Below are 110,666 nucleotides of genomic sequence, written 5' to 3'. Positions count from 1 at the left end.
AAAAAAATGCTGGCGCCGCATCTTGATGCGGTACACGGGAAAGTCGAGCAGCTTCATCGCTGCCGTATACGTATAAAGGGCCACGAAAAGTACGCGGATCGCAATGTCGAGATATAATGTCTTCTTATTCATGGTATATGTTCAGGTGTATTCATATGGAGTGATCTTATTCAATCTTGCCGGATAGCGCGTATGCCTTGCTTTACACGGCGGGCAATCCACCGGTGTATCAACATAGTACCAACCGGTGCCCGACTCGGACAAAATAGTTTCAATGCAGGAGTGCCCGGCGTACTCGAAATAAAGGGCTGTTACCGACCAGATGGCTGCTACGGCAATTCCCCCAAGAATAATAAAACTTACGTCTTTCGCTTCCTTCATATCAGCAAATGTAGGACAGCCTTAGAGGCAGGTATTGACTTATCTGATACGGGATTTATTGACTTATTTGATGGTACGGCAAATGCCGGAAATTGATTACTTTAGCGTGCTTAAGTAAGCGTATAGCTGATTAAAAATAATGAAATCGATTCGTTTTCTACTACGGGTGCTTTGCGGCTGCGCTGCTATTTCATGTGAAAAAAACGACGATGGGAGCAAAGACGATCCTGCCGATGTGCTGGCGGGCACGGGCTGGCAAACCAGCCTTATGCCTACGATGAAGCATCCAAGAAAATGACCATAGGCGCCGGGGCCGACAGTGTGGCCTTGCAGGTATATGAGCTGAATGACACCCGGTTAAAAATCGGCGTCACCGTGCCCACGGCCGGTGGATTTAAATATATCGTCTTTCTGTTTAAGAAGAAATAGCATTTCTATGCTGCCCCGGTGGATACCCATACTTGGCACGGAAAGCCCGGCTAAAATAAGCGGGTGTCCAGCCGACATAACGCGCTGCCTGCGTGGGGCTGTCGCCGGCTTCGAGCATGTAGCGGGCCTGTTTCAGCTTACACCCACGGATATATCCGCCGATGGGCTGGCCTATGTGTTTACGGAAAATCATCTTAGCATAGACGTAGGATACCGCGAAGCGGCGGGCCACGGATGCCGTGTCAACGTCCCCGCCATCGGCTACCCGTTCATCGATATAGGTGCGCATGCGCTGGGCAAGCGACAAACCCACCTGCCCCGGCACGGGCTGTGCGCGTAGCGCTTCGCAGGCCTGCAACAATAACGTGATGACAAGCGCTTGGATGGCGACATAGCGCCGCAAGTAGGTAGCTCCCGGATGGCGGAGGAACCGGCGGATGGCATCGCCCGCCATACCGGCCATCGATAGGCTGGCGCTCACTTTAGGGGTACCGAGCCGTGCCCGCAGCGCCTCCACTGGCGCAATATCCGCTCCCAGCTCGGGGCTGGCCTCCCGGAAGAGTACGCTGCCCTTGGCCACGAAATAGAAAACGTGGTGCTTGCCGGCGGCGAAAAGGCAGCGGTAAGCCGCCGCAGGAAGGTAGCTGAGCCGGTAATGGCCGGCAGCGGTGTCCAATACGGCGGTGGGCGCCTCGGCTCCGGTGAGCCTCACACTCCCCGCCAGCACATAAAATCCATACAGGTCATGCTGCGGGCAGCGGATGGGAAGAACCGTATCGCCTCTGGCCGCTACCTCGATGCTGCACACATACACGTCGGGCAGGTCATATCCCTGCTCCAGCACGCGCCAACCCCGCCCCACCCAATACCGCACCTCCGCGCCCGGCAGCGGATACGTGCTACTTGCCACGGCCGTTCGTATGGCATCGCCGCCATGCACGCGGGCTTCAGGGCAATCGATGTGTAGGGATAACCGCACACCCCGAAACTAACCACCGGCACGCCAACAAACCAAACCCGCAGGGACGAACGACCGTTTTCAGGGACGAACGGCCGCCTGTGCAGCTTGTCCCTGTTTCTGGTTGTTGATACTCGCCCTGCCGGCCGTTTGTCCCATCCATTTTTTTTGCCGCCCGCTATGCCCCATTATTGCGGTACGGGGAAGGTGCCCGATGCCCCGTTAAAACGGAAAGCGGGCGATGGTTTTATCTTAAATCAAAAAGAGGCATGGACACACCGTTTGCCAATGGGCGGCGCCACATGGGTGGCGCCATTCTGGAAAATCCCATCCCGCTGCACGCCATCTACGGCTGGCTGAGCGAAGATGACAAGCCACGCGAGCCGAAGTGCGACTTCGAGCCGCTCTAGACCAATGAAAGTGGGGCTCCTCCACAGAGCCCCGCCTTTTCCAGCCCCCGGCTGGAAACACCTTACACCATACTTAAAAAAAACGCCGATGAAAACATTAGATTCCATCCTGGCCCAGCGCCGGCATATTATCCAATCGTATCAAACCTTCGACATCCGCAGGGCTTCGCAGCGCATCGAACGCCAGTTTGCGTTCTACAGCGCAAACCTGCACAACATCGTACCCCTCCTACCCAAAAAAGCCTATCCGGAAATCTTCCGCAAGCTGCATGCCAACAGGCGGCTCAGCTTCATCGATGTAGAACATGCACCGTATGAGCATATACTAACCATCAGCGGCTGGGACAACCTGTGGGCTGCCCGGCTGCGGCATTGCCCCGCCATCGTCTGTACCTACCACACCGGTTCATACCGCCTCATCAACTACCTCCTGGCGAGGGCGGGTGTACCGTTCAGCCTGCTCGTGGCAAACGGGGCCTACCGGCAGGAGCAGCAGGCCATGCAGGCGCTCTACACCTCGCTGGCCCAACAGGCGGGCATAACCTTAGACATGGAGCTCATTGATGCAGAGCAGCCCCAAGCACTCTTCCAGATGGCCCGCGCGGCAAAACAGGGCCGCAGCCTATTGGTGTACATAGATGGCAATACCGGCACCACCGTGGCCGGCGAGGTCTACCGGAACCTGCTCCAGGTAGACTTCGGCCTGCAACGCATGGCCGTGCGAAAGGGAATGGCGGCCCTGGCTCACCGCCTCGGCCTACCCATCCATCCCGTACTGTGCGAGCGTACCCCCGATAAACACTTCCAGTACGGCCATTCCATCGCCTATCATCACCTGCCGTCCCTACTGCCACTGCCCAACGAGACGCAACACGACTTTGCCGACCGCGCCACGCGTACCCTCTACGCACAGCTGGCCACGTTTGTAGCCCGGCAACCGGAGCAATGGGAAGGCTGGCTCAACATACACAACCAGCTTATCCTCGATCCCCAACCGCACCCGGCACCTGATCTGGACGACCTGGGCCTGTGGGCCACCTACCGGGCCGGAAACCGCGCCTGCCTGCTGCACCTTCCCTCGTATTGTACCTACCCCGTGCCCTGGAAACTGTACCGCCAATATTGGGGGAGCTACAATATTCACTTTTTTTCCGATATTCATACCTCCTAAATAGCGTCAACAATGAACTGGAAAACCATGCTCAGCAAACGGGTGATGGATATCCCCGTCTGGATGCTCATCACAGTGGCACTGGCCTACTGCCTGGCCAGCCACCTCACCAACTGGGCACGCTTTGGCAAGGGGGGCGGCTGGGCATGGCTGGCCATCAATGCATCCATCTGCGGCGCATGCCTGCTCTTCGCACAGGTCGCCCGGTGGTGCATACACCCCGAATCGCGCCGCAAAGGAGTGGTTTGGGCCATCGCGCTCACCGCAGGTTTTCCACTCCTGAGCCTTGCCGCGGTCTACCTCGTGCTCCCTGCCGTGGGCCTCCGGCTTCACAAACCGCATGTACCCTTCCGCTGGGACGAGTTCCTGGCAAAGACCACCTCGGCCTACACCACGGTGTTTATGGGTACGCTCATCTATTCGTTTTTCTACATGCTGCTGCTGAAAAGCCGGAGAACCCGCGAAATGGAACGCGCCGCGGCCCTGCATGAAAAGGCAATCGTAACCGTGAAAGCGAATCAGGTACTGCACAGCGCGCAGTCTCACTTCATCCGGCATCTGCTGCACGATATATTAGGCCGCGCCGAGAAATTAAACGATGCGTATATACCTGAACAGATCAATTACATTGCCCGGACGTGGGACTTCATCGCGGAAGCGATGGACAAATCCATTCCCCTGGTCCATGCAAGCCGTGCACTGAAACAGCTGGAAGAGATGGCCCAATCGATAAAACGCCGCAACAACGATCGCCCCGTTATTCAGCTCCGGAAATCAGGCGAACCCCGTGAGCACATCATCGCCCCGCTGGTGCTGAGCACGTTGCTGGAAAATGCCGATACGCACGGTTGGGTAGACGCCGCCCACCCCATTCTTGCCGACATCGCCTTCACGCCCGGCAGGCTGGTCTTTACATGTACCAACTGGAAACGGCCGCATGCTACAGACAAACCCACCACCGGCCGGGGGCTGCAGTTGGTCCGGCAGAGTCTGCTGCTGCTGGACGGCTGCCACCACACGCTGGAACGTGATGAAAACGAACAGCAATACACCATCCGTTTAACCATAAACTACACCACCTATGATTAATTCTATCCGTTGTGTCATCCTGGAGGATGACCCCACCGCCGCAGGCCTGCTCGGTAAGTATGTAGACGAAACCGAAAACGCAGAATGTGTAGCGACATTTGATAGAGCGCTGGATACGCAGCACTTCTTGCTGAACCATGATGCGCACCTGCTCATCACAGACATTAAGCTGCCCGACATGGATAGCCTCGATATGATCGAATCCCTGCCACGGCAACCGCTTGTAATCCTCGTCACGGCCCACAACTCGGCAAGCTATGCCACAAAAGGCTACCGGCTGGACGTGGTAGACTACCTCACCAAGCCGCTCTCCTACGGACTGTTCAAAGAAGCGGTCCGGAAAACCTGGCGCAGGCTGAATGGCAGCAGCCTGAACAATGACCAACTGGACGACTACGCCGTTTTCGAACAACATGGCGGGGGCGTAAAGGTGTACTACAGTGATATACGCTACCTCGAATCGGCAAGAAACTACACGCACGTACACCTGCTGGGAGAAGATATCCTGCTGCTCCGTAAACCGCTGCAGGAAGTGGTAAAGCAACTGCCGCAGCTGCGTTTCCTGCAGATACACAAAAGCTACGTCGTACCTTTGCACCTCATTGCAGCCTTTACCGCCCGCGAGGTGAAACTGCATCACGTCAAAGAGGTGCTCCCCATCGGCCGCACATACAAAGCACAACTGAAAATGCGGATGGTCGGAATAAAACAGAGCAAGCGGTTATAAGCCGTCAGCGCGGCAGTAGTAGCAACAGCTCCCGTTCATCCAGGAAATCCACCAATTCACGGAAACAGTCAGGCCCGAGGTATTTGATCCGGGAAACCTCGGCTGCACCCAGTGAAACGATGTCCTGCAGCGTGGTGAAGCGGCACGCCCGGCAACGCGCACGGAATGTTTTGCTCCAGCCGGGCATGCCGGCAATGGGGAGATGAAGAATGTCGGTAAGGGAAAGGGATTCGGCCATGGTTATAAAACAGCTGCGGGCAACCAAACTCCCGCAACCGACCGCTACCAACGGCCAACACAGAAAGTCCGGCGCCCGCATGACCGGGCGTCCAGCAGATTTTCTTCCGTGTTGTTCGCAATTTGGTAGTATTTGGTTGCGGAAAAAATAGCTGTCGCTATAGTTAATGATATGTCAATTCAATACTTATCTGATCAAACCGTTCGTTTTTAAATGTATACCTGAAAAACTAACCTAACTCGTCGCTAAGATACGAAATTATCGCCCGCGGCACCAAACCGATCGAACTATGACCCATCTATTATGAAGAAAAAACGGCTCATCATCCTGCCCCACGATGTGAGCATCATCACGGGCAAGAGCATCCGCGCATCGCAGCGGCTGCTCAAAGACATTCATTTCGTGCTGGGCAAACTGCCGCACCAGCCGGTATCCATACAGGAATTTGCGGATTACATGGGCTTGGAGGTGGAAGAGGTGATGCGGGTGGTGGATTAGCGGCCAGCTCAATGGAAGCCGGTTAAAAACTCCCTGACCGTAAGATGGATAATTCCTTGGTACGTGTTTCCCGAAAAAGGCTCGGTGGATACAACGTATTTAGGATAGTTGTCTTCTATTTTGAGCAAGTTGCCAAATTCACGCGTTATCGTATCCGGCTCATGGAGGTTTAACGCCACCTGGACGTAAACTTTTTCGCCACGGCGCTCGCCTATAAAATCTATCTCCAAAGCTTGTAGGACTCCTACCTTTACTGAATAGCCACAAAACGCCAGGTGATTGTAAACCACATTTTCCAGCAGCTTGCCCCGATCCGCGGCAGTATAGCCACTTATTACATTGCGTATGCCCGTATTTTCAAAATAGTACTTATGGCCTATCTCAAAAATGCGCTTGCCAATCAGGTCATACCGCCCCACTTCATGGATGACAAATGCACTGACCAGGTAGGAAACATATTGCTGTATTTGATTAGGTGCCAGGTTAACCCGTTGTGATTTGAGAAAATCACTGATACGTTTGGCAGAAAACAGGCTGCCGATCTGATCAGCAAGAAACTGGATTAGCTTCTCCAGAAATTGGGTATTGCGGACATTGAAACGGCTTACCACATCACGATACACAATAGTGGAATAAACTCCTTTAATATATTCGAATGCGTGCTCTGCCAGTGGAAGGTTCACCAGGTAGGGCAACCCGCCGTAGCGTAAGTACAGTTCGAAATTCACATCGTCATCCGGCAACCCATGAAAATGCAGAAACTCCACATAGGATAAGCTATATATCGTAAACTCAATATAGCGGCCACTTAAATAGGTAGCGAGTTCTCCGGACAGCATGGTCGCATTGCTACCCGTGATGTAAAGGTCGTTCGCTGGATTAAGCAAAAGCGAACGCAATGCTTTTTCAAAATCTTCTATATCCTGTATTTCATCTATGAAAATGTAATTGCGCTGCCCTTCACGCAAACGCGCAGTCACAAATTCATTTAAGTCATTCGCATTGCGAATAGCATCAAATCGTAGGTCTTCCTTATTGATGTAAATAATGGATGCGGATGGCTCTTCTTGTTGAATATGCTGCATCAATTGAAAGAGCAGGTAGCTCTTACCTACCCGGCGCTGGCCACTTAAAACCTTGATCAGGTTTTTTCGCGCAAATGGCAGTATTTGCTGAAGGTAATGATCTCTGGAAATGATATTGGCCGGAACATTCATATGTAAATATGTTTTAAATGCTTAACAAATATACAAAAGTTATAATCACAATTATAACTTTTCCTATCATTTCCTTAAATTATAAACATGATGCAGGCCAATGATAAAAGCCGCCCCCGGCGAATTGGGAGCGGCTTGGTTTACCGGCGGCGCGATCGGCGCAGCCGATGGAGCACGAGGCTCATCACGAAGCTGGCCGTGGCGCCCACGGCGGCAAGGATGGCGGTCTTCAGCAGCTCATCGGTGCCGATGTGGGGCAGGGCGCTCAGCAGCGTGCCTGCGGCCGTGCCCAGCCTGAGGTCATGGCGCATCGGGAGCCTCCGCTTCGCCGTCTTCCTTGGCCGCCACACCAGGTGGCGCATCGGGCTGCAGGTCGAAGCTTTCCCAAAGACCCAATGCCAGGCTCACGTACTTGGCCGCGGTCACTACCTTGGACGGTAGCCGCACCGGCGAGGCGACAACCAGCTGACTGGCCAGCTGCAGCCCCTGCCGAAGCGATACCCACCACGGTACGGCCGGTTGTCCGGCTGTCGCCCGGACGGGCGTGGCATCCGCCGCTCCCCGAGGGGCGGATGCCTTTTCGTTGTTTTTCATCACGATTCACGGATTACCGGTCACCTGTCTTCCTACCACCGACGCTGCCACGATCACCAGCCACACTTCCTCGCCGGCATCCAGTACCGGATAGACGAGGTCCTTCAGCCGGTCCAGTGCCACCCGGCTGTACTGGCCCGCGCCCGGCGCGGTACACTTGGTAACCGGCGCAATGCACCCCTGCAGTTGGGTAAGCGCATCATTGGCCGGGTGGATAAGGATGCCCTCACGCCCCGGCACGTTGGCCACGGCCAACTGCTCGCCCCAACGGCTGTGCATGCGCTTTACCAGGCGGTAGCGGCCCTCCGGGATGCAGCTGATAAACCGGCGGTTGCCGCGCCAGGGCAGCTCGATGCAGGCGCATACTGCGCGGTGTTGATAGCTGATCTCGCCGTTGGTACCCTCCGGGTAGTAGCGGCGCCTGAGATGCAGCTCCATCATACCACGTCGATCCGGATGATGTCAACGGGATTGTACGCCCCATTGTTGAGCGGATACAGCTTGCCGTTTACCTCCTGATAAAAGGAAATACCGAACAGGACAAACAGCGGCAGCTCGCTAGCCGCTGGGATTGCCGCCGTGAGCGTCGTAGGCGCAAAGGTCTCGGCCGTCAGCAGGCCGGTCCCGCTTTCGGCCATGGCGATGGCCGATCCGTTGCCTTCGCCTTCCGTGTCGAAATCAATGACGGCCGCACCGAAATTGAACTGAAAGTGCGTGGCTCCTTTGGGTGCCCCGATGGTAAGCGACGGAACCAACGACGGGATGTTGAGCGTCACGCTGCCCGCCTCCCGGTCTACCGTGCACTCGGGCACCACGAAGAGCGTACTGGCCAGCGATGCGCCCACGTTGAACCCGAACTGGCTGAGCAACCCCAGGTTGCCCGGCAGCACCTGCCGCTCACCGCGGTCGCTCACCGAATCGGCCTTGACCACCCGCATCACCCGGCTGAAAAGCCGCGCCGGCATCTTGGGATCATAGGTGAGCAGGATCATCGGCCGCAACGTGTCGCGCAGCCGTTTGGCGGCCGCCGCACCCGTGGCAAATTCAGCGTTGTTTTCCCGTGTACGCTGATAGTTGGGGTCCGTGGCAATACGCTGGGGGCTCACCCCCTTGACTTGCCGTGCCTGGTACCCGTCTTTGGTTTCGTAAAAGGTCAGATCCCCGATCCTTCCTTTTAATTTAATGATACTTTCCTGTTGTGCCATGATACGATCATTTGAACAACAGCACAAAGATCGGGAGGGGCACACCGGCCGCTGTCGCGGATGGCGCGTAATGACGCAAATGTCGCGGGATGCCGCTTTTGGCGTGAAACGACGTTTTTGCCGGGCCGCTGCGGGCAACCGGCGCGGGCAGGGCTACCCGGCATCCTCCGCCGGTCCGTGCGCGATCCCACCTCCCCTTACCCCACACCCGTGTGTCATCCCGGTGATATCCCGGCGATACCCCACCCTGCCCCGGCAAAAACACCGAAAGACGGCACCACAACGGGAAACCGTCGGCAACGTGTCGGGAGAGACGCATGCAGGGAGACCGCCGGGATTCGGCGGCGTGCCGGCCAATCCGGAGTTCGAAGTGCGAATCGTCGCAGGGATTTACGCGATGAAGCCGAAGCTCAATGGATACGCAGCGCCGCCCACACAGGCTTATGGTCCGAAAGCGGCTTATCCATTTCGATAATGCCCCCATCGGTCACGCGCATGTGCTTAGGCATATACAAACAGCGTTACAGACAACAGATATTGAGAGAGCTGGGCAAGAAAAGCCACCAAGCGGTCACCTACCGTTGTCAGCCGCGGATGCCGAGGCGTACCTGCTCCCTTACGCCGTAGCCTCGGTATTGTTCGGTGCGCTGAGCATCGTCTTCGGCCTGTCGCTTATCCGCCTGCAGGACGGCATGGGCGAGCTCTCCCGCGTGGCGGGTATCCTGGAAATCATCGTGGGCTGCCTGCTGGTCACCGTGGTGCTCTTCTTTGTGAGCTATGTGATCATGATCCCGGCCGTAGTGATGGAAATATTGATATTATACCGCGGGTACGAATACCTCTCCAAGGCCGATGTGGCCGCACCTACCTGCGCTTCCTAAAAATTATCGCAGCATGCACGGTTGAGTTTCCGGACAAGTTCTTGCTTTCCTCGGCGCGCCAAATAAAATGTCTTCTTATAAAAACATTTTTTGGTAATTTTGTCTTTCTTAAAAGACAATTTACAAATGGATATCCTCAAGGAAAAATCTGCTATCTTGTTGCGACAAACCGAACTGGGCTTCCAGCGGTCGCTCCTCCAACGCATCAACTGGCAGAACAGGCTGATCGGTATTTTGGGGGCTCGGGGTGCCGGCAAAACGACGTTGATGCTACAGCGCATGAAAATGCTCGACGTAGCTGACGATGAAAAGCTGTACATCAGTTTGGACGACCTCTATTTTACTAGTCATACGCTCGTGGAAACGGCGGAAGCATTCCGTAAATCCGGCGGCAGGTACCTGTTTGTTGATGAGGTACATAAATACGACGGCTGGGCCCGCGAGCTTAAAAATCTGTACGACTTCTACCGGGATATCCACGTGGTGTTCACGGGATCTTCAATCATCGAGATGCTTTCCTTGGAGGTCGACCTGAGCAGACGTGCTCACATCCATCACCTTGCGGGCTTTTCGTTCCGCGAGTTCCTTTCCTTCGAATACCAGGTTGAACAGCCTGCGGTCTCCTTGGAAGATGTGCTGGAAAACCACGTAGCGCTGGCCGTTGAACTGAATGACATGAAGCCCATCAAAGTATTCGGCCAGTACCTTGCCTACGGGTACTACCCCTATTATAAAGAGGATTTGGCAGGCTACCCCCTCCAACTGGCCAATGTGGTAAACCTGACCATCGCTTATGACCTGGCCTTCATCGAAGATATCGATAAGCAACAGACCCGTAAAATTAACCAACTGTTGGCTAGCCTGGCCACCCAGGTACCCTTTAAGCCCAACATCTCGGCGCTTGCCAAGACCATCGGAATGAGCAGGACCACACTGATCCAATACCTGCACTACCTAGAAAAGGCCAAATTGATCCAACTGGTCTATCTTGAAGGCAAGGGCCTCGGCCCGCTGGAAAAGCCCGGCAAGCTGCTGCTGGACAACCCCAATCTATTTTATGCCCTTTCTACCCAGCCCAAAAACGCAGGCAGTATCCGCGAAAGCTTTTTTGTAAACCAGCTCCGCAACGCTGGCCAACGGGTAGACCTGGCCAAACAGGGCGACTTCATCGTAGACAGTCAGTATGTGTTTGAGGTAGGTGGCGCGAAGAAGAATTTCAACCAAATTGCCGATATGCCAAATGCATATGTGGCTGCGGACGACATCGAGGTGGGCAATGGCCATAAAATACCGCTTTGGCTGTTCGGGATGCTTTATTGACGTAAGCGCACTGCCGCTCGCCCTTGGCTTAATCCCCCTTGGTAAAAATTCAATGTACGCCCGCGCTTGGCCGGAAGCGACCCAATAGCTACCTTTGTACGATAAAGCCATGCTACCCCCTGGCTAAAGGAGAGGCCTTGATTATGATGACTGCCCGATTATTGTTGCTGTGTTGGTGCTGCCTGTGTGCGGAAGGCCTGCAGGCTGGTACAACCGCGGCCGTTGGCGGACTGCCCGACCCGCCGGTGTTCAGGCACCTGTCTTTCACCGACGGATTGGTGCAAAGCCCCGTCTCGGCCATGCTGCAGGACCGCAAAGGGTTCATCTGGATCGGCAACTGGAAGGGCCTCACACGGTACGACGGCTATACGTTCAAGAACTTCCGCAATGGCGAAGGACCCGACAGCACCATCAGCCGCGGGCGGGTGACCGCGCTGCACGAAGACCGCCAGGGCAGGCTGTGGGTGGCCACGGCCAATGGACTCAATGTGTATCATCCCACGACTGAATCGTTTGCCTACATCGGTGAGACCCACCTGAAAGGTGGCAAAAACTTTATCTCCGGAATCGTCGAAGACGCCGCGGGAAACTTCTGGGCGTCTACCTTCGCGGGGGTCTTTGCCGTGGACGACGTGGCCTACCGCCTGCGCGGAAAACCCCTGTTTGAAGGCACAGCGTACGGCCTGATCGTGGATCGGAAACATCGCCTGTGGGTGGGTACCACACACGGTGTGCGCCTCTTTGACCCGGCAAGCCGGCGCGAGCTGCCGCTGCCGCCCGCACTCCGGCACCACCCTGCGCTCCGGCATGCCAAGGTGCTGCTGATCAGGGAAGCTGCCGATGGCACCGTGTGGATAGGCACGGAGGAGGATGGCCTCATGCATTTCCAGCCGCAAAATGACGTGGTGGTTGATTACAATGAACACAACAGCGCCCTGACATCCAACATGATCCGCGACATGCTCTTTGACGGCGCAGGCCGGCTATGGGTGGGTACCCGTGGCGGCATCAGTGTGCTTGACCCCAAAACGGGCGCGTTTTCAAATTATACCCACGACCCCGAAAATGCGCATTCGCTCTACGACAATAGCGTATGGAGCCTGATGCGCGATCGCGACGGTAACCTCTGGGTGGGCACGTTTTCGGGTGGAATCAGCTACCTCACGCCCAATAATGCAAACTTCCAGCACATCGGCGGGCGCGAAGGGAGCAACGCGGGTTTCCATCACCGCACCGTGCATGCGATGGTGCCCGACGGGCCTGATGGCCTATGGGTAGCTACGTTTGGCGGCGGCCTGCACCACCTGGACCGCCGGACGGGCAGAATACGGCACTATGAGCTGCCGTGGGACGGCCGCGGACTGGCAAACCAGCACATCAAAAGCTTAGCCAAAGACGATACCGGACGGCTGTGGCTGGGCACGTTGAATGGCTTGTTTACCTTCGACCCAAAGTCCGGCGGTTTTGAATGGTTTCCCCTGCAGATCTCCCAGGGAAAGCTCAGCGCGCGGCTCATCAACTGCATCCTGCCCCTGCCCGAGGGCGTGTGGGTGGGGGCCAACGGCGATGGCTTGTACTTCATCCCCCATGACGGAAAGGCCATCAGGCACTTCCAGCGGCACGCCGACGGCTCCGGCCTGTCGGACAATTTTGTGAATGCCCTGCTGGCAGACGGCGGGGGCGGACTGTGGGTGGCTACGCAAAACGGGCTGGATCATATCCATCGCTCCAGTGGCACCGTGGGCAGGCGCTTTTACAAGCAGGCAGGCAACACACTGAAGAATAACAACTTCCATGCAATCACCCGCGATAGGCATGGCCGCCTGTGGGTGGGCACCGAGGGTGGCGGCATGTACTTTTTTGACCACAGGCAGGGTACTTTTTATCCATTGGACCATTCGCTCGGCCTTACCGACGATGTGGTGCACACCATACTTGAAGACCGAGACGGCCACTTGTGGGTGAGCACGGATGATGGCCTTTTTCAGGTGCGGATCAACCGCTTCAACCCGCCCTTCGCCCCCGGAGATCTCTCGGTGACTCACTATACGTCGCAGCAGGGGCTGGCGGGAGACATGTACCTGCCCAATGCGGGGTTTGTGGCGGCCGACGGCGAATTGTATTTCGGTGGAATAAACGGGCTCACGCACTTCGCGCCAGACCGCATTTACCGCAACAGCAACCCCCCGAGGCTGGTGTTTACCAACCTGCTGGTGCGAAATAAGCCCGTCATGGTAGACCCACAGGGTGGAGGCCCCCTGACAAAGAGCATCGCCGAGATAGACCACATCACGCTTACGCACCAGCAGAATTACATGGCCATCCAATACGCGGGGATCAACTACCTCAATCCGGAAAACAACACCTACGCCTATCAGCTGGAGGGGCTGGACGAACCGTCCGTATGGCATGAGGTGGGGCAGGAACGGATGGCCAGCTATACCAACCTCGCGCCGGGCGCGTATGTCTTCCGTGTAAGGGCGGCAAACAGTGACGGGGTGTGGAGCGCGCCGGCCAGCATCGGCATCACCGTGCTGCCTCCGCTCTGGAAAACCTGGTGGGCTTATCTGCTCTACGGCACCGGATTCCTTGTCATAGCCTCCTCCACGCTGTGGTATATCCGCAGTAAGGAGCTGCTCAGGCGCGACCTGCACCACGAACACCGGAAACTGGAGTTTTTTACCTACATATCGCACGAAATACGTACGCCCCTGACGCTGATCACCGCTCCGCTGGAGCGCATGGTAGCACGGGGGTCGGGCAATCCGGAGGTAGACGGGCAGCTGCAGCTGATGAGCACCAATGCCCACCGCCTCAAAAAGCTGGTGAATGAACTGCTGGACTTCCGGAAGATCGAAAACGGCAAGTTGAAGCTGTACTATTCGGAGGTAACGGTAAGTGCCCTGCTGCGCGAGGTGTACGGCGCTTTTGTGGGGCTCTGCGAGAGCAAGCAGGTAGCCGTGGAATGGGTGGATGCTTGCCCGGGGCTGGCCTGCTGGGCGGATGCCGACCAGCTCGAAAAGGTGTTCTCCAACCTGATGGACAATGCCATCAAGTTTGTAAACCCGGGCGGTAAGATAGCCGTACGCGTAGGCCGCAGGCGGGTGCGGGGCAAGGATTGGGTGGAAGTGACCGTGGCAAACCAGGGGCGGCCGGTGACCGACGGCGAGCGCAAGCTGTGGTTTGAGCCCTTCTGGCAATCGCCGAAAAATGAACGGCATGCGGTGGGAACGGGCATCGGACTGGCACTATCAAAGAAAATCGTAGAGCTGCACCACGGCGCCATTGACGTACAGCAGCGGGGCGGCTTCACCGAATGCATCGTGCGCCTGCCCGTCAACGGCCACCTCGTGACGGATGCCAACCGCCTGCCGGATGGGCTGGTGGAAGCGGCAAAAAGCCACCTCAACGACCGCCCCGATGCCGGCGAACCTGCCGGGCGGCGTCCTGCTGGCCACGGGAAGACGGTGCTGGTGGTGGATGACCATGCCGATATGCGGGCGTTTCTGCACAGCATCCTGTCCGGCCAGTACCGCGTGGTATGCGCACCGGACGGCGAAGCGGGCTGGGAGGCCGTGATGGCCCATATGCCAGACCTGGTCATCACCGACGTGATGATGCCCCGCACCGACGGGCTGGCCTTCTGCGACCGGGTCAAAACGGATGCGCGAACCGACCACATCCCGGTGGTCCTACTGACCGCGCGGACGATGGACGCACACCAGCTGGAAGGCTGGCAAAGCGGGGCCGACGGCTACCTCACCAAGCCGTTTAACCCGGATCTGCTGGAGCTGCAGGTCCGAAACCTCCTTGCCGCAAAGGACGCGCAGCGCCGCAAATACAGCGCCCAGCTGACGCTGGACCCACTGGGCGTAACCGCCGCTACCAGCGAAGAAAAGTTTATACGCAGGCTGCTGGACATCATTAATGCCCACCTCGACGACCCCGCCTTCGGCGTGCCCGAACTGGCCAGCGAAGTGGGCATGAGCAAAAGTGTGCTCTACGACAAGATGCGCGCCGTCACCAGCCTGTCCATCGCCAACTTCATCAAGGCGGTGCGCCTGCAGCAGGCGGCCGAACGATTCCGCAACGGACACCACAACATTGCCGAAACGGCGTTTGCCGTGGGCTTCAGCGACCGCAAATACTTCAGCAGGGAATTCCGCAAGCAATTCGGCGTCTCGCCTTCTGACTTTATCGCCGACCTGGCTGAAAACCCGTGAGATAAGGCCCCCCATACATTTTTACCCCCATTTCAGGAGGTTTTTCACCCCGGTATGCCGCGGTGGCGGCTTACTTTTGTCTCCACGTTATCCATTAACCAATTATGATGTGTATGATACCATACTTGTATTCTTATGTATTTCATCGCGCTGCGCGGTCCGCGCAGGTGCGCCTCGCCGGCTTGTTTTTGGTGGGGCTGCTTAGCCTGCCCGCCCTTGGCTTCGGGCAGGCGATTGCCATTACCGGCCGGGTAAGCGACGCATCCGGCGAGGTGCTGGCCGGCGTGAGCGTGGCCGTAAAGGGCGGCGGGGCACGTACCAGTACGGACGATGCGGGCCTATACCGCGTAGAAGTGCCCTCCGCAGATGCCGTGCTTATCTTCTCCTATGTCGGCTACCTCAGCCAGGAGGTGGACCTGGCCGGAAGGACCACCGTAAACGTGTCTATGGCTCCGGATAATACCAGCCTGGACGAAGTGGTCGTCGTCGGCTACGGCACGCAGAAGAAAAGTGACGTCACAGGGGCCGTGGTGTCGTTCAACGCCGAGCGGCTGCAGCTGCAGAGCATGCCCCAGACCACCATCACGCAGTCCTTGCAGGGCCGCATACCGGGCATGAACATCTCCACCACCTCGTCCAACGCCGAGGGCAACGGCAACAACATCCAGATACGGGGCCGCAATTCCATCACGGCGGGCAACGCCCCCCTGATCGTGGTGGATGGCATCCCCTATACCGACCAGCTTTCGGAGATCAACCCCAACGACATTGCGTCCATCGATGTGCTGAAGGATGCGTCGGCCGCCGCAATCTACGGCGCCCGCGCGGCCAACGGGGTCATCCTCGTGACCACCAAAAAGGGGACTACCGGCAAGCCGCGGATCAGCTATGATGGCTATTTCGGGCTCGACGATATTGCGCACCTGCCGGACATGATGGATGCCGAAAGCTTCTACCGCACCAAAGTGGGCCGGTACGGCGAAGGGGCGCTCACCCGCACCGAGATAGACGCCTATGCCCAGGGCGTGGATACCGACTGGATTGAGCTGGCCACCCGTACGGGTACGCGCCAGCAGCACGCCGTGTCCGTTTCGGGTGGTGCGGAAAATGTACGCTACTACGTGTCCGGCGGGTTCAACCAAGTGAAGGGCATCGCCATCAACGACGACTTCAGGCGCGTAAATGTGCGGGTAAACCTCGATGCCGACATCACCCCCTGGCTCAAGATCGGCACCAATACGCAGCTCGGCCATATAAGCCGCAACAACATGCCGGCAAGCTTCTCCGGGGCTTTTGACATGAACCCGCTGACGCTGCCCTACCAGGAGGATGGCACCTCCCTGCGGATATTCCCCTGGGTGGAGGATGAGTTTTTCAGCAATCCGCTGGAAGGATTCAACGTGCTGAAGGAAGATGGCACGCGCTCGGTCCTGTCCAACAATTTCCTGGAAGTGGATGTGCCCTTTGTGCCGGGCCTGTCATACCGCCTCAACACGGGCTATACGTATCGCTACCGCGGCGTGGAAACTTACTATGGCCGCAATACCCGCAGTGGCCTCCAGCAGGGCGGGGTGTCCGAAATCGACAACTGGGCCAATGAAGATTGGATCGTAGAAAATATTGTCAACTACAACCGCACCTTCGGAGACCATAACCTGTCGTTCACGGGGCTGTACTCGGCACAGAAACGGGTGAATAAAAACCACGACCTGAATGCCAACGGATTCCCCAGCGATATCATGAGCTACTACCAGAACGCGCTGGCTACCGTATGGCTGCCCAGCGACCAATACAATGCCCAGCAGTACCTATCGCAGATGGCCAGGCTGAACTATGCCTACCAGGGCCGTTACTTACTGACGCTCACCGCCCGGCGCGACGGGTACTCGGCCTTCGGCGAGGAAGCCAAGTTTGGCGTGTTCCCCTCGGTGGCCCTCGGCTGGAACCTCGACCAGGAACGTTTCCTGGACCCGCTGGCGTGGATAAACAGCCTTAAACTGCGCGTGTCGTACGGCGTAAATGGCAACCAGGCGATCAGCCCCTATGCCACCTTGCCGCAGCTGCAGCCCCAGCACTACCTCACCACGGATAAGCAGACGGCCGTAGGCTTCTACCCCTCCCGGCTGGGCGACCCGACCCTCGGCTGGGAAACCACACGGCAGGCAAACTTCGGGCTGGACTTCGGCGTGCTGAACAACCGCCTGACGGGTAGCATCGACTACTACCGGGCCAAAACCTCCGACCTCTTGCTCAACCGCTTGATATCGCCGGTAAACGGCACGCGCGGCCTTACGCAGAATATCGGCAGCACGAGCAACAATGGTATCGACCTCATGCTATCGGCCACGCCCATAGCCCGCGGCGACTTCAACTGGTCGGTGGATTTGAACCTCTCGCACTACAAAAACAAAATCGTGGATGTAGGCCTCTACGATGCTGCCGGCAACGCCATCGATGACGTGGGCAACCGCTGGTTCATCGGCCAGCCCGTCAGCGTCAACTTCAGCTATGTGTTTGACGGCATCTGGCAGGAAGGTGATGACTTCGCCAATTCGGCGCAGCCGGATGCGAAGCCCGGCGATGTGCGCGTACGGGATGTCAATGGCGACGGAACCATCAACGCCGATGACCGTACCATCATCGGGTCTACCGTGCCTTCGTATATCGCAGGATTGACCAACACCTTCCAGTATAAAAATTTTACGCTGAGTTTTTTCATCCGCACGGTGCAGGGCGTGACGCGCTTCAACGAAATGATGAATACCTTTTTCGATGGCCGTACCCGCACGATGCAACGCGAATTCTGGACACCCGAAAACCCCATCAATACCTTCCCGGCAAACCGCGATGATGCCAACCCGTTTGGCGTGAATTACTTCGGCAAACAAAACGATGCCAGCTTTATCCGGCTGAATGACGTGACCCTGCGCTACCGCCTGCCGGCCACGGTAATCGACCGCTGGGGGATGGACAACCTCGAAGTGTTCGTCAACGGGAAAAACCTCCTGACGATCACCGACTGGGAGGGGTTGGATCCGGAGTTGAGCGGACAGCGGGGAATGCCGCAGATGCGCACGTACCTGCTTGGGCTGCGGTTTGGATTTTAAACGATGACTGATTAGTTGAACCTTATGATATTCAAGCAAATGAAAAAATTTTCGATCGCCGCGATGGCTTCCATAGCCCTGCTGGGCGGGTGCAACGAAGCGGAGTTCCTGCGGGAAAACCCCAAAGATGCCATTTATGCGGAAAACCTGTTTGTAGATTACACGGGCTTCCGGATGGCCGTGAATGCCTTGCTGGATTTTCCCCGGCAGGAACGGGCAGACATGATCCAATCGGCCGAACTGGGCACCGTATGGAAGATCGGCGTGGATAACGGATGGGCAAATACCGAGCTCTCCTGGACGCGCGGGCTGAGCCGCTATTCGGTAGACCTCAACCCCGAAATGCAGCTCATCAACCGCGATACCGAAGGCCGCGACGGCCTCTTCCTCATCCTCTACCGTGCCATCAGCTCGGCCAATACGATCATCTCCCGGGCTGAAAACGCGGCGGTGGACTGGCAGGGGGCTTCGCCGCAGCAAGCCGAGGCCAACAAAAGCCTGATCGTGGCACACGCCCGGCTCATCCGCGCCTGGGCATACCGCCACCTGGCCCTTACCTTCGGTGCCGTGCCGCTGAATACGGAAGAGATCAATGGGCTCACCTACCGCAACGACTGGCAACGCAACTCCGTGGAAGAAATCCAGGCGCAGATCCTGGAAGACCTCACGTTTGCCGAAGCCCACCTGCCGGAGCACTCCACCGACGTGCTGGTGCTGCCGCGCGCGGTGGCGCAGCATTACCTGGCCGAGCTGCACCTCTGGATGGGCAATCCGGCGCTGGCCGAGGAAGCGGCGCTGCGCGTGGCCCAAAACCCCAACTATGCCCTCATCACCGAGCGCTATGGCGTGCGGCGGCAGGAGCCGGGCGTGCCGTTTATGGATCAGTTCCATCAGGGCAATGTGCTGCCCAGCCAAGGGAATACCGAGGCCCTCTGGGTGTTTCCCAACTCGGATGTAATCGACTACCTCGGTGCCCGCGCCAACTCCATGCGGCGGTCCTGGACGCCAAACTACAGCGCCTATGCGCCTTATACGCCCGAAAACGGCGGACGGGGCATCGGCCGCCTCGCCATCACCGCCTGGGCTTTCTCCATCTATGAGCCGCAGGACGACCGCTTCAGCGAATTTGCCGTGCGCAAAGCGTACACCGGCTACGACGGCGAAACCATCGAAACCACCATGGCACCGGAAGACATGGCCATCAACAACAACCGCTGGGCAAGTACGCGCAAGTGGGACTGGACCTATACCGACCCCGACCTGTGGAATGCGACGCACTCATTCAACGACCAGCCTTACCTGCGCCTGGCGGAAACCTACCTGCTGCTGGCAGAGGCACAGCTGGCGCTCGGCAAGACGGCGGACGCCGCCACCTGGATCAACCGGGTACGCCAGCGCTCCAATGCTTCACCCATCGAAGCGGGAGCGGTGACACTGGATTTTATCCTCGATGAGCGCTCACGCGAGCTGATCACCGAGGAACACCGCCGCGAAACGCTCGTGCGCACCGGCACGCTGGTGGAACGTACCCGGCGGCATAATCCCATTGCGGGCAACATCCAGGACTTCCACACGCTGCTGCCGATACCGCGCTACGTGATAGACGCCAATACCGGACGCCGGATGGAACAAAACCCCGGATATTGATTACCGATATAGCAAACACCGGATAAATTAGAACCACCCATGCGTTACATCCGCTTCAGCTGCTTATTTTTCTGTAGCCTGTTTTCTTTGCTGAACGCCCTCGGGCAGCCCGCCGCGTCCGACATCATCCAGCATCCGCTGGGGCGCCACGTGATCGGCCTCCACGGCAACTGGCATTACATCGTCGACCCGTACGAAATGGGATACGACGATTACCGCCGCGAGCCGTTCGAAAACTTGCCGTCCGGCAGGGGCGGGTTTTATGACGACAGGCTACCGAAAGACAAAACAGAACTGGTGGAATATAAGTTTGATACGACGATATGGAAGCTGCCTATTAACTGATGTTTTTTACCACTATTCACCTTAGACAATGATGGAAAGATACTTGCACGGCCTCCTGGGGCTCTCACTCCTGATTTTTGCCTGCGCAAAAGAAGTTGACTTCACGCCCCATGCCGGCGAAAACGATACAGACCCGGTTGAAATGGATATTGACACGGCGCTGAAGACCCTTTCGCCCTACCCTTTCGGCGCTGCGGTAAACGTGGGCCTCTTGAAAAACAACCCCAATTACCGCAACCTGGTGATCCGCGAGTTCAACAGCCTCACGCCCGAAAATGCCATGAAACTGCACTTCCTGCGCCGCGAAAGCAGCGCGTTTGACTGGGCGGATGCCGACTACCTGGTCGACTTTGCAGAGGAGCATGGCATGCGGGTGCATGGCCATACGCTGATCTGGTACAAAAATATACCGGACTGGCTGGCCGATTTCGAAGGCGACTCGGCAGCTTGGGAAGCGGTGTTTAAAACGCACATCCAGACCGTAGTGGGCCGCTATAAGGGGCGCGTGGGATCGTGGGATGTGGTCAATGAAGCGCTGGACAACGATGGCCATGGCCTTCGCGAATCGATATGGCTTGAAAAACTCGGGCCGGGATACATCGGCCGCGCATTTGAGTATGCCCATGAGGCTGACCCCGATGCGCTCTTGTTTTACAACGACTATGGCAACGAGTACGGCCCGACCAAGCGCAACGCCATCATTGACCTGGTAAACGGCCTGAAAGCGGCCGGGGTGCCTATCCATGGCGTGGGGATGCAGATGCACACCCGGTATAACCGCGAAGATCACTTCCACACCGCGGCCATCGAGTCTACCGCGGCAGCTACAGGGCTGTTGGTGCACATTGCCGAGCTGGACATCGCGATGAATCCCGCCAATGACCCCAGCCTCACCTTTACGGCCGAACTTGCGGAGCGCCAGAAACAGGCGTATCAGCACATCGTTTCGACGTTTACGGGCTTACCCCGGGCGCAGCGCTTCGGAATCACGACGTGGAACGTCACCGATGCCGACAGCTGGATACCCGGCACGTACAACAGACCGGACTGGCCTTTGCCTTTTGACAGTGCTTACACGCGCAAGCCGGCGTATGATGGTATCCTGGCAGGGTTTGACGACTGATCGTAAACGGCTACAGCGTACGCACGGGCATTGTAAAGCACCAATCAACCGCGCGGCCTGCGCCGCCATGGGCGTGAACATATCGTGGCCAAAATACGCAGCACACCCGAATGTGTCGCAGCCGTGGCCCTTGACAGCCAATAATGCAGCTGGCCATGGCCAGCTGCATTGCTCATTGGTTGCTAATCAGCAGCGGCCCGCTACTTGCCGAAGTGTTTATCGGCAAAATCCAGGAAGCGCAACCAGTCGTACAGGGTCACATCGTGTTTGCCTGCGCGTATGTGATAGCCGATGTCATTCATGATCGGCGCATGCAGGCCCGGCATTTCGCTGGATTCCAATCCTTTAAGCCCATACAGGTGGTACACCGGACTGGCATGGTAAGCGGCCAGGTATTCGCCCTTGGGGTCTGCCCACCTGTCTTCCACGGCGCTCGCTACATAGACTGCCCGCGGGGCTACCAATGCGATTAATTGATGCTGATCGAACGGCCGCTCCTGCTCCTTACCCCGGTATTGATTAAAAGCAGGGCAAAACCATGCCGGTTGGATGCTGCTCACCCGGGCGATGCTCTCCCCGTATTCGCGCCGCGACAGGGCGGCACCGCCTTCACCGGAGTCGTTGGAAATCACCACCTTAAACCGAGTGTCCTGCACACCTGCCCATAAGGCGGCTTTGCCTTGCCTGGAGTGGCCCATGATCGCAATTTTGCCCGTATCAACGCGCGGTTCGGCGGCAAGATAATCGGCGATGCGGCTGGATCCCCACGCCCAGGCGCCGATAGCCTGCCATTCATCCGGTGCTTCGGGCGCCGCGCCGTAGCCCTTGAACAGGGATACCACGCTGTGGTCCTTCAGGCCGGGTTTGTCAGGAAAAATATCATGATAGCACATCGTAGCCACCGCATACCCGCGGTCGATGATGTCTTCGTAAGGCCACCTGCTTGCCTGGCAGCCGCGTTCCCAATCGGGGTGCCCCGGCTCCTTCACCAAGGCGAAGTTGTCTGAATACAGAATGGTGGTATCGGTCATTGTGCTATGGTTGCCCTTGAAGTTATAACCGACAAACACGGGAACTTTTGCCGTGGCGTTGTTCGGTATCACCAGCAGCAACAGCGTCTCGAGCTTCTTCTGGCCATTGCTGAAAATAAGTTTTACCTGCTTGCTCGTAGCCTTGCCTCCCAATGCCGCTGCATTTTCGGTCAGCAGTTCGTAGCTTACGCCAACGCCCGCATCATCGGGCGTACGGCCGTACATCTGCGACGCGAAAAGTTCCAGCAATTCTGGCCGCCGCAGTTGTTCCCATTGGCGCGCAGTGGTAATGGTCTTGCCTGCTGAAGTGACCAGGAGTTCGGGGAGCACGTAATCGGGCACCTTCGACTCGTCGTAGTTGATTTGGTCTTGCTGGGCTTGCAATGTAGCACAAGTTAGCATGCTTATAAGCATTGCGATTACATTCGTTTTCATTCGTAAATACATCTAAATCAAAAGTGAAGCCGTGAACAACGTCACGGCTTGTAAATTACACATTTTAAGGCGCCAAATCCAGCCGTGCTGCAGGCACGTTGTTCTCGGCACCCGGATAACCGATATTTTGATTGATCACCCCCTTCGTATTGGCATTAATTGCCGCCGCGGGAACCGGCCATAAGATGTGGTGTACACTGAGTTTATACTCCGCCCATCGATGCTTGATGCCTTTGTTGTAAAAATTGTTTTTGGAGATCACCCAGTCATAATAGAAATTATATCCCTCCTGCTTGACATTGGACCCTGCACCACCAGGCCCGGATAGCCGATCCAAGGAATAGGTACGACCGAAATATTCGCACACCTTACCGGTTTTTGCGTAGGTATAGGCAATGCGTGTCAGCTCGATGTGCCTGTTTTCTTCGAAATAGAGCTCCCTTGCCCGTTCATCCACAATGGCTCCGATATGAACGTCTCCTGCGGTCAAGGCATCCGCGCCGGCACGCCGCCGGACAATGTTGAGCGCCTCGGCGGCCAATGCGTTTTCGCCCTTCCAATAATGAGCTTCGGCGATCAACAGGTAAACTTCTGCCGACCGGTAAATATACATCGGCGTTTCCCCGCCCCAATACCAATCCGCGGACAATGGATCAGGCACAAAGGTCTTAAAATGGGGCCATTGGTACCAAGCCCGGATGGAATCTTCAACGGACATCGCCGGATTCTTAATCAGGTGCTGCCCATAGTACGGGTTGCCGCGGCTCTTCAATGCCGGATCATTGTACCAAAGATCGGCCGGGCTTATCCAGCTGTCTCGGTTGTACACCCCGCGCATATCCCCGCGCTCCTTGTCCGTCCATAGCGTATATTGGTAATAGTTGGTAGAGCGGGCTCTCCCTATGCCGCGTCCGTAGGTGGTGTTGATGTCGTACTGGGGCTCTACGTTGGGTGTGTAGACAATACCGGTAGCACCGTCGGGGGTAGTCACCCCTATGATACGCGGCAGCAGTTGACGCATGAGCTGGGACCTCACCGAACCTTGAACACCGGGATACGAAACGATATACATAAGCCCTTCGGTATTCGATGCGTCAAGCTTGGCCTCCACCGAATGCAGGTCATGCATCAAATTGGTGTTGGGCTTGGTCGCATTGGACGTAAACCGCTGGGTCATCAACGGATGTGAAGCCACTATCTCCCGGCCGATCGAAATGGCTTGATCAAATTCGCCCAGGGCAATGTTTATTTTGATTAACAGCGTGCCGATGGCACTTTTGCTGACGCGCCCGCGATCGACGGCGTCGGGTACTACCGTGTAGGCCCATTCAAGCTGTTGCTTGAGGAATGCCAGAATATCCCACCGGTCGGTGGTATAATAATCGGTACGCGCTTCGGTGACTTCATTGGAGATAAACGGTACGTCACCAAACTGATGCACCAGCTTGTAATACCAATACGCCCGGTGGAAATAAGCTTGCCCAAGGATGCGGTCGCGTTCTGCATCACTTCCAAAAACTCCCTGGTCGATACGGGATATAATGATATTCGCATACTGGATTGCTTTGTAGCCGTTGGTCCAGTACCAGCCCACGCGCGTGAAATCGGTATTGTTTAAATTGGCATCGGGCAGGAGCGAAATGTCGATATCCATTTGTGGCCCGGCTTTGTCAGTAGTGCCTTCTACGGCGATATCCGAAAGTATCATTTCGGTAAGTGCCGCCATGCCATCGCCATTATATTCGCTGAACATCACCTTTTCGCAAGCTGCAAGTGCAGATTCAAACCCCTGCGCATCAACGAAGGTGTTTTCTGGCGTGTAGAAAGATAGTGGATTGGGATCCAACCAATCTTTGTTGCATCCGGTCAACAATGTCAATCCGGCTATCGACGTGACAGCGTATCGCTTTATCTTATTATATGTGATCATATGAGCTTTGACTAAATCGGTAAATTATAAGGTAATGTTCACACCAAAATTAAAATTGCGGGGAGTAATTGAGCCGTTTTCCGGATCCCAGAAGGTCCAATGCGGAGAAAATACCGCCGCATTCTGCAGGCTCGCCGAAAGCTGCAGTCCCTGGATTTTATAGGGCAGCAGCAGTTGTGCCGGAAACTGGTACGACAAAACAACGCTCTCCAGACGCACGAACGACTTGTTTACCCAATTTGTGCCGACATTTTTCGATCCTATCCGGGCATAATCGTTGATCGGGTTGGTACTGGTCCACCGCGGAAACGCATAGTCCGAAGTACGGTCCGGAAAGGAGTACGAATTTGCCGCACGCTGGAATTCGCCGTAGTAATTTAGATTCGAGTAGATCATCACAGACAACGAAAACCCTTTGTGCCTCAAGTCATTCCGCAAAGAAAGCCGTGCCCGTGGGGTTTTATAGCCCTGAAACACTTTATCCTCATTATTCAGCAGCCCATCGCCGTTCTGGTCTATGTATTTGAAATCACCCGGCTGTAGCCCGTATTTTGCTGCTTCGGCCTCTTCACCCAGCTGCCACACCCCGGCCCGCTCGTATGACCAAATGCGATCCGGATCTTGGCCGATAAACCAGCCGTTTACTTCGTCGTTGGATTCGCGCTGGCCAATGACCTGCCCCGATGCGTCCACGACGTTTATCATGTCGCCATAGAGCGACTTGATCGTCCGCCGGTTCAATGAAAAATTGGCCGTGGCATTCCAGCCCAGTTGTTCGCGCTGGATAATCCCTGCCGTTAGGGACACCTCCAACCCTTTGTTGCGCAGTCTGCCCAGGTTGCTGGTGACTTTTCCGTAGCCCGTGACATCAGGCAGCAAACGATCTACCAGCAAGTCGTGTGTGGTAGCCAAATAGCCTTCCACCGAACCGCTGACCCGGTTGTTCAGCAGCCCAAAGTCCAGCCCGATATTGTGCGAGGCGCTCCGCTCCCATTTCAGATCGTAATTGGCCATGGTCTCCACATAGATCTGCGAAGTCGTATAGACATTGCCCGATTGGTCGATATAGGGTACCAAACCCGATAGCATCTGTGCCAAGGCTGCATATTGGCCGATCTCCCGGTTGCCATTCTCACCCCACGAGTAGCGCAGCTTGCCATAGTTGAGCCAGTTCACCGCGGGGAAAAATGGTTCATCAGTAAATGTCCATCCTAACGCCAACGCCGGAAACATGGCTCTCGGGTTGCGCTTGCCGAATGCCGAATAGCCATCGCGCCGTATGGATGCGGTCAGCATATAACGTCCTTTCAGCGAATAAAACAGGCGGCCCATCAAGGCATCGCCGGTCTTATAAGTGTCGTTACTGGACACCGTGTTGATGGATCCGGCCTGCAAACGGTGGAAGCCCAACAGGTCGTTTGGCGAAAATCCCTGAGCGTTCGCGATCGAAGACCAGTACTGCCCTTTTTCAGCATTGGCCAAGAGGGTCACCTCGACGTTGTGGATATCGGCAAACTCCCTCCTCCAGCGCAGAATGTTGTCCAACTGCCAGCTGAACGTTTTGGTGTGCTGCCGGCTGGCTGACCCTCCGATTGAGGCCCAACGGTCTCCTTTTGACGAGTAATGGTTATAATATTCCGACCATTCGTAACGCGGCGTAAAGTTGAGGTTATACTCAATGCCGAAAGGCAGGTATACCCGCGCAAACAGCGTGGCAATGACATTCTGGCGCCTATCGATACGGTGTGTATATAGATTGTCGTAAAATGGATTGATGGGGTCCAGCCCGGTCGGACGGCGCTGGAACGCGCTGTTCGGATCGTCGAGGTTGTTTGAGCCGTATGGCGAAATCATCGTCATCTGCTCCCAATCTGATTTCAAAAACCCTTCGTTTCGTGAGGCGAACTGTGCATTGACCCCGGTGGTAAGGAATGAGGTGATTTTGGATTCGACATTGGCCCGAGCACGAATATTTTTAAACCGGTCTCCCGTGATTACCCCTTCACGGTCTGTATAACCCAGAGAAAAGTACTGGGAGACATACTCAGACGCATTCGAAATATTAAGGCTATAGTCCTGCTGTAGCGCACGTTGGAATACGAGGTCGTCCCATCGGGTGATCGTGTTGGAAAAATAATTGTCAATTTCTGGCGAAGTCAGGTTTAAGCGCGACAGCCATTTGGTCACCAGCTGTTCGTGGGTTACATTGGCTACCGGCGTGCTTTGATCGTAGTTATACCAGTCCAGTTGGTTGAGCCCCACCAGTTCATCCGGATTGACAAACATCTGCGGGTATTGGGCAAGGTAATCGTCTGAGAACCGGCCTTCGTTATAATCTTGGCGAAATTTAAGGAAACCTGCGGGATCCAGTATGTCGGGCTGATTTGCCGAAGTGGCAAAACCGGTGTTGCTGACCAGGTTGATCAAGGGCTTACCCTGTTTACCACGTTTGGTCGTCACCACAATCACGCCATTGGATGATCTGGAACCATATACAGCGGCGGCGCTTGCGTCTTTAAGGATGTCAATCGTGGCGATGTCATTGGGATTGATATCGGCCAGCACCCCTTCGTAAATGACGTTGTCCAGGACAATTAGCGGGCTGTTGCTTGCGGTCAACGTGCCGTTGCCACGTATCGACAAGGAGGCCTCGGCTTTCGCGTCCGTACCAACGCCGACGTTTAGTCCCGGTGCATTTGCCCGCAGCAAATCTTCCACGTTGCGCGGTCCCTGTGAAGCCAGTTCGGCAGCTTTGATACTGGAAACGGCTCCCGTTAAATCCCTTTTCTTAGCGGTACCGTACCCGATCACCACCACATCATCCAACAGCTGTACATCTTCTTGCAACGTGATGTCAATCACCGGCGTCGCGCCCACCGCAACTTCTTGCGCGATATATCCGACATAGGTAAACACCAAGGTGGCTCCCTGCTGTACGCTTTCGATTTGGTACCGGCCATTTTGGTCGGTAACGGTGCTGATGTTGGTTCCTTTTACGGCTACGTTTACGCCGGCCAAAGGCACCCCGTCCGCTTGTACCGTACCCGAAACCGCCGACTGAAGCACTTTTCCAAGTGAGTTTAGCTGCGATAAAGGCGACAAGACAATATGGTGGTCAACTACTTTGTAGGAAATCTGCGTACCGGCAAATAATTCGGCAAGGACCTGATTCAGCGGTTCGTTTCGCAATGATAACGTTCGCTTCTCCTCGGCGCTGATTTCCTTGTGGTTATAGAAAAACAGATAGGGCGTCTGTTTTTCTATCGCTTTCAAGATATCGCTGATGCTCGTGGCTGTTACATTCAGGGTTACACGCTCTTTCTGCGCGTATACCTCCTTGCCACTTAATACCAATGAACAGATTGTAATTAAGGTAATGGTCAGTTTCATATATATTACCAGGCGTATAATTGGATTTTGTAAGGCAATACAGGTCACATATGAATTGTTCTTCATACTTTTGTCTATGTTTAAAGTTCTGTAATCTATTTACTTTAAGCTATGTTTGGTAAGGTGTGCTGCAATCACGCCTTACCTTTTTACTACATCGTTTACGCTATTTTCATACGCACTCCTCCTTTTTTTATCGTGTTGGTTTAATCCTGTGCAAATATCTCCACCTCGTGGTCCGTGATTTTGTAACCGAAAGGCCTGCCCGCCCTTACCACTTCGAGAATCTTTTCCAGTTTTTCCTGATAATGGAATTTACCTGTACATTCATAGGATGCGATCCCTGGATCCTTGATACGGATGGGTTTTTGATAGTACCGCGATAGCCGCTCTGCCATATCAGAAAATGGCGTTTTGTTAAATATCAGGTAGCCTTCGATTCGGTCAACCATCTCTGTCGAGTCGATATCGTGCTGAAGCCTGGTGCTGGCCCGCCCCTTGTCATAGCTCAGCTTTTGGCCGGGCTGCAGTTGGATGTTTTGGTTTGTCGACTGGTGGTTCCGTATCGAGACGGAACCGGCGTATAAAGTGGTCTCAAAATGGGAAGCCTCATCGTACGCATAGACATTAAACTCAGTTCCCAATACACTCACCGTATGCGTGGCTGTTTCAACCTCAAAAGGCCTTTGCTTGTCGGTCGCCACGTGGAACTGGGCTTCACCGTTCAGCACGACGTATCTTTTTTGCCGATCAAATCGCTCGGGGTAGGTAAACTCACTTCCTGCCGCCAGCCAAACGATGGTACTGTCGGCAAGTACCAGTTTCACCCGCTGTCCTACGGAGACCTCGATGTGGTGGTAGCCGATGGTATCACTCCGGTGCCTGAGAAAATACCAACTTGCCGCGACAGCTAGCAATATCGCGGCAGCTATCTTGGCGATACCGCTGATATTCCACGTCCGGCGTTTGTCTTCTGCAACTTCCTCCCGCAGGCTTCCCATTCTCGTTTTCAGCATACGATATGCTTGGTCTGCCGAAATGGAATCCATGTCGTCGCTATGGCTAAGGATGACCAAATCCCATGCGTTGCGGATCAGGCGATAACGGGCCCGATGATCGGGAGATGCCTCAATCCAGTCCAAAAAGCTGTCCGTTTCCTCTTGGGACAGTTCTCCCCTGATATATGCCAATAGCTGCTGATCCGACATGGTTCTAAATCAACTTTAAAAAAAATCTCCCGCAATACGGTTTATAATTTGATTAACGCTTTTGTCCGTTAATGAATGGATATTTTGCGAGCAGGCGTTACCCCTAAAGAAAAAATGAAATTTTTTTAGAAACCGCCGAAAAACAGGATCACCTTGAGGTAGTCTGACAATTTAGGCCGCAACAGTTTAAGCACTTTGCCGATATGATATTCCACGGTTTTCTCCGTCTTCCCGATTTTATCGGCAATCTCTCTATTGGAAAGACCTTGTTCGCGGCTGAGGTTAAATATCATGCGGGTCTGTTCGGGCACATGGGCGAGGGTATCACCTACCAATCGCTCGATTTCCGAAAGATAGATGGTTGAGATACTCAGGGTCTGGAGCGTGTGCATATCCAGCTCAACTTGCCGTAAGCTTCGCGAAAACAGGTGCTGTTCGATCTGGTAACGTCTGCGCTTTTTTTCCATACTGTTCAGCATTTTGAGTTTGACAACCTGTACTAAAAAGGCAAACAGGTGCGGGGTATCTTCCTGCAAGCTTGACCGGTATTCCCAAAGTAAAATAAAGGTGTCCTGTGCGATGTCTTCTGCCACGTCGGCGTCGTGGAGATAGGATACAGCGAACCGCAGCAAACGATTGTAATACCGATCAAAAGCGGCCCTAAATGCCCATTCTTCCCCAGCCTTGATTCCCAAAATAAGACCCTTGTCTGATAAATCTCGTTTATTTGGCATGAATTGGATTAACCTTTTCTGCAAACATACAGTTTTAAGCGACATAACGAACATGGTTTGAAACGTCTTCAGCCGCAATGGACAGGTTGTTTCCGGCCGCCCGGATGCCGCGTGCCAGTGGACGGCGCATGCAATGGGCTGCTGTACGAATGGCCGATGGAAATACGCATTGCCACCAGCCCGCCGCCAGCCGACATTTCGTATCTTCGCAGGGATAGACTTAATAGATGATGGCAAAGGCAGCGACGCTACAGCACCGGGGATTGGGATTATTTTCATTTGCAATGGCCTTGTTTCCATGGATGTTGGCCATGGCACAGCCGTCCGGCTACCGCTCATTCCACAACGTGATTGCGGGCGCCGGTGCAACTACCGTCAGCGCGTTTGCACAGGACAGCATCGGGATGATGTGGTTTGGCACCAACAAAGGGCTCGTGAGCTTCGATGGCTATGCCACGCAAACACATTACGGCCACAACGACAGTACCAATGCCTTCGTCTACAGCATTGTGGTGCTGGACGACCGGCTGCTTTGCCTGGGTACCGACCATGGGGTGTTGTTTTACGACTATCAGCGGGATACCTTCCTGCCCAATACGGTACAATTCCCGCCAGACGTGCGGGCGCTGTTGCTGGACGGCGACGACCTATGGGTAGGCTCGCTGAAAGGGTTGTACCGCTACCGGCTGCACGGGCGGCAGCTACAGCCCATCGGCGGAAATACCGGGAGCAGCCCGGCGAAACTTACGGTATATGCACTGGCAAAAACGGGCAGCGATATGTACATCGGCACCTACGATGGTCTGTACCGAAAGCGCACGGGCGATACTTCGGTCAGCGCCGTGGCGCTGCCCAAACCGCCGAGCCGTAGCAACTGGTTTGTCAACTCCCTGCTGCCCGACGCTGCGGGCAATGCCCTGTGGGTGGGCACCGAAGGTGCGCTCTTCCGGCTTGACCCCGCCACGGTGGTGGCGACGGAAATCGGGCAGCTCCGCAATCAATCGGTCAAATCGCTGGCGATGGACAGGCAGGGGTTGTTATTGGCGGGGACGGACGCGGGGGTGCATGCGTATGACCCAGCCACGCAGAGGGCCTCGCTGGTGCTGCATGACGCGCGCAACGACCGGTCACTGGCCAACAACATCGTATGGGCTATCTTCGCCGACCGTGAGGGCAACCTGTGGTTCGGCACGGACTACGGCACATCGGTGACCAGCGGCAGGCCGGTATTCGAAACCATACCGATTTTCCAGGTAACGGGTGCGGGCGAAGGCAACCGGTTTTATAACATCCTGCGCGACTCCCGGGGCCGCTATTGGCTGGGCGGCACCAATGGCATTATCCGTACCGATTCGCTGCATGGCCTGCACCCTACACCGGCTTGGTACCGTATGGGCGATGCCGCGCACCCGCTGCCGCACAACCGCATACGGGATATATACGAAGACATGGACCGGCAAATCTGGATCGCTACGGATGGCAGCATAAACCGCTACAACGAAGCGGCACGCCGGTTTGACCGCTATACCATCGTCAACCGAACACACACAGCCAACGCCAACTGGGCTTATGATCTGTTTGAAGATAGACGCCGGCGGCTATGGATAGCCACGTACCTGGGCGGTGTATTCGTGGTAGACAAACAACGTCTGCTGGCATCAGGCGGGGTGTATGTGGCTGACCACCAAATTACCGCGGCCGATGGGCTGGCGGGCGACTTTGTCAACCAGGTGCTCCAGGACGTCAAAGGCGACGTATGGGCGCTGGTCTATAAAAAAGGGCTGCACCGCATCCACCCCGATACCTACGGCGTAACTGCGGTCACCGATGCCGAAGGACGGCCGGTAGCGCTGCCGACCTACATGATGCAGGATGCCGAAGGCATCATCTGGGTAGGCGGCGACAACGCTGTGTATCGCCTGGATCCACAGCATGGTACCTGCAAGGTGATCCCCATCAGCGCCTTCGGCACCGGTGAAATCCTGTGCATGATGCAGGTGGATGGCCGTATCTGGCTATCCACCACGGATGCGCTGTGGACCTTGGACCGCCGCACGTTTGAACTGAAGCGCATCAAGGGTGAATCGGATTTCACGGCCGCGTTTTATGACCAGACGAACCGGCAAGCGTTGCTCGGCGCGGTAAACAGCATTACGGTGCTGTCTACCGATGCATCCCATACCGCCAGACCGGCGGACCGCCTGTCGCTTACCGCGCTGCTGGTGAATGACCAGCCCGTTGAAACCCCGGGCGGCAACGTCCGGTACCGCCAGCGCATAGACCTTCCCCATGATCGAAACAGCCTCCAGTTCCGGTTTTCGGACTTCGTGTATGCGCCGGACGAAAGCAAACAATTTATTTACAAAATGGAGGGGGTAGACGCCGACTGGGTACTGCTTGACCGCACATCCAACCAGCTGGCGTATACCAACCTGCAGCCGGGCAGCTACCGGCTGGCCATCCGCAAACTGGATCTTTCGGGCAGCCCGTCCGGCCCGCCCCTGCAGTTTGCCGTGAACATCCAGCCACCCTGGTACGACACCGGATTGGCGCGCGCGGTGTACGCTGCCCTGGCCATCGGGCTGCTCTTCTGGATAGTCAACTTCTTCCGCGTGCGCCATAACCTGAAGATTGAACGGATTGAAAAGCAAAAAACCTTGGAACTGACTGGCTTGAAGATCAATTTTTTCACGGATATCTCGCACGAGTTCAAAACGCCGCTGAGCCTTGTCATCGGGCCGATAAGCCAACTGCTCATGGACACTCGGAATAAACCGATCCATAAACAGCTGGAGGGCATACAGCGCAATGCGTTGCAGCTGAATACGCTCATCCAGCAGGTGCTGGAATTTAACCGGCTGGACAACGCGGGAGACCAGATGCTGATGCGCTCGGATATCGAATGGGTATCCTTGGTGAAAAACACGTTTTCGGCCTTCAGGGAAGCTGCGGCAACGCCCGATCGCATGTATGCTTTTGAGACCGCCGTGGAGTCGCTGCCGGGCTCAGCTGATGTGGTCAAGATCCGATCCATCCTGAACAATGTGCTTTCCAACGCATTCAAATACACGCGTGCAGGAGACCGTATTGCCGTATCGCTCGCGGTGCAGGGCGCTGCGGTGGCCATCACCGTGAGCGATACCGGCATCGGCATTCCTGAAAAGGACCTGCCTTACGTGTTTGAGCGGTTTTTCCGTGCGGCGAACACCGCCGGCACGCCTTCGGGCTCCGGCATAGGGTTATACCTGGCCAAACATTATGCGGAGCAGCACGGCGGGTCGCTGAGCCTCGAAGCGGCCGAAGGCAAGGGCACCACCGTACGCGTGGTACTGCCCGTCGCTGAAAGCGCCGGGGCGCTCCAGACCATGCCTGCCGATAAAGCCGGCGAAATGGCCGCGCAAGATGAACAGCCACGTGTGCTCGTGGTGGATGACAACCGGGAAATGACGGATTTCCTGGTGCAACTACTCACCCCCCAGTATGCCGTGCGCACCGCACACGATGGCAAAGAGGGGTTGCAGCAATGCATGGCGTGGATGCCCGATGTGGTCATAGCCGATGCGATGATGCCGGTAATGGACGGGTTGGAAATGAGCCGGCAGATACGCAGCCAGGTGCCGTTGGCAGACAGTGCAATCATCCTGCTCACGGCAAAAGACGATAAGGAGACCGAGCTGGACAGCATCGGCAAGGGCATCGATGTGTTCATGGCCAAGCCGTTTGACGTGTCCATCCTGCGCTCGCGAGTGGCACAACTGATCGCAAAAAAACAAGCCGCCGCCCGAAAGCTGCGCGTGGGGGCGATTGCGACGCCGCAGGTACCCACGGCGGTATCCCCGGACGAACGGTTCCTCATGGAGGTGACCCGCATCATCGAAGACCAGATAGACGATCCCGAACTGAACGTGCAAGCCCTCAGCACGCAGCTGGATACCGGTACCAAGCAGCTTTACCGTAAGGTGAAGCTGCTGACCGGGCTTACCCCGGTAGAGTACATCCGCTCCATCCGGATGAAGAAAGCGGCCATGCTGCTCGGACAAAGTAAGTTTACCGTGGCGGAAGTGATGTACATGGTGGGCTTTTCGAACCCTTCGTACTTCTCCAGGTGTTTCCAGGCGGCCTTTGGCCGGACACCCCGCGAATATGCCGCATCGGAACAGCAGGTATAGCGCTTGGGGCCGTGCGTTGTCCGATTTCTATTGTTTTTTGTCCGATTTGTAGCCTGGCAACCGCTGCCGGCAGCCTATTTTTGCTGCATTATCTGTAAAACCAATTATTGTAACCAAATGATGAAGCGTACTTCGTTTATTGCTTTTTTTGCCGTTGCTATCGCTATGGCGCACGCGCAGGGACCAACAGTACCTACGGTCTATGTCGATGATCAGGGCGTGATGCGCTGGTCGGACACCCGGCAGGAAGCAGCATTCTATGGTGTAAATTATTGCTTGCCTTTTGCCCATGGCTACCGCGCCATCGGTTACTTGGGCAAAGACCACAAGGCGGCCATCGATCGCGATGTATACCACTTTGCCCGGCTGGGCTTCAACGCCTACCGTATCCATATCTGGGACGTGGAGCTATCCGACAGCGTAGGAAACCTTTTGGAAAACCAGCACCTGGACCTGCTGGACTACCTCATCGCCAAATTGCGCGAACGGGGCATCCGTACGGTGATCACCTGCATGACCACCTTCGGCAACGGCTATCCCGAGCGCAACGAGCCAACGGGCGGCTTTTCCTACCGCTATGACAAATGCGAGGTACACAGCCACCCCGAAGCCATACGTGCGCAGGAACGGTACGTAAGCCAGCTGGTGCAGCACCGGAATCCGTATACCGGACTGGCTTACCACGACGACCCTTATATCGTGGGCTTCGAAATCAACAACGAGCCCTGCCACACCGGTGACCCCGCGCAGACGCGCGATTACATCAACCGCATGCTTGCGGCCATCAAAGAGGCCGGCAATACCAAACCGGTGTTCTACAACGTGAGCCATAACATGGACCATGTAGGTGCGTACTTCGATAGCGCCGTGCAGGGGGCTACCTACCAGTGGTATCCCATCGGCTTGGTGGCAGGCTTTACGCGTAAGGGCAATTTCTTGCCGTACCTGGACCAATATTCTATTCCGTTTTCAACGCTCGGGGGGTTTGATGGCAAGGCTAAGATAGTCTATGAGTTTGACCCCGCGGATGCGGCGTATACGTACCTCTACCCGGCTATGGCGCGCACGTTTCGCAGCCAGGGGTTCCAGTGGATTACGCAATTTGCCTACGACCCGATCGATCTGGCGCGATATAATACCGATTATCAGACGCACTACCTGAATTTGGCATATACACCGGGAAAGGCCATAAGCATGAAGATAGCGGCCGAGGTGGCCCGGCGCGTGGACCGCGGGGAGTCGTTTGGTGCGTACCCGGCAGATACGCTGTTTGGCGAATTTCTGGTGAGCCACAAACAAGACCTGAGCGTGCTGAACAGCGACACGGTATTTTTCTATAGCAACCACACCGCCGTGCCGCCGCGCGCGCGCGAAAAACTGACAGCCGTGGCCGGCTGCGGCAGCTCGCCACTGGTGAGCTACGAAGGCACGGGCGCCTATTTTCTCGATCGGCTGGAGCCCGGCGTGTGGCGCCTGGAAGTGATGCCCGATGCCGTGGCGGTGGCAGACCCCTATGCGAAGCCATCGCTGAGCCGCGAGGCCGTGACCATCGCCTGGAATACGTGGCCCATGCAGCTCCGGCTGCCGGATCTGGGTAGCGGCTTCGGCGTGGTGCCTCTAACCGGGGAAACCGACGCTGCGCCCTCCCGTGCCGACGAGGGGACGCTGACGGTGAGGCCGGGGGTATACCTGCTGTGCCGGGAGGATGCCGTGGATGAGGCCACGCGGCGTTGGACAGCGGCTACACCTTGGCGGTCTATCGCTCTTGGCGAATATGTGGCTCCAGAGGCCCACGCGTCCACTTTTTCGGTGGTACATACGCCCGCGGAAACGGTCAATGCCGGTGTACCGCTGACCGTACAGGCCACCGTCGTAGGGCCATCCCTCCCGGATTCGGTGGTACTGTATACCGACCGGGTGTCGTTTTGGTCGGCCAGCAATCCCCGGGTGCTGCTGAAGCGCACGGCCGGATACCGGTATGAAGGCACGATCCCGCCTGAAATGGTGGCAACGGGTACACTGCGGTACACGGTTACCGTGTATGCCGACGGGCACACTACGACATTCCCCGACAACCGGCCGGGGGCGCCGCTCGACTGGGATTATCCTGTACCGCACTACTGGCACACGGGGGTGGTATCGGCGGACTATCCCGTGGTACTGGTGGATGCCGCGGCCGACGGGGCGCTACTGGAGACGTATGCCATGCCGGAAACGTCCGCAGTTGTCGGCCAGCACCGGTGGGACCACCCTTCGGCACACAAAGCCTGGCATTATACCTTTGCCAAGCACGGTAGCAACACCCGATTTTTCTGGCGGCGCTACGTAGCCGACGCGGTGGCCAACCGGAAGGAACGCCTGGCTGGCGCAACACACCTGTGCTTAGCGGTCCCAGGCGCCAAGGCGCTGGACAGCCTGGCCGTGGGCTTTACCACCACCGATGGGTATACCTACAGTGCCCAAGTGGCGCTGGGCGGCGCGCCGGTGGTGAAGGTGCCGCTCAGCGCACTACGACTGGGCGATACACCGTTGCTGCCCGCACCGTATCCGGTATTCCTCGATCGCTATTTTTCGCCTACCGTGCCGCTGCCTTTCGACCCGACGGCTATCGAATCGCTGGTGCTGCACACATTGGGAGCGGTGACGCAGGATGCAGAACTGGCCATCGCCAGTATATGGCTGGAATGACGCACAACTAACAGATAATCCATATAAACCAAAAATGACATGAGGGAATATAGACGAAAACATCGGGCTATGAGCTGCTGGCTGGCACTGTTAGCCGGCGGCCTTGCTGCCGGCACGCCGCTTATCGGTATGCCCAACGCCATGCAGGCACAGCAGCAGCAACAAATGACCGTGCAAGGCACAGTACGCGACGAATCGGGCACCCCCCTTCCGGGGGTGAGTGTTTCGGTGCCCGGCACCGCCGTGCAAACCGCTACCGACGCTGAAGGAACGTACCGCCTGACGGTGCCCACAGGCATGAATCAACTGGTCTTTTCATCCATCGGCTACCTGGTGCAAACGGTGGATGCCGACCGCGAGCGTATCGATATTGTGCTGCTGCAAAGCAGCCAGGACCTGGACGAAGTGGTGGTGGTGGGCTATGGTAGCCAAACCCGGAAAGACCTGACCGGATCGGTGGCCAACGTGGGAAGCAAGGATTTCAACCCGGGGCTGGTAGGCTCCGCCGAGCAGCTCATCAACGGCAAAGCCTCCGGTGTGCAGGTGATGTCCAATAGCGGCTCACCCACAGCGGGCAGTACCATCCGTATCCGTGGTGGGGCCTCGCTCAGCGCCAGCAATGACCCGCTGATTGTACTGGACGGCGTGCCGCTGGAAAACGGCGGCATCAGCGGCAACGGCAGCAACTTTATGAGCCTCATCAATCCCAATGACATCGAAAGTATGACCATCCTTAAAGATGCCTCGGCAACTGCCATCTATGGTTCGCGCGCCTCCAACGGGGTGGTGCTGATCACCACCAAGAAGGGGACGGCCGGGGCGCTGCGCCTGGGCTTCTCATCCGTGCTGTCCATGCAACGGCAGCGGCCAGTGGCCGATATGCTGTCGCCCGACCGGTTTGACCAGCTGGTGCGCGAGCAGGGCACAGCGGCACAGCAGGCCTTGCTTGGCGGGGAGCGTACCGACTGGGTGGGCCAGGTGTTTCAGCCGGCCTTCGGCACCGACAACAACGTAAGCCTCTCGGGTAGCATCGCTCAATCTGTACCCTTCCGGGCTTCAGTGGGCTTTTATGACCAGGAGGGCACGCTGAAGACCGACCGCACCGACCGGGTCACCGGCGCGCTGTCGCTCTCGCCATCATTCTTCGACCGGCACCTGACGCTAAACCTCAACGTGAAAGGGGCGCTCAACAACAACCGCTTTGCCAATACCGATGCTATCTGGTCGGCCGTGGCGTTTAACCCCACGCAACCGGTGTATTCGGGCAGTGACGCGTTCGGCGGATTCTACGAAAGCCTGGACAATGCCGGTGTGCCGGCAACGGGCGCCAACCTCAACCCCATGGGATTGCTCGACCAGGAAACCCACAAAAGCCGCGTAGCGCGCTCTACCGGCAACCTGGACATCGACTATAAATTCCATTTCCTGCCGGAGCTGAAGGCGCATGTGACGCTGGGCTATGACTATGCCCGTGGCGAAGGGGAAAACCGCATCCCCGCATCGGCGGCCAGCGCCTACACCGTGGGAGGGTCCTTCAACGAATATGCGCAAAACACGCAAAACCGCTTGTTTACCGGGTACCTCAACTATGCCGCGCCGCTGGAAAACAGCTCACTGGAGGTTACCGCCGGATACGACTACCAATACTGGAGCGCCAAAAGCCCGGCCGTAACGTACTTCAACGAAGCGGGCGACGTGCAGTCTACCGCCATGGCGTCCGACCAGCGGCACACCCTGCTGTCGGTATACGGCCGCCTGAACTACCAGTACGGCTCGCGCTACCTGCTTACCGCAACTATCCGCCGCGATGGCACCTCCCGATTCAGCCCGGAAAACCGCTGGGGAACATTCCCTTCCGTAGCACTCGCCTGGCGGCTTTCTGAAGAGGATTTCCTGAAGGGACACCGCACCATCAGCGACTTGAAACTGCGCGCCAGCTACGGCGTGACCGGACAACAGGACGGCATCGGCAACTATGGCTACCTCTCTATTTACAACCGGGGAAACGAATTTGCCCAGTACCGCTTTGGCGAAAGCTTTTACCATGTGTACCGACCGTCCGTGTATGTGTATGACCTGCGCTGGGAAACGACACGCGCCTTCAACTATGGCATAGACTTCGGGCTGTGGGGCAACCGAATCACCGGTGCCGTGGAGTATTATACCCGGAAGACGCATGACCTGCTGGCGAACGTGCCGGTACCGGCAGGGACGAATTTTGACCAGACGGCGACCACAAACGTGGGCAATATCGACAGCCGAGGGTTTGAATTCCAGATCAATGCGACGCCGATCAGCCGCGAATCGCTAACCTGGGAGGTCGGTTTCAACGCCACACAGCAGCATATCAACGTCACGAACCTCTCTATGGTGGAAGACGACAGGTCGGTAGGCTCATATGTGGGCCCCTGGGTGAGCGGCCGTGGCATCCAGATCCTCACCACCGGATACGAACCGAATATGTTTTACGTATACAAGCAGGTGTATGATGAACAGGGCAAACCGCTGGAAAACATGTACGCCGACCTCAATGGCGATGGTGTAATCAATGAGGGCGACCTCTACCGCTACCAGTCGCCGGCCGCGGAATGGTTTCTGGGGTTCAACACGCAGCTGACTTATAAACGCTGGACCGCGGGTACTACCCTGCGCGCGAACATCGGCAACTACGTATTTAACCACACCAAAATGGACCTCGGTGCATGGGAAACGATGCAATACATTCCCTTTGCGCTGAACAATCTGCACAGCGACTTCCTCAATACCAATTTCCGTGCGCGCCAGTACTATTCGGATTACTACGTGGAAAACGCGTCGTTCCTCCGCATGGAAAACGTCACCCTGGGATATGATGTGGGCCGCATCGCGGGCAATGCCCGGCTGCGGCTCGGAGCCATCGTGCAGAATGTGTTTGTGCTGACCAAGTACTCGGGAAATGACCCGGAGTTGCCCAACGGCTTTGACAGCACCTTCTACCCGCGGCCGCGTACGTACTCTTTGAGTATTAACCTCCAATTTTAACCGTTATGATCATGAACGCTATAAGAGTCTCATTACTGATCGGCCTGATGGGCCTGTTCGGCAGTTGTGCAAGCCACCTGGACCAGCTACCTACGGTGGAATCGACGTCCGAGTCTGTATACACTTCAGTGGAAAACTACAAGGCTGTCCTCGCAAAACTTTATGCTTCGTATGCCATCGGTGGAAACGAAAAAGGCGACGGTAACCCTGATATGGCCAGCCCGACGGCAGCCTATGGTTACCTGCGGTCGTATTTCAACCTGCAGGAGATTCCCACCGACGAGCTGGTGTATTCCTGGGCCGGAGGCGACAACCTGGTGGATATTCAATACATGCGCTGGGGAGCGTCTGATACGTGGGTGAGTGCGATGTATTACCGCCTCTATTATACCATAGCCATCTGCAACGAATTGCTGCGCAACGCGACCGATGACCGAATCGGGAGGTTTGCCGAGGCTGAACAGCAGGAAATCCGTGTGTTTGCTGCCGAAGCCCGTTTCCTGCGCGCACTGGCGTATTCTCACGCCATGGACCTCTTTGGCCACGTACCGTTCGTAACCGAAAACGACCAGGTTGGGGCGTTTTTCCCACCGCGGATTACCCGCGGAGAACTGTTTGACTACATCGAGTCTGAACTGAAAACCATCGAAACGATATTGCCGGAACCTTTCCAGAACGAGTATGGCCGCGCCAGCCGGGCAGCGGCCTGGACGTTGCTGGCCAAAAACTACCTCAACGCACAGGTGTACACGGGTATCGAGCGGAATGCCGACTGCATCGAATACTGCAACAAGGTGATCGGCAGTGGGTTTTCTTTGGAGGCCGACTACCGCAAATTGTTTAATGCCGACAACGACCGGCGTACGCAAAACGAAATCATCTTCCCCATCCAGTCGGACGCGGCGCGGACCACCACCTGGGGCGGCATGACCTACTTGGTGAACGCCCCCATCCTTGGGTCAATGCATGCGCCGGACTACGGTGTCGTCTCCGGCTGGCAGAGCTTCCGCACGCTGCGTGAGTTTGTGGCACTCTTCCCTGATGCGACGGGCGAGGTGGACCGCCGCGGTGCGTTCTGGACTGACGGACAGACACTCGATGTGGAAGACCCGTCGTCCACCAGCCAGGGATACACCATCATCAAATATACCAACCTGTACGACGACGGCTCCTATATGACCGACGATGGACTGGTGAACACCGACTTTCCGCTCTTCCGGCTTGCCGATGTTTTGCTGATGTACGCTGAGGCTACCGTACGGGGGGGCGCTGGGGGCAATACCACGACGGCGCTGGGATACGTAAACCAGCTGCGCGAACGGGCCTACGGCAATACCAGCGGCAACATCGGCGCATCGGCACTCACGCTGGATTTCCTGCTGGCCGAGCGCGGCCGTGAACTGTTCTGGGAGTGCGTACGCCGTACCGACCTGATCCGCTTCGGCCGGTTTACCGGAGGCGACTATTTGTGGCAATGGAAAGGTGGCACCGTGAGTGGAACGGCCACCGATGCGCGGTTCGACCTGTACCCCATCCCGGTGACGGACCTAGCCGCCAACCCGAATCTGATACAACACGTAGGCTACTAACCACTTAATGACAATGGAAACCATGAAACATAACACGATACGCCGCGCAGGATGGGTGCTCTGCTATGCAATCATCGCGATGGCTTGCGAGAAGGCGGGCGATACCGTCGTAGCCACCGGACTAACTGACCCGGACCTCTCGGCAACAGCCGAGACTGTGATACTGGATGAACAGGAAAGAAACACACTGGCCCTGCAGCTGGTCTGGAACACCGGCGAAATACAGCTCACCGGCGGCTACGATGCGAAAAGCATGGCCATCAAGACTACTGCGCTGTTTGCACTGGACGAAGCCTTCCGTACGGCCGCAAGGCCCCAAGACGTAAGCAGTGCCTCGCTCTCGTATACCCATGCTGCCCTCAACGAGCTGGCACTGGGCCTTGGCCTTGTGCCCGGTGAACCCGGCACGGTGTATGTTCGCGTCGAAACCCAGCTGGCAGCAAATGTGCCGCCCAAGCGGAGCAATACTATCCGGCTGACGCTGACGCCCTACCAGCCTTCCGATGCGGCCGACTACCTGTTTATGGCCACCAGCGACTTTTCGGCCTTCCCGTGGAAGCTGTGTGCACGCGATGAAGACGGACGCTATGATGGTTTTGTGCGCGTAGACCAATGGTACAACTTTTACCTGGCCAGTGAGGAAAGTGATGCCGCCCCGACCATATACGGTTCGTACCCTGAGGACGGCGGCCAGTACCGCCTGCATGCGGGAAGTGACCGCTGGAACCTCTGGACCAGCAACGGTGGCTACTTGTACCTGCAAGCTGACGTAAACGAGCTGACGTGGAGCGAAACCGTAGTTCGCTCGCTGGCCGTAACGGGAGATTTCAACGGCTGGAGCACCGATGCAACGCCACTCACCTATGACAGCGAACGCAACGTGTGGACAGCCTCCATCACGACCACCGAACCCGAACAATGGGGCATCAAAATACTGGTAAACGGCGATTGGGGATTCTTCTTCGGGGAGGGCCCGGAAGAAGGTGTATGTGCCTTGTACCGCGCAGATGCCGGCGGATTCGCGTACCCGCATGTGGGCACGCACACGCTCACATTGGATTTGAGCGACCCGAAGGCGTTTCGCTACACCGTAGATTAACAAGAGATGAAAGCGTGTATAAAACAATCGGCCATCATGAAATACTACGGACTCTACATGCTTTGGGGTATGCTGTTGATGGCCTGTAAAAGCGACCCCGCAGCACCGGCACCGGCAGGCCCCGATGCCTCGTTTGCCCGCGGCGCGGACGTAAGCTGGATAACGGAAATGGAAGCTTCGGGCCGCAGGTTTTACAACGCTGCCGGTGCGGAGCAGGATGGCATGCGGCTGCTCAAACAGCTGGGCATGGACGCCATCCGCCTGCGCGTGTGGGTAAACCCCGAAAATGGCTGGTGCGGCATGGAAGACCTCCTGGTGAAAGCGCGCCGTGCACACGACCTCGGCATGCGCCTGCTCATCAACTTTCACTACAGCGACACCTGGGCTGATCCGGGGCAGCAACGCCCCCCGAAGGCGTGGGAAGGTAGCAACCTGGAGGCGCTGAAAGCAGCGGTAGCGGCGCATACCACCGAAGTGCTGGAGGCCCTGCAAGCGAGGGGTATCGCGCCGGAATGGGTGCAGGTGGGCAATGAGACGGGCAATGGCATGCTGTGGGAAACGGGCAAAGCTGCTACCGACATGGCCGCATATGCTGCGTTGAACAATGCAGGCTATGACGCCGTAAAGGCTGTATTCCCGGACACCAAGGTGGTGGTACACCTCCAAAACGGCTATGACAATGGCTTGTTTCGCTGGCTGTTTGACGGGCTGAAGGCCAATGGCGGCAAGTGGGATGTGATAGGGATGTCGCTCTACCCTTCGCCGGACGACTGGCAGCAGCGCAACGAACAGTGCCTGGCCAACATGCGCGACATGGTGGAACGGTATGGCAGCGACGTGATGGTATGCGAAGTGGGAATGAGCTGGGACGAGGCTGCAACGGCCAGGTTGTTTCTCGAAGACCTGATGGCCAAAGCTCATACACTGCCCGAGGGAAAAGCATTGGGTGTATTTTACTGGGAGCCGCAATCCTATGGCGGATGGAAGGGCTATACGCTTGGGGCCTTCGACGCATCCGGTAGGCCGACCGAAGCGCTGGAGGCGTTTAGGCCGCGGTAACGGCCGGACGATTCCACCGGGGGGGTTGGCGTCAGAAAAAGCGCGTTTTCGTAACAGGACAGCCGGTATGCCTTAATACAAAAACCCAAAGAGCCACAGCGGAATCTTTGTAGATGTGCCGTATTCTATGCCATCAGCGGCAACATACCCTTCCCCAACACCTTTCAGCTGGCCTCCGGTTTTATCCTTTCCGCCTATCTCAAACACATACCGGCCGTCGATCAAAAAGTCGCCCCTCTCGGGAAATTCCAACTGATGGCGATAGGAAAGCTGGTTGGCAAAAAAGGTTTCCCTGACATTGCCAATGTCGGCATTGCCGATGATATAAGCCAGATTGGTGTTTTCCAGAAAGATTTTATCCGGCTTCTGCAACCGGCTGATACCTTTGGCAGACCGAAACAGGTTTTGCGTGAGCCCGCTCTCTTGTAGATAGTGCAGGTACGAAAGCAGGGTAGTCCGGTTAATGCCTATTCTTTCACTGATTTTGCTCACATTGGGAATAAACGGGGCGGATTCTGCAATAACCAGCAGCAGCTGTTTGACTTTTGAAACATAGGCAATATCAACCGCACGAAGCAGAGGCAATTCGATTTCCAGCATCATGTTGATGGTCTCTTCTACACGCTGGGCATACAAATCGGTTTCTTCCCGGTAATAGGGGTAGTAGCCGCGCTTTAAGTAATCTGAAAAATATTGTAAGGGCTTGAAGTTTGACAAAATATCGCCTGCAATATCCTGGTGGTGCTCCAGCATATCGGATAAGTGGACTGCCGGCAGGGAATGCCGATATTCAAGGGATACGTATTCGCGAAAAGAAAGCCCCTGCATCAGGTAAATAACCGCCCTGCGACTTAAATCGGCCCGTGCATTGAGGATTTCCAGCAGTGACGAGCCTGTAAACACCACTTGCAGCCCCGGATGGTCATCATAAATATTCTTAAGTTCTTGCGACCAATTCGGGTATTTATGTACCTCATCCAGAAAAAGGTGGGTGCCCCCTTTTTTGACAAAATCGTCAGCCAAGTCAACCAGCTGGTTATTGCTGAACCAAATGTCGTCTAAACTTACATACAGTACCTGCGCAAGCTGGTCCTGAAGGTGCGACTTGATGTATTGAAGCATCAACGTGGTCTTCCCTACACCTCTCGGTCCTTTTATGCCTATCAGCCGTGCCTTCCAATTAATGGACTCCATTGCGCTCCGCATGAAATCCAATGATGTATGACCGAGTTTCTGCCGGTATTTTTCTATCAATCTATCCATTTGTATACCATAATACACAAATATACGAAGATTTTGCTTATCATAATAAACAAACAGGATAAAGGCCGCGGCCGACCTGCGGTAAACCGCCGGACGACCGTGGCCCGTAACAAGCTAATCCGGCAGCTGGCCGCCTATGGGCAGCTGCTTCTGATCACTAATTCGCTTGCAGCGACCGAATCTCTGCCGCAATGTTTTCGCGGGCTTGCTTTTCAAACCGATCAAAAAACAAATCGGTCTTAAAGAGCCGGTCCATATCAAGGAAGTGCTGCAGCACACGCTGCCTGCCCCGGTCAAACTGGGGCGACGCCCCGTATTCTTGCCGGATATTGGCTACGTACCGCTGGTATGCGGCGGGATCCGCGCCAAGAATGGCCATATCAGCATCCACGAAGTAATTCGTGTCGCTATCGGTGCTGCCGGCATGGGTCTTGGTAGCCATAATCAAGGCGTGGCAGCGCGCTACCTTATCTGCGGGATAGCCCAACAGCGCCAGGTGGCGGTCGGCAAAGGCCGCGCTTTGGTCTTCGTTCGTGCCGTCGGTGGTGAAGTATACCACATCGTGGTAAATCATCGCCAGGAAGGCCGTTTCGAAATCTTCGAGGCTGTCCTTGCAGCTGTGCAGATGCCGCTCGAAATTGGCCAGGTGCTCCAGGTTGTGGTAATGCCGCCGGGGGCCGGTATAGGCCTCCACCACTTCCTCCCAGCACCGATCCAGCAGCGCCTCATCGGCCCCGTAAGGCTTTAATATCTCCAAATAAGTCGCTTTGAGCCGGGCGCCATCGTCTGCCACGGCATTTGCCAATGTGGTAGCCATCACCAGCAAAAATAGGAATGCATGTTTCATCTTCGTCTTCTTCAGGTGGATTATTTTACCAATGGCAGTATGCCGGCACTGGCCTTATTTGCTACCAACACCCGGTTCATATCGTGCAGGATGGTCACAACGCCCGCAGCCTCGTCGTGCTCAAAGTCGTCCATGCCCAGCTGGCCGGGGATAAAGGACGGTATCGTGGCCCGGATGTCCTGGGCGCTGACGTTGGGGTTGTTCTGCTGCTCGATGGTTGATATCGGAAACCGGATGCCCAGATCGGTCATGCGCCGCCCCTCGGACATGAAGATCTCCTGCCGGAGCAGGCACAGCAGGTACAGCAGCGCATCGGCATCGCCGGCAGCGGCAATCTCCGCTTCCGTCACGGAGGTGCCCGATACGCGGTGCACGGTAATGTTGCCATCGCCCCGGCCCAGCACGAGGCCTTCCCGCAACGGGCCGCCCGGCGCAAACCGCACCTTGGTGGCGGCCGACAGGGGGTAGTCGCTGCGCGTACCCTTGCGCTCGGCATGGCGGCCATCGACAGATGCCACCGGCCGCGCCGACACGACCTCGCCGACTAACCGGGTCAGCAGCGCCTTCGCCCCGGGCAGGTCGCCGTTGCCGATGGCGGCCTCCGCGGCGATGAGGAAGGCTTCCTCGCCTTTCAGTAAAGCTATCGGCTTCTGGTCGGCGCTGGCGTTGCCGACGTGGAAGTACTTGGGATCAAGAAAATCAAGCCTCGGCAGGGGCGCCAGCGTATTCGTGGAGCTGCTGAAGGTATAGGTCTGCATCAGGTTCGATGCGCCGTTGAGCCCGTCAAAGACGGCGTTGCGCAGCACCAGCGGATCGGCCGCAATGACCTCCTGTGCCAGCTGTGCCGCGCGCTGCCGGTCGCCCAGCCCATGGTAGGCCCGCGCCAGCGCGAGCGTATAGACCGTACGCCGGCCTGCATCGGCGGTCAGCGACAGGCCCTGCTGCAGGTAACCGACTGCGTTTTCAAGGTGGGCCGTAGCCGGCAACACGGGGCCCGCTTCTACGGCCGGCAGCGAGGCAAACAGCTCACCGCTCAGCAGGCTGGCATAGGCGGCATAGAAGTACATCTCGGCCAGCTGTTCGCGGGTGCCGTCCGCTGCGGCGGGTACCACCCTTTCCACGCCGTAGACGGCCATGGCGCGCAGCCGGGCTAGCTCGCGCTGCACGTTGTCTATATCCAGGTCTTCGGGCAGCAACGTGGGGATGTCAAACACTTGGTTGGACAACGAGCTGTTGTTGTAATAATTGTCAGACACCATCTCGGCAAACACCACGGTCTGGTTGAGCGTCTGGGCAAGCTGCTTCTGCAAGCCGTTCAACCATACTTCGGCCGACTCGGGCGTGCCGAGGAATGTCTCGTCGGTAATATTGGGGTTTTCGACTTCCACCAGCGAGCACGACGAAACCGTCGCGGCAAGTGCTAGTGTTATCCATGTGAGGGTCGTTTTCATCGTATTTTTTTGAGGTGGTTACAAACTGAACTTGAGCGAAAGGAGAAACTGGCGGGCTGCCGAATGTGCGGCATAGTTGATGCCGCCGGTGGTTGCTGAGCCCTGCCCCTGCGCCCCGCCGGGCATCACGGCTTCGGGATCGGAGGCCGATGCGGTGAAATTCAGCGGATTTACGGCCGTAAAACCAATACTTGCATTGTTTATGCGGCGGAGAAGTGCTCCGGCCTTGAGGTTATACACCAGCCCGATGGTCCGCACCTTGATGAAATCGCTGCGCTCCACGAAGAGCTGCGAGTAATTCAGCCAGTTCATGGACCCGTTCTGCTCGATTTCGGCCGCCGGAACGCCTGCGGTGGAAGCGCCGTAGTTGATGCGGAACTGCTTATCCCAGTTGTGGAGGTACCCGCCATGCTGGTAGTCGGCGTTGGCAAACAACGAAAGCTGCCGGTAGCGGAGGTTGAAACCGAAACTTCCCGTGAGGGTGGGTATCGTAGACCCGAGGAAAGACAGCGGTATGGTCTCGACCATCAACCCGCTTTCGTCAAACACCCCGTAGTTGCCGGAGATGTAGCCCACCGGATAGCCTTCGCGCACGACAATCTGCACCGTACGCGAGGTGAGCCCGTTGATGTTGAACGCCGGGGCACCGCCTGTGCTGGCGACGATGTTGTCTACCGTATTGGCCGACGCACGGACATTGAGCCCCCACTTTTCGCTGTCGACCACCTGCGCGTTGGCCGCAATTTCAAACCCCTTGTTTTCGATGCGGCCGATGTTGCGCAGCGAGCTGCCTACGCCTGACGAGGCGGCGGGTGGTACGTTGAAGAGTGCGTCGCGCGTTTCGTTGTTGAAATAGTTTGCCGAGAGCGAAAGCCGGTCGCGGAAGAAGCCCATATCCAGGCCAATCTCCAGGGCGTAGGTTTTCTCCGGCCGCAGGTCGGGATTGCCGGGATGGCCAAACGTGGCCGACTGGCCGCCGCCGAAACCGGAGAAGGCGATGGTGCGCTCATGCGCAAAGGGCGTGGGGAAATTGCCGGAAACGCCGTAGTTGGCCCGTATCTTCACCGTGTTGAGCACCTGTTGGCCCATGGCGGCGAAAAACGGTTCGGCACTCAGGATGTAAGACAGCCCCACCTTGGGGTAATACTGGATGCCCACGGACGAACCGAACGCGGAGTTGCCGTCGCCCCGCACACCGAAATCAATGAAATAGCGGTTGCGGTAGCCGATGTTTTCCTGCACGAACACCCCGTAGTTGGCCACCTCGGCATAAAACTCGTTGCTGGTACGGGTGGCCGCCTGGCCGATGGTCTGGGCGCCATCACGGATATCCTGGCCGATGTAGGCCACCTGGCGGTCTTCGGTGCGGAAGAGCTGGCCGCCCACCGTGGTGAGCAACGAAAAGTCGCCTACCTGCCAGTCATACTGGGCATTGAGGTCAAAGGTGAGCCCCAGGAAGCTGCGCATGAAGTTGGACAGCGACCCCGTGTTGTTCGAGCGGATGTGCCGGTTGTAGGCCATGGTCACGGCAGATCGCTCGCGCTGCTGGCGGAAGTCTACGCCGGCCGTGCCCTTGAGCACGATGCCCGATGGGGAGCGGTAGCTGACCGACTGCGAGGTCTGGAAACGATTGACCATGGAGCGGTTGTCTTGCAGCCGCTCGGCCGAGTCGACGAATGACTTATACACTGCAAAATCGGCATCGGACAGCTCGTCCAGCACGGGATTGAAACCCGGCCCGATGATTTTTGAAGCGCCGTCTTCTACAAACCAAAGCCCCGAGTACCCGCCCGAGTTGCCGTTGCGCACGCGCGACAGCCCCTGGTTGCTGTAAGAAAACGAACTCTCGTAGGTAAGCCCCTCCAGCAACCGGGCATTCATGCCCAGGCGGAAGTTGAATTTGCGCTGGCGGTTCTGATCGTGGATGAGCACCCCGTTGGCGTCGCTGAATGAACCGGCCAAGCTGTATCCGAAGCCCGCCGTGCTGCCGTTGAGCCCGAGGGTATAGCGGTTGTAGAAGCTGTTTTGGTAGAGTACGTCCTTGGTGCGATCGAAATAATGGAAATCGGCCGTGGGGGTCTCCACGCCCATATCCGCCCCAACGGAGAAGGAGGCCCTGCCGGTGCCGTTTTTCTTGGTGAAAATCTGCAGTACGCCGTTTGCAGCGTCAGAACCGTACAGTGTGGTGGCGGCACCGCCGTTGATAAATTCGATACGCTCGATGTTTTCCACCGGCAGGTCGGACAGCGCGCTGGTAGAAGCTCCCTGCGAGATACCGCCGGAGAGGTTCATGCCCAGCGTGGGGGCGGTGTTGAGGTTGTCTACACGTACGCCATCCACGTAGATGATGGGCGTGGAGTTGGCAAATGCCGAGTTGAACCCACGGGTCTGGATGATGGATGTAGCGCCGCTCTGGCCGCCCGACAGCTTGATCATCGCATTGGGCAGCTGGCTTTGCAGCAGCTGGTCGATACGGGTGGCGGGCACATCCCGGATCTGGCGTTCGCTGACCACGGCGGCATTGGTAGAAAGGCGCCGCTTGGAGACGCTCAGTCCCTGCCCGGTGACGACGACCTCTTCCAGCCCAAGCAGGTCGGCCTCCAGCTGTACGTGCAGCGGCTGCTGGCGATCGCCTTCGACGGGCACTTCTTGGCTGCGGTACCCCACATGGCTAAACAGCAGCACCGGCTGCCGCTCACCCGCGGGCAAGGCAATGGAAAACACGCCGTTGGCATCGGTCTGCGCGGTCGCGGAGCTGCCCTTGGCCTTCACCGTAATGCCGGGAAGGGTGCGCCCGGTGTGCTTGTCGGTGACCTGCCCCCGTACGGGGCCCGGCTGCTGGGCTTCACCGCCGGGGCCTGCGGCCGCGGCTGCGGCCGGCTCGATAAGCACATACCTCGCAGACACCTGCCTGAACGATACGTTGCGCGGCCCGGTAATCATCGCCAGCACGTCGGCCACGCTGAGGTTGTTTGCCTGCACGGAGATTTTTTCGTCGCCGTCCAGCACGTCGCTGCTGTAGCCGATGATGAAGGGCGTTTTCTGTTCGATAAGCGATATGACTTCGTTTAAAGCCTTTTGCTTTACATGGATGGACAAGGTCACCTCGTTGAGCGTCTGCCCCGTAAGTGGGTTGGCCAGCAGCACCGCGGAGGACACCAACACCATGGCAAGTGTAAGTTTCATCCTGAATAAAATATTGGTATAACTTAAAGTTTTTTGCATTTTTGATTGTCTTTAGTGGATTCGCAATTTCATTAAAGTACATCTTCGAAAGATTCCGGGCGAGCGGCACTTCGCCCGGTTTTTTTTAGTTGGATTGTATCAGCAATTTACCTCCTTTCTCTTCAAAATTTGCATGGGTCATCTCGGCAAGCACGTCCATGATTTCCCGTAGATTTTCGTTGGCGAAATGTATCGTATACCGTGTATCATCGGTCAACCGCGGGTCGATGACGAGCGTGCGGTTGAAATGCCGGGCCAGCTTGTGGCCCAACTCAGGCAGGGTGAGCCTGTTGATATCGAGCTCGCCCGTTTGCCAGGCGCTGATGAGGCGGCTGTCTTCGGTCCGGATGGCTACCGAACCGTCGTCTTTCCGGAAGGTAAGGGTCTGGTTTTTGGAGATGCCCCCGGACAACAGCGAATCGGGCTTGCCGGCCGTGGCTTTCGACACCTCGACAAGCCCGCTTACCACGGCGACCTTCACTGTTTGATCTTCGGCATACCCCTCTACATTGAAGGACGTGCCCAGCACCCGCGTGGTAAGCATGCCTGACCGCACAGAAAAGGGGCTTTCCGGCATCTTGGCGACATCGAAGAATGCCTCGCCGGTAAGCGCCACATGCCGATGGCCGGCGTTGAAGTCTTGGGGCACTTCGAGCTGGCTGTGTACATTGAGCATCACCACGGTGCCGTCCGGCAGCGCGATCCGTTTGCGGTGTTCGGCACTGCTGAAAAGGCGCACGGCGGCGCTATGCTTGCCCTGCGGCTCGTGGCCACTCCGCGACAGCAGCGCGCCACCCCACAATACGGCAACCAGCAGCGATGCGGCAACCGCCCACCAGCGGTAGCGCCGGAAAACACCCGGCCGCGCAGGTAGCGTAGTCATCCCGCCTCCCTTGGCGCGCGGCCCCTCCGCCTCTTCTGCCTGCTGCGCCGCGGCCTGATCGACAAAAAGGTGGTACCAGGCATCCACCGCCCGGCGCTCGGCATCGCTGGCCTCGCCGGCTACGTAGCGCCGCAGCAGATCCCGGATCTGCTGGTCGTTTGGTTTGTTGTCTTCCATCGCCCTCTATATCTCGCAAGCGGGCGGGAAGTACTTTAAAGCAAGGTTAAACAATCGTTAAATAACTGGATAGCAAACCGGAGGAGGATCACGGCGGCCAAAACGCCCTCCTTATACCGGCGGATGGCGCTGCGCAGCTGGTACAGCGCGGCCGAAATGTTGTTCTTTATCGTCTGCTCGGAAAGCATGAGCTGGCGGGCGATTTCTTTGATGGAAAGGTTTTCTTCACGGCTCAGCTGGTAGGCTTGCCGCAGCCGGTTGGGCATCTGTGCAATTTCATGGCCGATGATAGCCTGCAACTCGGCGACCAGGTAATCCGTATCGACCTGCTCATGCGCCGCAATATCGAGGATCTCGCCGAGCATATCGCCATAGGGAATTTCAGATCTGCGCTTGGCATAGCAGTCAATGACGGTATATTTGGCAGCGGTATAAAGGTAACCCGCCAGGCTGCCCGAAGGGTCGGGGCCGACCTGATGCCTGTTTTGCCATAAGGAGAGAAAAATGTCCTGCACGTGGTCTTCGGCCTCCTGGCCGCTCCCCACCCGCTTGCGTATATAACCTACCAGCGCTGCGCGGTATTTTCCCATCAGCCGGCTGAATGCCTGATGATCGTCTTGCCGAATCAACGCCAGCAAATCGGCGTCTGTATGTCGCTCCATTACACCGGGCAAGGATACAGCAGCAACATCAAGCCGGCATTGACCTAAGATTAGCTTATTGTGAAGTTTTATACTGCCCACGTCAGGCGGCGACCGCCTGCGACGACCCATCCTCGCCGGCCGTGGGCAGGCAAGGCACTAACCGCAAAAGAGCTGCTCCACTTCAACGCGTCCCATCAGTTCCTGCGCGGCCATAGCTGCCGATGCCGGATTCTGACCGGTGATGAAAATGCCGTCTGCCTCGACATGCGGCGTAAAGGGGATAATCGCGTGGGTAAACTGGGCACCGGAAGCTTTCAGCCGATCCGTGAGGCTAAACGGTATGTGGCGGTGCCGCTTCAACAGCGCTTCCTCGGTATCGGTAAAGGCGGTGATGCGCATTCCGCTCAAGGCGTCCGGGCGAAGTTTGGCCAATGCAAACGTCGCGGCCACCCCGTGGCCCACCATCGCGACGGGGGTATTGTTTAGCAGACAGCTATACAGGATCTTACCCAGCCGGGCATCGTCTGCCATATCCCATAGGGCTCCGTGCCCGTCAGCGATATAGACCGCATCGTAAACCAACGAACCGACTTCGTCCAGGCTCCAGGTGTTTCCAAACTCCATCTTGGCCATCAAGTCGTCGTGATAGGTGGTTATACCCTCCGTGGTATAGTCGCTTTCTTCGCTTAATGGATCTACCGGCGGCTTGCCACCTTTGGGACTAGCAACCGTCACCTCAAACCCAGCCTTAATAAATTCGTAATAGGCATCGGCAAATGTGCTCAGCCATACGCCGGTCTGGTTTGTTCCGTCCGCCAGATCGGCGTGGGATGTCAGGATCATCAATAGCTTCTTCATATGCCTTTTTAACGACAAAACGGGTGCAGTGTTTTGGCAAAGGCAAAAGTTTCGGCGTTTTTTAACAATTCGATGAAGAAACGCTAACAGTGCCGAAAAAATGGCAGGAACCGACCGCCAGTTTTTCGGTTGGCCTGCCAAAAGGAGCTTGTTGCCGACAAACGGGCTGGCGGGCTCCTACAGGTCAAACCGTATTCCCTGTGCCAGCGGCAGCTTGTCGGAATAGTTGATGGTGTTGGTCTGCCGGCGCATGTAGGCCTTCCATGCATCCGAGCCGGACTCCCGCCCGCCACCGGTTTCTTTTTCGCCGCCGAAAGCGCCGCCGATTTCGGCGCCGGATGTGCCGATATTGACGTTGGCAATGCCGCAGTCCGAACCGCCCGCTGAAAGGAACCGCTCGGCCTCCCGTAAGTTGAGGGTCATGATGGCCGACGACAGGCCCTGCGGCACCTCGTTTTGCATGCGGATGGCTTCATCCAAAATCTCGTATTTCATGAGGTACAGGATGGGGGCAAAAGTCTCCGCCTGCACAATGGGCATGTCCGGCGACACCTCGGCAATGCAAGGCCGCACGTAGCAGCCGGAGGCGTAGCCCTCGCCCGACAGCACCTCGCCCTTCACCAGGAAATGGCCACCCTGCTCCTCGCAGGCCGCAATGGCAGCCAGGTAACTGCCCGCCGCGGCACGGTCTATCAGCGGCCCCACATGGTTGGCCTCATCCAATGGGTTGCCGATGCGCAGCTGCCTATAGGCGCGCACCAGCCGTGCTTTGAACGCGTCGTATACCGAAGCGTGGATGATGAGCCGCCGTGTGCTCGTACACCGCTGCCCCGCGGTACCTACCGCACCGAATACGGCCGCGGGCAGCGCAATATCCAGATCGGCATGTGCGGTAATGATCATGGCGTTGTTGCCGCCCAGCTCCAGGATGCTCTTGCCGAGCCGCGCCGCCACCGCCGCAGCGACAGCCTTGCCCATACGCGTGGAGCCGGTGGCAGAGACAAGGGCGATACGTGGATCGCCCGCCAATAGCTCACCCAGTGCCCTGCCGCCCTGCACCAGGCAGGAAATACCTTCGGGCAAACCATGGCGGGCCAGCACCCCGGCGATGATGGCCTGGCAGGCCGCGGCCGAAAGCGGTGTTTTCTCGGAGGGCTTCCATACACACACGTTGCCACACACCCAGGCGATGGCGGCATTCCAGCTCCAGACAGCCACGGGAAAGTTAAACGCGGAGATGATGCCCACCACGCCCAGCGGGTGCCATTGCTCATACATGCGGTGGCCCGGACGCTCCGAGGCGATGGTGAGCCCATAGAGCTGGCGGCTCAGGCCGGTGGCAAAGTCACAGATGTCAATCATCTCCTGCACTTCGCCCAAGCCTTCCTGCAAACTCTTGCCCATCTCGTAGGAAACCAGCGCGCCCAGATCGTCCTTGTGGCGGCGCAACGCCTCGCCGAACTGCCGGACAATCTCGCCGCGCCGCGGCGCGGGAACTTCGCGCCAAGTGGCAAAGGCTTCCGTGGCCTTCGCCACCACGGCGTGGTAGTCGGCGGCCGAAGCCTCTCCCACGGCGGCAATATGCGCGCCGTCTACGGGTGAAAAACACGCTATCAGCGGCCCGCCTTCTGACGGGCCGCTGATGTTACCTGTACTCCATGCCGGATTGATGGGCGCAACGGCAAGCCGTCCGAGTATCGCCGCGATGTCTGTGGTATTCGCCATGTATGTTGGTTTTTTGTGGATAAGCCAAAGATACGGTTTTCGGCGCGTTATCACCAACAAGCAAACGCCGGGCGCACGAGCCGGGTAACGGCCAGCTAAAGGCACTCACGGGTTTTTAAAAACCTCCGAGTAAATGATCGAATGCGATTCATCTTCGTCCGACCCGGCCGTAGCACCGACATCGACCACCTCGAAGTTGTAGATTTCCACCGCATCGTTGTAGCCCGGGCTGGTATTGATGATGATCCCGCCCAGCAGGAAGACCCGCTTACAATGGAATTCGCCTTTGGCCATATCGACAAGCAATTTGATGTGCTTGTGGATTTCACCATAGGTGACTTTTTTATTGATTTGGGCCAAGGGTTATGTCATGCGAAGGAACTCCTCCCGCAACTCCTTGTCTGAAAAGGCTCCGCCGTATTCCAGCGTGGTCGTCCTGCTGCCACGGTCGCGCACGCCGCGGGCCGAAACGCACAGGTGCTCGGCATTGATGACAACGATGACGCTTTCGGTGCCCAACGCCTGCTTCAGCTCATTGAATACCTGGAGCGTCAGCCGTTCCTGAACCTGCGGCCGACGGGCATAGTACTCCACGATGCGGTTGATCTTGGACAAACCGATCACCTGCTTGTCAGCGATGTAACCCACATGGGCCCGGCCGATCATCGGCAGGAAATGGTGCTCGCAGGCCGATGAAACGTCAATGTCCTTTTCGACAAGCATCCTCCCGTAGCCGTACTTGTTGTCGAACACGGAAAGATCCGGCTTGTTTGCGGGGTTGAGCCCCCGGAAAAGTTCCTTGACGTACATCTTCGCCACCCGCCGGGGTGTGCCCTTCAGGCTGTCATCCGTGAGGTCAAGGCCAAGCGCTTCCATGATCGCGGCAAAATGACGCGCGATGGTTGCGATTTTCTCTCCGTCGGTCTTGTCGAAAGCATCCGGACGCAGCGGTGTCTCAATGGATGTCATCACATGGGCGTCGCCCAGATCGTCCAGCAGTTGTTCGGGTATTTTTTGCATCACGTGTTTTTTTATTGGAGCTATCACGCCCCCGGATGAACGTCAGTGGCCGCTCAGCCCATGCTTGGCGGTAAGCCGCACCGGCAAAGACGGCGAATACCGTGCGTACGCCGTAACGGCAGCACGCCAACCGTTCATTACGCCAAAGCTATAAACAAAAAACCACAAAAGCAACATGGTTGCAACTAAAAAGCGGAGAAACCTCTTGGCTCCCCCGCTTCACAAACACAACAATAGCGTCTTAATGATGATGCCCGTGCTCGGCATGGATCTCGAACGTCAGCTCCAGCACATTTTCGCCGGCAAATGCACTGGCATAATCGCTGCGGTTCCAATCGAGACGTGTAATGGTTTCCTTCACGCCTGCATTCAATCTACGCAGCACGTAAGTCACTTCCTTTGTTGGCCCCTCGTTGTCATGGCCGATGGTAAAGTAGCTCAAGATGCCCGTGGTTTCGTATTGCCCGTTCACCGCCGATCCATCGGCGTACGTCTGCTCGCGCGGTTGGAAAATAGCGCCGCTCTCGTCATCCGAATCGGGGTTCAGGATGAAATCACCGCCGATAAGGAACGCCTTGTAATGGTCGGCGGTGGCCTTGTCCGCGATGAAATCGTTCTGCACTTCCTTGCCGGTGTAGTCCCATGCTTTCAACTCGATTTTGTACACCGCTTCGGCCTCCAGGTGCAGGTGGCCGTTGGAAGTGGCGATGCCGTTTTCGTCGAAAGTGATAACGATGGATTCGCCTTCTACGGCATTCCCCAGGCCATGGAAATGGTCGCCATGTGCCTCCACGCCTTCTCCACTGACCTCGGTAAGGATAAGCTCCGCCCGTTCGATGCCTTCCCGTATTGGTTCATTGTCATCATCCTTGTCGCAGGATGCCAGGGAAAAGACGGTAAAGCCCACAAGGGCCAGTGCTGCGAATTTGTTTTGCTTTTTCATTGTCATTAGCATTTGATTGTGATTATTTGTATTTATTGATTAAGCAACTATTGGATCTTGATGCTCAGCCCCTTCATGGTCTGCCACCCTTCGCGATCGGTCACCCGGATCATGAAATGGTAGTCTCCGGGATCCACATCGGCAGGTACGGCGATCTCCATGCGCGCTTCGTAGGTCTGCGGCCCGCCGGGGATGTCGAAAGACCGGATGTAGACAAAGGGTGTCTCAGGCGTTTTCACCGGGTCCAACCCGCAGTCATTGACTTCCGTGCTATGGGTATGGTGGTCAAAATTGTGGTGGACGTCAAGGCTGAAAGAACCCAGGGCCACATTGTCGCTGAATAACGCACGGAACACGAATGTTTCCCCCCGCCGGATGGTGCTGCATTGTACCGGGAAGGCTTCTGCATACGCCATATCGATCTCGGGGTACTCGGTGTCGGTTGTTTCTGAATCCTTACTGCACGACAGCAGCACGGATAGGAGGACAAAGACGTTGACTATTCTTTTCATGATCTGCAATTTATGATCGACTAATTGAGCGCGACCTTCAGGTCGATGTAATGGTAAAAGCTCATGTTGTGCGTGGTATTGGTGTAAACCACTCCAAAAAGGTAGTCGCCGGACTTCCAGGTCTTATCGCCGCTGATAGGGTTTGGCTGCGGGGAATTGTTGTCCTGATCGGCTCCGATAGTGAACCGCGGCAACGCACGCACCGTCGTGAATGTCTCCAAATCGAATACGAAATTGGAAAAATCGCCCACCGTCTCCCAACCTTCGTGCTGATAAACATCGTAAACGATGGCCTTGGAAAAGTCAATACCGTCGACGGTTTCAGGCCGATGGTTCAGCTGCTTGTCAATCAGCAGGATGTACATGGCACCGTCGCCCTTCAGCCCCCCGATGGTGACCTGCGATCGGATGATATCGCCACCGCGGAATACATCCGCCCCGGCGAATTCACCGTTCCGGTAAAAGATTTCATTGTTATTATGGATGTTAAAAATGGTTAACGTCGGGTCAACGGGAAGATTCTCCCGCAGGTAAATGCGCAATGTCCGCTTTTCTTCCAGCCTGGCGCCATTCTGATCCTGCACCACGATCACAAAGTCGTATGTCCCTTCCGGCGCATCCTCGGGGATGTCGAAATGCCGATGTACATTGGTATTCCTGGCGCCTCTATACTGCTCCCAGGTAATCTCGTGGTGCCATTGCCGGGTATAGGTCTCGCCTGCGCGCTGCTCGATCCGGACTTGGACAACATCGATCCGCTCACCGGCGACAACATCCATTTCCAGGTGGAAGTCCTCGCCGACGACACCGATGCCGTTGTCGCCCAAACCGACCTCAACGTGCTCGATCACCGGCATGGCTGGCTCGGGCTGGGAGTCTTTCTTACAGGACGAAAAAGCCAGGGCCCCGAGCCCGATGAATCCGATAATAAGTTTTGTGTTGGGTGTGTTCATAGCTATTCGTTATTGTTTTGGTTTCTTACTTACTTGCTTTGCGGCCTCGCCCCGGGCCACCGCGACGGGGATACGCACCGATAAGACAACGTTGCGGCCCATCTCCGGCAGTTCAATCAGCCGGTAGAAGCTGGTATGATTCATGTACTTGATGTCCAGCAGGTTTTGCACCTGCAGGTTCAGGTGCACGGGATGATGCGCTACGGATACCGTATAACCAGCCCGGATGGCGGCCACCCCGTAGCCATCGGTCTTCTTCTCTGGCGGCACAATGCGATCCTGCCTGGCCACCAACCTGTAATCAACGGACATAAACGGATTCCCGGCCCGCCCGGGCGCCCAGGAGAGGTTGACCAACAAGGAGGGAGGCGGGGCAAACGGAAGCGAAAACCCACGCTTCGCACCCGACAGTTGCTTGGAGAACAGGTATTCTGCGAGCACCTCAGCCGTCAGTGATCGGCTGATCCGCCGGGATACCTGCAATTCGCCCCCATAGCGCATCACCCGGCTCTCCTCATACCGGAACACCTGATTGCCCGCTCCGTAATAATGGTCGAAAGACGACGTGGGATTCAGGTAGATGTAGTTGGGAAAGTAGTTGTAAAATGGGCTTATCTGGATACGCCATCCGGCAGGGCTCCATTCCACCGATAGGTCTGCTTGGTACGATTGCTCTGCTGACAGCGCCGGGTTGCCCTGCTCATAGCTGAAATAGTGGTAGTTTACCCCGTTGGCCGAAAGCTCTTTGGCTATCGGCATGCGGAAGCTCTTGCCCACATTAGCTTTCAGCGAAAACGTGCCGGCCGGATGGTAGTTGAGCCCTACGGACCAGACCAGGCTGTTGAAACGCCGGTGCAGGTTTGCCGCCCGGAGCAGGTACTCCTGCGAGCCGTGATCATCAACTGCCGAAGGAAACCAGTCCCGGTATTCAGACATGCGCAGGCTGCCATGGTCGTAGCGTACGGCCGCATGGAGCAGCGCCTGATCGCTCAACCGGTATTTGTCATACACAAAAGCACCGGCGGTCAGCTGGCCGAAGGCCGGAACGAGGAACGTCCAGCCGCGGATGGTGTTGTCCTGGTACTCGCTACCCAGGCCGAACGTCAGCTCGTGCCGGCCGGCTTTCCAGTAGTCCCTCACATTCAGCGAATACACGAGCTTGTCAAATTCGCGCTCCAGCCCCTGGGGGATGCCCAGTGTATCGGGGAAAACCGGTGGCATGTAACCATGGTTGACGTATTGGCTGTACTCCTGCCTGAAATTATGCTGGAAACCGAATTCGGCCTGTAGGTGGTGCGCGCCCCAATGCAAGGCATTCCGGCTGATGGCTTTAAAATGGTTGACCTGCTGGCGGGGCATCAGGATATCCCTCGCCGACCGGTCGTGCATGCCGGCGTCTACGCGGCGCGGCTCCAGCCCATGGGCATTGGCAAAAAACCCCGCCTCATGGAACGTGTTACTGACATACAGGATGGTATTGAACCGCTCACCAAGGTAACCTGCATTGACGTGGAGGTTTGTCTCCCGTCCTGCGGTATTCCGCAGGCGCTGCCGGTGGAGCGCTACCCCATAATCGTAGACATATACGGTATCGGTGGGCACCCGGTAATCGCCATAGCGCAGGTAGGTGGCGCGCCCATCGGCAAACCACCGGCTGCCCCGGCCGCCGAGACGCACCGACGTGCCATATCCTCCGTTGTTGCTCCTGCCCACCAGATCGACCGAGGCGATAGCCGTATGCGGCGCCGGCGGGGATTCGGGCTTGACGTCAATGGCACCGCCGATGGCATCCGAACCGTAAACGAAGGAAGCGGCCCCTTTGACGATTTCCACTTCGCCGGCGGCAAATTGATCCAGCTCCAACCCATGGTCGGCCCCCCACTGCTGGCCTTCATGCTTGATGCCTTTGTCTACCGTGACCACCCGGTTGAAACCAAGACCACGGATGAGCGGTTTGGACTGCCCGGCGCCGATGCCGATGGTCTGAATGCCTGGTAGCCGCTCCAGCGTCTGCATCAGGCTGCCACCGAGGTTCCGGTGGATGAAATCCCGACCCACGACCTCCACATTCAGCGACTCTTCCTGCTTCCGCCGTGCCACATGATTGTCTATGACAAGCACCTCGTCAAGCACATGCATGGCTCCCTTGAGCGGTATGGTCACCCCCTGATTGTCCTGCGCCAGGGCAACCGTTTCCTGCCCGTGCTCGTACCCCATTTTGGCCACATCAATGTGGTAAACACCGGGCCGCAGGCCCGTGAAGGTAAACGATCCCTGCCGATCGGTAACCTGTTGCGCGCCGGTTTCCCGAAGCGTCACACGCGCACCGGCGATGGGGTTATCGGTCCCGTCGGTGATGCGGCCCGACAGCCGGTAACTCTGCCCGTAAGCGATATTGAAATAAAGCAACCCGGTAAGCATACCGATGGTGATCTTCATTGCGTTGGATGACAACCAGTAAAAAAATGAATGTTGAAAAATGAAACATCTGCCGTCGATTGCCGCAACAGGCAAACGGAGATATACCCGTAGGCGACGGATGGGCACACCGGCCCATCCGGAAAGCTATGCAGCGATGAGTGAAGCGGGAGGCCCTTTATTGATGTATACTGCCCCCAGTCCTTTACACAGCACACCGCAATCCAGCGGCCGCGCAGGGAGTACACGCCATGGAACAACCGGCGCGCAGCATATAAACGAAGGGCCGGAATAGGTTACTTTTGGGACATAGTGGGCGTAAAATGTGCAGAGATTGCATTCCTGGGCATCGCTTTGATGGGAAGAATGTTCGTGGTGATCATGATCTCCGCAGAGGCCCTGATCATGCGAATGCGTGTGCATGGCGAATGTCAGCGGAACGCCGACAACCGCAATGACCATGCACATAGCCAACATACGCATGATGAATCCGGACCGATGTACGTAATGAGTCATTTACAACCGCGGTGTTTATTTGCCATGAGACTGCCTTCTGCTATAAATCATGTTCAGCACATGCCCTGAAATAATAAAACCGGCCGATGCGGGGATCAGCGCATAGACATAAGCTTCGTCAGATAGCTGATTAAGCAACAAGAGTACAAAGCCCACCGAAAACAAGGAAAACGGCAACAACCGGCCATGATGCCGGCGATAGCCATGCATCATGGACAAGGTTCCGAAAAGAAGTGCGAGTACGATAAATGACCATTCCAGCGCGGGATGCTCCAAGCCAGGGATGTCCAGCATCGGCAATACCGCAACCAGTAACGGAAGCACGGTGCAGTGAATGGCACAGGCAATCGACGTGACGATGCCGAGTTTATCAAAATTGAGCTTGACGAGATGTGTAGCCATAGCGAAAACATGTAGGGTTATTAACGCCACAAAGATGCATTTAATTTTTCAAAACCAAACCCTTTTGCGTTTGATTTTTGCAACTTTGGTGCATTACTAAATGCCAACTACATGATGATCAGCACCCTTGCGCATGCTGTCCATGCCGGCCAGCGGTACTGCCTAAGGGGTTGCCGGGCTATTTCTTGGTAAATGTGCCTTCAGCCTGGGCACGCCGACCACGCTGATCGGCCACCGTAAGGATAACCCGGTAGTCTCCTTTGGGCGCTTCGGCCACCGCTATATGTTCATGAAAATGGTGGGCAAGCTGCCCCACTAACCGGTCTCCGGCGAACGCGACTTCGTCGCTCCAGGCATCGCCTTTGATTTCGACGGTCACCTGATCAATCTTGCCGGGCACCGTTAATTCGGTTTCGAGGTGAAGGTCATTGCCTGCGGCATTGATGCCCACATCCAGATCGCCGGCTATCGGCACCGTACTATCAATACCGATCCGGAAGTCTCCCGTGCTTTCGCTGACCGACCCATCGGCGTCTGTGACCCGTAGGGTCAGCGTATAGTTGCCGGGCTCGGTGTCTGCCGGAACGTCAATACGTGCGGCGAAAGTCGCGTCTTTCTTGCCTGCGATACCTTCGCTAAACGGCCCGTTGAACACCCACCCGTCGCCTGAAACGGGCCGGATGCTAATTTCAGCTTCGCTTATCGTCGTCGTAGCCGCCACGTGGGCTTCAACGGGAAACGATTGGCCGACAAAGGCCTCCGCATTGCCGTCAGCTCCGATGCGCAGCTTGGAAACACCGGCTTCCTGCCGGCCACAGCCAGCCATGACCACAAGTAATAAGAGAACGAACGTGGGCCGGTTTAGGAAGCCATGCACCGAATCGCCGATGCGCTTTGTAGTTATCGATTTCATTGGATAAACATTGATAGTGGATAAACATTGAATACCCAAAGATACTATTATTTTCAAGATTGCAACTAAATTGCATTGATTATAAAAAAACGGGGCGATTGCTCGCCCCGGAAATCATGTTTGCAGCCTTGCGTTTAGTCTTCCGCCCGGAATACCCAGAAATAAGCAGCGCCCCAAGCTGCGGTGCCGGGAGGGGCATAACTCAGTATCAGCTGGTTGTCATTGACCACCAGGATATCGTATTCGTAGACGGGTATGTTGCCTTCATCCGGCGATTTACCGCACAATACGGTGACACCGCGGGTTGTCAGCTTGCCTCTTGCCCAGACGTCGCCATTTTCCGCCAGGGTAATCTGCGTCATGTCAAACGAGAAGCCACCGGTCTCCGTTTGTCCATTGGCTTTGACTTTCGTAAGCCGGGCACCGCGCAGGGAAAACACCATCTCAGCTCCTTCGCCTTCGCCGGGCGCCTGCTCGTCGATTTGCGCAACAGACAGCATCCACCACTCGGGCTTGCTGCTACCCAGGTAGCCGCCATTGCCCCACACTGCGGGCTGGGAGTCGTCCCACACCCAGGTCCTCTCCGACCCGCCGGTGAGGTAGCCCCATTCAAGCGGCACGTCATACGTCAGCTCGTCGATCTGGACTGGCAGCGTCTTGGTGATCTCCGTCCCGTTTGCGTTGCGTCCGGTGAAAATGATCTCCTGCTGGCCTGTGGCGACCATCAGGACGGTATCCGTCTTCCGTTGGGTGACGCCGGAGCCGTAGTCCCACGACGACAGTACCGGGCTCCGGTTGTCCAGGGCGACCCGATTGGAATTCTTGCCATCGACAACGATGGGGGTGGCGGTAACGTCCAGTTGCTCGGCGGTGATTGCACCGCCCATATCCATGCGATCTTCGATGGGTTCGCAGGCCGAAAATAGCAGCGCTGCCAACATGGCCCACAAACTGTATTTGCTATATGTCTTCATTTGTCTTCTGATTTAGTGTTTACCATCCCGGAAATTCATCGGCGGGCGTACCCCATCCGGCATTCTGCGTCAATACTCCACCCGAAAGGGCGATCTCGTTTTGTGGGATCGGCCAGAAACCGCCGGTGGCCTCGTAGCGCGCACGGTACCCACCGCCGAAGCCCCGCATCTGCGTGTCTATGCCTTTGTTTTTGATGGGTGTACCTTCCTGTGCGGCAAGCGCATCAGCGGCATCGTGCCAACGCATCAGGTCAAAGTAGCGAACGCCTTCGAAGGCCAGCTCCCAACGCCGTTCGCGCTTCAACGCCTCCAGCGAATAAGCCACAGGCCCCAGGTTGACGCGTGCGCGCACGCGGTTGAGTCCGGCTGCGTCTTCGGTGAGCTCCGAATGCATCAACAGCACATCGGCAAATCGGATCAAAACCAAATCTTGCGTATGGGCCAGCTGCATGTCGGTTGGCGCGCCGTCGCTCAGGATTGCATATGAGGGCAGCAACGTGCCGTCCCGATATGCCGTGACCGGGATATACTTTTTCTGCCAAAACCCGGTTTCTTCCATCTGAGAATCTGCCCCGTAGATGTAATCTTCCAGATCATTTTCTACGTCGATTATGGAAGCCGTCCGCCGGATGTCCGTTGGTTCGGCTTGGCGCCACTGATTCCATAGCCGGGTATTGACCGGGCCCGCGCCCCACCCCTGCCCAAAGGGGAAGGTGTTGGCTTGGCCGTTGTTGGACCGCATGCCAAAATGCAGCACATATTGATTGGAATAACCAAGGGTGTAGTTATCGCCCCAGTCTACCAATGTACCGAACTTGACGGCAAACACCGTTTCTTGGTTTCCATCGCCTACCCAGGACAGTCCGTTTTCTTTCACGTAATCGTAATCTTCAGCGGTGTGTTCGTTGGTGTAGGGCCACAAGTTGCGGAAGTCAGCCACCAAGCCATGACCACTGTTTGCGATGCACTCATCCAGCCAGCTGATTACTTGAGCCTTGCTGATTTCGCCGCCACCGGCTACGGGTAGCGCGCTCTGCTGATAATAGCCCGTATAAAACAGAAACACCCGCGCAGCCAGTGCCTGGGCCGCCCACTTCGTCGCATGTCCGGCTGAGACAGCGGTGTAAGGCACCGTTGGCAACAGTGTGATGGCCTGCTGGAGATCATAACCGATCTGTGCGTAGGTCTCCGTGGCAGGCGCCTTGGGTACGTTTTCGGCTTCGGGTGTCGTAATGAGCGGCACTTCACCGAACATCTGGGAGAGCTCAAAGTAAAATAGCGCCCGAAGGAAATGAGCCTCGCCCAACAGCTGGTCGCGCTGCGACTCGCTGGCCCAGCCGGTCACATTGTCCATCGTGGCAATGGCTGTATTGGCCCGGAAGACGCCCTGGTAGCGGGCCCGCCAGAAAGGCAGGAAGCGGTTGGGCTGTGTATTCATCAGGTGATCAAGGCCGTGCATGTCCCGATCGTTTTCCCCCCCACCGCCGAACCGGTCGTCGGAGGCAAGCTCGGCAGCATAGAAATGGGTGTGTGCCGCATCGGAAATAGCCCGGCTGAATGTCGAATAGATGCCTGTGATCATTTGCTCGGCATCGGCCACATTCATCGGGAAGTTGCCCGTATTCTTTTTGTCATAGCTCGTCGTATCCAGGAAGCTCTCGCAACTGGATAGGGTGATGACAGCTAATGTTATCGCGATAATCCGTTTCATGTTCGTATATGTTAGAAGTTGACATTCAATCCAATGATGATATTCCGTGGGCTCGGATAAAATCCGAGATCAATACCCGATACCCAGCCCTGTTCATCGCCGTAACCGATTTCAGGGTCCATGCCTGAATAACCGGTAAATGTGTACAGGTTTTGTGCCGACACGTAAATACGGGCCTGCCCCAGCGGCAGATTCGGAAACAACGACTTGAAGCTGTAGCCAAGCGTGACGTTTTGGATTTTCACGAAATCGGCATTTTCGATGTAAATGTCTGAAATGTACTGGTTGTTCGTATGGCTACCGTTGGTCAGCCGCGGATAGCGGTTGGAAGTGCCCTCACCGTGCCAGCGCTGGAACACCTCGGTGGTGTAGTTTTGCAGCGGCGCGTCGGCAAATGAGCGGTAGGACTTGGCTATCTGATGGCCGAACGCACCGAAAGCGGTGACGTTGAGATCGATGCCCTTGTAGCCGAGCGATAGGTTGAACCCTGCGGTAAAATCGGGATGCGGGTTACCGATTTGCACTTTGTCTGCATCGGTGATGGCGCCATCGCCATTGGTATCGACAAAGATGACGTCACCGGGCTGTGCGTTGGCCAATACACCATGGCCGCGCGAACGGTAGTCGGCGATTTGCTCCGCGTTCTGGAAGATACCATCGGTCTTATAGCCATAGAAATAGCCGATGGGGAAGCCTACCTGTGCACGATACATCGGCAACGTGCCCTGGCTCAACACATTGGCCTGCCCTTCGATGAGCTGCTCATTATTGGCAATCCGCACCACGCGGTTGCGGTTGTATGATCCGTTGAGGCTTATGCCATAGCTAAAGTCGCCCCGCCTGTCATTCCAGTTGAGGCCGAGCTCAAATCCCCGGTTTTCGATATCACCGCCGTTGATAAATGGCGCATTCGTTCCGAAGATCGCCAAAACCGGTGCTTGGAGCAGCCAGTCGATTGTTGACTTGCGGTACCAATCAAAGACGATGCCCAGCCGATCTTGCGCCAGGCGTGCATCAAGCCCGATATTGACCTGCTCGGATGTTTCCCAGGAAACATACGGATTGGGCAGGACATCCGGGTAAGCTCCGTTGCGCAGCGTGTTTTTGTCGTTGCCGAAATAATAGCCGTTATGGCTGTCGATGGCGATGGTGGCCAGGTATTGGAACGGATCGATGCTGGCGTTTCCGTTTTGGCCCCAGCTTGCGCGCAGCTTTAAGAAATTGAGCCAATCGACCGATTCCATAAACGACTCATTGGAGACGTTCCAGCCCGCCGAAACCGATGGAAAATAACCCCAGCGGTGGTTCGGGCCAAAATTGGACGACCCGTCCGCCCGCAGGATGACACTGGCCATGTAGGTTTCGTTGTAATTGTAGTTGACCCGTCCGAAAAAGGAGGCAAAATTGTTTTCAATATCGTGGCCGCCGCCGATGGTCGGCATAAACCCCGGGAAGGCCATCCAATTGCCCACGTAGGCATGCTGCCAGCTGCCGGGGAACGTCGAATTGGAGGTGGTGACGCTCAAATTTTCACCTATCCCCCATTTTTCGATGGATTGGCCGATGACAGCGTCGACGTGGTGCCCAGCACCGAAGGTACGTTGATAGGCCAGCGTATTTTCCAATGTCCAGCTGTATCCCTGCGATTTATTTTGGGAAATATCATCAATGTCATTGATGGAGGTGGTAGACAAATGGAAGGCCGGTGTATAGGACCGGTACGACGACGCGTTCATCCGGTAACCGAAGTTGCTGCGGAAACGCAAATCTTTGATGGGTTGTACTTCCAAAAAAGCGTTGGCCATAATCGAATGGTTCTTGCTCATGTTCATGCCCCGCCGGTACACCATATCGGCGATGGGGTTGGCCGTGGCACCGTCAAATGCCCAGCCATCGGCCACTTTGCTCGCATGGTCGTAATAACCGCCTTCGCTGTTGTAAACGGGCATCAGCGGGTTGCCTTTCAGCATGTTATTGATGTCGTTCCAGTAAATGTTGCCAATGCCGATGCCGGAATTGGTGCGGTACGTGTAGGTAAGGTTTTCGCCAAACTTGACGATATCGAAATCGTCGTTTTTCAGAATAACATGTGTGGAATTGAGCCGCACGGTGTGCCGATTGAACTCGGGAGCCACCGGTTTGCCAAAGATACCGTCTTGTGACGCAACGGAATAGCCCATGGCAAATGTAGACCGGTCAGTGCCGCCGGTGAGGTTGAAGGCGTGGTTTTGCGTGAGCGCATTGTCTTGATGGATTTCCTTCAGCCAGTTGGTACCGTTCCAGGTACCATCCTGAATCTGCTGATACTGATTGGGGATTAGACTCGCCCAATCATACGGAGCCAATCCTTCGTTAAAGCGGCGCTCATCCTGGATGGCCATGTATTCTTTGGCGTTGAGCAGCGAGGGTAATTTATACGCGTTTTGCCAACCGACGAAGGCATCGTAGTTGAGCGTCATTTTGCCGGCTTTGCCTTGCTTGGTCGTAACAAGCACGACACCGTTGGCCGCCCGCGACCCATAGATCGCTGCCGAAGCGGCATCTTTCAGGATATCGATAGACTCGATGTCTGACGGGTTGAGGCTGTTGATGTCGCCGCCAATCACGTTGTCAATGACGTAAAGGGGCTGCGAATTGCCGATGGTGCCAATACCGCGGATATTAACTTTAAATCCCTGCCCGGGCATACCAGATTGCTGCGTGATTTGTACACCCGGCGACTGGCTTTGCAGGGCATTGACCACATTGGTGGTACTGAGCTTCGCGATGTCCTCCCCTTTCACTTGCACCGAAGCACCAGTGGTCAAGCTCTTTTTCTGTGTACCATACCCGATCACCACCAGTTCCTCGAGCATATTGACCTCGGATTGCAACGTGACATTAAGCGTTTGCCGACCGCCGGCAACGATTTCCTGCGGCGCATAGCCTATCGACGAAAACACCAGTATAGCCTCGGCAGATGATACCGTGAGCTGATAACGGCCGTCGGCATCGGTCCTTGTGGACGTGCTCGTGCCGCGTTCGGCAACGGTGACGCCCGCCATGGGTATGCCGGATTCATCGGTGACCTGGCCACTGACCGTTTCTTGCCGGGCGTACGCTGGTACCGATATCAGGCCAGGGTCTCCGTGTGCAAAAGCGGCGCGCGGCGGCACCGAAACGTTTAAGGCTAAGCATCCTACAGTGAGATGCAGCAGCCTTCGCGTGTACTGTTTGTAAAAAATAGATCGCATGGTTTTTTGTTTATAATTGAAAGATTTAACACGGCGCCGGGCGGTGGCCCATGGCCACGCCCATTTCATTTTTGTTGGTTCATTTGTTCGTTTTATTGAGCATTATCCGTTCCTCCTTTCCGCTATAGGTAATCGTCTTGGTGATGCGCGAAGCCGTGTCAATGCCGTGCGGCTGATCCGGCTGTACATAGACAACATGGAATTTCCGGCGCGCCAACATTCCCGGGAAGGTGCCTTGGCGACTGCCGATGTGCAGCTCCTTGGTTCCTTCTTGATAGGCAAATGTAATCGTGCTGTATTTTCCCGTTTCGTAATTATAATTGGTTCCTTCGTCTTCATAAAGTGTGAATGTGGCGTCTGCGCCGCCGTATACCCACAGCGTGATTTCGTCAGCGGGTTTTTCATCGGTATACTGCACCGCTGGCCCCAGCGGCACGATGCTGCCTGCTTTGGCGAATACAGGCATGCGCTCATAAGGCGCCGATGCTTCCAGCGTTTGTCCGCCACGATGGTATGTGCCGCTGTAAAAATCATACCATCCCGTTCCTTCGGGCAGGTAAAGGGCGCGCGATGTGGCACCGCGTTCGGTCACGGGACTCACCAATAGTGAGGGGCCGAATAGGAACTGGTCGTTGATGCCCAAAGCACGCGCATCGCGGGGGAAATCCATGGCCAATCCCCGGAGCATCGTGTAGTGATGCAGGTGGGTGCTTCCGGCAAGCGAGTAGATGTAAGGCAGCAGCCGGTAGCGCAGCTCGATGGAATAGCGCATGCTGTTGTATGCCGGATGGCCCTCCGGTGCGATATTGAACGGCTCGCGGTAAGGAAACTGCCCATGCGCGCGAAACAACGGAAGAAACGCACCATACTGGTACCACCGTGCGTTGAGCTCACGCCATTCTTCCAGATCGGCGGCATTGGGCTGATGGAACCGCTTTTCGACCAAAAAGCCACCGGCGTCCATCGTCCAGTATGGCGCACCCGACATGGAAAAATTGACCCCTGCGGCGATTTGATCTTTCATGTCATGCCACCGTGAAGAGATATCGCCGCTCCAAGCGGCGGCGGCGTAGCGCTGCTGGCCGGCAAAAAACGAGCGCGTGAGAATAAAGACCCGGTTGTTGGGGTCGGTATGGCGCTGCCCCTCGTAGATACCCTTGGCATTGAGGAGGGGAAACGCATTGTAATACCGCGCCGATGAGCCAATAGCGGGCTGCATGACCGACTTCCGTTCCTCGATGTTGATGTTGGAGTGGATATCGGGCTCGCTGGCATCCATCCACCAGGCGTCTACGCCTTTCTGGTAAAGCTTTTCATTCAACAGGTTCCAGAAACCCTGCCGCGCTCCGGCATTAAAGGGATCGTAAAACGTGGAGGTGTAGCCCTTGCCAATCCAGTCTCGCCGGCCGTCGTATATATTGCGCATATAGAGCCATCCATTGTCTCGAAAAAGCGGGTAGACGCTCGATTCTTCATTGATCTTGGGCCATACGGAAATCATCAGCCGGAAATGCTGATCATGAAGCCGTTTGATCATCCCCTCAGGGTCGGGAAACCGCGTGGAATCAAAGGCGTGGCTTCCCCAGTCGTGCTCGGGCCAATAGGACCAGTCCTGCACCATATTGTCAATGGGTATCCGGCGACGGCGGAATTCGCGGGCAACGTCTTCCAGCTCCTGCTGCGTCTTATACCGCTCGCGGCTCTGCCAATAGCCAAAAGCCCAGCGCGGCATGATGGGCGCGCGGCCGGTAAGGTGGCGGTAGCCGCCGATGACCTCGTCCATATCTTCACCGGCAATAAAATAGTAATCCACGCCGTCGCCCGCCTCGGAATCAAAGGAGAAGCGTGTCTGGTCGGAATTACTTAGGGGGCGCTGCCATTGGACGCCGAAATAGGACTGCCCGCCATCGGGGAGCCATTCCATCCGGATGGCGTAGCGCTTGCCCGCCTCCATGGCTAAGGGAACCTCGAAAGACCCGGCGTTCCAAGATTCGCGCCAACGGTCTTCCTGCAACTGCCCGTCTATCCAGACCTTGAGGTACCCGGAATAATTGATATGCAGGCGGTGCAGCCCGCTGTAGGGCGACTCCAGCGCGCCTTCGTAGGTGACCTGGCTGCGGACCAGGTCTATGGAGTCCGGAAGCCGGGACTGATCATCGAGGTATAGGTAAGCGATTTCCGACTCGGGCCTCGATAGCCATACCGATTCGGGATGATCTTTGTCGCGGTAGGTGGCCGTGAGCCATCCGGGCTGCCCTTCTTTCGAATATAACCGGAATGCTGATAGCGGCAGCAAGGGCCGGATATCGCCGGCTTTGGTGATCGAATAGTTGTGCCAGAGGAGCCCGTAGTTGTTGGTGGATAGCAGAAAGGGAACGCCAATCATCGTATTGTATTGCAACAGGGTCACCTGCCTGCCCCGGTAGTTCATGACGCCGTTTTGGTGCTGGCCCAAGCCATATAGCCCCTCGTTGTCTGAAATGGTGAAGTGCTGCCTGACCCGGTAAAAGGCATCGCCATCGTATGCATCGGCGGTAAAAGTACGGGCATCCCGCGGGTGTTCGGCAAGTAAGGGTTGCCCTTGTTTGTCAAGGAACGTGACTGCACCGGTGGCCTTAGCGACCTGCGCCGTCAATACCGGGGTTTTCAGCAGGACCTGATCGCCGGTCTCTTCCAACTGCCACGGGCCGGCCGTGCGACGAAGCGAATCGACAACCATCAACGAATGGCTCGGCTGTACCGTATTGCCTAATGGACGGGCAACGACGTGGATAATCCGATCGGTAATGACATCCAGCGCCAGCTCGTGATCGACTGCCGTGGCCATACCCTGATAGGTAATGGTAACACCGCTTTCGCGCCGGCTGATGGCGGGTCCCTCACCTTGGCTGGCCAACGTTGGCACGATGGGGCCGAGAAGCAGGCATACGACAAACAAAGAATGGAAACCGATGGTAAATAAGCGTCTGAATGTTATCATAAAAGGCAATAATGGTAATGGATTACTGCATTGGTTATCGGGCCAAAGATACACCTGCCCGTCATAGGGCATGGGGTTTTTATGTTAACAAATGGGGGTACTTTGGTTAACCGGCGGCCTACTGTATCGGGCTATTTCCGGTAAGCGGACGGCGCTACACCATATAATGCCTTGAAATACTTGCTGAATTGCTTGGGACTACCGAAACCCACCTGGTAAGCCACCTCAGCCACGGTAACGCCCGATTGCTCCAACAGCTGGGCGGCATGCCGGAGACGGATATTGCGGATAAATTCGGAGGGGGTATGGCCCGTAAGCGTCAATATCCGCTTGTAAAGCCCCACCCGGCTCATGTTCATCTCACTGGCAAGGGTTTCTACCGAAAACCCGGCGTTGTCCATATGCCGCTCAACGGTTTCGAAGGCTTTCCGCAGAAACAGCTCGTCGGCAGATTCCTTTTTGGTATCAGCGGGCTGCACGTCTATGCGCTTTTTGTAGGTCTGCTCCATCGAATCTTTCTGCCGGAGAATGCTGCTAACCTTGGAGCGCAGCAGCTCAGAATTAAATGGCTTGGTGATGTAATCGGTAGCCCCGGATTCGATGCCCGCCAGCTGCATCGCCTCATCGTCCATCGCCGTAAGCAGGATGACCGGGATATGCCGCGTGCGGGCGTCATTCTTCAACCGCCGGCACAATGCGATGCCATCTTCCCCTGGCATGGCAACGTCCGACACAATGATATCGGGGTGGACGGCAAGGGCCTTGGCCCATCCCGACGCCGCATCGCCGGCCTCGTAAACCGAAAGGCTGTGGTGCAGGTTGTCCTTGAGGTAAAACCGGAAGTCTTCATCGTCTTCAACCAACAGGACACGTTTCATCGTCTTGTTTTCTGACTTAGCAACATGCGGCGGGCTTTGGTCGGCTTGCCCGGGAGGCGGACGAAGCGGCAAGATAACCGTAAACACACTGCCTTGGTCGGGAACACTGTCTACCTCGATACGCCCGCCAAGCAACTGGACGTATTCTTTCGTGATGGCAAGGCCAATGCCGCTTCCCTGGTTGAGCATCCCCGGCGGCGTATCGTACTGGAAGTACCGGTCAAAAATACGTGCCCTGGCCGCCTGCGGTATGCCGATGCCGGTATCGCGCACGACCAGCGTCATCGTGTCTTCGAAATTGACCGTCACCGTCACCCGACCGCCAACCGGCGTAAACTTGAACGCGTTTGATAGCAGATTAAAAAGTATGCGCTCCACTTTTTCGCCATCAAACCAAGCTTCGTAGCGAGCATCGCTGAGCGAATAGTGGTAGGTGATCTTTTTGTTTTCAGCGATGTCGTTGAAGGATTCCACGTGCTGTACAACAGCATATGCCAGGTCCCCCCATTCCAGATGGGGCCTGAGCTCCTGCGTGTCGGCCTTCCGGAAATCAAGCAATTGGTTAACCAAATGAAGCAACCGGCGGGCGTTCCGCTCGATGACGCCCAAATGGCGGCTGCCGGGCAACGAACGCGTTTCCTGATGAAGCTTGTCTATCGCGGCCAAGATGACGTTGATAGGGCTCCTGAACTCATGGCTCACGTTGGTAAAAAACCGTGTTTTCAGCTTGTCAAGCTCAGCCAATTGCCGCGCTTGCTGGCGCTCTTGTAGCAGCGCAAACCGTGTTTTCTCACGCGTGCGCTCGATATAACGGATAAGCAGCATGCCGGCCACGAAGAGTAGGCCGTAGGCCATGTATGCCCACGCGGTCTGCCAAAAGGGTGGCCGGATGGTAATGTGTGCCAGCGTATAGGGTTCACTCCATGTCTTGCCATCAGCCGAGACCATGACGTCAAACCGGTAGTTGCCCGGATCGAGGTTGGTAAATGTAACCTTACGGGTGTGCTGGTCCATCGGCAGCCAGCGCTTATCAAAGCCCGCTAATTTGTACCGGAAGTGAGCGCGGTCTTTGTTGAAGAAATACAGCGACGCGACAACAAACCCCAAGACGTTTTGATCGTGCGAAAGCTTCAGCGGCCTGTCGTCTTGCCACAGTGATGCGTCCACGCTGCTGTTGAACAGCTGGAAATCGGTAAGCACGGGCCGCGCCAGTGTGGATGGAGGCGACTGCACCCGTGCAGGGTCTATGATATTGAATCCTGACGGACCACCGAAAAACAGCTCACCTGTCGACATCCGGCAAACGGCGTCTTCATTGAAGGCATTGGCTTGCAGACCGTCACGGCGGTCGTAGCTCCAGAAGCGCCATTGTCCCGGACTGCCTTCCTCTTCACGTACCGCTGAAATACCCCGGGTTGTGCTGACCCAAATCGTCCCCGCTTGGTCCTCGACGATACCCAGCACCGTGTTGTCCGGTAAGCCGTCTGCTGTGCGGAAAACCTTAAATGTGCCACTTGACGCCTCATACAGGTTGAGGCCATCACGTGTGGCCACCCAAATGCGGTCGCGGCTGTCTCTAACAATCGCGTTTACATGATCATGGCTAAGCCCTCCCGATGTGCTCTCTGCATAGGAGAATCGCTTGAATTCGCCTTGCGGTGTGAGCAGTTCGATGCCTGAAGCGGTACCAAACCACAACCCTCCTTCCTTATCTTCGGTGATGGCCGAAATGTATGCCGATAGTGTGAACCCTTGCTCACCATACCCGAGCCGGGTGAAGCGGCCGGTCCGCCGATCCAGCTGGGCCAACCCGGCGGAAAGTGTACCCACCCAAAACCGCCCCTGGCTGTCTTCATAAATTTCCCACACGCTGTTGTCAGGAATGGATGCCGGATCACCGGGGTCACGCATGTAGCGCACAAACCGCTTCCCGTCGAAGCGATTGAGCCCGCCATGGTAGGTGCCAATCCACAGCACGCCGTCGCGGTCCAGGCACAAGTTGACGATGACATCACTGCCGAGGCTATGCGGATCCTTCGGATCATGCCGGTAGGTCGTAAACCGGTTGGTCTGCCGGTCGAAATAAATCAATCCGCCGCCATTCGTACCGATCCACACGTTCCCCCGCTCGTCTTCGATAAACTGATTGATGTCATCAAAAGGCAGCGTGGCATCATTTGTATCTCCCTGCCGCTGGTGCAGCGCAAACTGGATCTGACTGGAATGGTAATAGCTCACGCCCCGCTTGAAGGTGCCGGCCCACATGATCCCGTCCCGGTCGCAATAAATCGACATAATGCTGTTCTGGCCGATGGTTCGGTCGTTGTAGGGGTCATGCAACAAGTAGGAAACCCGGCGGGTTTGTGGATTTATTACATTCACGCCGCCGTGATCCGTGGCAACCCAGATGTTTCCCTCGGGATCTTCGGCGATACCGAAAATGATGGGATTGCTCAATCGCATGGCAGACGCGACAGTCATGTGCACCGGCAAGGCCTGTTTTTCCGGCCACCAATATACGCCTATGGCCGGAGCGTATACCCACGGTTGCCCCTTACGGTCGATAAATAGCCGGAATTCAGCGCTACGCTGTGCTTCCGCGGTCTTGTCCTGAAGACGGAAACTGACAGGCGAACCGCCCTTCATTTGATGGACCGTACCTTTTTGGTCGACTGCCCAGGCGTCTCCAGCATTATCCAATGCGATTCCGGTAACCGGTACGGTGGGATCTGGCCAGGGATATAAAACAACCGCTCCCTGCTGCTCGGCATAGCTGGACACCATGCCCCCAATTTGCAAAAACCAACATTCGCCGCGGGGTGAGCGGCGGATATCCAGTATCTCCGCAACCGGCAGGCCCATTGACTGCAAGACACTATCGACATTGCGAATAAACTGCTGCCCACGGCCATCGTAAATATTCATGCCCAATTTGGTCTTCACCCACAGCTGCTCGTGGGGGCCGATAAACAATCCCAGGATATCATTATCAACGATGCTGTGAGGCTGTTGGGCCACATGCCGGAAAACCTTCACCTCATGGCCATCATACCGGCTAAGGCCGGCGGGCGTGCCGAACCATAGGAACCCCTGCTTGTCTTTCACGATGGCTGTCACATGATTGTGCGGCAACCCGTCTTCTACACTCAACTGCTGGAATTGGATGGGCTGCGCTTCCCCAAGCAGGGGTAATGACAATCCGCCCACAACCAGGAGGCATAGCAGTATACGCGACATAGGCTTATGCATTCAGCCAAAGCTACGAAATTTTGTGGTACCTCAGCGTTGGAAGGATGCATGGCAATTTTTAGGTGTTGAAAATTTTCCATGTTTCCAGCTGTTGGGTTTTTGACTGGAACGCTCACGCTGTTCACGCTCCCAGGCCAAAAACCCAACAGCTGGAAACAAACAGAAGTCGTCTTACCTGAGCAGCAGCACTACTTGACCTGCACGGTATGATGCAGCCGGTTGTAGCCCGTAGCGGCCTCCCAGACCTCTTCATTGGCCAGCCGGATGCTGTATTCCGGGCGGTGTGCAAGGGTATCATAAGCATCGGGCAGGTGGAGCAACAGCTCATACTCGCCCGCCGCCATATCTTGGGGGATGCTGACCTGCGCATTCAGCTGAATAACCCCTGTTTTCCACGTCCGCACATCGTGCGCTATCGGGATAGCCACCTCTTCACCTCCTGATACCTGCCGTAGAACAAGGATCGGCAACCTGCGGTTGAACGGCGGCGCATACCCCTTGTTTTCCAACGTGATGGACAACGTCGCCTGCGCACCACGGAAGGCTTGGTCGGGCAGGGTTGCTTCCTTCAATACCAACCGGTACCCAAGGTTGCGCTTGATGGCGTCCATACAGCCGCCATCCTGCCAATCATTGTTTACTGCGTGGTTGTAATGTGCATTTAAGTAGCTGTAATGCATGGCTGCAAACTCCTGCTGGGCAATTCCGGCCGGTTCACAATCGTTCTGCGGGCTATAGTCATCGCTGCATGTTTCGCCGCCAACGACTACATACTGGCCTTCCGCTTTCATGTAGTTGCGGAGGGCGTTTACCACGGCGGCGTCTGACAGGCGCGGGCTGCTGTCATTGCCATAGTCTTCATACGTGCCGATGTCGTTCGGCCCGGACAGAAAGCAGTCGTTGTGCACGCCGATGCGTGCCTTGTCCGTGCCGGTGAAGGCTTCGTCTGCAGACAGGGGCGCGGCATCGACAGGTGCATCAATACCATATACGTATCGCTGCTTGAACTGCGGGTAGCGCACCTGCACCATCCGGTCTTCCGGTACGGCGGCCAATAGCGCCTGCAGTACGTCCAGCCGATCCCGCCAGTTGGCATCGGTAAGGCGATAGCCCTGCCCGCCATTGCCCGATGGGTCGCCAAAATAATCCGAATAATACTGCTCGCCCCAAGTGCCGATGAATCCCATCTGTACGCAGGCAATGACATCGGCATGCTGCCTGAAGTACGGCGTAAGCTGCTCAATGTGTTGCAGCACCACCGCTTTGGGCGCATCGCCGTATGGCGGACAGATGAACCCTTCAGGGCAGTCGCCGCCGGTGGACGTCACCGTATAGACAAACCGGGGGATGATCTTGACGCCGGCGGCCCGTACCGCATCCATTTCGGCATCCAGGGCGTCGAGAATAGCCGCCGAAATCGGGCCGTCCCGAAAATTATCCAAGATATAATAGCGAAATACCAGCGTGCTGACCACGCTGTAGTTGGCCGAGCCGATAAGCTGCGGGTCGCGGTAGCTTCGCAGCGTTTCGGCGTCCAGCGGGGTGAAATTGCTGGTTCGGGTCTCCGAATAGCGGTAGAACCCGCGCTCGGGGTTGGGGAAATCGGCATCGCTCTCCCTAAACGTGATATGCACCCCCTGTACCAGGGGTAGATCGCCCGCCGCCTGCGTACAGGCATAAATGAGCAGGGAAGCAAGCAAGGCCGCGCCCACCATGGCGATAGAGGTTTTTGTGATAAGATTCATCGTAATCATAGTTTGAAAAAGATTCGCTTTTGGTATAGCCAGTAACACAGCAGCCACTCCAGAAACAGCGCAGCCAGTGCCACGGCGATGGCAACGACGCTGGCGGGCACGGCCAACGGTGCTAACGCACCGCCGACAAAAATGCCGACGGTGCCATTGAACCATTGCTTGCCCACCGTTTCAAAAAACAGGTAAATAAAAATGGGATTCATACCCACTACGACAAACACCCATGCATAGCGATCGTACCGCTGCACGTCTACCAGCCACCGTAAAAAGGCCATAAACAGCAGGATGTAGCCTGCGGATACAAGCACAAAAGACGAGGTGCTGATGCGCTTGATGACAGGTGTCACGGATGTCCAGTCGAGCAGATAGCCTGCAGCGAGGCCAGCCACACCTACGGCAACCAGCTTCCGTATCTGAGCGGCGTGCGATGCATTGCTCATCAACAGCTTACCGGCCAGCACGCCCCAGATGGTATGGGCAGCCGTGGGAATGAAGTTGATGGCGGCCCAGCCGCCGGCATTGTGCTTGCCCATGATCAGGTGATCGAAGTAGGCACCGAAGTTTTCGCCCTTGACGAACGGCCGGTCATAGCCCGGTACGGCAACCCAGCGGTACAGGCACTCCGTAAGTACCAGCAAACCCAAGCTAAACACAAACTGCCACATCGCCGGCCACCGGATAATTAGATAAGCAATCAGCGTCGTGGCGGCGAGCTGGGTAAGCACATTCCAAAGCTCCCACACCAGCCTGCCGGAATACACACAGTGCAGGGCTACCCCGCAAGCAAACAGCTTCAGCGACCGCCAGGCGACAGCCTTGAAATTGGCGGACCAACTGATACCCTGGTGGGTTTTGCGCGTCCATGAGATGTAAAGGGATGTACCGGCAATAAGCATAAAGCCGGGCTGCACGAGGTCCCATGCATAGAGACCATGCCATTCGTGGTGGAAAAACTGGCCTACCACGGCGTGTGCCAACCCGCCCGGGGCGGCATGGGCAAGGGCTTCATAAAGCCCACAGGCCTCGGCAGCAAGCAGAATCATGATCAAACCGCGCATCACATCCAGCGAAAGGACGCGCGCGGGCGATGAGGTTGTCTGGGTCTGTTCCATGTTGTATGGGGTTATTCGTCCATAGGTAATAGGTAGGCGGGCTGCCCTTCACCGGGGGCGCGCCCAAGCTGCGCTGACCAGTCGCTCTTCGTGACGGTCATACCCAACCGCAAGCCGCCACCGGTGAGCCCCTTGAGCTTGCCGCGCTCTATACGCAGCTCGAATTGTGTACGGCCGCCTGCGGTTACCACCGTACCCAGGGTGTAATAGTCAGGGATGGACTGCTGGGCAAAAGTAAATCCCGATTGCGGGCCTTCATGGTAAAATACGTCCATACTGCCGGCAAGCAAGGGGCCTTCCAACAGAATATCGTAGCCACCCCCGGAAAACGTGCCCGTAAGCAGACCCGTGCCCGGATTGTTGTCGCTATCCAAGTAAAAATCAAAAATATCGCCCGCCTGGGGCTGGCTGTCCAGATCGACGTACAGGTAGAGGTAGTTTCCGTCATAGTCCAGCTTGACTTCGTTGACAATACCTCCCGCAGAACCGGGATCAATGACATGCTGTGTCACGGCCTCCCAATCGGATAGCGTGTTGTCGTCAATCCGCACGGGCGAGGTCTTGGCAATGTTGATAACGGTGGAGCCTTCATAGGTGTTGCCGTTGGGAAGCGTAGCATAAAGCGTGGCCACGTACTTGCCTTTGCCGGGATATTGGTGCACCGGGCTTTCGCTGGTCGACTCGTTGCCGTCTCCGAAATCCCAGCGGAAGCTTTGGGCGCCCTCCGTCTTGTTGATGAATAGGACCTCATTGCCCGTTATTTCCAGCGCAAACAGGATATCCACTTCGGGAGTGGGTGTGGTCTGGAATTTGGTGCAACCGCCGGCCATCAACCCGATGGCCACTGCGGTGATTAGATAGCGGAGTTTGTTCATCTTGGTCGCATTAGGGATTTTGGGTGACTAATGGGTTACTTAATACTTCATCGATGGGAATATGGTAGATGCTGCGAGGGTGCTGCCAGTCCAGCCGGATGTTGGCAAAACCTGCGGGCCGGCGCGAGTGGTCGATGTCAGACTCACGCAGGCCCACCAGGTGGTAGCCCCAATAATCGCGCACCAGATCTTGCTTATTCCGGTATACGTCAAACATACGATGCCCCTCGAAGGCCAGCTCGATACGGCGTTCGTTCCAGACGGCTTCCAATGCGGTAAGCCCGGCGGGCGGTTGCCCGTCATAGCGGTGGGCTGCCAGTCCGCGGTTGCTGCGGATGATGTCCAGATCATCCAAAGCTTCCGCCGCGCGGTTGCTCTTTGCCTTGGCTTCCGCACGGTTTAGGTACAATTCGGCTAGCCTGAACATGATGGGCGAACTGAGGTTGGGGTTGCCATCCTGATAGGAAAACTTCTTGATGTAATAAATGGGAATGCCATTCAGGCGCCTCACTTGCCCGGACTCGTCTTTCAGCGCCTCGATGTATTGCCAGCGCACGTCTTCGGGATGATCCTCCATCAGGGCGCGCAGCGAGGCGGAGGCAAATTCTTCCCCCCACCCGGAATTGCCATCGGAATACACCATCGACGCGATAGAGCCCCGGCCGTAATCATCAACGCTGGTGAATGCGACACAGAAAATGGTTTCACTGGCCGACACGGCATTGGGAAATAACGACGGGTAAGTGCTGGGTGTCGTCAGCGTAAACCGCCCGGAATTGATCACCTGGTCCGCATAGCGGATAGTCTCCTCGTGATTTTCCATGTATAAGTACACGCGCGACAGCAATGCCCAGGCAGCTTCTTTAGATGCATACTGCGCCCCACGGGGATTGTTCATCAACGAGGCACCCCGCTCGGCATCAGCAATGATGGCCTGGTAGACCTCCGCCACGGTGGCGCGCTCCTTGGCTGCGGGCTCGTCAAGCGCCAGCCGCAGGATGACGCCCGGAGCGTTTGGATCATGGGTGTACGGCTTGGCAAAAAGCCGCACCAAATTGAAATGGGTGAACGCCCTCAGGAAGTAACACTCGCCGAGCAATTGCTCGGTGGCTGCATCGGTGCCGCCCTGTTGCTCGACGGCCTCGATAACTGTATTAACCGTGTTGATGATCTTATAAGAGATATACCAGAAAAATCGGGTATTGGCCTGCGTAGGTGTGTGATCCTGCGTAAAGCTGTACCAGAGCGGATCGGTTGTGACCTGCCCGCAGACGATGTCGTCACTGGCAAAATCGGCCAGCTGGAAATACTGCCGCAGGTACATGTTGTTCGAACTGACGACACCATTGAATTCGACATGGTCTTTGTATAGTGAATATGCGCCGTTCAGGGCGTTCCGGAGGCCGTCGCTCGTCGTGACCAGCGTGCCGGTAGTAAGCGAATCGGAAGGTTCGACAACCAGGTTGCAACTGGTGCTGAATAATCCTCCGAGTATGATGATGAAAAATATACGGATGCTCATGTTTCTTAATCGTTTAAAACCTACAACTGATGTTAATTAAAAATTGCCTGTTGTTCGGGTACTTGAAGTCAGCGACCCCCGGCATGGTCCAGCTTTCCGAAACGATGGTGGTTTGCGGATCCTGCCCCAGGAAGTTGGTAAACGTATAGACGTTGTCTGCCGTCAGCGCCACCGTCAACCCCGAAAGCCGCAGCTTGCTGACGAACGCGGAGGGCAGGTCATACGACAACGCAATGTTGCGGATGCGGAAATAGCTTGCATCCATGAGGAAACGGGAGGATGGCTCTGCCGAATTGGCCGCATTCTGCGGACTGGGCTCCGTGGCGATATCTCCGGGCTTGGTCCAGATGACCGTGCCCTCCGGGCGCTTGACCTGATTGTAATAAGGCTCATGCCCATCGTTGAACACATAGCGCAGGTCGTTGCTGAACACCTTGTTGCCGTAGCTGAAGGCGGTATTGACCTGCAACGTGATATTGCGGTAACGCAGCGCGTTGTTGAACCCGCCCTGATAGCGGGGCAACGCAGATCCGACCTCCTGATGGGTAGCTTCGGCATAATTGGAGGTCAGCTCCCTTGCCACTGCGGATCCCTCGGCATCGTAGATCAGCTTCTCCCACAGCGGTGCGCCGGTCTGCGAATCTACACCGGCCCATTTGGGCATGTAAAATTCGTAAAGGCGGCCGCCATTGCGATAGATCTGGGAGACGCTGCGCGACGTGGTACGGATGATCTCGCTGGGTAAGCCCGACAGCGTGTTGCTGTTGAAACTGACGACCACGCCTGTATTCCAATCCCAGTGGGTCGACTGCACGGGCTGCGCATCCAGCCCGATCTCCAAGCCCTTGTTTACCACATTGCCGGCATTTTCCCACCGCACTTCAAAGCCGATGGACGGTGGCTGCGACACTTGCAGCAACAGGTCTTTGGTGATGTTCCGATAGGCGTCTACCGTAAGGTTGACACGCCTGAACAGGGACAGATCAACGCCTACGTTATACTGGTGCTTGCCCTCCCAGGTGAGGCCGGGGTTGGCCAGCTGGTAAGGAATAGCAGCCACATTTGAGTTGTACTGGCTGGAAAGCGCAAAAAGACCAAGAAAACGGGTGCTGCCGATATCCTGCGTGCCCGTGACCCCATAGCTGGCCCGCAGTTTGAGCGAACTGATAACGGCATGATCGTGCAGGAACGGCTCATTGCTGACAAACCAGGCTCCGGATATGGCAGGGAAACCAGCGTACTGGTTGCCCTTGGGGAATGCCGACGAGCCGTCTATACGGTAGGATGCCGTAAGGAAATACCGGCTGTCGTAATTATAGTTGACCTGCGAGATGAACGATTGTAATGCCGACCGGTCGAAATACCCGTTTACCATCTGGTTGTTTGACACTACATTGAGCACTCGCAGGCCCTCGGGCAAACCACGGCCGGAGCCGCCGGAATATTCGCTGCGTCCACCTTCGAAAGCAACGCCGGCCAGCCCATTGATGTGGTGCTTGCCAAAATCGGTATTTACGCGCAGGAGGTTGGTCGAAATACCGCCATAAAATAGCGAATTGGACTCATCCAGGTAACCTGTGCCGTGGTATTGTCCGGCAACGACGGGCGAAAAGTAATTGGTGCCCTTGTTGTAGCCTGCGGATAAACGGTTGGACGATGAAAAGGTAAGCCATGGCGTGATCGTGTAGTCCAGCGTGAAATCGTAGTTGGCATCAAACCCTTTGTAAGGATGATCGGAATTTTCGATCGTATGCACCGGATTGATCTTGTCTCGCGACCACCACCTGAACGGCACATTGCCATCCACATAGCGCGGAGCACCGTTTTCGTCATACGGATTGTCCCAGGGCAGGTTTAAGAAGGTGTAATACATATCCATATAGTCATAACTCCTGCCCATGCTGGCGCTCAGGTTCAAGTTGTTGCGCACCTTGAGCCGCTCGGAAAAGCGATACTCGGTATTGGCGCGCAGGTTGAGGCGCTTATAATCGGTATTGAGGAAACTACCGACTTCATCATAGTATGAAACGGCCGCATAATAGCTGTTTTTATCCGTCTTGCCCCGGACGGAAAAATAGGCATTGGTGGTTGGCGCTGAGCTGAAAGATTCTTTCAACCAGTTATAGTCCTGATCGCGCAGTGTGAGCGGGCGCTCATTGTAAAACTTCAACAGGTCAATCTTGTAGGTATTGTTTTGCTCTCCGATGATGTAGTCCCGGTAAAACTGCTTATGGTGTTCGTAGAGTTCGGCCCCGCTCATCATCTGCATGGTGCCGAAATCGGCCGTTTTGATGCCGGTCGTCAGGCGCGCCTCGAACGTATTTTTGTCCTGCGTGGCTGTTTTAGTCGTCACGATCAGTACGCCGGCATTGGCCTGCGAACCGTACATGGCGGTGGCTCCCGCGTCTTTCAATACGGTGATACTTTCCACATCGTTGGGGTCGTAATTGCCCCCGATAATCCCATCGACCACGACCAGCGGCTGCTGCGAAGCATTGATGGAAGACACGCCACGTAGGCGTATCTCGGGTGCAGCGCCGGGCTGTCCGGAGCTGTTGATGATCTGCAAACCCGGAATCTTGCCCTGCAACATCGTGCCGACGTTGTTCGCCGTGACATCCATCAGCTTGTCCGCTTTGACAACGCTGACGGCACTCGTAAGCTCCTCGGCCTTCACCTGGCTATACCCCACGCTGACGACGACCTCATCCAGCAAAGACTGCTCCTCCTCCAAGACAATCGTGAGATTGGCTTCAGCGGCAGGCACTTCCTGCGGTTTGTAGCCGATAGACTGGATGACGAGTATCGCACCTTTTGCGCGCAGCCGCAGGGAAAAGGTCCCGGCTTCATTCGTGGAAGTGCCGTTTGCCGTGCCTTTTTCCAGCACACTCGCCCCATCTATCGGTTCGCCGAGGCCATTCCTGACCGTGCCGCGGACGACGAACTCCTCTTGCTGTGGCGATAGATCCTCCTTTTTGCGTACGACGATGATGGTTTTTTCCCTCACCACATAACGGAACGGCTGTCCGGCAAAGACGGCTTTCAGCGCCTGCTCGACGGAGCCTTTCTGAAGATCAACCGTGATGGGTGCGGCTTCCCGTAAGTATTCGGCATCATAAATAAACGTATAGCCGGTTTTGCTTTTTATCTCCCGGAGCACTTCTTCCAAGGAAGCGTTTTTTACCCGCAGACTGACTTCCTGCGATAATGCTTCGGCACCGACACATAGGCTGAAGCAAAGCGTAAAGAAAACGGTCAATTTCATGGCAAGGAAAATGCTACATGCATGTTTGCTAAATTTCATACATTTGTGAATTAGGTGGTTAAATTGTTAATGATCGCTATTGAATTGACAGGGATTGCCTAATTGCACCGGGGGTGTTGCAGCACTTCCGGTTTTTTTGGCTTGTAGTAGATTACTTAACCAAACGTACCCTCCTTTCTTTTAGCTCAAACTTGATTTCGCTGGTCATATCGATCATCTCCAACAGCGTTGCCAGCGAAACATCCCGCGGAAGCACGGCATATAGTTTCTTGTTGGGCATGTGGTCAACGTCAATCGTAACGTCGTACCACCGGGCGATGTCTTGCATGACCGTTGCGAGCGCCGTATTGGCAAATGTGAAATAACCGTTTTTCCATGAGGCATATTCCTGGGCGTTGACATTCGCCACCGCCACGGCTAGGGTCTGCCGGTTCAACACTGCTTGTTGGTTGGGTTTAAGCCGCAGCGGACCGCTGCTTCCCTGCAACGGGCTGATGGCCACACTGCCCCGCAATAGCGTGGTCTGGATAATCGGCTCGCCGGCGTATGCCCGGATATTGAATGCCGTGCCCAAGACCTGCACCTGCTGTCCGGCCGTGTGAACGATAAAGGGCTGATCGGCGTGCGCTACGTCGAACAAGCCTTCGCCCTCGAGGTATACCTCCCGTCTGCCGGCCGTAAAGACCGGCGGAAACCGTAGCCTGGAATCGGCATTGAGCCAAACGTCACTACCGTCGGGCAGCACCACTTGGTATTGCCCACCGCGCGGCGTGCTGATCGCGTGCAGGGGCTGCCCGCCAGTTGAATGGCCCGGGGACGCAGCTTGGCCCACATGGTATACCAGCTGCCCATCTTTGGTTTTGTCAATACGTACGCCGGCTGTCTCGGCCACTGCGCCGATCCGGGCATCGTCCAACGCTATGCGGGAGCCATCTGGCAAGGTAAGTGTAGCCCGGTTGCCCCCCGCGGGGACATCCTCGGCGACAAGTAAAGGCAACGGGTGAACCGGCGAGCGAAGCGGGCGGCTGTAAAACGTATAGGCAATGCCGAGACCGAGCAGCAACACCGCCGCCATGATATAATGGCGACGCCTGCGCCGGACAATCGGCACATGGTGCCTGTCATCGCCCAGGTCGTGATCCATCTCGTCGGCCAGCAAAGCATCCAGCTTCCCTTCACGGACCAGCTGGAAAAATACCTCCAGCTCGTCGTCTGTGGCTGTCTTGTTCTTGTACCGCCGGATAAGCTCCCGGTAAAAATCGGTTTTATCCATGATGCATTCGTCTTCGCCCTGTTTAATACAAGGACAGGTTGCCGGACAGATAGGGTAGCAGAAAATCGATTTTTTTTAGTGTCCAGCGAAAAATATTGCCAACAGGCTGGCAATGAGGCCCAAGGTAACGCCTAATTGCTTTTCGGCGAAAGCCCGCAGGACTTTGAGGGTGCTGACCATATGGTTTTTGATGGCATTTCTGGAAACGCCGAGGGCTTTTGCCGCTTCATCATAGCTCTTGCTTTGCTCCCGGCACAGGTTGAATACTTCACGCGACCGTTGGGGCAACCGGGATAGGACCTCTTCAAGCAGCATGTCGTACTCACGATCAACCAGCCTGCGATCGGCGGCGTCCTGGCGGCCGCTATAGTGGATAAGCAATTCGCCTAAAGCCCGCTGGGAGACGGAAATCCGCTTTAGCGCGTTGACGGCCAGGTTTCGCGCAAGTACATGGAGGTAGGGCCTGAATTCGCGTACGTCAGCAAGCTGCTTCCGGTTGTTCCACAGTTTGATGAACAGCTCTTGGCAAAGATCTTCGGCCAATGCTTCTGCATGGACATACCGCATGAAAAAAAACCGCATGCCGGGCTGGTATGTCCGGTAAAGACAGGCAAATGCTACCTCATCATCGTTACTGATCCGGTGCAGAAGTTCGTTTTGCTCCATGCGCTTGTTCGTTTTGATACGATTCCCCAGTCCGGCACCGATGCTTCCTATCCGGTGCCAAACTCCCCTACAGCCGCTGGCAAACCATCAACGTGTATCCTCAATGTTGATTTGTCGTTTTACAATTGGTGCGTATAACTATCGCAATGCTAACAAAAGAAATCCAATCTGCCAAGCGCAGCCCACACGCAAACGGTTGCTCAATTTTTTGCCTGCGTCAACCGCGCTTTCCCCTTATGCCTTACGCAACAACCATGTTTCATTGGTACGTTTTTCGCTTCTTTATGTGTATCTTTGTATTAATATTAGAAGCAGTCATGGTGGGAAACGAACAAACGACGGATAGGAACAGCTTAAACCCCAATCAGGTTATAGACAAATACCAACCGGATAATTGAATGATTTTGTGTGGTTTAGACCGATGTATACCGAATTGTTGAAAACTTGTGTTGACAACATCAGCCAACAAATTCCTATTTTGTAATCATCAAACTGTGACTGACATCAGGGGGAGAAAGCCCCGCATTAGTTCTTAAAATTAGGAGTATAGATGGAAGAAGATTTCGAATATGGGCCTGCCGAAGATCCTAAATTTTCGGTAGCACGTTATGAAGAAATGATTCGCAATAAGGATCAGTACTTTTTTGACACACAGGCTTTTGAAGGGATTATTGACTACTATATGGATAAGAATGATCCCATCAAAGCCTTGCAAGTGGTGGAGTATGCTGTAAGCCAGCACCCCTTTGCCGCTGTTTTTTACCTCAAACAGGCCCAGCTTTTTGCCGTTACCAGCCAATTTTCCCGAGCTCTGGAGTCACTTGACAAAGCCGAGACGCTTGAACCTTCAGAGGGCGATATCTACTTAATAAAAGGGGGTATCCTGGGCAACCTGGAGCGCTATGATGAAGCTTTCCGAAGTCTCAACAAGGCATTGGATCTGGCAGAAAACACCGATGATATTTACTTGCAGATAGCCTTGTTGTATCAGAATAAGGGCGACTATGAAAAAGCCATCCACTACCTCAAGCGCAGCTTGCAGCAGAATATGGAAAACCAGGATGCGCTGTATGAGCTGGCATTTTGTTATGATGTGCTGGATAAGCAGGAAGAGAGCATTGGCTTTTACAAACAATACATTGATAATGATCCGTACTCGTATGCGGGCTGGTACAACCTGGGCAACGCGTACCACAAATTAGGCCGGTATGAGGAGGCTATTGATGCATATGACTACGCCATCCTCATCAAAGACAATTTTGCCTCGGCCTATTTCAACAAGGGGAACGCATTGGTAAACCTCGATAAATACAGTGAAGCCATTGAGGTATACAAGCAGACCTTCGAATACGAGCCACCGGGCGCTGAAACGTATTGCGCCATCGGCGAATGCTATGAAAAGCTGGAACAGATGGATGACGCCCGGTCGTATTACAAGAAAGCCGTCAAACTGGATGCCAACCTGGCGGATGCTTGGTTTGGAATCGGCGTCACGCTCGACTATGAAGAGCGGTATTTTGAGTCGCTGCACTTCTACAAAAAGGCGCTCGACATTGAGCAGGATAATCCGGATTACTGGTTTGCCATCGCCGACGCACGGTATAAACTGAAGCAACTGGACGAGGCCGAGCAGGCTTACGAGAAAGTGGTCGAACTCAATCCGGTAGATGTGGAGGCCTGGCTCGATTTTTCATCGATCCTGTACGAGCGCAATAAACTGGATAGGGCCATCGAAACCATCGCAGAGGCCATCAAAAATAATCCGGACGGGGCAGAACTCTACTACCGCATGGTGGCGTACCTCATCGCCGCTGGCCGGTATAACGAGGCCTTGAACTATCTCGAGCTTGGCTTGGCCGCCGATCCGCAGAAACATGTCGTGTTGTTTGAATACCTGCCTCAACTGCGGGATAATAAAGCGATAGCCGAAGTCATTAAAAAATACATGTCCTGACCGCATGGATTATACCAGACGTGCGAAGGCAACGTTTATATATGCAGTAACTTTCCGGCATATGCATGGTTTTTCATGCATATGCCATTAGCCGACAACAGCAACAAGTAGCACATCAATGAATTTTCAGCTGAACAACGTTCCTTTACGAACGCAGAAACCCCGGAAGAATGGTTTGACCATGGTCATGGATAAAGGACTGAGCGTCCGGCAGGCCGAAGACCTTGTGGCCGTAGGCGCAGCCTACATTGACTTTGTCAAACTGGGGTGGACAACCGCCTATATCACCCCTAAATTGGAGGAAAAACTTGCCGTATACCGCGACGCGGGCGTAGCACCCTATTTCGGCGGCACATTGTTTGAAGCGTTTATCATCCGCAACCAGTTTGACGATTTCCTACGCCTGTTGGAAAAATACCAGTTGGGCTATGCCGAAATATCGGACGGCTCCATCACGATGCCCCACGAGGAAAAATGCGAATACATCGCCAAGGTGGCGCAGCACGCCACGGTAATCTCGGAAATCGGGTCAAAGGACAATACCAAAATCATGGCCCCATATAAATGGATTTCCTTAATGAAGGCAGAGCTTGAAGCGGGTACATGGCGCCTGATTGCGGAATCGCGCGAAAGTGGCAACGTGGGCCTGTACCGGGAGTCCGGTGAGGTGCGGCAAGGCCTGGTAGATGAGATCCTGAATGAGATACCCAACGAAAAAATTATTTGGGAAGCCCCGCTGAAGTCACAGCAGGTGTACTTCATCCATCTCCTCGGTCCAAACGTGAACCTGGGCAACATCAGCACCAACGAAATCATTGCATTGGAGACCACCCGCCTCGGGCTCCGGGGTGACACGTTTCATAATTTCATTTGATGAAACCTGCATAAATACCAACAGAAGGTTAAGCATAATTTGTGCAAGATTCATTGCCTTAAAAAAAAACAATTTATTCGAATGAAAAAATTCGGGTTGATCGGATTCCCCCTGTCGCATTCGTTTTCAAAAAAATATTACGACGCCAAGATCGCGCGGGAGCAGCTTGCGGGTGTAGGCTATGAGCTGTATCCCATCTCGTCCATTGAAGCGTTTCCGCGACTGCTTAGGGATGAGCCGATGCTTATGGGCATCAACGTAACGATCCCGTATAAAATCGCCGTAATGGATTATGTTGATCGGCTGTCGGCCGAGGCCGAAGCCATCGCCGCGGTCAACTGCATCCGCATCGAACGGCCGGAGGAAGGCATGCCGCTGCTCACGGGCTACAACACGGATGTCTATGGTTTCATGGAATCGCTGAAGCCGCTGCTCCAGCCTGGTCACGACCGCGCATTGGTACTGGGCAACGGCGGCGCCGCAAAGGCCGTTGTCTATGCGCTCGCCCAGCTGGGGATAAGCTATTCGATCGTGTCCCGTTCCCCGCTACCGGGGCAATATACGTATGCCCAGCTGGATGCTGCCGTCTTGGCCGACCATCCGCTGATCATCAATACCACGCCGTTAGGCACCTATCCGGCAACGGGAAACTACCCGGACATTCCTTATGCATGCCTCGGCCCGGGGCATCTGCTCTATGACCTTATTTATAATCCCGCCGAAACGGAATTTCTGAAACGGGGAAGAGCTCAGGGAGCAGCCACGAAAAACGGGCTCGAAATGCTGGAACGGCAAGCTGAACGGAATTGGGACATCTGGAACATGACCTGATGCGAAAGTACCTCGGCCACCTGTTGATCTTGGGCTTTGCCGCCAGTGCATGGGCGGCTTGTACCTCGGCGGATTATTCTCCCAAGCCACGGGGATATTTCCGTATCGAGTTTCCGGAAAGAGCTTACCACCACTTTTCCCCCGATTGCCCCTATGCGTTCGACATGCCCGACTACGCCACCATCGAGCCGGACCGGACGGCCGATGCCCAGCCATGCTGGGTAGATGTACGATTTCCGCAATTCAATGCTCGCATACACCTGAGCTACGTGCCGGTGACCAACCGGGAAACCTTTAACGAGCTGGTGGAAGATGCCCGGACGTTTGCCTTCAACCATACGGTTAAAGCCACCGCCATCGACCAGCAGCGCATCAGTCGCCCCGATGCGGGCGTATATGGCCTGAAATATGAAATCAAGGGAAATGCTGCCTCAAGCATCCAGTTTTTTCTGACGGACAGTACCGATCATTACCTGCGCGGAGCACTTTACTTTCATGAAAAACCACGGCTGGACTCCATACAGCCGGTATTGGACTATATCCGGGCCGATATCGATACGCTCATTCAGACACTGCGCTGGAAATGAGTCAAAAAAAGCCCTACCTTTGTCCTTATGATCCATATCAAATCTTTCGTATGCAACCCGTACCAGGAAAATACGTACCTGCTCTATGATGACACGGGTGTAGCGGCAATCATTGATCCGGGGATGTATGGCAGCAACGAAGAACAGCAGGTGAAAAACTTCATCGATGCCGAAGGGCTGCGGCCGGAGCTATTGCTCAATACCCACTGCCACGTCGACCATGTGCTGGGCAACCGGTTTATCCATGAAACGTATGGCTTGTTCCCGCAGTTTCATGAAGGGGAGCTTCCCTTGCTGATGGAAGTACAGAACTACGCCCCGCAGATGGGCATCCGATACGACCTATCGCCCATCGGGGAGACGTTTCTTCCGGCATCGGGCACCGTGACCTTCGGCGAAAACACGTTAGCGCTTATTTTTGCGCCTGGCCATTCGCCTGCTCATCTGTGCTTCTATAGCGCGGCAGACGGCTTTCTCATCGGCGGCGACGTACTCTTCAGGAACAGCATCGGCCGCACAGATCTCCCCGGTGGCAACCACCAGCAGTTGCTGGATAGCATCACTCATGGTCTGTATACGCTACCCGAAGATACGGTAGTATATCCGGGGCATGGCCCCGAAACCACCATTGGATACGAAAAGAAAACCAATCCATTTATCCGGGGGTAGCAGCCATGAATCTCGCATTGTACTTTGCCAAACGCTACCTGTTTTCCAAGAAAACGGTCAATGCCATCAACATCATCTCGGGCATCAGCGTCGTGGGGGTACTGGTGAGCAGTGCATCGCTCATCGTCATTTTATCGTTTTACAATGGCCTGGAAAACCTGATTTTTTCCATGTACAGTGCCTTCACGCCTGACCTCCGCATTGAAGCGACCAAAGGAAAAGGATTCGCCCTGGATCCGCAAACGACAACCTCGATAAAAAAGCAGCCCGGCGTAGCGACGTATAGCGAAGTGCTGCAGGAACGCGTACTGCTTCGCTATGGCGATGCCCAGTATATCGGCACCCTAAAGGGGATGACCGTAGACGATTCGGTACCGGCTATGGATACGCTGCTCGACGACGGGCATTTTGTGCTGAAACACGGCGAGGATTCCTACGCCATCATGGGTGCCCGCGTACAAGGCACACTGGGCGTCTCCCTGCAGGATGAGCTGCGCCGCATAGAAGTGTTTTCCCCCCGGAAAGGCGTAGTGAATAGCCTTAATCCGGCAGAAGAATTTACGATGCGGACAATACGGCCGGCGGGCGTGTTGCAGTATCAGCAGGAGTTTGATGATCTGCTGATTGTGCCCATGGATTTTGCCCGGGAATTGCTGGGCGAGGCCGAACAGGTTTCGGCCATCGAAATCAATGTGGCGCAAGAGATGGATCTGGCCAACGTGCAGCGGGCACTGGCAGCAGCGCTGGGCGACGGCTATGTCGTTAAAGACCGCGAACAACAAAACCCAACGCTGTATAAGATCGTCCGCACGGAGAAATGGGCCGTATTCCTCATCATTGCTTTTACAGGCATGATCGCTATCTTCAATATTGTGGGTTCGCTCACGATGCTCGTCATCGACAAAAAGAAAGATATCTCCGTGTTGATGGGCATGGGTGCCAACCACACGCTGATACGGCGCATTTTCTTTTATGAAGGGCTGCTTATCTCGCTCATGGGCTGCGTGGCTGGATTGCTGTTGGGGTTCCTGTTTTGCATATCGCAACAGACCTTTGGTTGGATCCGCTTCGGCGAGGGAGAAAACCTGGTGACGGACGTCTATCCCGTAGCGATGCGGGCGGGCGATTTTCTGCTCGTGTTTCTGACAGTCTTTGTCGTCTCAGCCGTGATTTCATCGGTGTCTTCGCAGCTGAGCGTTAAACAAACGGTACGGCTATCCTGATTGACGTCCGCGTGGAGCGCCGTTCACGTCCAACGGCTTCCTGTTGCTGGTTGCCCGTTACTGGTTATTACCGCGGCTGCGGCTCTTATTTCCTTCTGCAATCTGGCGAATCAGGTTACCCCAAGCAAAAGGGCTCAACAGTGGGTTGGCCATACGTTGGTTGACAGCCTGATTGGACAGCCGGATATGGTTTTGCATGGCACTGAAGTTTTGGATCTCTTCCGCACTGCGCGGCGTCACTGCCGCCAAGGCCGCTATGGATTCAGGAGAAAGGTTCTTCTTGGCCACAACAATGTCGTCGTCTGCGATTTCGAGCGACATGAATGCCATATTGAATTCATCAATACTGGCCCAGGGATAGGGCGTCACCACGGGCAGTTCTTTGATTTCTGCCGTCATATGCACCATTGCCGTATACTTATCGTCCGGGACTTTCGGAATCACAACCTGCGCAGCGCGGTAACCCACCGAACGGAACAGGATGGTATCGCCCTCGTGTGCTACGAATGAAAAGTATCCCTGGTGGTTCGCCGTAAACGTCTGGCTGTTGAACGATTGGTTGATGACCGTGACATAAGGTACCACCACGTTGGTGTCTGCATTGTGGATAACACCGCTGAATTGTACAAGCTTTTTCTGCTGGGCAAAGGAGGACACGGCCATTCCCATGACCAGCAAAATCACAAATATATTACGGAATAACCTCATAATTAGCTAACAAAGCTACGCATTTGTAAGTTTTATTTTCCGTTAAATAATGTTAAATGCCCGCCCGAAACTATCCGTTGACCTTCGGAATCGGCATCGTGGCATTTGGATCATCCATGTCGGTGATATTGATAGCCTCCACGGCGGTAATCTCCGGAACGGCTTTCTTAATTGCCTGCTCCAAGCCGGCCTTGAACGTCATGATGCTCATGGCACATGAAGCACAGGATCCCAAAAGCTTCAGTTTAACTACGTTTTCTGCCGTAATCTCATCGATACTCACATTGCCCCCGTCCGTCTCAAGATATGGCCGGATGGAGTCCAAGGCCTGTTCTACTCTTTCCCTTAGTTCCATAACCTTTATGATTATTAAAAGTGTAAAGGTACGGATATTTTCTCAATTATTGCCCTACCATAAACAGGGCGTTTGCGAAGATCAGCTTCCCGCTTTCCCAGAAGCCCCGGAACAACGGATTGTCGATCAGGTAAACCACTTGGCCCCGTCCCTTGTGCTCCACACCGAATACCAATGATGCGCTTATCCCGGCTTTGGCTTTCGCGCCCACAAATCCTGTCCGGTAGTAGGTTTCGTCGGGGATGATGCCTGCATTGATGCCATCTTTTAAGTATGCGTACCGCCGCCCGCTGTTCTTGAGGGTATAGTACGTTCCGCCGGTGCCGAAGCCCAGGGGATACGTAGCATCGATCTTCACTTCGTACACGGCCCCTGATACAGCGTTGGCAATTGCTGCTCGCTCACGCGACTGGAAGTCGGCGATACGCTCTTCCGCAGCTTCCTGCTCCCGTTTTTTTTCTGCTGCCTTCCGCTCATCGTCATTCAGAAACGAGGAGATGCCGAAGCCGTCTTTGCCCGAGAAAAAGCCAACGGCACCCTCTATCGCGATAACCTTGCCGCCGGCGCTTATCCAAGCTTCCAGCTTTTTGGTAACCCCATCGCTCCACATGTTGTAATTGCCGGAAGGAAGAATGATCGTATTGTAGGCGCTCAGGTCTGCCGAGCCGAGCTGCTGCGGCTCCAAAATGGAAAGGGGATAGTCGAGTTCCTGCTCAAAAAAATGCCACACTTCGCCCGCATTGAGCGATGATGTGCCATTGCCTGCAATTAATGCCACTTTGGGGGCCTGCATAGCCCGCACTTCGCCCGAACCGAAATCCTTTCCGGTATCGACATAGCCTGTCGTCACCGCGTCGAGGCGAATCTCGTGATCATTGGCAAGCTGCACCACCCGGCTGGAAAAATCCGGTCGCTTTTCATTGCCGGCGCGCCCAATAATCAATGACCCCGCGGGGTATGTTTTTCCGCCGACGGTGAAGGTACGATCGGCATAACGGACGCGGATGCCTTCATCGAGCAACGCGGAAACAAACCGGGCGTGCGCTACCGATGTCCAGGGGGCAACATAGGCCAGTGGCGTTCCCGCCACACGATTGGCCTCGAATGGGGCACTTTGTGCAGCAGCATTCACCTCGATGCGGGTCTCCAGCGCATAGGCCTGAAGCCCGTATGCATAAGGAAGTGCCCAGCTGGTGATGTCATAGGTAAGGCTATCAGACAGTGCAGGGTTGGGCTCAAAAAGTGTCTGCGTCAGCACAGATTTGGGTTGGTATGCACTCACGACCAGGTCGCCGGACTCAAGCGCAAACGAAGCGGTCTTCCCCGTGAAGTAGTCAAAGCCTTTCAGTCCCGAACGGCTGGATGCCTCGCCGTATTGGATGCCGTTGCGGTCAAGCAGCTCTTTAAGCGCTGTAAGCCGCTCCGGGCTGTTCCCGGGCTTGATGACATAAGCCTTGTACTGGCCTTTCGGGTTCGAACGGCCTTCGCGGAAATAATTTGCATATTCATCCACCAGCTTTTCCGCATTATTCGAAACGGTTTCAATGGTGGCCATCCCCGAAGTAAAGTGATGCAGTATCCGTTCGGTGAGCGTAAGCGTATCGCCCAGTGCGGTCAAAACGCCCAAGCCGGCCCTGCCCGAGCCGCCCTGCTCATAGGTCATGCCCACCGCACCGTTGAACATCGGCCAGCTGTCGCCATAACTGGGATAAAATAAATCGAATACCTCGCGGGTGAAATAGAGCCATGCGTTTTCATCAAAATACCGCGCGTTGTTGCGGCCTACCGTTTCTTGAAAAGATTTCTGAAAGTCAGAAACAAAGGCATGTACCGGTTCGGCGGCGGGGGCAAAGTAGTACGGCGCGTTGATGCCCTGTTCGTGAAAATCGACATGTACCTGTGGCATCCATTGGTTGTATAGGCTGATACGGGCCTGTGTCTCCCGCTGTACCTGCCATGCCCAGTCACGGTTAAGATCGAAAAGGTAATGGTTGGGCCGGCCTCCGGGCCAGGGCTCAATATGCTCCACGGATTGCGGGTCCGGTTGTAGCCTGCGGTGCGCTTTCTGGTTGTACCAGTTGACATAGCGCTCCTGCCCATCGGGATTGAGGCAGGGGTCTATGACCACCACCGTGTTGTCCAGCCACTTTTTTGCATTGGCATTCGTTGGGCTTACGAGCTCCCATAGCGTCTTCATCGCCGTTTCGGAGGACACAGCTTCGTTGCCGTGGACATTATAACTTAGCCAGATAATCGGAATGCGGGTCGTCGCTTCGCCCGATTCGATACCAACGCGCTTGAGGTTGTCTTTGCGGATGGTTTCCAGATTGGCCATATTCGCCGACGACGAAATAAATGCCGCAACAAGCGGCCGCTGCTCGTGTGAGGTTCCGTAATGGACAAGCTTAACATCACCATGGGTTGCGGCGACGTGCTCAAAATAAGCAACCACCCGGTGATGGGGCGTGAACCGTGTACCCAACTCGTATCCAAGAAACTCCTTGGGCGATTGGGTCTGGGCAAAGACAGCAGTAAGGCATAGGGTGCAAAAACTCAGTGTAATCAACAAGGCCCGACTAAGCGGGAGCGGTAATCGTATGTTCATGTTTGCGGATTTGATCGCGGCAAAATAATTAAAATAACGCGATTGGTAAGCGCTGTAACCGAAAAATTATTATCCCGACCGATGGGTGATCTGTTAAACTCTGTTAAATCGCTTGTCCGTTTCCTGTTTTCGCCCTATCTTGCCCCCTAAAAATTTAATTGACAGGTATTTTAAATTCACTTATCTTTGCAGGATGTTTATAAACAGGCGAATAGTGGCGTGGGCCGCCGTGGTGTTTTTGGTCGTGATGGCTGCCGGATGTAAGAGCAAGTTTGAAAAGCTGCGCGCCAGCAATAACATCGCCCTGAAGTACCAGGAGGCTATAAAATATTACAATAGTAAAAAATATACCAAGGCCCTCACCTTATTTGATGACCTGATGACGAAATATCGCGGTCAGGCTGAGGCTGAGGATCTCTACTATTATACGGCATATACCAATTATTACCTGCGCGATTATACATCCGCGCGATTTCATTTCAAGCAGTTTACCGATACATACCCGAATAGTGGCCGTGCCGAGGAATGCCGCTACATGGGTGCCTACTGCTATTTCCTCGAATCGCCCAAGGTGGGGCTCGATCAAGAATATACTTACCGTGCGATAGAAGCTTTACAGCTGTTCATCAACCTGTATCCAAATAGCGAACGTTCCAAGGAAGCCGCGGATCTTATCCAGCAACTGCGGGATAAACTGGAAGCTAAAGCATTTGCCAATGCCAAGCTTTACCTCGACATGGGCCTTCAGGACGATTACCGGGCCGCAGTGATCGCTTTCGACAATGTACTGCGCGAATTTCCGGACACAAAATATGCCGAAGAGATGGAGTTCCTGAGCATCAAGGCTCAATACCTGTATGCCAACCAAAGCCGGCCGCACAGGCAGGAAGAGCGCTTCAGTGAGGCGTTGGATCTTTATGACCGCTTCGTATCGGCCTATCCGGAAAGCAAGTTCCGCAAGGACGCAGACGAGCTAAAACAAGACGCCGAAAAAGGCATGGAACAAGCAAGAAGCTATATGGCCCGCGTAGCTGCAGCCACCGCAACGGCTTCTTCGGAGAAGTTGGCGGACGACGAGACGACGAACAATATGCCTCCCGCGGGCATGCCCCAAAAATAACTTACACAGAAAAAAGATATGAGTACGCAAATAAGTAAAGCCGTTCCTAACACCACTGTCACCCGGGATTTAAGGGATTTGGATAAAAAGACAGACAACCTTTATGAATCCATCGTGATCATCAGCAAGCGTGCAAACCAGATTGCTGTAGACATGAAGGAGGAACTGAACAGCAAGCTGGCTGAATTTGCAACAACCAACGACAACCTTGAAGAGGTGTTCGAAAACCGTGAGCAAATCGAAATCTCCAAACACTACGAGCGCTTACCCAAGCCTACTTTGGTAGCCGTCGATGATTTCCTGAACGACAAAGTGTACTTCAGAAACCCGGCAAGGGAAAAAGAAGATGAATAGTGAGTATACGCGGAAAGCATATCCTTTTGGGTGTCTGCGGCAGCATTGCCGCATATAAAGCTGCTTTCCTCGTTCGCCTATTCGTCAAATCCGGAGCGCACGTACAGGTGGTCATGACTCCCGATGCGACGCAGTTCATTACGCCGCTTACACTCGCAACGCTTTCAGGCAATCCGGTATTGGTTGATTATTTCGATGCCGCCACCGGTACATGGAACAATCATGTGCATTTGGCGCTTGCTGCCGATGCCATTGTTGTGGCTCCGGCAAGTGCCAATACATTGGCCAAATTTGCGCAAGGCCTGTGTGACAACCTGCTGTGTGCGGTGTACCTTTCTGCCAAAAGCCCCGTTTTTATTGCTCCTGCGATGGACTTGGATATGTGGGCGCACGGCAGTACACAGGCTAACATCGCCCGGCTTCGGTCTTACGGCAACCGGATCATCCCTCCGGGCCAGGGCGAATTGGCGAGCGGACTGGAAGGCGAAGGGCGGCTCGCCGAGCCCGAAGACATACTGGCCACACTGGAAGCTTACTTCGGCGAAACACAGCCGTTGGCTGGAAAGAAGGCGCTGGTCACTGCGGGCCCGACCTACGAGGCCCTCGACCCCGTTCGCTATATCGGCAACCATTCCAGTGGCAAAATGGGCTATGCACTGGCGGCCCGGCTGTCCCTGTTGGGGGCAGACGTGACCTTGGTAAGCGGCCCGACCCACCTAAAGCCTCCTGCCGGCGTGACGTACATCGCCGTCACCTCTGCAGGCGAAATGCTGGACGCCTGTTTGACACACTTTGCCCAATCGGCGATTACCGTAATGAGCGCTGCGGTGGCGGACTATACACCCACGACCGTTGCCGATAGGAAAATCAAGAAGGGGGACGATGCGGGGATGATCATCGAACTGACCAGAACAACGGACATCCTTGCGACACTTGGGCAACGGAAACAGAAAGGGCAAGTGCTGGTGGGTTTTGCCTTGGAGACCCATGACGAGCTTGACCACGCCAAAGAAAAACTGCAAAAGAAAAACCTCGATTTTATTGTGCTGAACTCCGCCCGTGACGAAGGAGCCGGGTTTGCCAACGATACCAATAAAATCACTATCATCGACCGTAACGGAAGCATGGAGGCTTTTGGCCTTAAACCTAAGCAAGACGTCGCGCGGGATATCTGTGCCCGTATTATACCGTTGCTTGAAACCTCGGCCGGCTCGAATCCCGGAGGTCCAGCCTGATGGGTAGCCTTACCGTTTCATAATCGGGCGACCGATCCTTCCCCGTAATGAGCTCAATCAGTTTTTCGGCGGCCAATTGGCCGATTTGGAATGCCGGTTGGTAAACCGTGGAAAGCGGCGGCGTGAGCATATCGGCCAGCTCGGTGTTGCTGAAGCCGATCAGCGCCATATCCCCGGGAATTTGGCAACCCAGCTGATGGAGCGCAGCAAGGCTCTGCGTAGATAATTGATCGGTTGCGGCAAATAAGGCCTCCGGCGGCTCAGGTAAATCCAGCAATGCGCGGATATGCGCACGTACGCTGTCTTTCAACGCCTCCCGTCCGTGCGCCTGTACGGTGCGCACAAATGCTGGCCGGTAGGGAATGTGATGTTGCTTTAAGGCGTTGGCATATCCCTCACGGCGTTGCGCGGCAAAGGGAACGTCCGGACTGAGCGTAAGCAGCGCTATGCGCCGATAGCCGTTTGCTATCAGGTGTTGCGTCGCCTGAAAAGCACCGCGTCGATTGTCTATTCCTACTTGATAAGATTCGAATTGCTCACTAATCCGATCAAACAGGACAATGGGCATACCCGTGTCCTTCAGCGCGGCAAGGTGTTCGAAATTGACCGTTTCTGCCGACGGAGATATCAGTATCCCTTCCACACCCCTGGCTTCCAATTGGTTTAGGCAGGCCTTCTCCTGGGCTAGGGACTCCTTATTCTGCATGATGATGATGTCATATCCGGCCTGCGTACAGGTGCTGTCTATCCCATCGAGCATACGAGAGACAAAACTGTTGTCGATGGAGCAAATTACGACCCCGATGGATCCGCTCTTGCCTTCTTTCAAGCTTTTTGCCATCCTATTGGGCAAGTAATGATTCGCCCGGGCATAGGCAGCCACCCGCTTTTTGGTGTCTTCGCCGATTTCGTAACTGTCGCGGAGTGCCTTGGATACTGTAGACACCGACAAATCCAACGCTTTAGCAATATCCCGTAAGGTCATCGTGGCCATCACACAAAATAGTAGCTAAAGATAGGCATTCTCTGTGTAAATACATCAAATGCTAAACCTTATCTTTGTCTAATTGTCATCGTTTTAAAATCGAAACTATGAACAAGTACTTACGCAGTGGGTTGCTGTATACGATTGCCGGCTTAACGTTTTGCGCGTTGGGCTATTACCTGATGGGGTTGGAAATCCGGCTGTATAAATGGATGATGGCCATCGGCGTTATTATTTTTGGTATCGGATTTCTAACTGTTTTCTATAGCTTTATCCGAAAAATAGAGCGGCAGAGTATTCTTGAAGAACGCAAAGAACGGCAAAACGAAAATGAGTAAAAATGGCTTGAGACCCTTCGCCCATGCATGGAACGGTATCACCGCAACCTACCGTACGGAACGAAATTTTAAAATCCACCTGACGTTCTCCCTCGCGGCCATTGCCTTGGGTATCGGCATGCACCTGTCGGCGTCGGACTGGTGCTGGATCGCATTATGCATCGCCTTGGTATTCGTGGCAGAATTGATAAACACCGCCATCGAATCCGTCGTAAACCTGGTATCACCAGCCTATCATCCGCTGGCCAAAAAAGCCAAAGACGCTGCCGCAGGAGCCGTGCTCATCGCTGCCGTTTTTTCATTGGTTGTAGGGGGGATAATTTTTCTTCCTAAACTCTGTCGCCATTTTATGATATAACCCCCTTCCCCATTTCTACTATGCTGCATAAAACCAGAGGTATCGTATTAAAAACGACTAATTATTCCGAAAGTAGCGTGGTGGCTCAGGTATTCACGGAGAAATTCGGGCTTCAGTCGTACCTTGTCAATGGAGCCCGAAAACCGAAAGCGAAAATCAGCATCACGCTCCTGCAACCCCTGCATTTGCTTGAAATGGTGGTTTACCACCGGGAAAATACATCCCTACAACGGATATCCGAAGCCCGGCAAATGCCGCATTTCCAAACGATTCCTTACGATATCGTCAAGAGCACCGTCGTGCTCTTCTTAAATGAAATGCTTTATAAAAGCCTTCGCCAGCAGTCTCCGGACGAACCGCTGTTCGGCTACCTGTTCAACGCTATCTCTTGGTTGGACACACTGGAAAAAATGCCGCCGAATTTTCATCTTCTTTTTCTGATCAAACTCTCCCGCTTTCTTGGTTTTAATCCGGCACCACCGAAAGCTGGCCAGACCTATTTTGATCTAAAAGACGGTATTTTCTGTGACACCCTGCCCGCACATCGCCTGGTGTTGCAGCACCCCCATACGGCCCAATTCGCGGCACTGCTGAATTGCTCTTTTGAAAAGTTATCCGCTTTACGCATCCCTTTGGCGGATAGGCGTTTTCTGCTCGACAAAATCATTGATTTTTACCGGCTGCATGTAGACCATATGGGTGACATCAAGTCGCGCGAAGTGCTTGAAGAAGTGCTCGGATAGCCAAACAAAATGAATCCTCTATTGTTTATTTCGGTGATGTGGCAGGAAAAAGACAACACACTTTACCGATCGTTTGAGTTCGGCGATTTTTCGGAAGCTTTTGCTTTTATGCTTCGAGTCGCTTTATTGGCCGAGCAACAAAATCACCATCCAACATGGACGAATACGTGGAACAGCGTGGAAATCTGGCTATCCACGCACGACGCAGGCAACACCGTCACTGAAAAGGACAGAAAGCTTGCCGAGTCGATAGATAAGTTACTGTAATGCCGCCGAAGAGCAATCCCGTCGCCCGATTCAATGAAGTCTTGTTCTTCCTTGTTTTGGTCTTCGGTATACTTTATGTCGCCAAATCATTCCTCATTCCCGTTGCTATCGGAGGTATGATGGCCATGCTACTGGTACCGCTATGCCGCCGCCTTGAAAAGTGGAAGATCCCACGTGGATTTTCGGCTATCATCTGTGTATTGCTGCTGCTGCTACTGTTATTGGGGGTTTGCTACCTGCTGATCAACCAGGTCGTTGCATTGGGAAAAGATTTACCAATGATTGTTGCAAAATTAAATGAAATGCTCAATTCGGGGCACGATTACATCTCCGAACACTTTCAGTTGCCGGTGGACCAACAAAAGGCGTATTTGCAAAACCAGATCACGGGCCTTACGAATCTGGCGGGCAAGTTTGTGGGGGATATTTTCCGATCATTGCTTTCACTTTTGGTCCACCTGCTGATCATCTTCGCATACACGGCGTTATTGTTGATTTACAGACGCCGAATAAAAAATTTCGTGTTAGCCTTGGTGCGCCGGTATGCCGGTAGAACCAGTCTCGATGAAGCGCATGATGTTGTCCGTAAAACCACTGATGTGGCCAGTGCCTATCTGGCAGGAGTGTGTATGGTAGCCCTGATTTTTTCGGTCATCAATACGATTGGACTTGCCATTATCGGCATCGAAAATGCGTTGTTTTTCGGGATGATGGTCGCTTTTATTAACATCATCCCTTACATCGGCTCCGTTGCCGGTAGCTCAATAGTCATTTTATATACCTTCATCACCCGCGATACCCTGGTTACCCCGATAATCGTTGCATTGTTTTTTATAGTCATGCAGCAAATAGACAGTTATATCCTGACACCGAAAATCACGGGCGGCAAAATAGCACTGAATGCGCTCGCGACGCTGATGGCGCTTTTACTGGGTAACTTGGTATGGGGCGTGGCTGGCATGATCCTGTTCGTGCCGTTCCTCGGGGTCACTAAAGTCATCTTCGACCATGTGGAATCACTGAAACCGTTCGGCACCCTTATCGGCGATCGAGATGCCAAATCGAAGGCCGAAAAAAAGCCGGCTATCAGGTGATAGCCGGCCAAATACAATAAATATATTTAATAAGTAATCCTTAGATTACTTTAACATTTACCGCATTTAAACCTTTTTTGCCTCTTTCGACGTCGTACGATACGTTGTCCTTTTCACGGATTTTGTCGATAAGGCCCGATGAATGAACGAAAATGTCGCTGTCACCGGAATTTGGAACGATGAAACCAAAACCCTTGGTTTCATTGAAGAATTTGACTACTCCTTCTGCCATTGTATTGAAAATTAAAAAATAATAAAAATCAAAGGTATATAATTATTTGTAAATCAGTTCAAAATATTTGAAATTAATGGCCTATCTTTTGTTGCTCACGGTTTTATAAATCGATTATTTTTCGCTATTTTAGCACATCGAGCAACATGCGAGCGCATCAAGATAAAGCTGGCCGACTACGCAACGATTTGGTATGGGTAGCGCGTATGGCTTGGTTGATGGACGACAAGTTCCGAATCGGTGGAACGCGTTTCCGCTTTGGCCTTGATCCCGTTATCAACATGATCCCATTTCTGGGTACTATCATCGGGTTTGTTGTCGCTTGTTTTATCGTGCTTGTCATTTGGCGTCACGGCGCCAGTCGGAAATTGATCATGCTTATGCTCATTAACGTGATTATCGATTTAACACTTGGCGCAATACCGGTTATTGGACACGTATTTGACTTTGTCTTCAAGGCAAACCGGAAAAATCTTATTTTACTTCAGCAATATCATTATCAGGGAAAACATCAGGGCAAAGGCAATGATATCCTTATGCTCATTCTTGGTGTCTTTCTGCTGTTGACGTGCTTGTTTATTTACTTATTGTGGAGCGCTTTTATGGCTTTAATCGGTTTACTGTAAGATTATTATCCAAAATGTAAACAATCAGTAGGAAATCTGTATTATTAAATATAAACGCTAACTAAACATCATGAAGTATCAGATAGCATCATTGAAAAAATTGGAAGATGAAGGCAAGAATGTAAGTAAATTACCATTTTCCATCCGTATACTGCTTGAAAATGTCCTGCGCAACCACGACAATTTTGCCGTTACCGATGAACATTTGGATACCTTAATCAATTGGGAACCGGGCGGTACGGACAAAGAAATACCTTTTAAACCTGCCCGCGTATTGATGCAGGATTTCACGGGTGTACCTGCCGTGGTCGATATGGCCTCCATACGGGCCGAAGTCATCCGAAAAGGTGGAGATGGAAGTAAAATCAACCCGGCCATCCCGGTTGATTTGGTCATCGACCATTCCGTACAGGTCGATTATTTCGGCACAAATTACGCGTACCAGCATAATGTGGCGCTGGAATACGAACGCAACGCCGAACGCTATGAATTGCTTAAATGGGGACAACAGGCATTGAATAATTTTACCGTGGTCCCACCGGGCATGGGCATCTGTCACCAGGTCAATTTGGAATACCTGGCGAAGGGTGTTATCGCACGTGATGGATGGGCTTTTCCGGATACGCTGGTCGGTACCGATTCGCATACGCCTATGGTAAACGGTATCGGTGTCATCGCGTGGGGCGTAGGTGGTATAGAGGCAGAGGCAGCTATGCTCGGGCAACCCATCTATTTCACTTGCCCGCAGGTGATCGGACTGAAATTGACCGGAAAGATACCTACCGGCTGCACGGCTACCGACATGGTGCTCACCATCACCAAATTGCTGCGCGACTATGGCGTGGTAGGTAAATTCGTTGAAGTTTTTGGCGATGCGTTGGACAACCTGAGTGTTACCGACAGAGCGACCATATCCAATATGTCGCCCGAATTTGGCTGTACCGTCACTTATTTTCCCATAGACGGACAAACGCTGGAATACATGCGGCGGACCAATCGTTCGGAAGAACAAGTCAGCTTGGTAGAAGAATATTGCAAAGAAAATCTGCTGTGGCGTACAGGCAACGAAGAAATCGTCTATTCGCACGTACTTGAGCTTGACCTTGATACATTGGAACCTACCGTATCCGGACCAAAACGCCCTCAGGATAAGATATTGGTAAAAGACCTTTCTCAGCAATTTTCGCACCTCCTGAAGAAGGAATATCAGCGGAACTACCTCCCTGTCAAGAGCAGGCAAGAGCAGGCTTGGCTTTCCGAAGGCGGATCAGGAAGTCAGTTTGTCTACGAAGATCGCCAAAAAGGCTCGGGAGTGGAAGTGGAGACAGAAGATATCCGATCGGTACGGATAACGATTAAAAATCAAGAGTACATCCTCAGTGATGGCAGTATCGTAATCGCCGCCATCACAAGCTGTACCAACACCTCCAATCCGGCGGTCATGGTAGGTGCGGGATTGGTAGCGCGAAAAGCGGTAGCGCGAGGTCTGCGCACCAAGTCGTGGGTAAAAACCAGCTTGGCACCGGGTTCGAAAGTAGTCACGGAATACTTGCAACGTGCTAATCTACTGGAAGACTTGGAAGCACTCCGCTTTCACACGGTGGGCTATGGATGCACATCTTGTATCGGAAACAGCGGTCCCTTGCCTCCGCACATTGCGGAAGCGGTAGACAAGGGTGATCTGGTGGTTGCTTCCGTGCTTTCCGGAAATCGCAACTTTGAAGCCCGTGTACACCCGCAGGTAAAGATGAATTTTCTGATGTCGCCCATGCTCGTGGTGGCCTATGCCCTCGTCGGCCGAGTAGATATCGATTTGATTAATGACCCGCTGGATTATGATCCGAATGGTAATCCGGTTTACTTACGTGACATATGGCCCACCCAGCAGGAAATTGTGGACACCATCAATGCTTGCGTAAGAGTGGAAGACTTTAAAAATGTATATGATGTCATTTTCGACGGAGGTGATGATTGGAAACAGTTGATGGCGCCACAGGGGAAAAACTTCAGCTGGAACGAAAATTCCACTTATGTGCAGGAGGCTCCTTTCTTCAAGAATATAAGCAGTGAGCCCCACGACACAACGGATATCAGCCAGGCAAAGGTATTGTTATACCTCGGCGACTCCGTGACGACGGACCACATCTCTCCGGCCGGTTCCTTCAAGCCCGAATCAGCCGCGGGACAATATTTGCTTGCCAAAGGAGTAGAACATAAGGATTTCAATTCGTACGGCTCACGGCGCGGCAACCACGAGGTAATGATGCGGGGTACATTTGCCAACGTACGCATCCGCAATAGGATAACGACCAAAGAAGGCGGCTATACGACCTACTTCCCTACCGGGGAGACATTGTCCGTATTCGACGCGGCCATGAAATACCAGGCGGATAATACGCCGCTCGTTATCCTTGCGGGTAAAGAATATGGTAGCGGATCTTCGCGCGACTGGGCGGCCAAAGGCACCAATTTACTGGGGGTAAAAGCCGTTATCGCAGAGAGTTTCGAACGCATCCACCGCAGCAACCTCGTTGGAATGGGTGTCATACCTATGGAATTCCCAGCAGGAGAAAATGCCGAATCATTGGGACTTGACGGCACGGAAACGTTTGAGATCACCGGTATCTCAACGGACTTACGCCCACATAAACTGCTCGAAGTGAAGGCCACGAAAAGCAACGGCGAGACCATCACCTTCCAATCAAAGGCTCGGTTTGATTCGGCTATTGAAATTGAGTATTACCGTCATGGCGGAATCCTGCATTACGTCTTGCGAGGATTCCTGAAACAACCCAACGTCCAGTAACGCTATTTTCAATGGGCAGACTTGAATGCATTCCATCCCTGTGCGGTGATGGGATGCACATGTCCGGATTTGGAAATTAATTCGCAACCGGCCGTTTTCTCGGTAATGTGGCCGATGACACTGATATCCGGTTGGTTTTTTACCTTGTCGTAGTCGGACTGGCTGATAGTAAAAAGCAACTCGTAGTCTTCTCCGCCGCTTAATGCACAAACCGTGGGGTCGATCCCAAACTCCCGTGCCGTATCATACGTCATGGGATCAATCGGTATTTTCTCCTCATATAATTTACACCCCTTGGCGGAGGATTCGCAGATGTGCAGGATTTCGGAAGCTAACCCATCAGAGATATCTATCATTGCCGTTGGTTTTACGCCTATGGTGGCAAGTAACTGTACAATGTCCTTCCGGGCTTCGGGCTTGAGCTGACGCTCAACGATGTAATCCTTTCCTTCTAAATCGGGCTGTATGGATGGGTTTTCCAAAAAGATACGCTTTTCGCGCTCCAGGAGTTGCAAGCCCACATAGGCGCCGCCTAAATCGCCCGACACACAGACGAGATCACCCTCCTGCGCACCGTCGCGATAAACGATATCCGCCTCCTGGGCGTAGCCTATGCTGGTGACGCTAATGACCAACCCCTGGACGGATGTGGACGTATCGCCACCTACTAAATCGACGTTATAGCTTTTGCAGGCTAAAAGCGCGCCCGCATACAATTCCTCTACCGCTTCGAGGGGAAACCGGCTTGACAGACCGATGGAAAAGGTAATCTGCGACGCTATACCGTTCATGGCGTAGATATCGCTGAGATTTACCTGTACAGCTTTGTATCCTAAATGCTTAAGTGGCACATAACGCAAATCGAAATGAACGCCTTCCAGCAGCAAATCAGTGGACACCAGCGTTTTTTTGCCCGAAAAATCCAATACTGCAGCATCGTCACCGATTCCCTTGAGGGTGGAATTTTCAGTAAGAACTATCGCTTTTGTGATATGGGCTATCAAACCAAACTCACCCAGTCGTTCCAGATTGGTCTTTTCCTTGTTGTCAAACATCTTCCTATTATGATTAAAGGGTATCGATTCAAAAAATAATGATGGCCGCACACTTTTTTATGCTTTTATCCTTACGCTTGTTCGTTAATGTCTACTTTAAAGTCCCAGACGCTCGGATATCTCCAGCATCCGCTCGATAGGCCTTTTTGCGCGGGCAATGATGCCGGCCGGCAAATCAACTTCGGGAAGATCGAACTTCATGCAGTTATATACCTTTTCCAGGGTGTTGAGCTTCATATAGGGACAGTCGTTGCATGCGCAGGCGTTGTTCGGAGGCGCAGGTATAAACGTTTTGCCCGGGCTTGCTTTCTCCATTTGGTGGATGATGCCGCTTTCCGTGGCGACGATAAATGTATCCGAGTCGCTCTCTTGCGTATACTTAAGCAATCCTGATGTCGAACCGATGTAATCTGCGGCATCCAGTAATTCTTTTTCGCATTCCGGATGTGCGATGAATTTTGCGTGTGGAAATTGCCTACGCAAGTGTTGGATACGCTCCTGCGAAAACAACTCATGGACCATACAGGCGCCATTCCACAGGACCAAATCGCGACCTGTTTTCCGCCGCACGTAATCACCCAAGTTCTTATCCGGCCCGAAGATAATTTTCTGGTCGGGCGGAAGACTGTCCACAATCTGAACGGCATTGCTCGACGTACAGACGATGTCACTGAGCGCCTTCAATTCGGCGGTGCAATTCACGTACGTAATGGCGATATGATCAGGATATTGCTCCTTGAATTTGGCAAAAAGATGAGGCGGGCAACTATCGGAGAGCGAACAGCCCGCTTTCAGATCTGGAAGCAATACTTTCTTCTGCGGTGAAAGTATTTTAGCCGTTTCGGCCATAAAGTGCACACCGGCGAAGACAATCACATCGGCCTGCGTCTTGGCGGCTTGCTGCGAAAGGCCTAAACTATCGCCGATGTAATCAGCGATATCCTGTATCTCCGGCTCCTGGTAATAATGCGCTAAGAGTACAGCATTTTTTTCCTTTTTCAGCTTGTTTATCTCTTCAACCAAATCTAGCGTCGGATCGATTGGTTCGTCGATATAGCCTTTTGTATCCAGTTCAGTTAGATAAGTAATCATGATATACAAAGGTAGCTAAACAATTTGATATGCTTTTCATCATTCCCACAGGGACAATAAGTAATAATTGATTTTTAATATAAATGATCTTATTGTTTGTTAGGCTGTTGGTTTTGTGAGAAATCTGGGCGGTTTTTATTTTGTTTTTTGATTTGGATCTTTTTTTTAACAGGTTATTAACATTGTCTTAATCTTTTGGCACTGGTTTTCAGTTAGTTTTGTTTTACCCGAAATTGTTTTCCATAGCAGCATGTATACTAATTATTGGCTGAGATTTGTTAATATTGTGAGCTGTTGATGGGGATTTTCTTGAGGGCGCTGTGTAAAAATAATGGTTTTTCGGAGACTTGATGAGTTTCTATTTTTTATTCAACGCGTTGTTTACATGTTGTCCACAATTTTCGGTCTCCGCCAATAACAAATACGGCTTTGCCGCTTAGGTTATTTTATGCATACTGTTGATTTTTTAGTTATTGGTTCGGGTATTGCCGGATTGAGTTTCGCATTGAAGGCAGCCAGTCATGGTAAAGTATTGATTATCACCAAATCGAACGAAGACGAGTCGAATACCAAATATGCACAGGGGGGCGTAGCAGTGGTTGTGGATAAGTCTGACTCGTTTGAAAAGCATATCGCTGATACACTGATAGCTGGCGATGGTTTATGCGATGTGAATGTTGTGGAAAACGTGGTGAAAGAAGGACCCAGGCGGATACAGGAGATTATTGATTACGGGACGCACTTCGATAAGACCGCGGGTGGCGTATATGACCTGGCGAAGGAAGGCGGACACTCCGAACACCGGGTATTGCATTACAAGGACATCACCGGATTTGAGATCGAACGGGTGTTGCTGGAGAAGGTTCATGAGAATCCTAATATAGAGGTTCTTACGCATTATTTTGCGGTAGATTTGATTACTCAGCATCATCTTGGCGTATTTGTGGATAAAAGTACGCCGGACATCACGTGCTATGGCGTGTACGCGTTGAACACGGTTGACAACAGGGTGGAAAAGATTTTGAGTAAGGTTACAGTGATGGCTTCTGGCGGGGCGGGCCATATCTATTCGAGTACGACAAACCCTGTGATTGCTACCGGAGATGGGATAGCAATGGTATACCGTGCCAAAGGAAAGGTGCGGAATATGGAGTTTATCCAGTTTCATCCCACAGCGTTATACAATCCGGGTGAGTATCCGTCTTTTTTGATTTCGGAAGCGGTAAGGGGATATGGCGGAGTGCTGCGCAGGAAAAACGGCGAACGTTTCATGGAGGAATACGATGCAAGGGGTTCCCTGGCACCCCGTGATATTGTCGCGCGGGCAATCGATACCGAAATGAAAAAATCGGGCGACGATTTTGTTTTTTTGGATATTACCCATCGAAGCAAGGATGAGATTTTGAAGCATTTCCCGAATATCTATGCAAAGTGCCTGTCTATCGGCATTGATATGTCAAGGGACTATATCCCTGTAACACCGGCTGCCCATTATTTATGCGGTGGCATTATGGTTGACGGTCTAGGCCGCTCTTTTATTCAACGCCTTTATGCGTGTGGTGAGTGTGCATCTACGGGATTACACGGTGCTAACCGATTGGCTTCTAATTCTTTGCTTGAGGCTACGGTGTTTGCTCATCGCATCTATGAGGATGCCATCAAAAAGGTGGGAACTATTGAAGTGCCAACGGATATACCGGACTGGGACGATTCGGACACGGCGTTGTCCAATGAGGATATTTTGGTGACCCATAATTTACGGGAAACGCAGAAAGTGATGAGCGATTATGTAGGTATCGTTCGTTCGGATTTTAGGTTGGAACGGGCGATGCGCCGGTTAGGGTTGCTATATGATGAGACCGAGCAATTTTATAAAAATACGAAGCTTTCGGTGAAGCTTTGCGAACTGAGAAATGTTATCCAGGTAGCGTATTTGGTAATCAAGTCAGCCATGGCGAGGAAGGAAAGCCGGGGGCTGCATTATACAACTGATTACCCTGAAAGGTCGGAGGTATTGGTGGATACGATTTTTTAATACGTATGATATGGCATTGATTATTCCTGTTAAAGGCGTTTACCCAAGTATCGGGTCAGATTGTTTTATAGCGGCGAACGCTACTGTTGTTGGGGACGTGGTGCTTGGCGAGCGTTGTTCGGTGTGGTTCAACGCGGTGGTTCGCGGCGATGTGAATAGTATCCGGATAGGCCAGTGCACCAATATTCAGGATGGTGTAGTGATTCATTGTACCTATCTGACCGCGCCGACGGTAATCGGTGATTATGTCAATATCGGACACCAGGCGATGGTACATGGATGTACCTTGAAAAATCGGGTACTTATCGGCATGGGGGCCATTGTCATGGACCATGCGGTGGTTGAAGATTACGTGATCGTTG

The 110,666-nt window shown here is 54.8% G+C and carries 87 protein-coding genes (1 of these 87 cut by a window edge); 38 read left to right on the top strand and 49 right to left on the bottom strand.

The genetic code is table 11. From position 1 onward, the window contains the following. Positions 1-141: 141 nt before the first annotated feature. Positions 142-381, bottom strand: coding sequence for a hypothetical protein (locus JHJ32_RS12135; protein ID WP_200121122.1), 240 nt, complete (start codon positions 379-381; stop codon positions 142-144). A gap of 294 nt (positions 382-675) precedes the next feature. On the opposite strand from JHJ32_RS12135, the gene JHJ32_RS23020 reads away from it, so the two are divergent. Beyond that, a complete protein-coding gene (locus JHJ32_RS23020; protein WP_255539756.1) occupies positions 676-810 on the top strand; it encodes a hypothetical protein in 135 nt (44 codons plus the stop codon). Here JHJ32_RS23020 and JHJ32_RS23185 read toward each other — a convergent pair. Further along, positions 797-1,789, bottom strand: coding sequence for an AraC family transcriptional regulator (locus JHJ32_RS23185; RefSeq protein ID WP_200121121.1), 993 nt, complete (start codon positions 1,787-1,789; stop codon positions 797-799). The two genes, JHJ32_RS23020 and JHJ32_RS23185, sit on opposite strands and share 14 nt — an antisense overlap. A gap of 248 nt (positions 1,790-2,037) precedes the next feature. Between JHJ32_RS23185 and JHJ32_RS12125 the strand changes: the two genes are divergently transcribed. The 4 genes from JHJ32_RS12125 (at position 2,038) to JHJ32_RS12110 (ending at position 5,165) form a co-directional block, all read left to right on the top strand. Then, on the top strand, positions 2,038-2,178 hold the full coding sequence (locus JHJ32_RS12125) for a hypothetical protein (protein ID WP_200121120.1): 141 nt from the start codon (positions 2,038-2,040) through the stop codon (positions 2,176-2,178). Between the two features lie 88 nt (positions 2,179-2,266). Beyond that, positions 2,267-3,349, top strand: a complete 1,083-nt coding sequence (locus JHJ32_RS12120) for a hypothetical protein (protein WP_200121119.1) — start codon at positions 2,267-2,269, stop codon at positions 3,347-3,349. A 12-nt stretch (positions 3,350-3,361) separates the two neighbouring features. After that, on the top strand, positions 3,362-4,438 hold the full coding sequence (locus JHJ32_RS12115) for a hypothetical protein (protein ID WP_200121118.1): 1,077 nt from the start codon (positions 3,362-3,364) through the stop codon (positions 4,436-4,438). Beyond that, positions 4,431-5,165 (top strand): LytTR family DNA-binding domain-containing protein, encoded by a 735-nt coding sequence (locus JHJ32_RS12110; RefSeq protein ID WP_079717038.1) that lies wholly within the window; start codon positions 4,431-4,433, stop codon positions 5,163-5,165. Before JHJ32_RS12115 ends, JHJ32_RS12110 begins: the two co-directional genes overlap by 8 nt. Before the next feature lie 4 nt (positions 5,166-5,169). Here JHJ32_RS12110 and JHJ32_RS12105 read toward each other — a convergent pair whose 3' ends face one another. Beyond that, positions 5,170-5,403, bottom strand: a complete 234-nt coding sequence (locus JHJ32_RS12105; protein WP_200121117.1) for a hypothetical protein — start codon at positions 5,401-5,403, stop codon at positions 5,170-5,172. A gap of 303 nt (positions 5,404-5,706) precedes the next feature. Here JHJ32_RS12105 and JHJ32_RS12100 point away from each other — a divergent pair, with 303 nt between their 5' ends. After that, positions 5,707-5,901 (top strand): hypothetical protein, encoded by a 195-nt coding sequence (locus JHJ32_RS12100; protein WP_200121116.1) that lies wholly within the window; start codon positions 5,707-5,709, stop codon positions 5,899-5,901. A gap of 8 nt (positions 5,902-5,909) precedes the next feature. Here the strand turns inward: JHJ32_RS12100 and JHJ32_RS12095 are convergent, their stop codons facing one another. The 5 genes from JHJ32_RS12095 to JHJ32_RS12075 all read right to left on the bottom strand — a co-directional run bounded on the left by JHJ32_RS12095 (position 5,910) and on the right by JHJ32_RS12075 (position 8,917). Continuing rightward, the gene (locus JHJ32_RS12095) at positions 5,910-7,118 is read right to left on the bottom strand and encodes an ATP-binding protein (protein WP_200121115.1); all 1,209 of its coding nucleotides are present in this window, start codon (positions 7,116-7,118) and stop codon (positions 5,910-5,912) included. Between the two features lie 140 nt (positions 7,119-7,258). Continuing rightward, a complete protein-coding gene (locus tag JHJ32_RS12090; RefSeq protein ID WP_176146175.1) occupies positions 7,259-7,429 on the bottom strand; it encodes a hypothetical protein in 171 nt (56 codons plus the stop codon). Next, positions 7,419-7,565, bottom strand: a complete 147-nt coding sequence (locus JHJ32_RS12085; RefSeq protein WP_176146176.1) for a hypothetical protein — start codon at positions 7,563-7,565, stop codon at positions 7,419-7,421. Before JHJ32_RS12085 ends, JHJ32_RS12090 begins: the two co-directional genes overlap by 11 nt. A gap of 153 nt (positions 7,566-7,718) precedes the next feature. Next, positions 7,719-8,153 (bottom strand): DUF5675 family protein, encoded by a 435-nt coding sequence (locus JHJ32_RS12080; protein WP_233632620.1) that lies wholly within the window; start codon positions 8,151-8,153, stop codon positions 7,719-7,721. Further along, positions 8,150-8,917, bottom strand: coding sequence for a hypothetical protein (locus JHJ32_RS12075; protein ID WP_200121114.1), 768 nt, complete (start codon positions 8,915-8,917; stop codon positions 8,150-8,152). Before JHJ32_RS12075 ends, JHJ32_RS12080 begins: the two co-directional genes overlap by 4 nt. On the opposite strand from JHJ32_RS12075, the gene JHJ32_RS12070 reads away from it, so the two are divergent. The 8 genes from JHJ32_RS12070 (at position 8,916) to JHJ32_RS12035 (ending at position 21,563) form a co-directional block, all read left to right on the top strand. Continuing rightward, a complete protein-coding gene (locus tag JHJ32_RS12070) occupies positions 8,916-9,392 on the top strand; it encodes a hypothetical protein (RefSeq protein ID WP_200121113.1) in 477 nt (158 codons plus the stop codon). The two genes, JHJ32_RS12075 and JHJ32_RS12070, sit on opposite strands and share 2 nt — an antisense overlap. Then, on the top strand, positions 9,361-9,798 hold the full coding sequence (locus tag JHJ32_RS12065) for a hypothetical protein (protein ID WP_200121112.1): 438 nt from the start codon (positions 9,361-9,363) through the stop codon (positions 9,796-9,798). Before JHJ32_RS12070 ends, JHJ32_RS12065 begins: the two co-directional genes overlap by 32 nt. Positions 9,799-9,924: 126 nt before the next feature. Continuing rightward, positions 9,925-11,118, top strand: coding sequence for an ATP-binding protein (locus JHJ32_RS12060; protein ID WP_200121111.1), 1,194 nt, complete (start codon positions 9,925-9,927; stop codon positions 11,116-11,118). 143 nt (positions 11,119-11,261) lie between these two features. Then, positions 11,262-15,341 carry a hybrid sensor histidine kinase/response regulator transcription factor gene (locus JHJ32_RS12055; RefSeq protein WP_200121110.1) on the top strand — a complete coding sequence of 1,360 codons (4,080 nt, stop codon included), beginning with the start codon at positions 11,262-11,264 and terminating at the stop codon, positions 15,339-15,341. Between the two features lie 113 nt (positions 15,342-15,454). Next, positions 15,455-18,448, top strand: coding sequence for a TonB-dependent receptor (locus JHJ32_RS12050; RefSeq protein ID WP_200121109.1), 2,994 nt, complete (start codon positions 15,455-15,457; stop codon positions 18,446-18,448). Between the two features lie 24 nt (positions 18,449-18,472). After that, positions 18,473-20,095: a RagB/SusD family nutrient uptake outer membrane protein gene (locus JHJ32_RS12045; protein ID WP_233632619.1), complete on the top strand. Its 1,623-nt coding sequence runs from the start codon at positions 18,473-18,475 to the stop codon at positions 20,093-20,095. A gap of 39 nt (positions 20,096-20,134) precedes the next feature. After that, positions 20,135-20,440 carry a hypothetical protein gene (locus JHJ32_RS12040; protein WP_200121108.1) on the top strand — a complete coding sequence of 102 codons (306 nt, stop codon included), beginning with the start codon at positions 20,135-20,137 and terminating at the stop codon, positions 20,438-20,440. A gap of 28 nt (positions 20,441-20,468) precedes the next feature. Next, positions 20,469-21,563, top strand: a complete 1,095-nt coding sequence (locus JHJ32_RS12035; RefSeq protein ID WP_200121107.1) for an endo-1,4-beta-xylanase — start codon at positions 20,469-20,471, stop codon at positions 21,561-21,563. Positions 21,564-21,763: 200 nt separating this feature from the next. Here JHJ32_RS12035 and JHJ32_RS12030 read toward each other — a convergent pair whose 3' ends face one another. The 5 genes from JHJ32_RS12030 to JHJ32_RS12010 form a co-directional block, all read right to left on the bottom strand. Continuing rightward, the gene (locus tag JHJ32_RS12030) at positions 21,764-23,029 is read right to left on the bottom strand and encodes an acetylxylan esterase (RefSeq protein WP_200121106.1); all 1,266 of its coding nucleotides are present in this window, start codon (positions 23,027-23,029) and stop codon (positions 21,764-21,766) included. 64 nt (positions 23,030-23,093) lie between these two features. After that, positions 23,094-24,959: a RagB/SusD family nutrient uptake outer membrane protein gene (locus JHJ32_RS12025; protein WP_079717055.1), complete on the bottom strand. Its 1,866-nt coding sequence runs from the start codon at positions 24,957-24,959 to the stop codon at positions 23,094-23,096. A gap of 24 nt (positions 24,960-24,983) precedes the next feature. After that, entirely contained in the window at positions 24,984-28,415 is a 3,432-nt protein-coding gene (locus JHJ32_RS12020; RefSeq protein ID WP_200121105.1) for a SusC/RagA family TonB-linked outer membrane protein, read from the bottom strand. A gap of 140 nt (positions 28,416-28,555) precedes the next feature. Beyond that, the gene (locus JHJ32_RS12015) at positions 28,556-29,557 is read right to left on the bottom strand and encodes a FecR family protein (RefSeq protein WP_200121104.1); all 1,002 of its coding nucleotides are present in this window, start codon (positions 29,555-29,557) and stop codon (positions 28,556-28,558) included. A gap of 125 nt (positions 29,558-29,682) precedes the next feature. Next, positions 29,683-30,291, bottom strand: coding sequence for an RNA polymerase sigma-70 factor (locus JHJ32_RS12010; protein ID WP_176146180.1), 609 nt, complete (start codon positions 30,289-30,291; stop codon positions 29,683-29,685). Between the two features lie 227 nt (positions 30,292-30,518). Here JHJ32_RS12010 and JHJ32_RS12005 point away from each other — a divergent pair, with 227 nt between their 5' ends. The 6 genes from JHJ32_RS12005 (at position 30,519) to JHJ32_RS11980 (ending at position 43,916) form a co-directional block, all read left to right on the top strand. Then, on the top strand, positions 30,519-34,460 hold the full coding sequence (locus JHJ32_RS12005; RefSeq protein WP_200121103.1) for a two-component regulator propeller domain-containing protein: 3,942 nt from the start codon (positions 30,519-30,521) through the stop codon (positions 34,458-34,460). 117 nt (positions 34,461-34,577) lie between these two features. Beyond that, positions 34,578-37,148: a hypothetical protein gene (locus JHJ32_RS12000; RefSeq protein WP_200121102.1), complete on the top strand. Its 2,571-nt coding sequence runs from the start codon at positions 34,578-34,580 to the stop codon at positions 37,146-37,148. Positions 37,149-37,187: 39 nt separating this feature from the next. After that, positions 37,188-40,169 (top strand): SusC/RagA family TonB-linked outer membrane protein, encoded by a 2,982-nt coding sequence (locus JHJ32_RS11995; protein ID WP_233632618.1) that lies wholly within the window; start codon positions 37,188-37,190, stop codon positions 40,167-40,169. Positions 40,170-40,180: 11 nt separating this feature from the next. Then, complete coding sequence (locus JHJ32_RS11990; RefSeq protein WP_233632617.1) at positions 40,181-41,758, top strand: RagB/SusD family nutrient uptake outer membrane protein; 1,578 nt, start codon at positions 40,181-40,183, stop codon at positions 41,756-41,758. A 13-nt stretch (positions 41,759-41,771) separates the two neighbouring features. Then, positions 41,772-42,857 carry a SusE domain-containing protein gene (locus JHJ32_RS11985; protein WP_233632616.1) on the top strand — a complete coding sequence of 362 codons (1,086 nt, stop codon included), beginning with the start codon at positions 41,772-41,774 and terminating at the stop codon, positions 42,855-42,857. A gap of 36 nt (positions 42,858-42,893) precedes the next feature. Further along, positions 42,894-43,916 carry a glycosyl hydrolase 53 family protein gene (locus JHJ32_RS11980; protein WP_200121098.1) on the top strand — a complete coding sequence of 341 codons (1,023 nt, stop codon included), beginning with the start codon at positions 42,894-42,896 and terminating at the stop codon, positions 43,914-43,916. Between the two features lie 72 nt (positions 43,917-43,988). On the opposite strand, the gene JHJ32_RS11975 is transcribed toward JHJ32_RS11980, so the two are convergent. The 29 genes from JHJ32_RS11975 to JHJ32_RS11835 form a co-directional block, all read right to left on the bottom strand. Continuing rightward, positions 43,989-45,179 (bottom strand): ATP-binding protein, encoded by a 1,191-nt coding sequence (locus tag JHJ32_RS11975; RefSeq protein WP_200121097.1) that lies wholly within the window; start codon positions 45,177-45,179, stop codon positions 43,989-43,991. Between the two features lie 157 nt (positions 45,180-45,336). Beyond that, positions 45,337-46,026 carry a hypothetical protein gene (locus tag JHJ32_RS11970; protein WP_200121096.1) on the bottom strand — a complete coding sequence of 230 codons (690 nt, stop codon included), beginning with the start codon at positions 46,024-46,026 and terminating at the stop codon, positions 45,337-45,339. Positions 46,027-46,046: 20 nt separating this feature from the next. Next, the gene (locus JHJ32_RS11965) at positions 46,047-47,477 is read right to left on the bottom strand and encodes a hypothetical protein (RefSeq protein WP_200121095.1); all 1,431 of its coding nucleotides are present in this window, start codon (positions 47,475-47,477) and stop codon (positions 46,047-46,049) included. Positions 47,478-47,495: 18 nt separating this feature from the next. Further along, a complete protein-coding gene (locus tag JHJ32_RS11960) occupies positions 47,496-50,702 on the bottom strand; it encodes a TonB-dependent receptor domain-containing protein (protein ID WP_233632615.1) in 3,207 nt (1,068 codons plus the stop codon). Between the two features lie 85 nt (positions 50,703-50,787). After that, entirely contained in the window at positions 50,788-51,762 is a 975-nt protein-coding gene (locus JHJ32_RS11955; RefSeq protein ID WP_200121094.1) for a FecR family protein, read from the bottom strand. A 35-nt stretch (positions 51,763-51,797) separates the two neighbouring features. Next, entirely contained in the window at positions 51,798-52,424 is a 627-nt protein-coding gene (locus JHJ32_RS11950; RefSeq protein WP_079717063.1) for an RNA polymerase sigma factor, read from the bottom strand. A gap of 138 nt (positions 52,425-52,562) precedes the next feature. Then, the gene (locus tag JHJ32_RS11945) at positions 52,563-53,264 is read right to left on the bottom strand and encodes a type 1 glutamine amidotransferase domain-containing protein (protein WP_200121093.1); all 702 of its coding nucleotides are present in this window, start codon (positions 53,262-53,264) and stop codon (positions 52,563-52,565) included. A gap of 177 nt (positions 53,265-53,441) precedes the next feature. Continuing rightward, positions 53,442-54,989, bottom strand: a complete 1,548-nt coding sequence (locus JHJ32_RS11940) for an aldehyde dehydrogenase family protein (RefSeq protein ID WP_200121092.1) — start codon at positions 54,987-54,989, stop codon at positions 53,442-53,444. A gap of 105 nt (positions 54,990-55,094) precedes the next feature. Then, entirely contained in the window at positions 55,095-55,349 is a 255-nt protein-coding gene (locus JHJ32_RS11935) for a hypothetical protein (RefSeq protein WP_200121091.1), read from the bottom strand. 3 nt (positions 55,350-55,352) lie between these two features. Beyond that, positions 55,353-56,009: a GTP cyclohydrolase I FolE gene (gene folE / locus JHJ32_RS11930; RefSeq protein ID WP_200121090.1), complete on the bottom strand. Its 657-nt coding sequence runs from the start codon at positions 56,007-56,009 to the stop codon at positions 55,353-55,355. A 241-nt stretch (positions 56,010-56,250) separates the two neighbouring features. Then, positions 56,251-56,952 carry a hypothetical protein gene (locus tag JHJ32_RS11925; RefSeq protein WP_079717254.1) on the bottom strand — a complete coding sequence of 234 codons (702 nt, stop codon included), beginning with the start codon at positions 56,950-56,952 and terminating at the stop codon, positions 56,251-56,253. A gap of 47 nt (positions 56,953-56,999) precedes the next feature. After that, positions 57,000-57,464 carry a DUF4625 domain-containing protein gene (locus JHJ32_RS11920; RefSeq protein ID WP_079717078.1) on the bottom strand — a complete coding sequence of 155 codons (465 nt, stop codon included), beginning with the start codon at positions 57,462-57,464 and terminating at the stop codon, positions 57,000-57,002. A 20-nt stretch (positions 57,465-57,484) separates the two neighbouring features. Continuing rightward, positions 57,485-58,417, bottom strand: a complete 933-nt coding sequence (locus tag JHJ32_RS11915) for a DUF4625 domain-containing protein (protein WP_200121089.1) — start codon at positions 58,415-58,417, stop codon at positions 57,485-57,487. 9 nt (positions 58,418-58,426) lie between these two features. Next, positions 58,427-60,856, bottom strand: a complete 2,430-nt coding sequence (locus tag JHJ32_RS11910) for a TonB-dependent receptor (protein WP_200121088.1) — start codon at positions 60,854-60,856, stop codon at positions 58,427-58,429. Between the two features lie 126 nt (positions 60,857-60,982). Further along, entirely contained in the window at positions 60,983-61,351 is a 369-nt protein-coding gene (locus JHJ32_RS11905) for a hypothetical protein (protein WP_200121087.1), read from the bottom strand. A 15-nt stretch (positions 61,352-61,366) separates the two neighbouring features. Next, positions 61,367-61,753 carry a MerC domain-containing protein gene (locus JHJ32_RS11900; RefSeq protein ID WP_200121086.1) on the bottom strand — a complete coding sequence of 129 codons (387 nt, stop codon included), beginning with the start codon at positions 61,751-61,753 and terminating at the stop codon, positions 61,367-61,369. A gap of 178 nt (positions 61,754-61,931) precedes the next feature. Continuing rightward, positions 61,932-62,666 carry a DUF4625 domain-containing protein gene (locus tag JHJ32_RS11895; RefSeq protein WP_200121085.1) on the bottom strand — a complete coding sequence of 245 codons (735 nt, stop codon included), beginning with the start codon at positions 62,664-62,666 and terminating at the stop codon, positions 61,932-61,934. Between the two features lie 134 nt (positions 62,667-62,800). After that, on the bottom strand, positions 62,801-63,640 hold the full coding sequence (locus JHJ32_RS11890; RefSeq protein ID WP_233632614.1) for a hypothetical protein: 840 nt from the start codon (positions 63,638-63,640) through the stop codon (positions 62,801-62,803). A 19-nt stretch (positions 63,641-63,659) separates the two neighbouring features. Further along, on the bottom strand, positions 63,660-65,351 hold the full coding sequence (locus tag JHJ32_RS11885; RefSeq protein WP_200121084.1) for a RagB/SusD family nutrient uptake outer membrane protein: 1,692 nt from the start codon (positions 65,349-65,351) through the stop codon (positions 63,660-63,662). A gap of 11 nt (positions 65,352-65,362) precedes the next feature. Continuing rightward, the gene (locus tag JHJ32_RS11880; protein ID WP_200121083.1) at positions 65,363-68,584 is read right to left on the bottom strand and encodes a TonB-dependent receptor; all 3,222 of its coding nucleotides are present in this window, start codon (positions 68,582-68,584) and stop codon (positions 65,363-65,365) included. A gap of 79 nt (positions 68,585-68,663) precedes the next feature. Further along, entirely contained in the window at positions 68,664-71,564 is a 2,901-nt protein-coding gene (locus JHJ32_RS11875; RefSeq protein ID WP_200121082.1) for a TIM-barrel domain-containing protein, read from the bottom strand. Between the two features lie 131 nt (positions 71,565-71,695). Further along, the gene (locus tag JHJ32_RS11870) at positions 71,696-75,679 is read right to left on the bottom strand and encodes a hybrid sensor histidine kinase/response regulator transcription factor (RefSeq protein ID WP_200121081.1); all 3,984 of its coding nucleotides are present in this window, start codon (positions 75,677-75,679) and stop codon (positions 71,696-71,698) included. A 200-nt stretch (positions 75,680-75,879) separates the two neighbouring features. After that, positions 75,880-77,436, bottom strand: coding sequence for a DUF4832 domain-containing protein (locus JHJ32_RS11865; RefSeq protein WP_233632613.1), 1,557 nt, complete (start codon positions 77,434-77,436; stop codon positions 75,880-75,882). A 5-nt stretch (positions 77,437-77,441) separates the two neighbouring features. After that, complete coding sequence (locus JHJ32_RS11860; RefSeq protein WP_200121080.1) at positions 77,442-78,557, bottom strand: acyltransferase family protein; 1,116 nt, start codon at positions 78,555-78,557, stop codon at positions 77,442-77,444. Positions 78,558-78,568: 11 nt separating this feature from the next. After that, on the bottom strand, positions 78,569-79,432 hold the full coding sequence (locus JHJ32_RS11855) for a PKD domain-containing protein (protein ID WP_079717086.1): 864 nt from the start codon (positions 79,430-79,432) through the stop codon (positions 78,569-78,571). 10 nt (positions 79,433-79,442) lie between these two features. Beyond that, positions 79,443-80,954, bottom strand: a complete 1,512-nt coding sequence (locus JHJ32_RS11850; protein WP_079717087.1) for a RagB/SusD family nutrient uptake outer membrane protein — start codon at positions 80,952-80,954, stop codon at positions 79,443-79,445. A 13-nt stretch (positions 80,955-80,967) separates the two neighbouring features. Beyond that, a complete protein-coding gene (locus JHJ32_RS11845) occupies positions 80,968-84,258 on the bottom strand; it encodes a SusC/RagA family TonB-linked outer membrane protein (protein ID WP_233632612.1) in 3,291 nt (1,096 codons plus the stop codon). A 112-nt stretch (positions 84,259-84,370) separates the two neighbouring features. Beyond that, positions 84,371-85,492 carry a FecR family protein gene (locus JHJ32_RS11840; RefSeq protein WP_200121079.1) on the bottom strand — a complete coding sequence of 374 codons (1,122 nt, stop codon included), beginning with the start codon at positions 85,490-85,492 and terminating at the stop codon, positions 84,371-84,373. Positions 85,493-85,567: 75 nt separating this feature from the next. Beyond that, entirely contained in the window at positions 85,568-86,158 is a 591-nt protein-coding gene (locus tag JHJ32_RS11835; protein WP_079717089.1) for an RNA polymerase sigma factor, read from the bottom strand. A gap of 550 nt (positions 86,159-86,708) precedes the next feature. Here JHJ32_RS11835 and JHJ32_RS11830 point away from each other — a divergent pair. From JHJ32_RS11830 to JHJ32_RS11805, 6 genes are all read left to right on the top strand, one after another. After that, positions 86,709-88,112, top strand: coding sequence for a lipopolysaccharide assembly protein LapB (locus JHJ32_RS11830; RefSeq protein WP_079717090.1), 1,404 nt, complete (start codon positions 86,709-86,711; stop codon positions 88,110-88,112). Positions 88,113-88,230: 118 nt separating this feature from the next. Then, positions 88,231-88,986, top strand: a complete 756-nt coding sequence (locus tag JHJ32_RS11825) for a phosphosulfolactate synthase (protein WP_079717091.1) — start codon at positions 88,231-88,233, stop codon at positions 88,984-88,986. Positions 88,987-89,067: 81 nt separating this feature from the next. Continuing rightward, positions 89,068-89,817 (top strand): shikimate dehydrogenase, encoded by a 750-nt coding sequence (locus JHJ32_RS11820; RefSeq protein ID WP_200121078.1) that lies wholly within the window; start codon positions 89,068-89,070, stop codon positions 89,815-89,817. Then, entirely contained in the window at positions 89,793-90,404 is a 612-nt protein-coding gene (gene gldD, locus JHJ32_RS11815) for a gliding motility lipoprotein GldD (RefSeq protein ID WP_370584510.1), read from the top strand. Before JHJ32_RS11820 ends, gldD begins: the two co-directional genes overlap by 25 nt. Before the next feature lie 27 nt (positions 90,405-90,431). Next, positions 90,432-91,073, top strand: coding sequence for an MBL fold metallo-hydrolase (locus tag JHJ32_RS11810; RefSeq protein ID WP_079717094.1), 642 nt, complete (start codon positions 90,432-90,434; stop codon positions 91,071-91,073). A gap of 5 nt (positions 91,074-91,078) precedes the next feature. Next, entirely contained in the window at positions 91,079-92,296 is a 1,218-nt protein-coding gene (locus tag JHJ32_RS11805) for an FtsX-like permease family protein (RefSeq protein WP_200121077.1), read from the top strand. 57 nt (positions 92,297-92,353) lie between these two features. Here JHJ32_RS11805 and JHJ32_RS11800 read toward each other — a convergent pair whose 3' ends face one another. The 3 genes from JHJ32_RS11800 to JHJ32_RS11790 form a co-directional block, all read right to left on the bottom strand. Further along, positions 92,354-93,004 (bottom strand): hypothetical protein, encoded by a 651-nt coding sequence (locus JHJ32_RS11800; RefSeq protein ID WP_079717096.1) that lies wholly within the window; start codon positions 93,002-93,004, stop codon positions 92,354-92,356. A 70-nt stretch (positions 93,005-93,074) separates the two neighbouring features. Continuing rightward, the gene (locus JHJ32_RS11795; RefSeq protein WP_079717097.1) at positions 93,075-93,359 is read right to left on the bottom strand and encodes a NifU family protein; all 285 of its coding nucleotides are present in this window, start codon (positions 93,357-93,359) and stop codon (positions 93,075-93,077) included. 46 nt (positions 93,360-93,405) lie between these two features. Beyond that, a complete protein-coding gene (locus JHJ32_RS11790) occupies positions 93,406-95,964 on the bottom strand; it encodes a M14 metallopeptidase family protein (protein ID WP_200121076.1) in 2,559 nt (852 codons plus the stop codon). Positions 95,965-96,157: 193 nt separating this feature from the next. Here JHJ32_RS11790 and JHJ32_RS11785 point away from each other — a divergent pair, with 193 nt between their 5' ends. The 3 genes from JHJ32_RS11785 to coaBC are packed head-to-tail and all read left to right on the top strand — an operon-like array spanning position 96,158 to position 98,673. Next, on the top strand, positions 96,158-97,084 hold the full coding sequence (locus JHJ32_RS11785; RefSeq protein WP_079717099.1) for an outer membrane protein assembly factor BamD: 927 nt from the start codon (positions 96,158-96,160) through the stop codon (positions 97,082-97,084). Between the two features lie 18 nt (positions 97,085-97,102). Further along, complete coding sequence (locus JHJ32_RS11780; protein WP_200121075.1) at positions 97,103-97,438, top strand: DNA-directed RNA polymerase subunit omega; 336 nt, start codon at positions 97,103-97,105, stop codon at positions 97,436-97,438. Continuing rightward, on the top strand, positions 97,438-98,673 hold the full coding sequence (gene coaBC, locus JHJ32_RS11775) for a bifunctional phosphopantothenoylcysteine decarboxylase/phosphopantothenate--cysteine ligase CoaBC (RefSeq protein ID WP_200121074.1): 1,236 nt from the start codon (positions 97,438-97,440) through the stop codon (positions 98,671-98,673). Before JHJ32_RS11780 ends, coaBC begins: the two co-directional genes overlap by 1 nt. On the opposite strand, the gene JHJ32_RS11770 is transcribed toward coaBC, so the two are convergent. Then, on the bottom strand, positions 98,621-99,667 hold the full coding sequence (locus JHJ32_RS11770; protein WP_233632611.1) for a LacI family DNA-binding transcriptional regulator: 1,047 nt from the start codon (positions 99,665-99,667) through the stop codon (positions 98,621-98,623). The genes coaBC and JHJ32_RS11770 overlap by 53 nt on opposite strands. A gap of 98 nt (positions 99,668-99,765) precedes the next feature. Between JHJ32_RS11770 and JHJ32_RS11765 the strand changes: the two genes are divergently transcribed. From JHJ32_RS11765 to JHJ32_RS11745, 5 genes are read left to right on the top strand one after another with little or no spacing between them, the layout of a single operon-like run. Beyond that, positions 99,766-99,996 carry a signal peptidase gene (locus tag JHJ32_RS11765; RefSeq protein ID WP_079717102.1) on the top strand — a complete coding sequence of 77 codons (231 nt, stop codon included), beginning with the start codon at positions 99,766-99,768 and terminating at the stop codon, positions 99,994-99,996. Continuing rightward, positions 99,989-100,354 (top strand): diacylglycerol kinase family protein, encoded by a 366-nt coding sequence (locus tag JHJ32_RS11760; RefSeq protein ID WP_200121073.1) that lies wholly within the window; start codon positions 99,989-99,991, stop codon positions 100,352-100,354. Before JHJ32_RS11765 ends, JHJ32_RS11760 begins: the two co-directional genes overlap by 8 nt. A 20-nt stretch (positions 100,355-100,374) precedes the next feature. Then, the gene (gene recO / locus JHJ32_RS11755; RefSeq protein ID WP_079717104.1) at positions 100,375-101,097 is read left to right on the top strand and encodes a DNA repair protein RecO; all 723 of its coding nucleotides are present in this window, start codon (positions 100,375-100,377) and stop codon (positions 101,095-101,097) included. Between the two features lie 9 nt (positions 101,098-101,106). Beyond that, positions 101,107-101,364, top strand: a complete 258-nt coding sequence (locus tag JHJ32_RS11750; RefSeq protein ID WP_233632610.1) for a 4a-hydroxytetrahydrobiopterin dehydratase — start codon at positions 101,107-101,109, stop codon at positions 101,362-101,364. Further along, positions 101,364-102,458, top strand: a complete 1,095-nt coding sequence (locus JHJ32_RS11745; RefSeq protein WP_200121072.1) for an AI-2E family transporter — start codon at positions 101,364-101,366, stop codon at positions 102,456-102,458. Before JHJ32_RS11750 ends, JHJ32_RS11745 begins: the two co-directional genes overlap by 1 nt. 40 nt (positions 102,459-102,498) lie before the next feature. On the opposite strand, the gene JHJ32_RS11740 is transcribed toward JHJ32_RS11745, so the two are convergent. Beyond that, positions 102,499-102,690 (bottom strand): cold-shock protein, encoded by a 192-nt coding sequence (locus JHJ32_RS11740; protein WP_079717107.1) that lies wholly within the window; start codon positions 102,688-102,690, stop codon positions 102,499-102,501. Positions 102,691-102,836: 146 nt separating this feature from the next. Between JHJ32_RS11740 and JHJ32_RS11735 the strand changes: the two genes are divergently transcribed. Beyond that, complete coding sequence (locus JHJ32_RS11735) at positions 102,837-103,316, top strand: DUF4112 domain-containing protein (protein WP_079717108.1); 480 nt, start codon at positions 102,837-102,839, stop codon at positions 103,314-103,316. 70 nt (positions 103,317-103,386) lie between these two features. Next, a complete protein-coding gene (acnA, locus tag JHJ32_RS11730; protein WP_200121071.1) occupies positions 103,387-106,122 on the top strand; it encodes an aconitate hydratase AcnA in 2,736 nt (911 codons plus the stop codon). Between the two features lie 8 nt (positions 106,123-106,130). Here the strand turns inward: acnA and thiL are convergent, their stop codons facing one another. Next, on the bottom strand, positions 106,131-107,177 hold the full coding sequence (thiL, locus tag JHJ32_RS11725; RefSeq protein WP_200121070.1) for a thiamine-phosphate kinase: 1,047 nt from the start codon (positions 107,175-107,177) through the stop codon (positions 106,131-106,133). 96 nt (positions 107,178-107,273) lie between these two features. Next, positions 107,274-108,269 carry a quinolinate synthase NadA gene (gene nadA / locus JHJ32_RS11720; protein WP_176146186.1) on the bottom strand — a complete coding sequence of 332 codons (996 nt, stop codon included), beginning with the start codon at positions 108,267-108,269 and terminating at the stop codon, positions 107,274-107,276. Positions 108,270-108,717: 448 nt separating this feature from the next. Here nadA and nadB point away from each other — a divergent pair, with 448 nt between their 5' ends. Together nadB and JHJ32_RS11710 are read left to right on the top strand one after the other, a co-directional pair. Then, the gene (gene nadB, locus JHJ32_RS11715; protein WP_200121069.1) at positions 108,718-110,304 is read left to right on the top strand and encodes an L-aspartate oxidase; all 1,587 of its coding nucleotides are present in this window, start codon (positions 108,718-108,720) and stop codon (positions 110,302-110,304) included. 10 nt (positions 110,305-110,314) lie between these two features. Continuing rightward, on the top strand, positions 110,315-110,666 hold the 5' portion of the coding sequence (locus tag JHJ32_RS11710; protein WP_079717112.1) for a gamma carbonic anhydrase family protein. The gene runs 164 nt beyond the window's last position; the window shows 352 of its 516 coding nt (coding positions 1-352); its start codon is at positions 110,315-110,317; its stop codon lies off the right edge, out of view.

Source organism: Parapedobacter sp. ISTM3 (genome assembly GCF_016533505.1).
Lineage (GTDB): Bacteria > Bacteroidota > Bacteroidia > Sphingobacteriales > Sphingobacteriaceae > Parapedobacter > Parapedobacter luteus.
The sequence above is the reverse complement of the archived record's forward strand: the minus strand, read 5'-3'. Positions and strand labels throughout refer to the sequence as shown.

What these genes read in the sequence shown, in the direction of transcription:
- JHJ32_RS12135 (WP_200121122.1), bottom strand. Translation starts at nt 381, where the DNA reads ATGAAGGAAGCGAAAGACGTAAGTTTTATTATTCTTGGGGGAATTGCC.
- JHJ32_RS23020 (WP_255539756.1), top strand. Translation starts at nt 676, where the DNA reads ATGACCATAGGCGCCGGGGCCGACAGTGTGGCCTTGCAGGTATATGAG.
- JHJ32_RS12125 (WP_200121120.1), top strand. Translation starts at nt 2,038, where the DNA reads ATGGACACACCGTTTGCCAATGGGCGGCGCCACATGGGTGGCGCCATT.
- JHJ32_RS12120 (WP_200121119.1), top strand. Translation starts at nt 2,267, where the DNA reads ATGAAAACATTAGATTCCATCCTGGCCCAGCGCCGGCATATTATCCAA.
- JHJ32_RS12115 (WP_200121118.1), top strand. Translation starts at nt 3,362, where the DNA reads ATGAACTGGAAAACCATGCTCAGCAAACGGGTGATGGATATCCCCGTC.
- JHJ32_RS12110 (WP_079717038.1), top strand. Translation starts at nt 4,431, where the DNA reads ATGATTAATTCTATCCGTTGTGTCATCCTGGAGGATGACCCCACCGCC.
- JHJ32_RS12105 (WP_200121117.1), bottom strand. Translation starts at nt 5,403, where the DNA reads ATGGCCGAATCCCTTTCCCTTACCGACATTCTTCATCTCCCCATTGCC.
- JHJ32_RS12100 (WP_200121116.1), top strand. Translation starts at nt 5,707, where the DNA reads ATGAAGAAAAAACGGCTCATCATCCTGCCCCACGATGTGAGCATCATC.
- JHJ32_RS12095 (WP_200121115.1), bottom strand. Translation starts at nt 7,118, where the DNA reads ATGAATGTTCCGGCCAATATCATTTCCAGAGATCATTACCTTCAGCAA.
- JHJ32_RS12090 (WP_176146175.1), bottom strand. Translation starts at nt 7,429, where the DNA reads ATGCGCCATGACCTCAGGCTGGGCACGGCCGCAGGCACGCTGCTGAGC.
- JHJ32_RS12080 (WP_233632620.1), bottom strand. Translation starts at nt 8,153, where the DNA reads ATGATGGAGCTGCATCTCAGGCGCCGCTACTACCCGGAGGGTACCAAC.
- JHJ32_RS12070 (WP_200121113.1), top strand. Translation starts at nt 8,916, where the DNA reads ATGATACGATCATTTGAACAACAGCACAAAGATCGGGAGGGGCACACC.
- JHJ32_RS12075 (WP_200121114.1), bottom strand. Translation starts at nt 8,917, where the DNA reads ATGGCACAACAGGAAAGTATCATTAAATTAAAAGGAAGGATCGGGGAT.
- JHJ32_RS12065 (WP_200121112.1), top strand. Translation starts at nt 9,361, where the DNA reads ATGGTCCGAAAGCGGCTTATCCATTTCGATAATGCCCCCATCGGTCAC.
- JHJ32_RS12060 (WP_200121111.1), top strand. Translation starts at nt 9,925, where the DNA reads ATGGATATCCTCAAGGAAAAATCTGCTATCTTGTTGCGACAAACCGAA.
- JHJ32_RS12055 (WP_200121110.1), top strand. Translation starts at nt 11,262, where the DNA reads ATGATGACTGCCCGATTATTGTTGCTGTGTTGGTGCTGCCTGTGTGCG.
- JHJ32_RS12050 (WP_200121109.1), top strand. Translation starts at nt 15,455, where the DNA reads ATGATACCATACTTGTATTCTTATGTATTTCATCGCGCTGCGCGGTCC.
- JHJ32_RS12045 (WP_233632619.1), top strand. Translation starts at nt 18,473, where the DNA reads ATGATATTCAAGCAAATGAAAAAATTTTCGATCGCCGCGATGGCTTCC.
- JHJ32_RS12040 (WP_200121108.1), top strand. Translation starts at nt 20,135, where the DNA reads ATGCGTTACATCCGCTTCAGCTGCTTATTTTTCTGTAGCCTGTTTTCT.
- JHJ32_RS12035 (WP_200121107.1), top strand. Translation starts at nt 20,469, where the DNA reads ATGATGGAAAGATACTTGCACGGCCTCCTGGGGCTCTCACTCCTGATT.
- JHJ32_RS12030 (WP_200121106.1), bottom strand. Translation starts at nt 23,029, where the DNA reads ATGAAAACGAATGTAATCGCAATGCTTATAAGCATGCTAACTTGTGCT.
- JHJ32_RS12025 (WP_079717055.1), bottom strand. Translation starts at nt 24,959, where the DNA reads ATGATCACATATAATAAGATAAAGCGATACGCTGTCACGTCGATAGCC.
- JHJ32_RS12020 (WP_200121105.1), bottom strand. Translation starts at nt 28,415, where the DNA reads ATGAAGAACAATTCATATGTGACCTGTATTGCCTTACAAAATCCAATT.
- JHJ32_RS12015 (WP_200121104.1), bottom strand. Translation starts at nt 29,557, where the DNA reads ATGTCGGATCAGCAGCTATTGGCATATATCAGGGGAGAACTGTCCCAA.
- JHJ32_RS12010 (WP_176146180.1), bottom strand. Translation starts at nt 30,291, where the DNA reads ATGCCAAATAAACGAGATTTATCAGACAAGGGTCTTATTTTGGGAATC.
- JHJ32_RS12005 (WP_200121103.1), top strand. Translation starts at nt 30,519, where the DNA reads ATGATGGCAAAGGCAGCGACGCTACAGCACCGGGGATTGGGATTATTT.
- JHJ32_RS12000 (WP_200121102.1), top strand. Translation starts at nt 34,578, where the DNA reads ATGATGAAGCGTACTTCGTTTATTGCTTTTTTTGCCGTTGCTATCGCT.
- JHJ32_RS11995 (WP_233632618.1), top strand. Translation starts at nt 37,188, where the DNA reads ATGAGGGAATATAGACGAAAACATCGGGCTATGAGCTGCTGGCTGGCA.
- JHJ32_RS11990 (WP_233632617.1), top strand. Translation starts at nt 40,181, where the DNA reads ATGAACGCTATAAGAGTCTCATTACTGATCGGCCTGATGGGCCTGTTC.
- JHJ32_RS11985 (WP_233632616.1), top strand. Translation starts at nt 41,772, where the DNA reads ATGGAAACCATGAAACATAACACGATACGCCGCGCAGGATGGGTGCTC.
- JHJ32_RS11980 (WP_200121098.1), top strand. Translation starts at nt 42,894, where the DNA reads ATGAAATACTACGGACTCTACATGCTTTGGGGTATGCTGTTGATGGCC.
- JHJ32_RS11975 (WP_200121097.1), bottom strand. Translation starts at nt 45,179, where the DNA reads ATGGATAGATTGATAGAAAAATACCGGCAGAAACTCGGTCATACATCA.
- JHJ32_RS11970 (WP_200121096.1), bottom strand. Translation starts at nt 46,026, where the DNA reads ATGAAACATGCATTCCTATTTTTGCTGGTGATGGCTACCACATTGGCA.
- JHJ32_RS11965 (WP_200121095.1), bottom strand. Translation starts at nt 47,477, where the DNA reads ATGAAAACGACCCTCACATGGATAACACTAGCACTTGCCGCGACGGTT.
- JHJ32_RS11960 (WP_233632615.1), bottom strand. Translation starts at nt 50,702, where the DNA reads ATGCAAAAAACTTTAAGTTATACCAATATTTTATTCAGGATGAAACTT.
- JHJ32_RS11955 (WP_200121094.1), bottom strand. Translation starts at nt 51,762, where the DNA reads ATGGAAGACAACAAACCAAACGACCAGCAGATCCGGGATCTGCTGCGG.
- JHJ32_RS11950 (WP_079717063.1), bottom strand. Translation starts at nt 52,424, where the DNA reads ATGGAGCGACATACAGACGCCGATTTGCTGGCGTTGATTCGGCAAGAC.
- JHJ32_RS11945 (WP_200121093.1), bottom strand. Translation starts at nt 53,264, where the DNA reads ATGAAGAAGCTATTGATGATCCTGACATCCCACGCCGATCTGGCGGAC.
- JHJ32_RS11940 (WP_200121092.1), bottom strand. Translation starts at nt 54,989, where the DNA reads ATGGCGAATACCACAGACATCGCGGCGATACTCGGACGGCTTGCCGTT.
- folE (WP_200121090.1), bottom strand. Translation starts at nt 56,009, where the DNA reads ATGCAAAAAATACCCGAACAACTGCTGGACGATCTGGGCGACGCCCAT.
- JHJ32_RS11925 (WP_079717254.1), bottom strand. Translation starts at nt 56,952, where the DNA reads ATGAAAAAGCAAAACAAATTCGCAGCACTGGCCCTTGTGGGCTTTACC.
- JHJ32_RS11920 (WP_079717078.1), bottom strand. Translation starts at nt 57,464, where the DNA reads ATGAAAAGAATAGTCAACGTCTTTGTCCTCCTATCCGTGCTGCTGTCG.
- JHJ32_RS11915 (WP_200121089.1), bottom strand. Translation starts at nt 58,417, where the DNA reads ATGAACACACCCAACACAAAACTTATTATCGGATTCATCGGGCTCGGG.
- JHJ32_RS11910 (WP_200121088.1), bottom strand. Translation starts at nt 60,856, where the DNA reads ATGAAGATCACCATCGGTATGCTTACCGGGTTGCTTTATTTCAATATC.
- JHJ32_RS11905 (WP_200121087.1), bottom strand. Translation starts at nt 61,351, where the DNA reads ATGACTCATTACGTACATCGGTCCGGATTCATCATGCGTATGTTGGCT.
- JHJ32_RS11900 (WP_200121086.1), bottom strand. Translation starts at nt 61,753, where the DNA reads ATGGCTACACATCTCGTCAAGCTCAATTTTGATAAACTCGGCATCGTC.
- JHJ32_RS11895 (WP_200121085.1), bottom strand. Translation starts at nt 62,666, where the DNA reads ATGAAATCGATAACTACAAAGCGCATCGGCGATTCGGTGCATGGCTTC.
- JHJ32_RS11890 (WP_233632614.1), bottom strand. Translation starts at nt 63,640, where the DNA reads ATGAAGACATATAGCAAATACAGTTTGTGGGCCATGTTGGCAGCGCTG.
- JHJ32_RS11885 (WP_200121084.1), bottom strand. Translation starts at nt 65,351, where the DNA reads ATGAAACGGATTATCGCGATAACATTAGCTGTCATCACCCTATCCAGT.
- JHJ32_RS11880 (WP_200121083.1), bottom strand. Translation starts at nt 68,584, where the DNA reads ATGCGATCTATTTTTTACAAACAGTACACGCGAAGGCTGCTGCATCTC.
- JHJ32_RS11875 (WP_200121082.1), bottom strand. Translation starts at nt 71,564, where the DNA reads ATGATAACATTCAGACGCTTATTTACCATCGGTTTCCATTCTTTGTTT.
- JHJ32_RS11870 (WP_200121081.1), bottom strand. Translation starts at nt 75,679, where the DNA reads ATGTCGCGTATACTGCTATGCCTCCTGGTTGTGGGCGGATTGTCATTA.
- JHJ32_RS11865 (WP_233632613.1), bottom strand. Translation starts at nt 77,436, where the DNA reads ATGAATCTTATCACAAAAACCTCTATCGCCATGGTGGGCGCGGCCTTG.
- JHJ32_RS11860 (WP_200121080.1), bottom strand. Translation starts at nt 78,557, where the DNA reads ATGGAACAGACCCAGACAACCTCATCGCCCGCGCGCGTCCTTTCGCTG.
- JHJ32_RS11855 (WP_079717086.1), bottom strand. Translation starts at nt 79,432, where the DNA reads ATGAACAAACTCCGCTATCTAATCACCGCAGTGGCCATCGGGTTGATG.
- JHJ32_RS11850 (WP_079717087.1), bottom strand. Translation starts at nt 80,954, where the DNA reads ATGAGCATCCGTATATTTTTCATCATCATACTCGGAGGATTATTCAGC.
- JHJ32_RS11845 (WP_233632612.1), bottom strand. Translation starts at nt 84,258, where the DNA reads ATGAAATTTAGCAAACATGCATGTAGCATTTTCCTTGCCATGAAATTG.
- JHJ32_RS11840 (WP_200121079.1), bottom strand. Translation starts at nt 85,492, where the DNA reads ATGGATAAAACCGATTTTTACCGGGAGCTTATCCGGCGGTACAAGAAC.
- JHJ32_RS11835 (WP_079717089.1), bottom strand. Translation starts at nt 86,158, where the DNA reads ATGGAGCAAAACGAACTTCTGCACCGGATCAGTAACGATGATGAGGTA.
- JHJ32_RS11830 (WP_079717090.1), top strand. Translation starts at nt 86,709, where the DNA reads ATGGAAGAAGATTTCGAATATGGGCCTGCCGAAGATCCTAAATTTTCG.
- JHJ32_RS11825 (WP_079717091.1), top strand. Translation starts at nt 88,231, where the DNA reads ATGAATTTTCAGCTGAACAACGTTCCTTTACGAACGCAGAAACCCCGG.
- JHJ32_RS11820 (WP_200121078.1), top strand. Translation starts at nt 89,068, where the DNA reads ATGAAAAAATTCGGGTTGATCGGATTCCCCCTGTCGCATTCGTTTTCA.
- JHJ32_RS11810 (WP_079717094.1), top strand. Translation starts at nt 90,432, where the DNA reads ATGATCCATATCAAATCTTTCGTATGCAACCCGTACCAGGAAAATACG.
- JHJ32_RS11805 (WP_200121077.1), top strand. Translation starts at nt 91,079, where the DNA reads ATGAATCTCGCATTGTACTTTGCCAAACGCTACCTGTTTTCCAAGAAA.
- JHJ32_RS11800 (WP_079717096.1), bottom strand. Translation starts at nt 93,004, where the DNA reads ATGAGGTTATTCCGTAATATATTTGTGATTTTGCTGGTCATGGGAATG.
- JHJ32_RS11795 (WP_079717097.1), bottom strand. Translation starts at nt 93,359, where the DNA reads ATGGAACTAAGGGAAAGAGTAGAACAGGCCTTGGACTCCATCCGGCCA.
- JHJ32_RS11790 (WP_200121076.1), bottom strand. Translation starts at nt 95,964, where the DNA reads ATGAACATACGATTACCGCTCCCGCTTAGTCGGGCCTTGTTGATTACA.
- JHJ32_RS11785 (WP_079717099.1), top strand. Translation starts at nt 96,158, where the DNA reads ATGTTTATAAACAGGCGAATAGTGGCGTGGGCCGCCGTGGTGTTTTTG.
- JHJ32_RS11780 (WP_200121075.1), top strand. Translation starts at nt 97,103, where the DNA reads ATGAGTACGCAAATAAGTAAAGCCGTTCCTAACACCACTGTCACCCGG.
- JHJ32_RS11770 (WP_233632611.1), bottom strand. Translation starts at nt 99,667, where the DNA reads ATGGCCACGATGACCTTACGGGATATTGCTAAAGCGTTGGATTTGTCG.
- JHJ32_RS11765 (WP_079717102.1), top strand. Translation starts at nt 99,766, where the DNA reads ATGAACAAGTACTTACGCAGTGGGTTGCTGTATACGATTGCCGGCTTA.
- JHJ32_RS11760 (WP_200121073.1), top strand. Translation starts at nt 99,989, where the DNA reads ATGAGTAAAAATGGCTTGAGACCCTTCGCCCATGCATGGAACGGTATC.
- recO (WP_079717104.1), top strand. Translation starts at nt 100,375, where the DNA reads ATGCTGCATAAAACCAGAGGTATCGTATTAAAAACGACTAATTATTCC.
- JHJ32_RS11750 (WP_233632610.1), top strand. Translation starts at nt 101,107, where the DNA reads ATGAATCCTCTATTGTTTATTTCGGTGATGTGGCAGGAAAAAGACAAC.
- JHJ32_RS11745 (WP_200121072.1), top strand. Translation starts at nt 101,364, where the DNA reads ATGCCGCCGAAGAGCAATCCCGTCGCCCGATTCAATGAAGTCTTGTTC.
- JHJ32_RS11740 (WP_079717107.1), bottom strand. Translation starts at nt 102,690, where the DNA reads ATGGCAGAAGGAGTAGTCAAATTCTTCAATGAAACCAAGGGTTTTGGT.
- JHJ32_RS11735 (WP_079717108.1), top strand. Translation starts at nt 102,837, where the DNA reads ATGCGAGCGCATCAAGATAAAGCTGGCCGACTACGCAACGATTTGGTA.
- acnA (WP_200121071.1), top strand. Translation starts at nt 103,387, where the DNA reads ATGAAGTATCAGATAGCATCATTGAAAAAATTGGAAGATGAAGGCAAG.
- thiL (WP_200121070.1), bottom strand. Translation starts at nt 107,177, where the DNA reads ATGTTTGACAACAAGGAAAAGACCAATCTGGAACGACTGGGTGAGTTT.
- nadA (WP_176146186.1), bottom strand. Translation starts at nt 108,269, where the DNA reads ATGATTACTTATCTAACTGAACTGGATACAAAAGGCTATATCGACGAA.
- nadB (WP_200121069.1), top strand. Translation starts at nt 108,718, where the DNA reads ATGCATACTGTTGATTTTTTAGTTATTGGTTCGGGTATTGCCGGATTG.